Origin of the sequence: Microbacterium oleivorans (assembly GCF_023715745.1) — a bacterium.
Classification (GTDB): Bacteria; Actinomycetota; Actinomycetes; order Actinomycetales; family Microbacteriaceae; genus Microbacterium; species Microbacterium oleivorans_D.
Genome location: NZ_JAMBOV010000004.1, coordinates 1 through 112,233 on the forward strand (window position 1 = coordinate 1; position 112,233 = coordinate 112,233).

Annotated in this window: 104 protein-coding genes, 2 pseudogenes and 1 riboswitch (1 of these 107 only partly in view); of the genes and pseudogenes, 55 read left to right on the forward strand and 51 right to left on the reverse strand. The window is 70.6% G+C overall.

Annotation, left to right across the window (positions count from 1 at the left end):
• Positions 1–113: 113 nt before the first annotated feature.
• Positions 114–602 carry a MarR family winged helix-turn-helix transcriptional regulator gene (locus M3190_RS10850; protein WP_251581292.1) on the reverse strand — a complete coding sequence of 163 codons (489 nt, stop codon included), beginning with the start codon at positions 600–602 and terminating at the stop codon, positions 114–116.
• Between the two features lie 109 nt (positions 603–711).
• On the opposite strand from M3190_RS10850, the gene M3190_RS10855 reads away from it, so the two are divergent.
• Complete coding sequence (locus M3190_RS10855; RefSeq protein WP_251581294.1) at positions 712–1,647, forward strand: NADP-dependent oxidoreductase; 936 nt, start codon at positions 712–714, stop codon at positions 1,645–1,647.
• A 27-nt stretch (positions 1,648–1,674) separates the two neighbouring features.
• Here M3190_RS10855 and M3190_RS10860 read toward each other — a convergent pair whose 3' ends face one another.
• Both M3190_RS10860 and M3190_RS10865 read right to left on the reverse strand, forming a co-directional pair.
• A complete protein-coding gene (locus tag M3190_RS10860) occupies positions 1,675–2,979 on the reverse strand; it encodes a cellulase-like family protein (RefSeq protein WP_251581296.1) in 1,305 nt (434 codons plus the stop codon).
• Positions 2,976–6,209, reverse strand: coding sequence for a DUF5107 domain-containing protein (locus M3190_RS10865; RefSeq protein WP_251581298.1), 3,234 nt, complete (start codon positions 6,207–6,209; stop codon positions 2,976–2,978). The genes M3190_RS10860 and M3190_RS10865 overlap by 4 nt, the downstream gene beginning before the upstream one ends.
• 93 nt (positions 6,210–6,302) lie before the next feature.
• On the opposite strand from M3190_RS10865, the gene M3190_RS10870 reads away from it, so the two are divergent.
• Entirely contained in the window at positions 6,303–7,166 is an 864-nt protein-coding gene (locus M3190_RS10870) for a helix-turn-helix domain-containing protein (protein ID WP_251581300.1), read from the forward strand.
• A 5-nt stretch (positions 7,167–7,171) separates the two neighbouring features.
• Here M3190_RS10870 and M3190_RS10875 read toward each other — a convergent pair whose 3' ends face one another.
• The 5 genes from M3190_RS10875 to M3190_RS10895 form a co-directional block, all read right to left on the reverse strand.
• Positions 7,172–8,038, reverse strand: coding sequence for a carbohydrate ABC transporter permease (locus M3190_RS10875; protein ID WP_251581302.1), 867 nt, complete (start codon positions 8,036–8,038; stop codon positions 7,172–7,174).
• Entirely contained in the window at positions 8,032–8,940 is a 909-nt protein-coding gene (locus M3190_RS10880; protein ID WP_251581305.1) for a carbohydrate ABC transporter permease, read from the reverse strand. The genes M3190_RS10875 and M3190_RS10880 overlap by 7 nt, the downstream gene beginning before the upstream one ends.
• 67 nt (positions 8,941–9,007) lie before the next feature.
• The gene (locus M3190_RS10885) at positions 9,008–10,330 is read right to left on the reverse strand and encodes an ABC transporter substrate-binding protein (RefSeq protein ID WP_251581314.1); all 1,323 of its coding nucleotides are present in this window, start codon (positions 10,328–10,330) and stop codon (positions 9,008–9,010) included.
• A 367-nt stretch (positions 10,331–10,697) separates the two neighbouring features.
• Positions 10,698–10,961, reverse strand: a complete 264-nt coding sequence (locus tag M3190_RS10890; protein ID WP_251581316.1) for a hypothetical protein — start codon at positions 10,959–10,961, stop codon at positions 10,698–10,700.
• Between the two features lie 20 nt (positions 10,962–10,981).
• On the reverse strand, positions 10,982–12,868 hold the full coding sequence (locus M3190_RS10895; protein ID WP_251581318.1) for a sensor histidine kinase: 1,887 nt from the start codon (positions 12,866–12,868) through the stop codon (positions 10,982–10,984).
• 132 nt (positions 12,869–13,000) lie between these two features.
• On the opposite strand from M3190_RS10895, the gene M3190_RS10900 reads away from it, so the two are divergent.
• Together M3190_RS10900 and M3190_RS10905 are read left to right on the forward strand one after the other, a co-directional pair.
• Positions 13,001–13,384 (forward strand): response regulator transcription factor, encoded by a 384-nt coding sequence (locus M3190_RS10900; protein ID WP_251581320.1) that lies wholly within the window; start codon positions 13,001–13,003, stop codon positions 13,382–13,384.
• A gap of 202 nt (positions 13,385–13,586) precedes the next feature.
• Positions 13,587–14,189, forward strand: a complete 603-nt coding sequence (locus M3190_RS10905; RefSeq protein WP_251581322.1) for a TetR/AcrR family transcriptional regulator — start codon at positions 13,587–13,589, stop codon at positions 14,187–14,189.
• Positions 14,190–14,367: 178 nt separating this feature from the next.
• On the opposite strand, the gene M3190_RS10910 is transcribed toward M3190_RS10905, so the two are convergent.
• Positions 14,368–14,619, reverse strand: a complete 252-nt coding sequence (locus tag M3190_RS10910) for a hypothetical protein (RefSeq protein WP_251581324.1) — start codon at positions 14,617–14,619, stop codon at positions 14,368–14,370.
• A gap of 33 nt (positions 14,620–14,652) precedes the next feature.
• Positions 14,653–14,853, reverse strand: a complete 201-nt coding sequence (locus tag M3190_RS10915) for a hypothetical protein (RefSeq protein WP_251581326.1) — start codon at positions 14,851–14,853, stop codon at positions 14,653–14,655.
• A 529-nt stretch (positions 14,854–15,382) separates the two neighbouring features.
• On the opposite strand from M3190_RS10915, the gene M3190_RS10920 reads away from it, so the two are divergent.
• Together M3190_RS10920 and M3190_RS10925 are read left to right on the forward strand one after the other, a co-directional pair.
• A complete protein-coding gene (locus M3190_RS10920; RefSeq protein ID WP_251581328.1) occupies positions 15,383–17,515 on the forward strand; it encodes a beta-galactosidase in 2,133 nt (710 codons plus the stop codon).
• 100 nt (positions 17,516–17,615) lie between these two features.
• Positions 17,616–18,650, forward strand: coding sequence for a hypothetical protein (locus M3190_RS10925; RefSeq protein WP_251581330.1), 1,035 nt, complete (start codon positions 17,616–17,618; stop codon positions 18,648–18,650).
• 15 nt (positions 18,651–18,665) lie between these two features.
• Here the strand turns inward: M3190_RS10925 and M3190_RS10930 are convergent, their stop codons facing one another.
• The 7 genes from M3190_RS10930 to M3190_RS10960 all read right to left on the reverse strand — a co-directional run bounded on the left by M3190_RS10930 (position 18,666) and on the right by M3190_RS10960 (position 26,434).
• On the reverse strand, positions 18,666–19,625 hold the full coding sequence (locus M3190_RS10930; RefSeq protein WP_251581332.1) for a serine hydrolase domain-containing protein: 960 nt from the start codon (positions 19,623–19,625) through the stop codon (positions 18,666–18,668).
• The gene (locus tag M3190_RS10935) at positions 19,622–21,070 is read right to left on the reverse strand and encodes an aldehyde dehydrogenase (NADP(+)) (RefSeq protein ID WP_251581334.1); all 1,449 of its coding nucleotides are present in this window, start codon (positions 21,068–21,070) and stop codon (positions 19,622–19,624) included. Before M3190_RS10935 ends, M3190_RS10930 begins: the two co-directional genes overlap by 4 nt.
• Positions 21,070–22,158 (reverse strand): mandelate racemase/muconate lactonizing enzyme family protein, encoded by a 1,089-nt coding sequence (locus tag M3190_RS10940; RefSeq protein ID WP_251581336.1) that lies wholly within the window; start codon positions 22,156–22,158, stop codon positions 21,070–21,072. Before M3190_RS10940 ends, M3190_RS10935 begins: the two co-directional genes overlap by 1 nt.
• On the reverse strand, positions 22,155–23,054 hold the full coding sequence (locus tag M3190_RS10945; RefSeq protein WP_251581338.1) for a 5-dehydro-4-deoxyglucarate dehydratase: 900 nt from the start codon (positions 23,052–23,054) through the stop codon (positions 22,155–22,157). The genes M3190_RS10940 and M3190_RS10945 overlap by 4 nt, the downstream gene beginning before the upstream one ends.
• On the reverse strand, positions 23,051–23,989 hold the full coding sequence (locus M3190_RS10950; protein ID WP_251581340.1) for an NAD-dependent epimerase/dehydratase family protein: 939 nt from the start codon (positions 23,987–23,989) through the stop codon (positions 23,051–23,053). The genes M3190_RS10945 and M3190_RS10950 overlap by 4 nt, the downstream gene beginning before the upstream one ends.
• Positions 23,986–25,332, reverse strand: a complete 1,347-nt coding sequence (locus M3190_RS10955) for a Gfo/Idh/MocA family protein (protein WP_251581342.1) — start codon at positions 25,330–25,332, stop codon at positions 23,986–23,988. Before M3190_RS10955 ends, M3190_RS10950 begins: the two co-directional genes overlap by 4 nt.
• 109 nt (positions 25,333–25,441) lie before the next feature.
• Positions 25,442–26,434: a LacI family DNA-binding transcriptional regulator gene (locus tag M3190_RS10960; RefSeq protein ID WP_251581344.1), complete on the reverse strand. Its 993-nt coding sequence runs from the start codon at positions 26,432–26,434 to the stop codon at positions 25,442–25,444.
• A 170-nt stretch (positions 26,435–26,604) separates the two neighbouring features.
• Between M3190_RS10960 and M3190_RS10965 the strand changes: the two genes are divergently transcribed.
• Positions 26,605–27,561 (forward strand): M24 family metallopeptidase, encoded by a 957-nt coding sequence (locus tag M3190_RS10965; RefSeq protein WP_251582075.1) that lies wholly within the window; start codon positions 26,605–26,607, stop codon positions 27,559–27,561.
• A gap of 192 nt (positions 27,562–27,753) precedes the next feature.
• Positions 27,754–29,087 (forward strand): annotated as a pseudogene (locus M3190_RS10970) (DUF222 domain-containing protein); the annotation flags it as partial.
• A gap of 61 nt (positions 29,088–29,148) precedes the next feature.
• Here the strand turns inward: M3190_RS10970 and M3190_RS10975 are convergent.
• From M3190_RS10975 to M3190_RS10990, 4 genes are all read right to left on the reverse strand, one after another.
• Complete coding sequence (locus M3190_RS10975; protein WP_308222252.1) at positions 29,149–29,892, reverse strand: class I SAM-dependent methyltransferase; 744 nt, start codon at positions 29,890–29,892, stop codon at positions 29,149–29,151.
• Positions 29,889–30,563, reverse strand: a complete 675-nt coding sequence (locus M3190_RS10980) for a GDSL-type esterase/lipase family protein (protein ID WP_251581348.1) — start codon at positions 30,561–30,563, stop codon at positions 29,889–29,891. The genes M3190_RS10975 and M3190_RS10980 overlap by 4 nt, the downstream gene beginning before the upstream one ends.
• Positions 30,564–30,633: 70 nt before the next feature.
• Positions 30,634–31,917, reverse strand: a complete 1,284-nt coding sequence (locus tag M3190_RS10985) for an ABC transporter substrate-binding protein (RefSeq protein WP_251581350.1) — start codon at positions 31,915–31,917, stop codon at positions 30,634–30,636.
• A gap of 238 nt (positions 31,918–32,155) precedes the next feature.
• On the reverse strand, positions 32,156–33,286 hold the full coding sequence (locus tag M3190_RS10990) for an acetylxylan esterase (protein WP_251581358.1): 1,131 nt from the start codon (positions 33,284–33,286) through the stop codon (positions 32,156–32,158).
• 125 nt (positions 33,287–33,411) lie between these two features.
• Here M3190_RS10990 and M3190_RS10995 point away from each other — a divergent pair, with 125 nt between their 5' ends.
• Both M3190_RS10995 and M3190_RS11000 read left to right on the forward strand, forming a co-directional pair.
• The gene (locus tag M3190_RS10995) at positions 33,412–34,347 is read left to right on the forward strand and encodes a carbohydrate ABC transporter permease (RefSeq protein ID WP_251581360.1); all 936 of its coding nucleotides are present in this window, start codon (positions 33,412–33,414) and stop codon (positions 34,345–34,347) included.
• Positions 34,337–35,254 (forward strand): carbohydrate ABC transporter permease, encoded by a 918-nt coding sequence (locus M3190_RS11000; RefSeq protein WP_251581362.1) that lies wholly within the window; start codon positions 34,337–34,339, stop codon positions 35,252–35,254. Before M3190_RS10995 ends, M3190_RS11000 begins: the two co-directional genes overlap by 11 nt.
• A 207-nt stretch (positions 35,255–35,461) precedes the next feature.
• Here M3190_RS11000 and M3190_RS11005 read toward each other — a convergent pair whose 3' ends face one another.
• The 3 genes from M3190_RS11005 to M3190_RS11015 all read right to left on the reverse strand — a co-directional run bounded on the left by M3190_RS11005 (position 35,462) and on the right by M3190_RS11015 (position 38,289).
• Positions 35,462–37,420, reverse strand: coding sequence for a DUF6807 family protein (locus M3190_RS11005; RefSeq protein WP_251581364.1), 1,959 nt, complete (start codon positions 37,418–37,420; stop codon positions 35,462–35,464).
• A gap of 78 nt (positions 37,421–37,498) precedes the next feature.
• The gene (crcB, locus tag M3190_RS11010; RefSeq protein WP_251581373.1) at positions 37,499–37,882 is read right to left on the reverse strand and encodes a fluoride efflux transporter CrcB; all 384 of its coding nucleotides are present in this window, start codon (positions 37,880–37,882) and stop codon (positions 37,499–37,501) included.
• Entirely contained in the window at positions 37,879–38,289 is a 411-nt protein-coding gene (locus tag M3190_RS11015; protein WP_308222254.1) for a fluoride efflux transporter FluC, read from the reverse strand. Before M3190_RS11015 ends, crcB begins: the two co-directional genes overlap by 4 nt.
• 158 nt (positions 38,290–38,447) lie before the next feature.
• Between M3190_RS11015 and M3190_RS11020 the strand changes: the two genes are divergently transcribed.
• The 6 genes from M3190_RS11020 to M3190_RS11045 all read left to right on the forward strand — a co-directional run bounded on the left by M3190_RS11020 (position 38,448) and on the right by M3190_RS11045 (position 45,268).
• Entirely contained in the window at positions 38,448–40,223 is a 1,776-nt protein-coding gene (locus M3190_RS11020; protein ID WP_251581377.1) for an ABC transporter ATP-binding protein, read from the forward strand.
• Complete coding sequence (locus M3190_RS11025) at positions 40,220–41,113, forward strand: hypothetical protein (protein WP_251581379.1); 894 nt, start codon at positions 40,220–40,222, stop codon at positions 41,111–41,113. Before M3190_RS11020 ends, M3190_RS11025 begins: the two co-directional genes overlap by 4 nt.
• Positions 41,114–41,323: 210 nt before the next feature.
• Entirely contained in the window at positions 41,324–42,613 is a 1,290-nt protein-coding gene (locus M3190_RS11030; protein ID WP_251581388.1) for an ABC transporter substrate-binding protein, read from the forward strand.
• Between the two features lie 71 nt (positions 42,614–42,684).
• Positions 42,685–43,677, forward strand: a complete 993-nt coding sequence (locus tag M3190_RS11035) for a carbohydrate ABC transporter permease (protein ID WP_251582077.1) — start codon at positions 42,685–42,687, stop codon at positions 43,675–43,677.
• Positions 43,674–44,606 (forward strand): carbohydrate ABC transporter permease, encoded by a 933-nt coding sequence (locus M3190_RS11040; RefSeq protein WP_251581390.1) that lies wholly within the window; start codon positions 43,674–43,676, stop codon positions 44,604–44,606. The genes M3190_RS11035 and M3190_RS11040 overlap by 4 nt, the downstream gene beginning before the upstream one ends.
• Before the next feature lie 5 nt (positions 44,607–44,611).
• A complete protein-coding gene (locus tag M3190_RS11045; RefSeq protein WP_251581392.1) occupies positions 44,612–45,268 on the forward strand; it encodes a hypothetical protein in 657 nt (218 codons plus the stop codon).
• 1 nt (position 45,269) lies between these two features.
• Here M3190_RS11045 and M3190_RS11050 read toward each other — a convergent pair whose 3' ends face one another.
• Genes M3190_RS11050 through M3190_RS11070 form a run of 5 tightly spaced genes read right to left on the reverse strand, consistent with a single transcriptional unit; the run spans position 45,270 to position 53,149 of the window.
• Positions 45,270–46,958, reverse strand: a complete 1,689-nt coding sequence (locus M3190_RS11050; protein WP_251581394.1) for a hypothetical protein — start codon at positions 46,956–46,958, stop codon at positions 45,270–45,272.
• A complete protein-coding gene (locus M3190_RS11055) occupies positions 46,955–50,017 on the reverse strand; it encodes an alpha-mannosidase (RefSeq protein WP_251581403.1) in 3,063 nt (1,020 codons plus the stop codon). The genes M3190_RS11050 and M3190_RS11055 overlap by 4 nt, the downstream gene beginning before the upstream one ends.
• Positions 50,017–50,910: a carbohydrate ABC transporter permease gene (locus M3190_RS11060; protein ID WP_251581405.1), complete on the reverse strand. Its 894-nt coding sequence runs from the start codon at positions 50,908–50,910 to the stop codon at positions 50,017–50,019. The genes M3190_RS11055 and M3190_RS11060 overlap by 1 nt, the downstream gene beginning before the upstream one ends.
• Positions 50,904–51,854: a carbohydrate ABC transporter permease gene (locus M3190_RS11065; RefSeq protein ID WP_251581407.1), complete on the reverse strand. Its 951-nt coding sequence runs from the start codon at positions 51,852–51,854 to the stop codon at positions 50,904–50,906. Before M3190_RS11065 ends, M3190_RS11060 begins: the two co-directional genes overlap by 7 nt.
• 20 nt (positions 51,855–51,874) lie before the next feature.
• Positions 51,875–53,149: an ABC transporter substrate-binding protein gene (locus M3190_RS11070; protein WP_251581408.1), complete on the reverse strand. Its 1,275-nt coding sequence runs from the start codon at positions 53,147–53,149 to the stop codon at positions 51,875–51,877.
• A 390-nt stretch (positions 53,150–53,539) separates the two neighbouring features.
• On the opposite strand from M3190_RS11070, the gene M3190_RS11075 reads away from it, so the two are divergent.
• From M3190_RS11075 to M3190_RS11110, 8 genes are all read left to right on the forward strand, one after another.
• A complete protein-coding gene (locus tag M3190_RS11075) occupies positions 53,540–54,667 on the forward strand; it encodes a Gfo/Idh/MocA family protein (protein WP_251582079.1) in 1,128 nt (375 codons plus the stop codon).
• Positions 54,668–54,670: 3 nt separating this feature from the next.
• Positions 54,671–55,873, forward strand: coding sequence for a dihydrodipicolinate synthase family protein (locus tag M3190_RS11080; protein WP_251581410.1), 1,203 nt, complete (start codon positions 54,671–54,673; stop codon positions 55,871–55,873).
• Complete coding sequence (locus M3190_RS11085) at positions 55,870–56,742, forward strand: sugar phosphate isomerase/epimerase family protein (RefSeq protein ID WP_251581412.1); 873 nt, start codon at positions 55,870–55,872, stop codon at positions 56,740–56,742. Before M3190_RS11080 ends, M3190_RS11085 begins: the two co-directional genes overlap by 4 nt.
• 45 nt (positions 56,743–56,787) lie before the next feature.
• The gene (locus M3190_RS11090; protein ID WP_251581414.1) at positions 56,788–57,831 is read left to right on the forward strand and encodes a LacI family DNA-binding transcriptional regulator; all 1,044 of its coding nucleotides are present in this window, start codon (positions 56,788–56,790) and stop codon (positions 57,829–57,831) included.
• Positions 57,828–58,934 (forward strand): glycerate kinase, encoded by a 1,107-nt coding sequence (locus M3190_RS11095; protein WP_251581416.1) that lies wholly within the window; start codon positions 57,828–57,830, stop codon positions 58,932–58,934. Before M3190_RS11090 ends, M3190_RS11095 begins: the two co-directional genes overlap by 4 nt.
• A 13-nt stretch (positions 58,935–58,947) precedes the next feature.
• The gene (locus M3190_RS11100; protein ID WP_251581418.1) at positions 58,948–60,897 is read left to right on the forward strand and encodes a DUF2264 domain-containing protein; all 1,950 of its coding nucleotides are present in this window, start codon (positions 58,948–58,950) and stop codon (positions 60,895–60,897) included.
• Positions 60,898–61,065: 168 nt separating this feature from the next.
• Positions 61,066–61,476 (forward strand): DUF4383 domain-containing protein, encoded by a 411-nt coding sequence (locus M3190_RS11105; protein WP_251581420.1) that lies wholly within the window; start codon positions 61,066–61,068, stop codon positions 61,474–61,476.
• Positions 61,476–62,018: a hypothetical protein gene (locus tag M3190_RS11110; protein WP_251581421.1), complete on the forward strand. Its 543-nt coding sequence runs from the start codon at positions 61,476–61,478 to the stop codon at positions 62,016–62,018. Before M3190_RS11105 ends, M3190_RS11110 begins: the two co-directional genes overlap by 1 nt.
• A 300-nt stretch (positions 62,019–62,318) precedes the next feature.
• On the opposite strand, the gene araA is transcribed toward M3190_RS11110, so the two are convergent.
• The 4 genes from araA to M3190_RS11130 all read right to left on the reverse strand — a co-directional run bounded on the left by araA (position 62,319) and on the right by M3190_RS11130 (position 67,288).
• Entirely contained in the window at positions 62,319–63,821 is a 1,503-nt protein-coding gene (gene araA / locus M3190_RS11115; RefSeq protein WP_251581428.1) for an L-arabinose isomerase, read from the reverse strand.
• Positions 63,818–65,440, reverse strand: coding sequence for a xylulokinase (locus tag M3190_RS11120; protein ID WP_251581437.1), 1,623 nt, complete (start codon positions 65,438–65,440; stop codon positions 63,818–63,820). The genes araA and M3190_RS11120 overlap by 4 nt, the downstream gene beginning before the upstream one ends.
• Positions 65,437–66,132, reverse strand: coding sequence for an L-ribulose-5-phosphate 4-epimerase (locus M3190_RS11125; RefSeq protein WP_251581439.1), 696 nt, complete (start codon positions 66,130–66,132; stop codon positions 65,437–65,439). Before M3190_RS11125 ends, M3190_RS11120 begins: the two co-directional genes overlap by 4 nt.
• 163 nt (positions 66,133–66,295) lie before the next feature.
• A complete protein-coding gene (locus M3190_RS11130; protein ID WP_251581448.1) occupies positions 66,296–67,288 on the reverse strand; it encodes a LacI family DNA-binding transcriptional regulator in 993 nt (330 codons plus the stop codon).
• Positions 67,289–67,406: 118 nt separating this feature from the next.
• Here M3190_RS11130 and M3190_RS11135 point away from each other — a divergent pair, with 118 nt between their 5' ends.
• The 4 genes from M3190_RS11135 to M3190_RS11150 all read left to right on the forward strand — a co-directional run bounded on the left by M3190_RS11135 (position 67,407) and on the right by M3190_RS11150 (position 72,397).
• On the forward strand, positions 67,407–69,197 hold the full coding sequence (locus M3190_RS11135) for a lipase family protein (RefSeq protein WP_251581450.1): 1,791 nt from the start codon (positions 67,407–67,409) through the stop codon (positions 69,195–69,197).
• A gap of 34 nt (positions 69,198–69,231) precedes the next feature.
• Complete coding sequence (locus tag M3190_RS11140; RefSeq protein WP_251581452.1) at positions 69,232–71,214, forward strand: M13 family metallopeptidase; 1,983 nt, start codon at positions 69,232–69,234, stop codon at positions 71,212–71,214.
• Between the two features lie 5 nt (positions 71,215–71,219).
• Positions 71,220–71,735 carry a 2'-5' RNA ligase family protein gene (locus M3190_RS11145; protein WP_251582080.1) on the forward strand — a complete coding sequence of 172 codons (516 nt, stop codon included), beginning with the start codon at positions 71,220–71,222 and terminating at the stop codon, positions 71,733–71,735.
• Positions 71,736–71,926: 191 nt separating this feature from the next.
• The gene (locus M3190_RS11150) at positions 71,927–72,397 is read left to right on the forward strand and encodes a MarR family winged helix-turn-helix transcriptional regulator (protein WP_251581461.1); all 471 of its coding nucleotides are present in this window, start codon (positions 71,927–71,929) and stop codon (positions 72,395–72,397) included.
• Between the two features lie 29 nt (positions 72,398–72,426).
• Here the strand turns inward: M3190_RS11150 and M3190_RS11155 are convergent, their stop codons facing one another.
• The gene (locus M3190_RS11155) at positions 72,427–72,798 is read right to left on the reverse strand and encodes a hypothetical protein (RefSeq protein ID WP_251581463.1); all 372 of its coding nucleotides are present in this window, start codon (positions 72,796–72,798) and stop codon (positions 72,427–72,429) included.
• A gap of 101 nt (positions 72,799–72,899) precedes the next feature.
• Here M3190_RS11155 and M3190_RS11160 point away from each other — a divergent pair, with 101 nt between their 5' ends.
• On the forward strand, positions 72,900–73,484 hold the full coding sequence (locus M3190_RS11160) for a dihydrofolate reductase family protein (protein ID WP_251581465.1): 585 nt from the start codon (positions 72,900–72,902) through the stop codon (positions 73,482–73,484).
• A 138-nt stretch (positions 73,485–73,622) separates the two neighbouring features.
• Here the strand turns inward: M3190_RS11160 and M3190_RS11165 are convergent, their stop codons facing one another.
• A complete protein-coding gene (locus M3190_RS11165; protein ID WP_251581475.1) occupies positions 73,623–74,105 on the reverse strand; it encodes a MarR family winged helix-turn-helix transcriptional regulator in 483 nt (160 codons plus the stop codon).
• A 147-nt stretch (positions 74,106–74,252) separates the two neighbouring features.
• On the opposite strand from M3190_RS11165, the pseudogene M3190_RS11170 reads away from it, so the two are divergent.
• Positions 74,253–74,966 (forward strand): annotated as a pseudogene (locus tag M3190_RS11170) (SDR family NAD(P)-dependent oxidoreductase).
• Positions 74,967–74,974: 8 nt separating this feature from the next.
• Here M3190_RS11170 and purU read toward each other — a convergent pair.
• Positions 74,975–75,853, reverse strand: a complete 879-nt coding sequence (gene purU / locus M3190_RS11175) for a formyltetrahydrofolate deformylase (protein ID WP_251581484.1) — start codon at positions 75,851–75,853, stop codon at positions 74,975–74,977.
• Between the two features lie 115 nt (positions 75,854–75,968).
• Here purU and M3190_RS11180 point away from each other — a divergent pair, with 115 nt between their 5' ends.
• From M3190_RS11180 to menC, 3 genes are read left to right on the forward strand one after another with little or no spacing between them, the layout of a single operon-like run.
• Positions 75,969–76,859: a WcbI family polysaccharide biosynthesis putative acetyltransferase gene (locus tag M3190_RS11180; protein ID WP_251581492.1), complete on the forward strand. Its 891-nt coding sequence runs from the start codon at positions 75,969–75,971 to the stop codon at positions 76,857–76,859.
• Positions 76,860–76,877: 18 nt separating this feature from the next.
• Positions 76,878–77,579 (forward strand): GNAT family N-acetyltransferase, encoded by a 702-nt coding sequence (locus tag M3190_RS11185; protein WP_251581494.1) that lies wholly within the window; start codon positions 76,878–76,880, stop codon positions 77,577–77,579.
• 4 nt (positions 77,580–77,583) lie between these two features.
• On the forward strand, positions 77,584–78,717 hold the full coding sequence (gene menC / locus M3190_RS11190) for an o-succinylbenzoate synthase (protein WP_251581503.1): 1,134 nt from the start codon (positions 77,584–77,586) through the stop codon (positions 78,715–78,717).
• A 17-nt stretch (positions 78,718–78,734) separates the two neighbouring features.
• On the opposite strand, the gene M3190_RS11195 is transcribed toward menC, so the two are convergent.
• Positions 78,735–79,004, reverse strand: a complete 270-nt coding sequence (locus M3190_RS11195; RefSeq protein WP_251581505.1) for a hypothetical protein — start codon at positions 79,002–79,004, stop codon at positions 78,735–78,737.
• A 62-nt stretch (positions 79,005–79,066) separates the two neighbouring features.
• A complete protein-coding gene (locus M3190_RS11200; protein ID WP_251581507.1) occupies positions 79,067–79,441 on the reverse strand; it encodes a MerR family transcriptional regulator in 375 nt (124 codons plus the stop codon).
• 56 nt (positions 79,442–79,497) lie between these two features.
• On the opposite strand from M3190_RS11200, the gene M3190_RS11205 reads away from it, so the two are divergent.
• Positions 79,498–80,703, forward strand: coding sequence for an MFS transporter (locus tag M3190_RS11205; RefSeq protein ID WP_251581509.1), 1,206 nt, complete (start codon positions 79,498–79,500; stop codon positions 80,701–80,703).
• A 119-nt stretch (positions 80,704–80,822) separates the two neighbouring features.
• Here M3190_RS11205 and M3190_RS11210 read toward each other — a convergent pair whose 3' ends face one another.
• The 3 genes from M3190_RS11210 to M3190_RS11220 all read right to left on the reverse strand — a co-directional run bounded on the left by M3190_RS11210 (position 80,823) and on the right by M3190_RS11220 (position 84,776).
• Complete coding sequence (locus M3190_RS11210) at positions 80,823–82,223, reverse strand: MFS transporter (protein ID WP_251581511.1); 1,401 nt, start codon at positions 82,221–82,223, stop codon at positions 80,823–80,825.
• A gap of 71 nt (positions 82,224–82,294) precedes the next feature.
• A complete protein-coding gene (locus M3190_RS11215) occupies positions 82,295–83,095 on the reverse strand; it encodes an SDR family oxidoreductase (protein WP_251581513.1) in 801 nt (266 codons plus the stop codon).
• A gap of 196 nt (positions 83,096–83,291) precedes the next feature.
• Positions 83,292–84,776: an SPFH domain-containing protein gene (locus M3190_RS11220; protein WP_251581515.1), complete on the reverse strand. Its 1,485-nt coding sequence runs from the start codon at positions 84,774–84,776 to the stop codon at positions 83,292–83,294.
• Positions 84,777–84,906: 130 nt separating this feature from the next.
• Here M3190_RS11220 and M3190_RS11225 point away from each other — a divergent pair, with 130 nt between their 5' ends.
• Both M3190_RS11225 and M3190_RS11230 read left to right on the forward strand, forming a co-directional pair.
• On the forward strand, positions 84,907–85,275 hold the full coding sequence (locus M3190_RS11225; RefSeq protein WP_251581517.1) for a DUF4870 domain-containing protein: 369 nt from the start codon (positions 84,907–84,909) through the stop codon (positions 85,273–85,275).
• Positions 85,276–85,379: 104 nt separating this feature from the next.
• Entirely contained in the window at positions 85,380–86,768 is a 1,389-nt protein-coding gene (locus M3190_RS11230; RefSeq protein ID WP_251581519.1) for a glycine--tRNA ligase, read from the forward strand.
• Between the two features lie 12 nt (positions 86,769–86,780).
• Here the strand turns inward: M3190_RS11230 and M3190_RS11235 are convergent, their stop codons facing one another.
• Positions 86,781–87,356, reverse strand: coding sequence for an HhH-GPD-type base excision DNA repair protein (locus tag M3190_RS11235; protein ID WP_251581521.1), 576 nt, complete (start codon positions 87,354–87,356; stop codon positions 86,781–86,783).
• A 51-nt stretch (positions 87,357–87,407) separates the two neighbouring features.
• Between M3190_RS11235 and M3190_RS11240 the strand changes: the two genes are divergently transcribed.
• The 8 genes from M3190_RS11240 to M3190_RS11275 all read left to right on the forward strand — a co-directional run bounded on the left by M3190_RS11240 (position 87,408) and on the right by M3190_RS11275 (position 93,584).
• The gene (locus M3190_RS11240) at positions 87,408–88,814 is read left to right on the forward strand and encodes a protoporphyrinogen/coproporphyrinogen oxidase (protein WP_251581530.1); all 1,407 of its coding nucleotides are present in this window, start codon (positions 87,408–87,410) and stop codon (positions 88,812–88,814) included.
• Positions 88,815–88,902: 88 nt separating this feature from the next.
• Positions 88,903–89,319, forward strand: a complete 417-nt coding sequence (locus tag M3190_RS11245) for a hypothetical protein (RefSeq protein WP_251581532.1) — start codon at positions 88,903–88,905, stop codon at positions 89,317–89,319.
• Positions 89,316–89,726, forward strand: a complete 411-nt coding sequence (locus M3190_RS11250) for a phage holin family protein (RefSeq protein WP_251581534.1) — start codon at positions 89,316–89,318, stop codon at positions 89,724–89,726. The genes M3190_RS11245 and M3190_RS11250 overlap by 4 nt, the downstream gene beginning before the upstream one ends.
• Positions 89,716–89,982 (forward strand): hypothetical protein, encoded by a 267-nt coding sequence (locus M3190_RS11255; protein ID WP_251581536.1) that lies wholly within the window; start codon positions 89,716–89,718, stop codon positions 89,980–89,982. Before M3190_RS11250 ends, M3190_RS11255 begins: the two co-directional genes overlap by 11 nt.
• Positions 89,983–90,166: 184 nt before the next feature.
• Positions 90,167–90,994, forward strand: a complete 828-nt coding sequence (locus M3190_RS11260) for a uroporphyrinogen-III synthase (protein WP_251581537.1) — start codon at positions 90,167–90,169, stop codon at positions 90,992–90,994.
• Between the two features lie 72 nt (positions 90,995–91,066).
• Complete coding sequence (locus tag M3190_RS11265; RefSeq protein WP_251581539.1) at positions 91,067–91,543, forward strand: hypothetical protein; 477 nt, start codon at positions 91,067–91,069, stop codon at positions 91,541–91,543.
• Between the two features lie 45 nt (positions 91,544–91,588).
• Complete coding sequence (locus M3190_RS11270; RefSeq protein ID WP_251581541.1) at positions 91,589–92,650, forward strand: enoyl-CoA hydratase/isomerase family protein; 1,062 nt, start codon at positions 91,589–91,591, stop codon at positions 92,648–92,650.
• 1 nt (position 92,651) lies between these two features.
• Positions 92,652–93,584 (forward strand): J domain-containing protein, encoded by a 933-nt coding sequence (locus M3190_RS11275; RefSeq protein ID WP_251581548.1) that lies wholly within the window; start codon positions 92,652–92,654, stop codon positions 93,582–93,584.
• 3 nt (positions 93,585–93,587) lie between these two features.
• Here M3190_RS11275 and M3190_RS11280 read toward each other — a convergent pair whose 3' ends face one another.
• On the reverse strand, positions 93,588–94,973 hold the full coding sequence (locus M3190_RS11280) for a D-alanyl-D-alanine carboxypeptidase family protein (RefSeq protein ID WP_251581550.1): 1,386 nt from the start codon (positions 94,971–94,973) through the stop codon (positions 93,588–93,590).
• 38 nt (positions 94,974–95,011) lie between these two features.
• Positions 95,012–95,121: riboswitch (TPP riboswitch) on the forward strand.
• Here M3190_RS11280 and M3190_RS11285 point away from each other — a divergent pair.
• The 3 genes from M3190_RS11285 to M3190_RS11295 all read left to right on the forward strand — a co-directional run bounded on the left by M3190_RS11285 (position 95,113) and on the right by M3190_RS11295 (position 97,988).
• Entirely contained in the window at positions 95,113–95,745 is a 633-nt protein-coding gene (locus tag M3190_RS11285) for an ECF transporter S component (RefSeq protein ID WP_251581552.1), read from the forward strand. (Overlaps the previous riboswitch by 9 nt.)
• Before the next feature lie 3 nt (positions 95,746–95,748).
• Entirely contained in the window at positions 95,749–97,203 is a 1,455-nt protein-coding gene (locus M3190_RS11290; protein ID WP_251581562.1) for an ABC transporter ATP-binding protein, read from the forward strand.
• Complete coding sequence (locus M3190_RS11295; RefSeq protein WP_251581563.1) at positions 97,200–97,988, forward strand: energy-coupling factor transporter transmembrane component T family protein; 789 nt, start codon at positions 97,200–97,202, stop codon at positions 97,986–97,988. The genes M3190_RS11290 and M3190_RS11295 overlap by 4 nt, the downstream gene beginning before the upstream one ends.
• Before the next feature lie 108 nt (positions 97,989–98,096).
• On the opposite strand, the gene M3190_RS11300 is transcribed toward M3190_RS11295, so the two are convergent.
• A complete protein-coding gene (locus tag M3190_RS11300; RefSeq protein WP_251581565.1) occupies positions 98,097–98,600 on the reverse strand; it encodes a GNAT family N-acetyltransferase in 504 nt (167 codons plus the stop codon).
• 9 nt (positions 98,601–98,609) lie between these two features.
• The gene (locus tag M3190_RS11305; RefSeq protein WP_308222253.1) at positions 98,610–99,014 is read right to left on the reverse strand and encodes an MmcQ/YjbR family DNA-binding protein; all 405 of its coding nucleotides are present in this window, start codon (positions 99,012–99,014) and stop codon (positions 98,610–98,612) included.
• Between the two features lie 47 nt (positions 99,015–99,061).
• Here M3190_RS11305 and M3190_RS11310 point away from each other — a divergent pair, with 47 nt between their 5' ends.
• The gene (locus M3190_RS11310) at positions 99,062–99,406 is read left to right on the forward strand and encodes a hypothetical protein (protein ID WP_251581567.1); all 345 of its coding nucleotides are present in this window, start codon (positions 99,062–99,064) and stop codon (positions 99,404–99,406) included.
• A 4-nt stretch (positions 99,407–99,410) separates the two neighbouring features.
• Here M3190_RS11310 and M3190_RS11315 read toward each other — a convergent pair whose 3' ends face one another.
• Positions 99,411–100,136: an aminoglycoside 3'-phosphotransferase gene (locus M3190_RS11315; protein ID WP_251581569.1), complete on the reverse strand. Its 726-nt coding sequence runs from the start codon at positions 100,134–100,136 to the stop codon at positions 99,411–99,413.
• Positions 100,137–100,245: 109 nt separating this feature from the next.
• Here M3190_RS11315 and M3190_RS11320 point away from each other — a divergent pair, with 109 nt between their 5' ends.
• From M3190_RS11320 to M3190_RS11330, 3 genes are read left to right on the forward strand one after another with little or no spacing between them, the layout of a single operon-like run.
• Positions 100,246–101,007: an SDR family NAD(P)-dependent oxidoreductase gene (locus M3190_RS11320; RefSeq protein ID WP_251581578.1), complete on the forward strand. Its 762-nt coding sequence runs from the start codon at positions 100,246–100,248 to the stop codon at positions 101,005–101,007.
• Between the two features lie 10 nt (positions 101,008–101,017).
• Positions 101,018–101,788, forward strand: coding sequence for an enoyl-CoA hydratase/isomerase family protein (locus M3190_RS11325; RefSeq protein ID WP_251581580.1), 771 nt, complete (start codon positions 101,018–101,020; stop codon positions 101,786–101,788).
• 16 nt (positions 101,789–101,804) lie between these two features.
• Positions 101,805–102,635, forward strand: a complete 831-nt coding sequence (locus M3190_RS11330; RefSeq protein ID WP_251581581.1) for an SDR family oxidoreductase — start codon at positions 101,805–101,807, stop codon at positions 102,633–102,635.
• A gap of 120 nt (positions 102,636–102,755) precedes the next feature.
• Here M3190_RS11330 and M3190_RS11335 read toward each other — a convergent pair whose 3' ends face one another.
• The gene (locus M3190_RS11335) at positions 102,756–103,604 is read right to left on the reverse strand and encodes a Cof-type HAD-IIB family hydrolase (RefSeq protein WP_251581583.1); all 849 of its coding nucleotides are present in this window, start codon (positions 103,602–103,604) and stop codon (positions 102,756–102,758) included.
• Between the two features lie 46 nt (positions 103,605–103,650).
• Entirely contained in the window at positions 103,651–104,118 is a 468-nt protein-coding gene (locus tag M3190_RS11340) for a GNAT family N-acetyltransferase (RefSeq protein WP_251581585.1), read from the reverse strand.
• Between the two features lie 55 nt (positions 104,119–104,173).
• On the opposite strand from M3190_RS11340, the gene mmuM reads away from it, so the two are divergent.
• Positions 104,174–105,052, forward strand: a complete 879-nt coding sequence (mmuM, locus tag M3190_RS11345) for a homocysteine S-methyltransferase (protein ID WP_251581593.1) — start codon at positions 104,174–104,176, stop codon at positions 105,050–105,052.
• A gap of 51 nt (positions 105,053–105,103) precedes the next feature.
• Here mmuM and M3190_RS11350 read toward each other — a convergent pair whose 3' ends face one another.
• The 3 genes from M3190_RS11350 to M3190_RS11360 all read right to left on the reverse strand — a co-directional run bounded on the left by M3190_RS11350 (position 105,104) and on the right by M3190_RS11360 (position 109,590).
• On the reverse strand, positions 105,104–106,519 hold the full coding sequence (locus M3190_RS11350) for a glycoside hydrolase family 1 protein (RefSeq protein ID WP_251581595.1): 1,416 nt from the start codon (positions 106,517–106,519) through the stop codon (positions 105,104–105,106).
• A 98-nt stretch (positions 106,520–106,617) separates the two neighbouring features.
• Positions 106,618–108,477 carry a beta-glucoside-specific PTS transporter subunit IIABC gene (locus tag M3190_RS11355; RefSeq protein ID WP_251581604.1) on the reverse strand — a complete coding sequence of 620 codons (1,860 nt, stop codon included), beginning with the start codon at positions 108,475–108,477 and terminating at the stop codon, positions 106,618–106,620.
• Positions 108,478–108,696: 219 nt separating this feature from the next.
• Complete coding sequence (locus M3190_RS11360) at positions 108,697–109,590, reverse strand: PRD domain-containing protein (RefSeq protein ID WP_251581613.1); 894 nt, start codon at positions 109,588–109,590, stop codon at positions 108,697–108,699.
• Between the two features lie 59 nt (positions 109,591–109,649).
• Here M3190_RS11360 and rlmN point away from each other — a divergent pair, with 59 nt between their 5' ends.
• From rlmN to M3190_RS11375, 3 genes are all read left to right on the forward strand, one after another.
• A complete protein-coding gene (gene rlmN, locus M3190_RS11365) occupies positions 109,650–110,906 on the forward strand; it encodes a 23S rRNA (adenine(2503)-C(2))-methyltransferase RlmN (protein ID WP_439958028.1) in 1,257 nt (418 codons plus the stop codon).
• A gap of 109 nt (positions 110,907–111,015) precedes the next feature.
• Complete coding sequence (locus M3190_RS11370) at positions 111,016–112,029, forward strand: aldo/keto reductase family protein (protein ID WP_251581615.1); 1,014 nt, start codon at positions 111,016–111,018, stop codon at positions 112,027–112,029.
• Positions 112,030–112,045: 16 nt separating this feature from the next.
• Positions 112,046–112,233 carry the beginning of an NUDIX domain-containing protein gene (locus M3190_RS11375; RefSeq protein WP_251581617.1) on the forward strand. Its footprint extends 289 nt past the window's final position, so only the first 188 of its 477 coding nucleotides appear in the window; its start codon is at positions 112,046–112,048; its stop codon lies off the right edge, out of view.

Here is a 112,233-nt window from a genome sequence, read left to right on the forward strand (position 1 = left end):
GGTGTCCACATCATGTGTTGCGGACCACCACACACGATCCGTGCAGTCCAGGACGGGTGTTCTCGTCCTGAGCACATGATGTGGACACCGGGGAGCCGGGCGGCGCACTCGCGTCAGTCGGCCTTGCGGCGGCGCGCGCTCGCGGAGCGCGGCGGGGCGGCGCGCATGTGGTCGCGGACCCGCCCGAGGACGTCGGCGAGCATGCGGGCCTCGCCGGCGGCGAGAGGGGAGAGGAAGTAGCCCCGGAGGATCTCGAGGTGCCCGGGGAAGACCGTCGCGAGCAGGTCTCGACCGGCATCCGTGATCGTCACCGTCACGCTCCGCTCGTCGTCGACCGACGGGGTTCGGGCGACGAGGCCGCGCGATTCCAGGAGCTGTGCCTGGTAGGTCAGACCGCTCCGGCTGTAGACGACGCCGTCGGCGAGGTCCGTCATGCGTGCGCTGCCGTCGGGCGAATCGCCCAGGGTCGCCAGGACGTGGAACTGCACGTAGCTGAGGCCACCGGCATCCTTCAGCTGCCGTTCGACGGCGTGCCGCAGGAGGTTGCCCACCTCGGTCACGGCGAAGTACGCAGCCAGGCCGGCGTCGCTGATCTCGCTCATGCCTCGAGAGTACCCATGTTTCGAGTTCGAATCACTTGCTTCGAAATCGAAACAGCGCTACGGTCGTCCTATTGCTTCAGATTCGAAGCACATTGAGAAAGGGAACATCATGAAGACGATGCGATTCTTCGAGACCGGCGACCCGTCCGTGCTGACGCTCGACGACGTCGAGGCGCCGGCACCGGCGGCCGGGCAGGTGCTGCTGCGCGTGGCGGGGGCGGGGGTCAACCCCGCCGACAACGGCATCCGGTTCGGCCGGCTGCCGATCCCGATCACCCTGCCGCACACTCCGGGATACGACGTGTCCGGAACCGTGGTCTCGCTCGGCGACGGTGTCACCGGTCTCGCTGTCGGCGACGCCGTGGTGGGGTTCCTGCCGATGACCGAGGACGGCGCAGCGGCGGAGTACGTCGTCGCCCCCGCCGAGGCGCTGGTGCCGGCTCCGGCCTCCGTCGCGTTGACGGATGCCGCCGGCCTTCCCTCCGTGGCTCTCACCGCGTGGCAGGCCCTGTTCGAGTACGCCGACCTGAAGGCGGGCCAGCGCATCGTGATCACGGGTGCCGGGGGTGTCGTCGGCCTGCACGCCGTGCGCCTCGCGAAGCGTGCCGGTGCCGAGGTGATCGCGACGGCGAGTCCGCGCACCCGCTCCGCTGTGACGGATGCCGGGGCCGACCGCGTGATCGATCACACAGCGGCATCCGCGGCATCCGTGATCGACGAACCGGTCGACGTCGTGCTCAATCTCGCCCCGATCGGCGCGGAGGAGTTCGTCGCGCTCGCCGCGCGGGTCCGCGACGGCGGTGTGGTGGTCTCGACGACCGCGTGGATGGCGACCCCGTCGGACGAGGCGCGCGGCGTCCGGGGGCTGACGGTGTTCGTCCGCAGCGACCGGGATCAGCTCGCCGAGCTCGTCCGCCTGGTCGACGCCGGCGAGCTGCGCGTCGAGATCGCCGAGCGCGTTCCGCTCGCCGAGCTGCCCGAGGTCCACGCCCGCCTCGAGGCAGGGCAGGTGCACGGGAAGATCGTCGTCACGCCGGGTGCGTGAGTCGGCACGAATCGGCCTGCGTGATCGTCAGCTTTCGCGCACGAGCGCGGTCATCTCGCGCTGCCAGTCGCGCAGCTGCCACATCGGGTGGTGCGGGGCGGCGTTCGAGCAGAGGACGACGCCCCAGGTGCCGCGGTCCAGGGCCGTGCGGATGCCGTGTTCGGCGAGTTCGCGACCGGTCTCGGATTCCTCGAACCCGCCGTGCAGCGGGGTGTATCCGACCCATCCCTCGCCGACGATCGCCGGCACGCCGTGCCACCGCGCCCACTCGGCGATCGCGATGACGCGGGACTCGATCTCGCGTCGCATCACCTCGGCGTAGCGCGGATACTCGGCGGCGAGCCACGCGTCCCATGCAGCGGCATCCACCCAGTCGTAGCCGTAGATCATCTGGTCGGTGACGACCGTGGCGCGCAGCTTCCACTCCGCCGGGCGGCCGTAGTCCTCGGGGGTCGGGGCGTCGGCGCGCAGCAGGGCGCGCAGCTCGGCGTTCGGGAAGTCGTCGCTGCCCTCTGAACGGATGTCGACGCGCTGCTGCAGGGCGTCGAGCACGCCGTAGCTGTACACGTGGAACTGCGCAGCTCCCAGCCCGTCCGGCACCCGGTGCATGGCCAGGTGCGGCGGCTTGCCGTAGCTGGCGGTGACGAGCAGATCGGGATGCCGCGCTCGCAGCCGCTGGACCTCGGCCGCCCCGCCATCGCGAAGCGCGGGGAGGATCGAGAAGTCCACCTCGTTGTGCAGCTCCACGAGAGCGATGAGGTCGCGGAATCCGCGTTCGTCGATCCACGCCAGCATCCGGTCCCACGCGGCGCCGAGAACGGCGTACCGGCGGTTGAGCGGCACGGCGTCGATCGCCTCGAACCACCGAGGGGAGCGCGCGAACGCGGGTGACTGCTGGTACTCCCAGCTCGCGAGGATCAGTACGATCCCGTGACGCCGCGCGGCGGCGAACAGCGCCTCGAGGTGTGCATACAGGTCGAGCACGTAGCCGCCGGGGGTGTCGTACCAGCGCGTGCGCTGACCGTAGTAGCCGTCGGATGCCGCCGGTCCGAGCCCCTCGATCTCGAGATCCCGGGCGAGCTCGTCGAGGCCCAGCCCGCCGAACAGCAGCAGCGGCGCGGCGCAGATGCGGATCGCGTTGTAGCCGAGCGCGGCCGCGTCGGCGCAGGCGGCATCCAGGTCGGCGAAGACGTCGCCCTCGCCCGCGCGGGTGTACCAGGAGAAGTCCCAGAGGGTGATGGCGAGGCGGTCGGGCAGGTGTGCGGGCACCGGGCCGGTCGGTCCGTGAGGTTCCTCGGCGACGGTGCCCGAGCCCAGGTAGCGGTCGGTCATGCGTCCATCCTCTCGAGGGAGAGCGCGCGCCCGTCTGCGGCGAGCGTGCGCAGTCGGCCGGCGAGGGCGCGTCGACGTTCGGCCGTGTCGAGATCGAACACGAGCAGTTCCGGCAGCGACGTCGCGAAGTAGTCGACGTCGTCGGGCGCGGCCTCGATGCGGGCGGCGCGGGCGTCGAGGTCGTCCCAGACGGCGGTCGAGGCCGCCGTTTCGCCGAGCCGCGCGTGCGCGACACCGATCCAGAACGTCGCCTCGTCGGCGGGCCGCGGCGCGACCGCGAGCGGCGTCGTCTCGCGCGCCCGCTCCCATGCGGATCGGGCGGCCGCCTCGTCTCCGGCGAGCCGGTGAGCGTCGCCGAGCGCGACGTAGCGCTCTGCCTGGGGGGCCGCGGGATGCCGCCCTTCTCCGAGGTTCGCGGGGGCGTCGATCCCCTCGGTCAGCAGGGCGATGGCGGCATCCGTTCGTCCGTCGGCGCAGGCGCGGCGTGCGAGCAGGCACGCGGCGCGGTCGTATGCCGCGATCACGACGCCCTCGCCGCCTTCGAAGGGGCGGAACGTCCGCGTCGTGAGGGTCCGCCAGGCGTCGTCGAGCCTGCCCGAGTCGAGCAGCAGTCCGATGTGGGTGACCGCGAGGTCGTCCCGCGCGTCGAGCGCGGCGGAATGGCGTTCGAGCAGCGCGAGGCGGGTGGCGGCATCCGTCCCCGTCAGCTGGGCGAGGAGGTCGCGCTCCAGTACGAGCCGAGCGTCGGCACGACGAGCGAGTGCATCCTCGTAGAGCTCCACGGCGTCGCCGGGACGGCCGCCCGCTCGGACGGTCGCGAGGGCGAGATTGCGCAGGACCACGGGATCCGCGCCGCCGAGGTCCCGCGCCCGCCGCAGCATCGCCCGGGCATCCGCGTCCCGCCCGGCGTCGAGGAGCCAGGCGCCGAGCATCCCGGCCGCGGCGGCCGACCCGGCGGCACCCCCCGCGACGAGCGCATCGTGCTGGTCGAGCCCGGCGGGGAAGGCGCCGTCGAGGCTCAGGGTGTCAGCCGCGGCGCGCTCCGCCGCGGCGAGGTCGGTCACGCCCGCGGCATCCGCCCACGCGGCGCGGACGGCTCGACGGATCGGCTCGATGCTGCCGAACCCGGCGGTTCCGACCGCGGCGGTGCCGGTCGCCGCGAGCGCGGCGTCGAACTCGCCGTAACGCGCGAACTCGGCACCCGCATCCAGCGCCGCGCGCGGATCGGAGGGCGTCTCACCCCCGGCGAGGAATGTCGTGATGGGGTCGAGCGGATCGGCGGCGACGAGCGCCTGCAGCAACGCCGCGGCCTCATCCTCGCGCCCGAGTCGGCGCAGAGCGAGCACCGTGAGTCGACGTGCCTCGGGGATCCCCGGGGCGGCGTCCGCGAGGCGGATCGCGTCCGCCGGTCGCCCGTCGCCCAGCGCGAGCCGAGCGCGGGCGAGGGATGCCGGGGCCGCCCATGCCGCGTTCCACGCCGCGCGTGCGAAGCGCCGATCGGCCTCCGCGCGCTCGCCGAGACGCTCCAGCGCGAGGCCGAGGAGGTAGTGCGCCTCACCGTCACGCGGGTTGAGGTTGCGGCCGGTCTCTCGCGCGACGGCGGCGTCGAGGTGGTCGCGCGCCGCCTCGTAGTCCGCCCGCGACAGGTGCCACGATCCGCGCATCGTGTGTGCGCGCGCGTCGCCCGGATCGCGCCGCAGCGCCTCTTCGAGGTAGGGAAGGGGTGACCGGGTGGGATGCCGGTACTGCAGCAGATGCGTCGCGGTAAGCAGCAGCTCGTCGATGCCCGTGATGCGCGCGGGCGGCTCGGGCGCCGTGGCGACCCAGGGTTCGCCCGCGTGGGCGTCGCGGCGGACCCAGCGCACGAGCTCCGTCTGACCGGCGGACACCGCGATCGCCCGCGCGGTGCCGGCGATCTCGAGCACCGCTGGGGCCGCCGGCCCGACGGCGACGTCGATGCTCTCGCGTCCACCTCCCTCGAGATCCACCTCGACGCGAGCCGTTCGGTGCGCGCGCGTGGCGAGGACGCCGATGCGCGACCTGGAGCCGTCGCACGTGACCGAGACCGCGGCATCCGTCGTCGCCTGCCGCACCGGCCCGATGGTGTGGATCGGGTACCAGTGCTGGGTGAACGTCTTCGTCTCGCCCGGCAGGAGCCACGCGAAGTCGGGCTGGTTGTCGGTGTAGACGCCGGCCATGAGTTCGACGTACGGGCCGTCGGTGTCGGTGAGCTGGTCGTCCCAGGCGCGGCCGATGGGACCGTCTCCCCAGGTCCATTGCTTCTTGCCCGGTGAGATCGCCGGGTCCGCGCAGTGCACGAACCCGGCGTCGGCGGTGTGATCGTAGCCGCCGAAGAAGCCGTCCTCGGTGTCGGTGATCATGTACGAGGTCGGCACCGGGATGTTGCTGTAGACGTCGATGCGGTCGGCGTCGGGGCGCTCGGCGGCGAGCGCCGGGTAGTCGACGCCGTAGTAGGGCCGGTCCGCGCGGGGGAACGCGGTGATCGCACGTCGGGCGTGGTCGGCGACGTAGCGGACGTCGTCGGGAAAGAACGACTGGTACTGGTCGTGCGACCGGGCGGCGACGTTCGCCCACCACAGGAAGGTCTGCGGGACATCGACGCGATTGTGCAGGCGCACGTCGAGCTCGATGAGTGATGACCCCGGGCGGAGCCGGACGCCGTGGACGCCTCGCATCCGCTGCAGCGGGTCGAGGTCGCTGTGCCAGACGACCGCCGCACCGTCGTCCTCGCGCTCGATGCGGCTGTCGACCGGGAGGAAGGTCGCCGGTCGGTGATGCTGCGGCCAGTTGAACTCCACGCCGCCCGAGATCCAGGGTCCTGCGAGACCGACGAGCGCGGGCTTGACGACGTTGTTCCGATAGAAGAAGTCGTAACCGGCGACCTTGTCGTACCCGATGTGGATCCGGCCCCCGAGCTCAGGCAAGAGCATGAGGCGGACGTAGGCGTTCTCGAGGTGGATCGCCTGCCACGTGCGAGGCCGCTTCTCGTGCGAAATCGACTCGATCATGGGGAGCGGATAGACCCGCCCGCTCGAGCCCTGGTAGACCCGTCGGTCGAGGAACGCCGGGTAGGGATCGGGGTCACCGGGCTCGTACGTGTCGATCACGACGTCTTCGCTCCAGCACGCGACGCCGCCGGCCTCGAGGAGCTCTCGCTGGTCGGCGGGGGCGTCGGGCAGGCGGATGCGGCTGGGCGCGTCGTCGGTCACGGTGCGAATCTACGGGGCCGACGCGGCGCGACCCATGGCCGATCACGGCTCGAGCATGGATGATCCGATGATGGCGTGCGCCATGATGGGGGCATGGAGCGCGCGGACGGTTTCGAGCATCAGCGTCTCAGTGTCGTGCCGCGCCCGCTGGTCGAGGCGGCACTGACCCGGCCGGTGACCCGACGCATCGTCGTGACCGACGCCGGGTACTTCCCGCGCGCGGTGGATCATGGTCGTCACCGTCCGGCAGGGGCGCCCGAGACGATCGTGATCGTCTGCGTCGCGGGATCGGGTTGGGTCGAGACGCACGGGCAGCGGATGCGGGTGGGCACGGCCACGGCCATCGTGCTGCCCGGCGGCATCCCGCATTCGTACGGTGCCGACGCGGAGGATCCCTGGACGATCTGGTGGTGCCACGTCCGCGGTACCGACGTCGGCGACCTGCTGGAGGTGGCCGGGGTGACACCGGAGAAGGTGACCCTCTCGCTCCGCGGTGTGGAGCGGGTCACCGCGCTGTTGGATGAGATCTCGACGTCGCTGGCGCGCGACACCACGCCGGCGAGGCTCATCGCGGCATCCGGAATGGTCTGGCGGCTGTTCACCCAGCTCGCCGTCGATCGCCTTCTCCCCGAGCACGGCACCCCTCTCGAGCGCGCCCTGCGCTACCTCGAGGAGCGCGTCGACGGGAACGTCCATGTCGGGGAACTCGCCGCGATGGTCGGCGTCTCGCCGTCACACCTCGCCGCCCTCTTCCGCGACGCGACCGGCGGCGGCGTCATCGCACACCATCTCGCACTGAAGATGGCGCGCGCCCGCCACCTGCTCGACACGACCGACCTGCCGGTCGGCGAGGTCGGTCGCCGGGTGGGAATCGACGACCCGTTCTATTTCTCGAGGCGTTTCCGCATCACGCACGGCGTCGCACCGACGGCGTATCGCGACCAGCGGAAGGGGTGAGCGGGTCAGCCCTTCGTGGCGCCGGCGGTGAGATCAGCCCGCCAGAAGCGCTGGAGGGCGATCATGAGCCCGACCAGGATGACCGCCGACACCGCCGACCCCATGACGACGAGGGAGTAGAAGGCAGGGTCTCGCTGCGTCTGCGAGTTCCACAGCGTGAGGCCGAGGGTCACGGGGAACGTCTTCGTGTCGTTGAGCATGACCAGCGGCAACAGGTAGTTGTTCCAGATCGTGACGAACTGGAACAGGAAGATCGTCACCAACGCCGGCGCCATCATCCGGGTCGCGATCGTGCCGAAGATGCGCAGGTCCCCGGCGCCATCGAGGCGGGCGGCCTCGATGATCTCATCGGGCACGCTGGCGTTCGCGTGGATGCGCGCCAGGTACACGCCGAACGGGCTCACCATGCTCGGTAGCAGGACCGCCCAGTACGAGCCGGTGAGGCCCACGGTGTTCAACAGGAAGTACAGGGGCAGGGCGATGACGGTGGCAGGAACCAGGACGCCGCCGAGGATGACCGAGAAGAGGGCCTCCTTGCCGCGGAAGCGGTACTTGGCGATCGCATACCCGGCCGCAGCCGACAGGATCATCGCCACGAGCGCGCCGACCCCCGAGTACAGGATGCTGTTGCCGACCCAGCGGGTGAACACGCCTCCGCTCTGCGTGAAGAGAGACGTGAGGTTGTCCCAGGCACGCGGGGAGTCGCTGAACCACAGACCGAACGAGCCGAAAAGGTCGCCCGGGGACTTGGTCGCGGCCACCACGACCCAGACGAGCGGGAGCAGGAAGTAGATCCCGGCGACGGCGAGCACGACGTTGACCGCCAGAGTGCTCGGGACGCCGGTGCGCTGTGCGGGTGCGCGGTTCACCATGCGCGGGACCCCTTCCGGTTGACGAGTCGGAGGAATCCGAACGAGAAGACGAACCCGAGGGCGGCGACCAGAACCGCCATGGCGGCTGCGAGGTTCGGGTTGCCCTGGGCGAACGCCTGGTTGTACGCGGCGAGATTCGGCGTGAAGGTCGTGCTGATGGCTGAGGTGAGCGGCTGCAGGACCAGGGGCTCGACGAACAGCTGGAGGGTGCCGATGATCGTGAAGACGGTGACGAGGACGATCGAGGGGCGCACGAGCGGCAGCTTGATGTGCCACGTCGTCGACCAGGTCGAGGCGCCGTCTACCCGCGCGGCCTCGTAGAGCTCGGAGGGGATCGCTTCGAGCGCGGCCATCAGGATCACCATGTTGTAGCCGGCGAACCCCCACAGTGCGATGTTCGCGATCGCGAACAGGACTCCCGCACTCGTCAGCGGGTTCACGTCGATGCCTGCGCCGCTGAGCACCTGGAGAACGGGGCTCGTCGCGGGGATGTAGAGGAAGCCCCACAGGAGGGTCGCGATCACCCCCGGCACCCCGTAGGGCGCGAAGTAGAGAACGCGGAAGAAGCGCGGGAATCGAGCCTTGCCCGAGTCGAGCAGAAGGGCGAGGCCCAATGCCGTGGCAACCATCAGCGGGACCTCGATCGCGGCGAACGCGACCAGTCTCCCCACGCTCTCGATGAACGCGGGGTCGGCGAGAGCGCGCGCGTAGTTGTCGAACAGGACGAACGTCGTCTCGGGGCGTCCGAGACCCAGCCCCGAACTCTTCGTCGCGAACATGCTCTGCACGATCGCGTAGACGATCGGGGCGACGAAGAAGAGCGTGAACATCACCACGAACGGCAGCAGGAGCACCCATTTCGCGGGGTGGCGCATGCGGCGGGGGGAGGGGGCAGTGCTCACTCAGAGGCTCCGGTCGATGTCGAGAGGGATGAGGGTGGGAGGGCGCCTCGCGCCCTCCCACCGGTGGTCACTGGACGTTGATGCCACGCTCCGTCAGCGCGGACACCACGTCCTCCTGCGTCTGGCGGTAGGCGTCGACGAGGGGCGTGCCGTTCTCCACCGCGGCCGACACGTTGTCGCTGAGTGAGGCGAACAGGGTCGAGGACAGCGGCGGCCACTTCCACGAGGTGTCGACGGCGGCATCCGATTCTGCGAACAGGTCCCAGATGTCCTGGCCGCCGTAGAAGTCGAACACCTCCGGGTCGTCCTGGAGGGACGCGATGGCGCTGGTGTCGGCCACGGCCGGCCAGCCCGCACCGATGCTCGTCAGGATCGACACCGACTCCGGATCGGAGTTGAGCCACACCGCGAACTCGGTCGCTTCGGCCGGGTGGTCCGTGCCGCGGAGGACGACGCTCGCCGAGCCGCCTGCCCACGTCGCCGACACGTTCTGACCGGCCTCCCACTGCGGAACCGCGCTGACCGCCCAGGATCCCGCCGTCTCGGGCGCGGTACCGCGCACGATCGCGTCGGCCCACGAACCGGAGATCCAGCTCAGGATGTTCCCGTTCTGGATGTCGGCGTTCCATTCGTTCGACATGTCGGCGACGACTTTGACGAGGTCCTCGTCGACGAGCTTCTGCCAGTACTCGGCGACCTTGAGGGTCTCCGCGCCGTCGATGTCGACGGTCCAGGCATCGCCTTCGGTGCCGAACCAGTTCGCGCCGCCTTGCTGCGCGAGGCCGATCATCCACGGGGCCTGGTTGAACGCGAACGCGGCGATGTACCGGTCCGGGTCCGAGGCGCGGATCACCTTCGCGGCCTCGTAGTACTCGTCCCACGTGGTGGGCGCCTCGAGTCCGAGCTCCTCGAAGATGTCGGCACGGTAGAACTGTCCGAGCGGACCCGATGCCTGCGGGATCGAATACACCGCACCGTCGAAGACGCCGGTCTCCCACTGCCACGGCACGAAGAGGTCCGCGGAGTCCGCCGCGTACTCGGTGATGTCCTCCAGGCCGTCGTTGATGAGGAAGTCGGGGATGGAGTCGTAGCCGACCTGTGCGACATCCGCCGCGTTCCCGGCCTGCACCGCCGAGAGCATCGTGGCGTAACCGCCGTCAGGACCTGCGGTGATCGTCTCGAGGGTGACCTGGATGTCGTCGTGCGAGGCGTTGAACGCGTCGACGGCCCGATCGATGTTCGGCACCCAGGATTGGAAGGTGATCTCGACGGGCTCGCCGTCGGCAGGGGATTCGCCACCGCCACCGGAGCACCCGGCGAGGGTCACGGCGGCAGCGGTGATCGCGGCCAGGGCCACGAGGGGCCGACGGAGTCGGACAGTGAGGGTCATGATGCTCCTTTGCATGGAACGAGGCGAGGACTCGTACCGCCGATGCCTCAGGTGGCGGTATGCGGGTGGATCGCGCCGTGTCGCTCTGCTCGGGCATGGACGGCTCGTCGCGGTGCGGACTGAGGCTATTCGCCCCGGCGGCACCCGCGGCATGGCGGATGCGGCGGCAAGCCTGGACGATCCGATGGCGCGGCGTCAGTCGTCGCCCTCGTCGCCCATCTCGTACTGCTTCCACCGGCGCCGGCTGGCGGGTGTGTTCGCCGCCGCCAGGATCACGACCGACGAGATGAGCAGGATGCCCGTCGGCACGCGCGCTCTGGCGAAGGGATGACGTCGCGCACGCGCACCGGCGGCCGCCGGCCGCCGGTCACTCGAACTCGAAGGGCACGTCCACCGGCGGCTCCCAGACGAGCGGCGCGGTCTGCGTGGCGATGTTCACCGTGCTGATCGAGGTGACGAGCACCCGGACATCACCGGCATCCCGGGTGCGAAAGGTCACGAAGGCGGCTCCGGTCCGCGCAGCGGCGAGGATGTCGTCGGCGAGTCGATCGATGTCCGTCCGTTCCGCGAGCCGGAAGACGGCGCCGTCGATGGCGATCGTCGTGGTGGGTGTGTCTGCGGTGTCCATCATGTCGCCTTGCTGTGTATCGGTCATCGCCCTGAGGCGAACGTGATCGTGGCTTTGAGACCGCGCTCGGTCGCGCGCTGGAGGTCCACTGCTGCGTCGTTCCGGCGCAGCAGCTCTCGAGCGATGCCGAGACCGAGCCCGGTTCCGGGTGTGCTCATCCGCGCGGCGTCCGGGGCGCGGAAGAATCTGTCGAATGCGTGAGCCAGGGCGTGATCGTCCATGCCGGGCCCGGTGTCCTCGATGTGCAGGAGGGCTCGCTCGTCCGCGCGCTCTGCGCTCACCGTGATCCTCCCGCCGTGGGGGGTGAAGTTCGTCGCGTTGCTGAGCAGGTTCGCGACGGCTCGGTGTGCATCGTCGTCGCGGCATGCCACCGTGATGCGGGGAACGGAGACCTGCACGTCGAGTCCCTTCCGGTCGATGAGCGGACCGAGGGTCGAGAGCACGTCGCTCACGACATCGGCCAGGTCGACGCTCGGCCGGTCATGGGTGATCGGCTCCTGCGCCTCCCCGAAGGTGAGGAGGTCCTCGATGATGCCGAGGAGGCGCTTGGCGTTGCGGTCGACCACCCTCAGCCAGCCTCGCTCCCGGTCGCCGATGGCCGAGGCGCCGAGGAGGAGTTCGAGATATCCCACGATGCTCGTGACCGGCGTTCTCAGCTCGTGGCTGGTCGTCGACACGAAGTCCTCCCGCTGGCGGTCGAGGTCGGCCTGCGCGGCGAGCGCGTCTGCTCTCGCGCGCTCGGCGCCGACGAGAGCCTGCTGTGCCCGGACGATGGACGTGACGTCCATGATCTGCACCGCGAAGGTGTGTTCGTGGTCGCTCATCGGGTTGGCTGCCACGGTGAGGACGCGGTCGTCCACCTCTACCGTGGCCGGCTGCCCCGTCTCGAGTGCATCGGCAGCACTGTCCGCGACGGCGCCTGCCCAGAAGCCGGTGTCACCGAGCTCCGCTCCCAACAGGTCGCGAGCGGCGGTGTTGCGCCACAGCACCGCGTATCCGCCCGGCGACGGCCGCGCGGTGGCGAGTCCGACCTGGGCATCGATGATGCCGCCGGAGAGCAGGCGCGTCGACACGCTGAGGCTGCGGGTCGTCTCACGAAGTTGGTGTTGGGCGCTCGCGAGGACGACGGCGAAGCCCGCGAAGGTGACGAGGAAGGCCTCCGCGAGCGCTGCTCCGGTGAGGACGTCGATTCGGGGCGCCGAGAACGGTCCGCCACCGTTGAGGGTGAGGAAGAGGATGGCGATGGAGGCGACCAGTTGCTGCACGACGACGACCCGCAGGGGGAATCGGAAAGCAGCCCACGCCAGCAAGGGGTACGGCAGGAACGCCAGGGGGAGGGTCGCTCCCGGTGCGAAGACGATTCCGATCGTCACGGCGAGGATCAGCGTCTGGACGGAGATCTCGATCGGCGCGAGGCGGCGCAGGGGTGAATGCGGCAGGATGCCGAGAGGGGCGATGATCAGAACCGCCGCCGCATGGGAGGCGGACACGAAGATGATCGTCCGTCCGAAGTCGCCGATGCCGAGGGTGCTGACGGTGATCGCCGCCAGTGACCCCGCCGTGACCGCGCCGGCCCCCGCGGCGGCGGCGAACCGGACCGCGTCGCCGAGCCCGCGCAGCCTCATCCGCCGGCGGAAGGCGCCGCAGACCCACAGGACGACGAGGACTTCGGCGGCATTTGCGAGACCGAAGGCCACTGTGACGAGAAGGGGGCGCCCGCCCACTGCATTGGCGAGGATCGTGACGCCCAGAACCATCAGGATCGACGCAACGGCGGATCGAGGCGACGCCAGCAAGCCCACCAAGACGGAGACGCCGGCGGCCGGCCACCAGATGGCGACGGGGCTCCCCGGCGGCGCGAAGAAGATGCCGCCCAGCGCCAGCGCGAAGATGGAGACGGCGCTTACCATCCACGCCCACCAGGGGAAACCCCGTCCCCGCCGGGCGGGAGCCGTGGGAGTAAAGAGGCTGGTGAGCGCCTCGTCGCCGAACATATTCAAGAAGGTACTAAATAGTACCGTTCTCGTCCAGAAGGGATTCCTATGCGCCGCATCCTCCTCATCGAAGACGACCCGGATGTCGCGGCCCTCGTGGACGTCAGCCTCGAGGCCGCCGGCTTGGAGTTCACGACCGTTGCGGACGGCGACAGTGGTCTTCGTGCGGCCCTCGAGAGTCAGCCGGACCTGATCATCCTCGACTGGATGCTGCCCGGGTTGAGCGGGCTGGATATCTGTCTGGCTGTCCGGTCGGATCATCGGTTCGATGCGACTCCGATCCTCATGTTGACCGCGAAGGCGCGGCCCGCCGACGTCGAACGTGCGCGGCAGGCGGGGGCGGACGACTACCTCTTCAAGCCGTTCTCCCCGAAAGAACTCGCTTCGCGCGTGCAGGCGCTGCTGCGCGATCCGAACGCTGCGCCCGCCTGATTTAGAGAAAGGTACTAAAAAGTACCGTTTGCGGTGTAGGGTCATCCTCGGAAGCAGTCGAGAATGGACGCAGCCTCCTGCGATGCCCCCACATCGCGGCACATGGCCCGACGCTCAGCTTCGGCTTCGAGCGCCGTCTCGATCTCGGCAGCTTTCAACGGTCGCGTGTACGCGGCCGACGACGTGTGAAGTAAGGAGTCTCATGGCCCCAGACATCGCTCGTCGCGGGGAGCCGGCCGCTGCAACCCCCCATCGCGGCGGCTGGCTCCCCGTCCGTCCGCCCGAGAGGCTGCGGGACGCCGCAGATCGCCTGTTCACGGCCCAGGGCATCCGGGCCGTCAGCATCGATGCGCTCGCGTCGGCGGCCAACGTTCCCAAATCGGGCTTCTACCGGCACTTCACCAGCAAGGACGACCTCGTCCTCGACTACCTGACGCGCGCGTCCACCCGGTTCCGTGAATCCCTCGTCACGATCGAAGCCGGCCACTCGGCTGCCGCGGCGCGACTGACCGCGCTCCTCGACACCGCTCCGGACAATGCGATCATGCTGAACGCGATCGCCGAGTACCGCGGCTCTCACCCGGACATGACTCTGCTGCTCTCCCGGCATCGCCAGTGGATCCGGCAGTGGATCCACAATCAGGTGGTCGATCACGCGCCGGACGAGGCATCATTCGTCGCTCTTGAGCTCGCCGCGATCTTCGATGCGTTCACCCTCGAGGCGGGCGACGGTGTCGAAGCAGAACAGGTGCGCCGCGTCTTCGACGCCGTCGTGGACCGGACGGTGGGGCGGGGCGAGCCGTGAGCGACTCGATCCCGCTCTGAAGCGGGGTGGTTCCTGGCGGATGCCGCGGCATGCCTGGACGATCCGACGGCCTCGCCTCTGGCGCGACGCCCCGGCCGCGCGTACAGGCGGCCAAGACGACGGCGAGTGCGATCAGCTCGGGGGAAACGAGGAAGCGGCGACCTGACGCCACCCCAGGCTATGGGCGCCGTTCTTCGTCCTGGTCGTCGTCGCCCTCGTCACCGAGTTCTTGCTGCTGCCACCGGCGTCGTGCGGCGGGCGTGTTGGCCGCCACCAGGATCACAACCGACGAGATGAACAGAAGGCCCGTCGGCACGAGCAGGCCGACCGGGTCGGTTCGGCCGCGCTCGTCGGTGATCACGAAGGCGAGCCACGTGAAGAGGACGCTCAGGAGGACGCCGCCAATCGGGAGGACGAGGCGGGTCGTCACCTCGAGGATTCTGAGCAGCCACCACTGCATCGGTCACTCCGGCTTGCGACGCGGCATCCGGACGGGCTCCTGCTTCCCGGCATCCGCTCCGTGCTCGGCCTCGAAAACGCCGACAGCCGCCCGGTGCTTCGCGAGCTGGCGAATGCCGACGATGATCCATCCCATCGAGAAGCACGCGAACCCCCAGCCGGAGAGTCGGGCAGGTTCGTTCGCGAGCGTGAGTGCGCTGGGCACGGACCAGACCATCCCCCCGAAGAGCAAGAACCGCCCGTGAGTGCGCATGCGGTCGATTCCCATGCGCTGAAGGATGAGCGACTCCATGCCGGGATACTGACAGCCCGCGCGGGATGAGTCGACGTGCTTGACTCGGAGCATGATGAAGAGTCGCGCCGGTCGAGTCGCTCTGGGCTCCCTTCTCGTGTTGGTGGGTCTTTTCTTGGTCGCCGGGGGCACGATCGGAACCAGTGCCGACTCGCCGATTGCCGGAACCTGGGTGCACGTGAACATAGTGGTCCTCGGTGTCCTGCTCTCCGCAGGTGGCGCCACGATCACTGTCATCGCTCTCCTTCGCCGCCGCAGGCTGTCCGGCTCCGCATCCTGACCTGCCGAAGGCCACGCTCCTTCGCGAGGGCGATCCGTCGCGGAGAGGTCTGTCGTTGCTGCACGCCGCCGACGGTATGCCTGGACGATCCGACGGCCTTGCCTGTGGCGCGACGCCCCCGCTTCTAGGCTCGAACCTATTCCCCGCCCCGTTGGAGTCCCGATGACGCGCGTCCACGCCCTCACCGTCCGTCCGCCCGTCCCGGCTGAGCCCGCGGACGTCCGACCGTCGGCGGGTGAGGACTCCGGCGTCGACGTCACCGCGCAGTCGGTGCGCCGCGACGGCGCTCCGGTGTTCCCGATCTCGGGCGAGATCCACTATTCCCGCATCCCTCGCGAGGCGTGGATGCCGGTGCTCACCGCCGCCCGCGCCGGCGGCCTGACCCACGTGTCGACCTACGTCCTCTGGAACCACCACGAGCCGGAGCGCGGACGGCCGGACTTCACCGGCGGACTCGACGTGCGCGCCTTCCTCGAGGCGGCGCGCGAGGTCGAGCTCGGGCTCATCCTGCGGATCGGCCCGTACGCCCACGCCGAGGCGCGGCACGGCGGGCTGCCCGACTGGCTCGCCGACTCGGGACTTCCTCTCCGCACGAACGATGCGGCCTATCTCGCCGAGGTCGAGCGGTGGTACACCGAGCTCGCCGAGCAGGTGCGCGGCATCCCTTTCTTCTCGATCCAGGTCGACAACGAGCTGTACGACGGGGCCGAACATCTCACCCGGCTGCGCGAGATGGCGGAGGGGCTGGGCCTCCGCGCGCCCATGTGGACCGCGACCGGCTGGGGCGGCGCGCAGCTGCCCGCGGGCTTCCTGCCGGTCTACGGCGGATACCCCGAATCGTTCTGGGTCGACGCCGACGTCGAGCCCGACCTGCGCAGTCACGCCAACTTCTACCCGTCGCCGCGCCGCGACGACGATTCGATCGGCGCGGATCACCGGGCCGGCGAGCCCGTGGCCGAGGCGGTGCGGCCGCCGCATCCGTTCACGACCTGCGAGCTGGGCGCCGGCATGACCTCGGCGTACCACCGGCGGCTCGACGTGCCCGCGGGCGACGTCGCCGCTGTTGCGATGGCCAAGCTCGCGTCCGGCAGCGTGTGGCAGGGCTACTACATGTACGCCGACGGCCGGAACCCGCGGCCGGGGCTGCAGGAATCCCACGTCGCGGGCGGACCGAACGACTTCCCCGACATCGCCTACGACTTCGGCGCGCCCCTGCAGATCGACGGCGCTCCGCGGGCGAGCTGGGCGGCGCTCCGCCGGCAGCATCTGATGCTCGCGCGCTGGGGATCGGCCCTCGCCGCCATGCCGGCATCCTTCCCCGACGGTGCCGCCGATTCGCCCGATCTGACGCGACTGCGCTGGTCCGTCCGGTCGGACGGGCACCGAGGATTCGTGTTCGTCGTGAACCGGCACCCGGGCGTCGACCTGCCGCGGCACGAGGGCGTGCGGTTCGAGGTCGGCGGGACCGTCTTCCCGGAGGTGGACATCCCGAGCGGTGCGGTGTTCGCGTGGCCGTTCGGGATGCGGCTCGGTGAGGCGACCGTGCACTGGGTCACCGCTCAACCGGTGACCGAGGTGACGTGGCGGGGAGCGCCGCTGCTCGTCGCGGCGGCGACCGACGGCATCCCGCCGCAGCTCTCGGCCGACGCGGACGTCGCGGAGGTCGCCGCGGACCGCGGGCGGATGTGGGAGCTGTCGCGCGACGGCGGTGTCGTCGCTCGGGTGCTCGTGCTCGATGAGGCGGATGCCGATGCGGTCGCGGTGGTCGATGCGCGAATCGTGTGGGCGCCGGGCGGTGTCGTCGCCACGGACGGCGAGGTGATGTTCGCGCGGGATGCTGCGGTGGCACCCCGCGTGGGGGTGCTGGGTGAGGACGGGTGGTCGGCGGTCGACGTCGCGCCCGGGGATGCGTCCGAGGTGAAGGTCACGCTCGAACGGCCCGCCGGAGCTCCGCCGGTCGGTGCCGAGCAGGGCGGTCGCGCGTCGATCCCGACGGAGTGGGATGCCGCGGCAGTCTCGACGATCGCCCTCGAGCCCGGCGACGACCGCACCCTGCGTCTGGAGTGGACCGGAAATGCCGCCCGCGCCTGGGCCGGCGGCATGCTCGTCTTCGATGCGCTGTGGACCGGGCGTCCCTGGCGCATCCCGGCCGACGCGCGCGGCGATGCGACCGAGCTGCGGATCGAGATCCTGCCCGCGCCTCCGACGGGGAGCGTGCGGTTCCCGGGCGCCGCGCCCGTCGGAGCTGGGATCACGCGTGCGGAGTTCGAGCCGCGCGCGAGTGTACGCATCTGACGCGCGGGCGCACTCGGCAGGGAGTAGCGCTCTCGGGCCTCGGGCCCACCGCTGGCGTCTCGTGCTCACCTCTGCGTCGCCCGCCCGATAGCGTGACGACATGGACTTCTCGGCCCTCACCGATCCGGTGGATCGCGCGGTGGTGAAGGCCTTCAACAAGAAGCACGTGCCGCGGTGGTCGGTCGGACGCGGGACGCCGGCCCTGACGGCCGCCTGGATCCTGCTGCTGCTCGCGACCTTGGTGGCGGTGATCTTCGTCCCCGCCCTCATCCTCGGCCACCTCGGCATGTGGACATGGCCGGAGCCGTGGGAGGTCCTGCTCCTCGCGCTCGTGATCATGGTGGTTCCGGTGACGTGGCGTTATGTGAACACCGCCTGGGACCCGCGGGTGGAGTCGCCCTACCGCGTCGCGGAGTTCACGAAGGCGAACGGGCTCATCTACGCGGGCCGCGAGTACGAGCCGCGGTATCCCGGCATCCTCTTCACGAAGTGGAGATCCAAGGCGGCCGATCCGACGATCCACCTCCCGGGCGAACGCTTCGTGGAGATCGGGAACTACTCCGGACGCGGATACGTCGCCATCAAGCTCGACGCCCCACTGCCGCACATCGTGCTCGACGGCCTCGCCGAGCGCGGTGTGGTCGGCGGCCGTGAATCGATGTACGTCCCCGACCCCGACCAGCGATTGCGTCTGGAGGGCGAGTTCGATCGGCACTTCGCCCTGTACTGTCCGTCAGGCTACGAGAAGGACGCGCTGTACCTGTTCGCGCCCGACATCATGGCCCGCTTCATCGACACCGCGGCGCGGCTGGATGCCGAGATCGTCGACGACTGGCTGTTCCTGTACGCGAAGGGGCCGCTCGTCACCATCGACCCCGACACGTGGACCTGGTTGCTGGTCACGGTCCGCGCCCTCAGCAGGAAAGTCGATCAGTGGGCGCGATGGCGCGACGACACTCTGCGGGGATCTGCGGAGCAGACGACCTCGGAGATCCTCACCCCGCCGCCCGGCGTCGGTGATGACGGCCGCCGACTGCGGCAGGTGACCTCGCCGCGAACAGCCGTCACTCTGGTTTTGGGCTTCTGCTACCTGGTCGTGGCGCCCGTCCTGATCCTCGTCTTCGCCTTCCGGTAGCGAGGACGCCGCCGATCACCGCCCCGCGACCACCGCGTTGTCGATCGCGTCGAGGTCGACGCCGCGGCGCGAGACGGCGTTCGTCAGCAGCACCCAGGCGAGACCGGCGCTCGGGTGCACCCAGAACTCGGTGCCGGCCCAGCCGCCGTGACCGTAGACGTCCCGGTCGATGAGCCCGGGCGCGCGCGTGCGGAGGTTCCAGGTGAAGCCCCAATCCTGTCCGCTCTCGGCGGGGTAGGGCTCGAGCCGCGGGATGTCGCCCATCAGCGAGCGTCGCATCATCGCGAGCGTCGCCGGCTGCAGGATTCCGCCGGTCGCCCCGCCCTCGACGCGCAGCAACTCGGATCCCAGCCGCAGCAGGTCCTCCGCCCGCCCGACCATGCCCGCGCCCGGATGCCGGATCGCGGCGAACCGGGCCATGTCGACACCCGAGCGGGCCGCGTCCACCACCTCGACCGAGCCCGCGTGGTCGAGGCTGAGCCCGTCGGCTCCGATCTCGCCGGCCCACTGACCGACAGCATCCGCCCAATCCTGTCCGGTCGCGTGCTCGACGAGTGCGGCGATGCCCTCGAACGCGAGCGACGAGTACCGCGACGCGCTTCCCGCGACGAAGTCCCGTCCGCGCGTGACGAGCTCGGTCCGCAGCGGCGTCAGGGGGTCGAGCGGCGGCTCGGCGATGCCGGCGGTGTGCGACACGAGGTGGCGCAGCCGCACCACGTCTTCGCGCGCCGAGCCGAATTCCGGCACGGCCGCGGTCAGCGGCGTCTCGGTCGTCAGCAGGCCGCGCTCGATCACTCGAGCCGCCGCTATCCCGAGCAGCGGCTTCGTGATGGAGAAGAGCGGGTACCGAGCGGATGCCGCGGCTCCGTACCCCTCGAGGGCGACCGTGCCGTCGGCCGTAGCCACGCCGAGCACGGCCGACGGCAGCCGGCCCGCCTCGACGTGCCCGCGGACGAGGTCGAACGCGGCGCTCACGCGGTCGGCACCTGCAGCACGCCGTTGCGACGGTGCGGCAGTTGCGCCAGAGACGCGTCGCGGAGCGGCTCGGGCAGCAGCGCGTCGGGGGCGTCCTGGAAGGTGACCGGGCGCAGGAAGCGGCGGATAGCGGTGGCCCCGACCGAGGTGTGCAGCGACGTCGTCGCGGGCCACGGACCGCCGTGCTGCTGCGACCACGTCACGGCGACGCCGGTCGGCCAGCCGGCGAACAGCACGCGCCCGGCGCGCAGCTGCAACAGCTCGAGCACCTCGGCGACGTCCTCGCCCGCCTCGCTGTGCAGGGTCGCCGTGAGGCTTCCCGGCACGGCGCGCAGCGCGCGGAGCAGCTCAGCCTCGTCGCCGTAGCGGACGAGCAGGGTCACGGGGCCGAAGACCTCGGCGATCAGGGTCTCGGCGCGTTCGGCGACGGATGCGGCATCCGTCGTCAGGACGACCGGCCGGGCGCCGTCGGGCGTTTCGGCACCGTGCGCGAGCACCTCGACCGACGGGTCGGCCTCGAGGTCGCGGATGCCGTCGGGGAACGCGGTCGTGATGCGGTCGGTCAGCAGCGGACCGCCGGCCGCACCGGCGACGGCGTCGGCCACGAGATGCTCGACACCGCCGCCCTGCGGGATGAAGACGACGCCCGGCTTGGTGCAGAACTGTCCGGCGCCGAGAGTGAACGAGCCGACGAGACCGGAGGCCAGCTCGCCACCGCGAGCCGCTGCCGCGCCGGTCGTGACGACGACCGGGTTGACGCTGCCGAGCTCGCCGTAGAAGGGGATCGGGTCCGGCCGCCCGCTCGCGAGGTCGAACAGCGCGCGGCCGCCCGAGAGCGAGCCCGTGAACCCGGCGGCCTGGATGACGGGGTGCTGCACGAGCGCGTTGCCCGCCTCGCGGCCCTCGATGAGCGCGAGCGACCCGTCGGGTGCGCCGACGGCCGCGAGCGCCTCGATCGCGATGGCGGCGGTGCGCTTCGAGAGTTCGGGGTGGCCGGAGTGCGCCTTCACGATGACGGGGTTGCCCGCAGCCCACGCCGAGGCGGTGTCGCCGCCGCAGACCGAGAACGCGAAGGGGAAGTTCGAGGCCGAGAACACCGCGACCGGGCCGACGCCGACCAGCAGGCGACGCAGCTCCGGGCGGGGCGGGGTCGCCGCGGCATCCGCGTCGTCGACCGTCAGCTCGAGGTACGAGCCCTCGCGGACGACCGAGGCGAACAGACGAAGCTGACCGGTCGTGCGACCGACCTCGCCGCGCAGGCGCACGGCGCCCAGTCGGGTCTCGCGGTCGGCGATCGCGACGAGTTCGTCGGCGTGCGCGTCGAGCGCGTCGGCGACCGCCGTCAGCCAGCGGGCGCGGCCGTCGGCCGACGACGTGCGCCAGATCGGCGCGGCCGCCGCGGCGGCATCGGTGAGACGGGTGAGCTCTTCGGGTGACGTGGTCATCACGGTCCTTCCGGGTGGGTGAAGCGCAGCCCGAGGCCCTCGTGGGGCACCTCGGTCAGGGTTCCGTCGACGATCGCGACGGGGGAGGGGCCCTCGAGCGCACCGAGCGCGCCGAATGCGGCGTCCTCGATGTCCTCGACGAGGACCTCCTGCGGCAGGACCAGCGCGAGCTGGCCCGACAGTTCGGGCAACAGGTGGGGGTGGAGGTCGGCGCCCGCGGTGACGGCGTCGCCCGCGATTTCGAGGAACGGGGTGATCCCGCCGACACGCACGATGTTGGGCTGCACGACCTGCGCGGCGCCCGAGCGGATGAAATCGTCGAAGCGGTAGCGGGTGTGCACGTTCTCGCCGAGGGCGATCGGGACGGCCGATCCGCTCCGCAGCCGCCGGGCCAGTTCGATGTGGCCTGCGAGATCGTCGGCGCGCAGTGGCTCCTCGACCCAGGCGATGCCGTACGCCGCGAGCGCCTCGACGGCGGTGGTCGCGCGGTCGAGGTCCCACCGCTGGTTCGCGTCGACCATGAGGGCGCGGTCCGGTCCCACGACCTCGCGCACCGCGGCGACGCGTTCCACGTCACGGGCGAGATCGGGGCTGCCGACCTTCATCTTCACGGCACCGAATCCTGCGTCCACCCAGCGCCGGGCCTGCGCGAGCAGGTCGTCGAGCTCGTAGTGCAGGTTGATGCCGCTGCCGTACGACCGCACGGACTCGCGGCGGCGACCGATCGTCGTCGAGACGGAGGCGCCGGCCGATCGGGCCGCGGCATCCCACAGCGCGAGGTCGAGACCCGCGATCGCGATCGTCGTCAGACCGCCGCCGCCCGCCTCGTGCAGGTGGCGCCACAGCTCGGGCCAGAGCTCCGCCGGCGCGGCCGAGCGGCCGACGGCGAAGGCCGGGATGTCGTGCTGCAGCAGCGCGAGCACCGCCTCCGCGCCGATCTGCGGGGTCCACGAGAAGCCCCACCCCTCAGTGCCGTCGGAGCGCACCACGTGGGTCGCGACGACGCCGACCGAGGTGACGTCCGCCGCCCACGGGCGCGTCAGCGGCACCCGGGTCAGCCGGGCGTCGAAGGAGGCGATCGTGGTCACAGCAGCGCGCGACCCGCCGCGAGGATCTCGGCCAGGCGGGCCTCCTGCGCCGGCGTCGGGTCGACCAGCGGCGCGCGGACGGATCCGACCGGAAGGCCCTCGAGGCGAAGCCCCGCCTTGATGAGCGAGACGCCGAAGCCGGGGGTCTCGTCACGGAGCGCGACGAGCGGCGCGTAGAAGCCGTCGAGGATCGCCAGCCGTCGTGCCTCGTCGCCGTCGACGTACGCGCGGTAGTAGGCATTGGCGACGTCGGGGATCATCGCGAAGGCCGCCGACGAGTACAGCGGCACGCCGATGCCGCGGTACGCGCCCTGCGTCAGCTCGGCGGTCAGCAGACCGTTGAAGAACGCGAAGTCGTCGCGCCCGGCATCCGCCACGGCACGGACGATCAGCTGCGTCGCGCCGATGTCGCCGACGCCGTCCTTGAAACCGACGACCTTCGGGTTCGCGGCGAGCGTGCGGATCGAGTCCGCGGTGAACGCTGCGGAGCCGCGGTGGTAGACGACGACGGGCAGATCGGATGCCGCGGCGATCGCTTCGACGTAGGAGATGAGTCCGCGCTGCGGAGCGCCCACGAGGTACGGCGGCAGCACGAGCAGGGCGTCGGCGCCGGCATCCGCGGCGGAGCGGGCGACCTCGATCGCGTGGCCGAGGGGACCGCCGGCTCCGGCGACGACGGGGACGCGGCCGGCGACGGCCTCGACCGCCGTCCGGACCACGAGGGCCGACTCGGCGGCGGACAGGGCGTGGAACTCGCCCGTGCCGCACGCGGGGAAGACGCCGCCGGCACCGGCATCCACCCCTGCGGTGACGTGCTGGGTCAGGAGGTCGGTCTCGACGCGGTCCGCGGGGTCGAAGGGGGTGACGGGGAAGAAGAGGATGCCGTCGAAGTTCATACCGGCACGTCCTTTCGATCGATGGCGGCGTGCGGGAGCGGGGTCGTGAGGGCGTCGCGCCAGGAGTGCTGCGGACGCCAGCCCAGCACCCGCGCCGCCTTGGCGTTCGAGAACGCGGGCGAGGTGCCCGTCAGCGCGCGGGCGAGGTCTTCGGTGCCGGGCACGAAGCGCGGCAGGAGGTCCGCCAGGGGCGCGTCGGCGAGGGCGTCGTCGGCGCCGACGAAGAAGAGCTCCGCGTTCGGGATGTCGGGGAGCGCGGTCAGCAGCAGATCGGTGAACGACGCGACGTCGCGCGCGTCGACGTAGTTGAACAGCGCCGGGGCCGACAGCGCCGGATCGGCGATGCGCTCGGCGACCGTGTGGCCCTGCTGGGTCGGGGCGCCCGCCCATTCCTCCGGGGCGATGACGTAGCAGGGGCGGAACGTCGCGTAGCGGACGTCGTCGCCCGTGCGCCGGTGCAGCATCGTCACGGTCTGCTCGATCATGAGCTTCGACAGCGCGTACGCGTTCCAGGGCCGCGGCGTCGAGGTCTCGTCGAGCGGCAGGGACTCGGGCAGCCAGCCGGACGGGTTGCCGTAGCCGAGGACGGTCGGGCTGGATGCCGCCACGATCCGTCGGATGCCGGCATCCACCGCTCCGCCGAGGACGGAGACGGCGAGCCCGGTGTTGGTGCGCATGATGACGTCTTCGGGTGCACTGAAGGGCACGGCGATCGCCGCGAGGTGGACGATCGAGTCCGCCTTGGCCCCGGCGAGCACGTCGCGGGTCGCGGCGGCGTCGAGGAGGTCGATCGAGATCTGCTCGACCCCGTCTATGCGCAGGTCGTCGGAGGGCGCGCGGTCGAGGGAGACGACCTCGTGCCCGCGGGCGGCGAGCCCGGCGACGAGGTTGCGCCCGAGCCGGCCGGAACCGCCGGTGACGACGACGCGGCTCATCGCACGTCCCTGCTCGTCGGCTCGCGCAGGATGGCGACACCCAGGTCGGCGACCTGCACGGGCATGCCGGTCTCGAGCGAGCGGTTGCCGGCGATGCCGACCGCGATCGAGCGCACGCCGTCGGTCCAGTCCGCGGGGCGACCCAGCGGGTCGTCCACCGGGCCGGCGAAGACGTCGGCGAGAAGGAGGGCGTCGCCGCCGCCGTGGGCGGACTCGCCTGAGACGATCGGAACCTCGACGGCCTCCTCCCAGTGACGCTGCACGAGCAGGCGCTCACCCATGGGTCGCAGGCTCGAGTGAGCGGCATCCTGCACAGCACTCGGGTCGACGACCGGGTGCAGGCCGTCGCCGACGAGGACGGCGCCCCGCTCGACGACCTCGAGCTCGGCGCGCCCCTCGGTGCCGTTGACCGCGACGCGGTAGCCCTCCCACGGGGCGTGCGCGTTCAGCGAGTACGACAGGGTCGCGCCGTCCGAGTAGTCGACGACGAGGGCGAGGTTGTCCTCGATCGTGATGCCCGGGCCGAACACGTCGCGGTCGCGGACGTAGCCGTCGTGCTGCTCGGCGTCGAGGTACAGCGCTCGCAGGCGGTCGTCGCCGCGCAGGTCGAGCTCGAACGGGTCGCGGTCGCCGTCGTGCGTGCCGCGCTCCGGACGGTCGCCGAGGCCGCGGGCGGCGGCGTTCTCGGCGCCGTAGAAGCGGAGCGCGCCCGAGGCGAACACGCGGCGAGGGCGCTGGGCGATCCACCAGTTGACGAGGTCGAAGTGGTGGCTCGACTTGTGGACGAGGAGCCCGCCGGAGTGCTCCTTCTCGCGGTGCCAGCGGCGGAAGTAGTCGGCCCCGTGCTGGGTGTCGAGCATCCAGGAGAAATCGATCGAGGTGACGCGGCCGATCCGGCCCTCGGCGATGACCTGGCGGAGGGCGGTGTTGCGGGGCGCGTAGCGGTAGTTGAACGTGAGGACGACCGTGCGGCCGGTCCGCTCGGCGGCGGCCTCGATGGCGGCGGCGCTGGCCGCGTCGATGGTGAGGGGCTTCTCGACGACGACGTCGGCCCCGGCATCCATCGATCGGACGATGAGCTCGGCGTGCAGGTCGTCGCGGGCGGTCACGATGACCCGCTCGATGCGCTCGGTGCGGATCATCTCCTCGAGCTGGTCGGGCTGCCAGGTGGTGGGGGCGGCGAGGCCGTGGCCGGCGAGGCGGTCGACGTAGAACTGCGCGCGGGTCGGGTTCGGCTCGCAGATCGCGACGAGTTCGGCGCGGTCGCGGTAGTCGTCGGCGATGGCGTCCACGTACATCTGTGCGCGGTGGCCTGCGCCGACGAGGGCGTACCGGGTGGTCATGGCTCTCCTTCGTGCCGGACTCCTCCGAGCCGCGAAACCGACTCAGGAAACGTTTTCTCGACGGTAGCACGGATACTGCCGGGACCGCGAGGAGGGATCTCCCCGCCGGTCAGGGAGCGGGCGGAGCGGTCGTGCCGCGGAGGATGACCTCCGGCACGACGGTGTGCGTCGCCTCGGGGGACTCACCCTGCAGGAGGGCGCGGAGGGCGCGCCAGGCGAGGGCACCGAGTTCCGCCGTCGGGACGGCGGCCGTCGTCAGGGCGGGGGAGGTGTAGCGCGCGAAGGGGATGTCGTCGAAGCCCGCGATGGACAGGTCGCCGGGGACGCTCAGTCCGCGCTCGGTCGCGGCGCTCAGCAGGCCCATCGCAGACAGGTCGTTGAAGGCGAGCACGCCGGTGGCGCCGGTCTCGAGCACGGCGTCGAGCGAGTCCGCGCCCGCGGCGAAGTCGACACCCGCGGGGATCTCGACGATCTCGCAGCCGTCGAGCGTCGCGCGGGCGTCGTCGAGGGCGGCGAGGCGCTGCGCGTTGGAGGCGCTGCGCTTGGCGCCGGCGAGATAGGCGATGCGGCGGTGCCCGAGTCCGTACAGGTGGTCGATGACCTCGCGCAGCGGCGTGCGGTAATCGGCGGCGACGCTCGGAGCGTCGCCGGCGCGATTGACGAGCACGACGGGGGCGACTTCGGCGAGCACCTCGGCGAGGGCGGCATCCGACATACGCGGCGCGCAGAGCACGAGGCCGTCGGACCGGCGACGGGACTCGAGGGCGAGCAGGCGTTCCTGCTCCTCGTGCTCGTCGGAGTCGGCGACGAGCACGTGATAGCCGTCGGCGACGGCGGCGCGGCTGAGGCCGCGGAGCATGCCCTGGAAGGTCGGGTTGGAGAGGTCGGGCACGACGACGGAGATCGTCTGCGTCTTGCCGAGGACGAGGCTGCGGGCGAGGGGGTTGGCGGAGTAGCCGAGCTCGGTGGCCGAGGCGCGGACCCGCTCGGCGAGGGCTGGGTCGACGGTCGCGTTGCCGTTCATGACCCGTGAGACGGTCGCCAGTGAGACGCCGGCGTGCTTGGCGACGTCGGTGATCGTCGTCTGCTTGGCCCCTGCCATCGGCTCCCCCTCGCGCCTTCCGGCGTGCGCGTCGCGCCTGTCGGTGTGGCCATACTATGCGAGGAAACGTTTTATGACGGGAGACGACGATGTCCGGATCTGCTGCCGACCGCGCCGCGAAGCAGGAGCGGCTGGAGGCGGTGCGGCGGGATGCCGGCGGTCACCCGCTCGTGCTCTCGTCCCACGAGGCGCTCGCCTGGTATCTCGAGGGTGCACGTACGCACGTCTCTCTGGCAGGCCCGCCCGTCCTCGCGGTGCGGGTCGACGACGGCGGTGACACGCTGTTCGTGGGCGGGAACGAGGCCGACCGGCTCATCGCCGAGGAGCTGCTGCCCGAGGATGCCGAGCGAGTCGTCCGCGTGCCGTGGCATCGATCTGTGGTCGAGGCGGCCGGGGTGGGGCTCGTCGAGGCCGAGGTCGCTCCCGCATTGCGCGCCGCGCGGGCGTCGCTGCTGCCCGCAGAGGCGGATCGTTATCGCGCTCTCGGGCGCGAGACGGCAGAGGTGCTGACGGCGGTCGCCCGCGAGTTGAACGCGTCGTCGACCGAGCGGTCGGCCGCGGCCGCGCTCGCCTCGGGTCTGGCTGCACGGGGGATCGACCCGCTCGTGATCCTGGTCGCGGGGGAGGAGCGGCTGCCCCACCGGCATCCGCTCCCCGCGGACGGTGTGCTCGGAAGCCGCGCGATGCTCGTGGTGTGCGGCCGGCGTCACGGGCTCATCGCCAACGCCACGCGGTGGGTGGGGGAGGCGGGAGCCGACGACGACAGGATCCTCGCGGTCGAGGCGGCGTTCCTCGCCGCGACCCGACCGGGTGCTCGGCTGAACGACGTCTTCGCCGCCGGGACGGCCGGGTATGCGGCGTCCGGCTTCGACGCGGACGAGTGGACGAAGCACCACCAGGGCGGACCGACCGGGTACGCCGGCCGCGACCCCCGCGCGACGACGCTGACGACGGATGCGGTGGTGTCGTCGCACGCCTTCGCCTGGAACCCGAGCGCGCCCGGCGCGAAGGTCGAGGACACGGTCCTCGTGACGGAGTCGGGCATCGAGGTCCTGACGGTCGACCCGGCGTGGCCGACCGAGGAGTTCGCCGGGCTACGGCGGCCGGCGGCGCGCGCGTTCGGCTGAGGCGGCGCCCGCGGTGAGTGCGGCGGATTCGGAGACATGCGTCGGTTTCGGGTGTGATCCGGATCGTGTGACGGTGGAGCCAGCGGCCGCCCTTGCGAGGTGAGAGGACCCTCATCTTCGGGGTGTGCATAACGGGTGTTCTCGGCCCGTTTTCCGGCCGTGGATGTCGGTGGCGGGTGGCAGAGTGCAGATATGACGGATGCGGCGGAAACCCCCGGTGGCGAGGACTATCTCGCCACCCTGGCGGGCATCGTCGCGGAGGCCGGCGGGCTGACGCGTGAGCTTGCCGCGGTCCAGATCCGAGAGCTCCGAATGCTCGCTGCGGCGGGACGTTTGGCGGAGGCGCAGACCGCGCAGCGCAACGCGCGCGTGCAGGTGCACGACATGGCCCTCCGGTCGATCGCGGCGGAAGTCGGTGGGGTGATGCGTGTCACCGACCGGACCGTGCAACGCCGCATCGGGGAAGCGCGCACGCTGATCGAAGGGTTCGCCGCGACCGTCGAGGCGTGGGAGCAGGGACGCATCGTGCGTGGTCATGCGACCGCCATCGTGGAAGCCGGGATGAGCCTCCCCGCCGAGCTGTGGGTGGAGTTCGAGGCAGCGGCGATCACCCGGTGCGAGCGGGACACCCCGAACCGTGTCCGTGCTGAGTTGGAGATCATCGCCCATCGGATGCACCCGCGGTCGTTCGCCGAGCGGCACGAGGAGGCGGCCGCGGGCCGCTGTGTGCGGCTCGTCCCCGGGCGGGACGGGATGTCGGACGTGATCGCGACCCTGCCGACGGTGATCGCCGAGGGGATCCACGACCGGTTGACGCAACAGGCGCGAGCGATCATCGACACCCGCGACGAGCGCGTTGCCGCGCACGCCGGCCCGGGCGACGACACTGCCAGCGTGATCGCGTCCGACACCCGGTCGACGGATCAGGTACGTGCGGACGTGTTCGCGGACCTGCTCCTCGCCGGCACCCCGGCGTTGGACGACACGCGTGACACCACCGCAGGGCCCCCGGCGCGATCCGCGCACGCGTGCAGATCCTCGTCCCGGCCGCGACACTCACGGGAGACGACGACGGACCCTGCCATCTCGCGGGCCGCTCCCCGATCGACCCGGCGTCCGCGCGCTGCCTCGCGGGCGGCACCGGGGTCTGGGAGCGCCTTTTTCACGATTCGACCACCGGGGTTACCGCCGCGACCGACTCGTACCGGGTGCCGTCGGGTATGCGACGGTTCCTCCAGGCCCGCGACCAGCACTGCCGGTTCCCCGGATGCCGCACCGCCGCGATCCGCTGCGAGATCGATCACACCCACGATCACGCCCTCGGCGGGAAGACAGAGCTCGGGAACCTCGCGCACCTGTGTCAACGGCACCACTCGATGAAGCAGTTCACCGCCTGGAGAGTCCGACAACTCACGGGTGGCGTCCTCGAATGGACTTCACCCCTGGGCAGAACGTATCGCCAAGACGCACCCACCCCGGCCGTCGCCTTCAGTCCTGCCGTACCACCACCCCCACCACTCGCACCGCCGCCTGCTTCGTCACTTGTGGGATCTCGCGATGCACCCTCGACGAGTGGATCCTGCCTCGCTAAAGCGCACGCGCCGTGAAGATCATCAGACGAGTAGAGCCATCGAACGGCGCGCCGGTCCACTCCCCGTGCACCGACTCCACCCCGAATCCCGTCGACTGCAGATCGTCTTCCAGCTCCGCCTGGCTGCGGAACACGAGCGCCTGCTCCTCGATGACCGTTTCGCCCGTCGCAAAGCGGTTGTGAGCGCGGAACCGCACGATGCGCTCGTCGACCACCTCGACATCCATCCATTCGGTCAGCGTCCCATGCGGAGTTTCTCGGTGCGAAGGCGCCGCCGACCACGACTCCCACTCGCGGAACGCGGGATTGCGGCTCTCGAACGACAGCGTCCCGCCCGGCCGCATCCGCGCACGCAGGTCGTGGAGGGTGCGCGCCCACTCAGCGTCGGGGAGGTGCTGCACCACATTGCCGGTCATCAGGACGAGATCGAACGGCCCCGACGGCGCCATGCGGCTGTCGCCCAGGACCCACTCGACGTCGTCCCCGCCGTCGCGGCGGCGCGCGAATTCGAGCATCGCGCGAGAGGGATCGACCCCCACCACCCGCCGTCCGTCGCGCGCCAAGGTGACGGTCAGCATCCCGGTCCCGCATCCGAGATCGAGGACGCTTCGCGCCCCGCACTCGTCGGCCAGCGAACGGTAGAAGTCGTGATCCGGACCGTCGGGGTTGTCGACGTCATAGAGGCCGACGATTCGGGGGTCGTAATCCGTCACGTCCTCAGCGTAGGCAGCCCGCCTCACGCCGTGAGCGTCGACCCCTTCGCCGGCTGATCCCCGTCGCGCCGCTCGATCGCACGCAGACTCTGCGCGACGAAGCGCGCGATGCGCCGCGCGCCCTCGAGCCGGAAGTGCGTGTCGTCGACGAGACCTTCCGGCCACGCGGCGGTCTCGCCGGGCGCGTAGTGCGACAGCAGACGAGCGGATGCCGCGTCCCCCACATCCTCGTAGAGCCAGGTCGTGAACACCGTCAGGTCGATGAGATCGACCCCCTCGGTGGCCGCCAGATCGCGGACCGCGTTCGGGTAGTCGCCGTGCGTCGGCGTGACGCGATCCCCGTCGAACCACCGCCGCTCGCACGACGAGCACAGCACTGGCCGCGCGCCGCGCTCCCGCACCTCGCGCACCATCCGTCGCAGCCGCTCGGTATAACCGCCGCGAGAGGCGAGCAGGTCGGGCTGCTTCTGATCGTTGTGCCCGAATTGGATCACCACGGTGTCGCCCTCGGCCACATCCGCGATCAGCCGTGCCCATGTGCCGGTCGCGAGGAATGACTCGGTCGTCGCGCCGCCGAACGCGTGATTCCGCACCGGAGCCGCGACGAACTCGCCGAGGCACTCGCCCCAGCCCGCCATCGGCTCCTCGCCGACCTTCATGGGCGCGACCGTCGAGTCTCCTGCCAGGTGATATGTCATCCGCATCCTCTCGATGATCCCGGACATGGCGATGCGGCGGCCGGGACATCCCGACCGCCGCATCCGTCTGTCAGCTCGCGGCCAGCGCCGTGTCGACCTGCGAGACGAGCTCCTTGGCGGCATCCGCCGGAGTCGTCTTGCCGAACGTGACGTCGTCGAGCAGCTTCGTGATGATCGGGCCGAGCTGCGAGGTCGGCAGCGCGATCGGGTTCTGCGGCGTGCCACCGGCCTGGGACAGTCGGTCGATGAAGGCCACCTGCTCCTTCTCCGACTCGGTCAGGTCGGGGGTGATCGCCTCGAGCACCGTCGGGTCGGCGGGGATGCCGAGGGTCAGCTTGTTGAGCGGGCCCGCCTCTTCGCTGTTCAGCAGGAAGTCGATCAGCATGGCGGCTTCCTTGGGGTGCTTCGACTTCGAGTACACCGCGTACTGCACGGTCGGCTGGATGACGAGACCCACCTCGCCGGCGCTGTCGCCGGGGACGTTCAGGATCTTGAGCTCCTGACCCGAGGCGCCCGCATAGATGCCGATGAAGTTCAGCGGCGCGAACGTCATGCCGATCTTGCCCTGGCCCATGAGGCTCTGCTCGAGTGACGCCGAGGCGTCCTCCGCCGCGGTCGAGGCGTCGGGCGACCCGCCCGAGTCCTGCAGGTCCTTCGAGAACTCGAAGAACTCCTGCGCCGTCGCCTCACTCACGCCGAACTTCCCGTCGGCCGTGTAGAGGTCCTCGCCGTTCTGGCGCGCGAACGCCATGAGCGACTGGTCGTTCGAGATCGCGGACGACCCGTAGACGCCGTCGCCGGCCTTGTCGGAGATCTCCTTGGCGATCTCGATGTAGTCGTCCCACGTCCAGGACGTGTCATCGGGGAGCTCGACACCCGCGGCCTCGAAGACGGCCGGGTTGACGATGATGCCGCGAGAGCCGACACCCGTCGGCAGAGCGTAGAGCTTGCCGTCGATGATGCCCGCGTCGAGCGAACCGGCCTGGAACTTCTCCTGGTCGACGTCGGCGCTGATGTCGGCGATCGCGTTCTTGCTCACGTAGAGCGGCAGTGCGTCGTACGTGATCTGCAGCGCGTCGGGCGCGCCGCCGCCGGCGACCTGCGTGGCGAGCTTGTCGTAGTAGCCGTTGTACTCGCTCGGTTCGCCCTCGACGGTGATGTTCGGGTGCGCCTTCTCGAACAGCGCGATCTGCTCGTCCTTGATGGCGTTCAGCTCATCACTGCCCCACCAGGCGAAGCGGAGCGTGATCTTCTCGTCGCCGTTCCCGGCTCCGGATCCACCGCCGCAACCGGTCAGTGTGACGGCCAGCGCCACGCCGGCGGCGGCGATGGCGAGGAGGCGTCGATTCTTCATGGGGTTCCTCTCAGACGGTGCGGCGGCGGAAGGCGCGCAGCAGGACAGGGGTGATCCGAGCGGAGCGGAGGGTCGATCGGTGGGCGGCCGTGCGGTCGTGTCGGGTCGGGCCGGTGGTGATCGTGGTCATGCCGCTCCTTCGCGGATCAAACGTTTTCTCAGCGGCGAGAAAACGCTTACTGACGGACGGTAGCGTCGTCCCCGCAGGGTTGTCAACGACCGTTGTGTCTCGCTTGGGTCACGCCGTGAGAGTGTCCGCGAAGAAGGCCCGCGCCTCCTCCTGCATTCCGACGCTCGACACGTGACCTTCGTCGAAGAACGTTCCGCGGTACCCGGGCGTGCCCGCGAGCGCCGCGTCGGCATCCCGCATCCCCTCGAGCGGGAACAGCGGATCGCGCTCGCCGTACTGGACGAGCAGCTCCCGCGGTGCAGCGGACGCCGCGATCTCCGGCAGGTCGCCGGCGGTACGGATGCCGGGGCTGTTCAGCAGCCACGAGTGGGTGTCGAGCTCCGTAGGGACGATCGACGCGAAGGTCGCCATCATGCAGGTGACGACGGTCGCGCGGACGCGATCGTCGAGGGCGCGCAGGAGGACGGCGCGCCCGCCGCCGCCCGAGAGTCCGAAGGTGCCCAGACGGGTGGCATCCACTCCGTCGACGGAGGCGAGCACGTCGAGCGCGGCGAGATCGTCGGTCGCGACGGCGCCGGCGAGCGATGTGCCCAGCATCCCCGCCGCCTTCGCCAGCGAGTCCTCGTGCAGCGAGGCGACGGCGTCGAACCGCTCCGCCTCGGTCGGGACGATGCCCTCTTCGCGCCACAGCGCCTCGCGCGCGGCGATGAGGCCGGCCAGGCGCGGCGTCGGATGCGAGAGGTCGAACGCCCGGCTGCCCCACGAGAACGCGTCGTGCGCGAGCACCACGAAGCCGTCGTGCGCGAGGTCGTTCGCCGGGGAGCGCCCGCCGTAGACGCTCGCGCGCAGAATCGCGGCGGACGGGTGCGCCTCGGCATCCGTGTCGACGAGCTGCTCGCCGCCGACGGAGCGGATGCCGCCGTGGCAGTGGAGCCCGAGCAGGCCGGGCAGCGGGCGTCCGTCGTCGTCCGGTCGCAGCAGCCAGGCGCGGGTGCGCGGTCCGTAGGGCAGTTGCCAGGTGAGCTCGCGACCGTGGATGCCGTCCGCCCGCCACTCCCGCTCGATCCGCAGATCGGTCGCTGCCGTCCGCCGCACACCGAGGGCGCGGGCGAGGGCGGATCGCAGTCCGGGGCCGTCGGTCGCGGTCGGTTCGTGCGCGAGGAAGGCCGGCCATTCGGGGTATCCGGCGATCGGTCCGAGGCTCGCGGACGACTCGTCGGTGCGGGCGGAATCGGCCATGGCGGCTCCTCATCGTCGTCGATCGCTTGTGCGTTCCGCTCGATAGTGTATCGTCACAGAAAGCGCTTTCTGAGCGTGGATACGGCGGTCGCAGACGACCGTCGGAAGTGTCGAGGAGGACCCGGATGAGCGCGATCAGCGAGCTGTCCCAGCTGCGCCGCGGCGGTGGAAAACGTGGACAGCGCGAGCGACCGAAGGACACGAAGGCGGCGCTCGTCTTCCTGGCACCGTGGCTGCTCGGCCTCATCCTCGTGACCGTTCTGCCGATCCTGGCGTCCCTCTACCTCTCGTTCACGAAGTACGACCTGTTCAACGCCCCCGAGTGGATCGGGCTCGACAACTACGTGCGCATGGCGCAGGACCCGCGCCTCGCGGCATCCCTCGGTGTCACCTTCGTCTACGTCCTCGTCGGCGTCCCCCTCGCGATGGCCGCCGCGCTCGGTGTCGCGCTCCTGCTCGACAAGGGACTGCGCGGGCTCGCGTTCTACCGCTCGATGTTCTATCTGCCGTCGCTGCTCGGCTCGTCGGTCGCCGTCGCGATCCTGTGGAAGCAGATCTTCGGTGTCGACGGCATCGTCAACCAGTTCCTGGCGATCTTCGGCATCGAGGGTCCCGGCTGGATCTCGAATCCCGACACCGCGCTGTCGACCATCATCCTGCTGAGCGTCTGGGGCTTCGGAGCCCCGATGGTGATCTTCCTCGCCGGCCTCCGGCAGATCCCGGTCATGTACTACGAGGCGGCATCCGTCGACGGCGCCGGTCCCGTGCGGCAGTTCTTCTCGATCACGCTGCCGCTGCTCAGCCCCATCGTCTTCTTCAACCTCGTGCTGTCGATGATCGGTGCGTTCCAGGCGTTCACGCAGGCGTTCATCATCTCGGGCGGATCGGGCGGCCCGTCCGACTCGACGCTCTTCTACACGCTGTACCTCTACCAGAAGGGGTTCACGGCCTTCGACATGGGCTACGCCTCGGCGATGGCCTGGCTGCTCGTCGCCATCATCGCGGGCTTCACCGCCGTGAACTTCGCTCTCTCCAAGCTGTGGGTGTTCTATGACGACTGAACTGATCACGACCCGCGACCGGCGCTTCGCCCAGGAGCGGCAACGCATCCGTCGCCGGCAGTCAGCCGCGCTCGGCGGCCGTTCGAAGGTGAGCGTCGTCGCCCGGCACATCTTCCTCATCGCGACGTCGGCGCTCATGCTCTACCCGCTGCTGTGGATGGTCGTCAGCTCGCTGCGACCCAACGACGAGATCTTCCGCCTGCCCGGCCTCTGGCCGCTCTCGTTCGAGATCTCGAACTACACCGAGGGCTGGAACGCCCTGTCGCCGTCGTTCGGCACATACCTCTGGAACTCGATCGTCGTGGTCGCCGGTTCGATCGTCGGCAACCTCATCTCGTGCTCGATGGCGGCCTACGCGTTCGCGCGACTGAACTTCCACTTCAAGCGCACGATGTTCGCGATCATGCTCGTCACGATCATGCTGCCCGTGCACATCGTGATCGTGCCGCAGTACATCATGTTCAGCCAGCTCGGCCTGGTGAACACGTTCTGGCCGCTCATCCTCCCGAAGGCCCTCGCGACCGACGCGTTCTTCATCTTCCTGATGGTGCAGTTCATCCGCGGCATCCCCCGCGACCTCGACGAGGCGGCGCGCATCGACGGCGCGGGGCACGCCCGCATCTTCCTGCAGATCCTGCTGCCGATGATGACCCCGGCCCTCGCCACGACGGCGATCTTCACCTTCGTGTGGGTGTGGAACGACTTCTTCGGCGCCCTCATCTACCTGAACAACCCCGACCTGTTCACCGTGCCCCTGGCACTCCGCCAGTTCATGTCGGCCCAGGGTGCGTCGAATTTCGGCGGCATGTTCGCGATGTCCGTCGTGTCCCTCGTCCCGGTGTTCCTCGCGTTCCTGTTCGGTCAGCGCTTCCTCATCCGCGGCATCGCCACGACCGGCATCAAGTAAGACGCCGCGCGGGAAGGCTGCGGCCCCCGCATCCCCCGCGTGTCCACATCATGTGCTCGGCACGAGAGCATACGTTCCGGCCCGTTCGGAACGTGTGCTCTCGATCGGTGCACATGATGTGGCCCTCATGGTCGCGCGACCGCGACCGCGCGACCGCGACCGCGCGAGAGCGACCGCGACCGCGCGACCGCGACCGCGCCGCGCGCGTCAGTTCAGACGCAGGGCGGCGACGACCTCGGCGTCCGACAGGCGGCCGTCGGCGACGAGCAGGCGGTAGGAGCGTGACACGGGGATGCCGGGGCTGAGGGTGACCGCGCGGTCCCAGGCGAGGGCGGCCCCGATCCCGGGGTACCCCGCGACGCGCACGAACCACGGATCAGCGGCTGAGGCCTCGTCGAGCGGAGCCATCGCGACCGTCGCGGCGCCCTCGGCGAACGCGGCCGACCAGGCGAGCCAGGGTGCGACGGTGCCGTGCACCGCGTCCTCTCCGCGCGCCGACGCGGTGCGCACGTCGACGTCCGTCGCGGCCGGCAGGCGCCACGAGAGTCCGCCGTAGCCACCGCCGACCCGGCCGTTGCTGCCCGGGCCGCCGAGGTGGAGCGTGCCCGCCCGCGTGGTGAGCTCGAACGTCAGGTCGACGGTGGTCGCGCCGGAGCCGGCCTCGGCGACGGTCATCCGCCGGCATTCGGTCAGCATGTGCGCGCCGTCGCGACCGATCCAGGCGAACTCGGCTTCGAGAGCGGATGCCGACCCCTCCACGCGCGTCGCGACGATCCGCCCGTGGTCGTCCCGCCAGACGTAGTCGCGGCCGGGCGTGTAGGTGCGTCCGCCCCAGAAGTTCACGCCCGAGACGTCCTGCAGCGTGACGCTGATGCCCAGGTGCCAGTCGTGATCGGCGGGATGCGAGTCCGAGACGACGACACCGCCGGGCGTCCTGACGGGGTGCAGGTAGGGCCGCGGGCTCGACGAGCGGGTCACGTCGGCTCCGTCGACGAGGACGGCGACCGGATGCGGTGCGTCGTCCGACGCGGAGAGGTCGGCCAGCACGGCGGGCTCGGTCTTCGCCGCCCAGGGCAGATGCAGCTCGGCGAACGTGGCCTCCGCGTCGACCGCTCGTTCGACCGCGTCGCGGACGCCGGCCAGCACGATCCGCGGGGAGGGGCCGCTCTCGTTCCAGCTGACGTGCGCCGCATCGATCGCGACGGGGTCGGTGTCGGCGACGGCATCCATCACCCGGACGAAGGCCCCCGTCTCGTGCAGGGGAGCGAGCAGAGGCGTGCCGTGGTCGCGGTGGTCGAGCAGGTTCTCGACGAGATCGATGCGGCCGAACTCGACGCGGCGGTCGGCCGTCTCGACGACATCCTCGGTGTAGAAGAACTTCGCCGACCCGCGGGTGCCGCGGATGAGGACGTAAGGGTCCTCGTCCTGCTCGGCGCACAGCGTGAGCGCGGAGGTGACACGGATGCCGCGGCCGGTCGACAGGCGGACGACGCTGGTGTCGTCGCCTTCGATGGCGTTGGCGCGGTAGAGGTCTGCGGTGACCTGGTTCACGTCGAACGCGGACGTCGACTGCGCGACGGCGAGGGCGGTGGCCGTCGCGTGGGCGAGCGGGTTCGCGACGACGCCGTCGAGGACGGGGAACCCGTCGAGGACGCGGTGGCCCGCCCAGCGGCTGCGCGACCAGTACGCCTGGTCGCGGCACCAGAGGCCGACGGCGCCGATCGCCTGAATCGGTCCGAGATCGAACCCGTCGGCGATGAGGGCGGGGATCGCGAGGGATCCGAGGCTCTGGAATCCGACCTGGATGCGCGAGCCGGATGCCGCGGCGGCATCGGCGAGGACGGCGAAGTCGGCGGTCGACAGGACCGGCGGCTTCTCGAGGTACAGATCGATACCGCGCGCGACGACGAGGCCGGCGAGAGCGGCGTGTGTGTGCAGCGGCGTCGCCACGATGACGACGTCGACGTCGACGACGGCGTCGAGGGCATCCGCCAGCGACGCGAACGCCTGCGTGCCGTGGGGCAGGTTCTCGGGCGGTACGGGGGTCGGGTCGGCGACGGCGACGAGGTCGACGCGCTCGCCGAGGCGGCGCAGGTTCTCGAGGTGGACGGTGCCGAAGCCCTGGGCTCCGGCGAGGACGATGCGGGTTCGTCGGGGGACAGTCACGGGGACTCCTTCGTCGGCTCCTTCGAGTATGCCAGCAAGCGCTTTCCCTGAGTCGTTCCGCGGCGAAATCCGCGGTCTTCAGCCGATGAGGAGTCGGCCGAGCGCGATGCCGAGCAGCCCCGCTGCGACGGCGGCCACCAGCATCCCGATCGCGTTCGCTGCGCCGAGCGCGTACCGGCGCTCCTGCACGAGGCGGACCGTCTCGAAGCTCGCGGTGCTGAAGGTGGTGAATCCGCCGCACAGGCCGGTGCCGATGACGAGTCGCCACGCGTCGTCGACGACCCCGGCCAGCGCGAGCTCGGTCACGAAGCCGAGCACGAGCGAGCCCGCAACGTTGATGAGGAGCGTGCCGACCGGCAGCGCCGTGCGCACACGCGCCTTCACGGCGCCGTCGACCACGAGACGCAGGGCCGCGCCGACGCCCCCCGCGAGCGACAGGACGAGGAACAGCCCCGGTGTCACCGGGTCACCGCCCTGCGGTGCCGGGCCGCGGCGAGCGCGATGCCTGCCACGGTCGCGAGCGCGCCGACGATGACGGTGCCGACCGCGTACAGGATGCCGGCCGCCGGATCGCCGCCCGTCAGCAGCATCCCGCTGTCGACGGCGAGCGCGCTGTACGTCGTGAACCCGCCCGCGAATCCCGTGCCGAGCAGCAGGCGCAGCGCACGGCGGCGACCGAGGTCGGGCCCGCGTCGGGCGAGGGTCTCGAGGAGTGCGCCGAGGAAGAGCGCGCCGACGATGTTGATCGCGAAGATGGCGACGGGGATGCCGCCGACCGAGGGGATCGCGAGCGACAGCCCCTCGCGCGCCGCCGTGCCGACCGTGCCGCCGATGAGCACGAGGAGGATCGACGACCACGACAGGTGCACCGGCCGCGCGTCCTCGGCGATGTCGCCGTCGATCGGGAGTTCGCCGTGCGGGTCGTGCGCGGGGGCGGGCGTGGTCATCGCGTCCACGATAGACCCGAGGAGTCGAATCGGAGCCCAGGGGGTTCCGGCCCCGAAGCGCCGCCCGTACGATGGATCCCATGACGCGGAAAACGCTTTCCGATCTGGCCGACCTCATCGACGGAGCCCGGCCGGCACGGTCGGTGATGCGCCTGCTCGCCCGCCGGCCGGGGCGCATGATCGTGGCCGTCCTGGCCTTCGCGGCAAAGGAGATTCCGCTGTGGTTCCTCCCGGTGATCACGGCCGCCGTCATCGACATCGTCGCGGGGCGCGGCCAGGTCTCCGACGTCATCTGGTGGTTCGTCGTGGCCGCCGTCCTGCTCCTGCAGAACTATCCGAACCACATCCTCTACACGCGCAGCTTCATGACCGTCGTCCGCGACACCGGCGCCGATCTCCGCAACGCGCTCGCCGAACGGCTGCAGACCCTGTCGATCGGCTACCACACGCGCATCAGCTCCTCGATCGTGCAGACCAAGGTGGTCCGCGACGTCGAGAACGTCGAGCTCATGCTGCAGCAGGTGACGCATCCGCTCCTCTCCGCGACCATGGTCATGATCGGTGCCGTCACGATGACCGCGATCGCCGTCCCGCAGTTCCTGCCGGTCTACGCCCTCGCCGTGCCGATCGCCATCGGCATCCGCTATGCCATGCGCCAGCGCTCCCACGCCCGCAACGCGGTGTTCCGGCGCGAGGTCGAGACGTTGTCGGCGCGCGTGGGCGAGATGGCGTCGCTCATCCCCGTCACGCGTGCGCACGGGCTCGAGCAGACCGCCGTCACGCGAGTCGCGACGGGCGCGGACGGCGTGCGTCGAGCCGGCCTGCACCTCGACATGCTCAACGGCCACGTCGCGTCCGTGTCGTGGGTCGCGATGCAGCTGCTCGGGGTGGGGTGCCTCGTGCTCGCCGCGATCTTCTCGCTCACCGGCCTCCTGCCGATCACCCCGGGTGAGGTCGTCCTCCTGTCGACGTATTTCACGCTGCTGACGCAGGGCCTCACGCAGCTCCTCATGCTGATCCCGGTCGGCGCCCGCGGTCTCGAGTCGGTGCGTTCGATCGCAGAGGTCCTGCAGGAGCCCGACCTGGAGCAGAACGCCGGCAAGCGCCGGGTCGACGCGGTCGTCGGTGAGCTCACCCTCGCGCACGTGTCGCATCGCTATCCCGGCGCGCACGAGGACGCGGTGCACGCCGTCGACCTCCGCATCCCCGCCGGGGCGACCGTCGCCTTCGTGGGATCATCCGGTTCGGGCAAGTCGACGATGCTGAACCTCATCCTCGGCTTCCTCCGGCCGACGGCGGGCGGCATCCTCGTCGACGGGCAGGACATGCAGGAGCTCGACCTGCGCACCGTCCGCCGGTTCGTCTCGGTCGTCCCGCAGGAGTCCGTCCTGTTCGAGGGGACGATCCGCGAGAACGTCGCCTACGGGCTCGGCGACGTCGACGACCAGCGCATCGAGCGCGCGCTCCGCGACGCGAACGCGTGGAGCTTCGTCCAGGATCAACCGCAGGGCTGGGACACCGTCGTCGGCGAGCGCGGCGCCCGGCTGTCGGGTGGTCAGCGACAGCGGCTCGCGATCGCTCGCGCGCTCATCCGCGATCCGCGCATCCTGCTGCTCGATGAGGCCACCAGCGCACTCGACCCCGAGTCGGAAGAGCTCGTGAAGGATGCCCTCAGTCGCCTCATGACGGGACGCACCACCCTGGTCGTCGCCCACCGCCTGTCGACCGTGCGGCAGGCCGACGTCATCGTCGTGCTGGAACGGGGCGAGATCGTCGAGCGCGGCTCGCACGACGAGCTCCTCGAACGCGGCGGTCGCTACGCGCAGCTGCACCTGACCCAGGCGGGGCTCGCGTGAGGGAGGTCTACCGGGATCCGGTCTACGACGGGGCGACCGATCCGCTCGTCGTGATCGACGACGCCGGTCGTTGGTGGATGTTCTACACTCAGCGCCGCGCGACGCACCCCGACCCCGGCGCCGGTGTCGCCTGGGTGCACGGCAGCCGCATCGGCGTCGCACGTTCGACCGACGGCATCCGCTGGTCGTACGCCGGAACCCTCGAGCCGACCACCGACGGGCTGGGCATGGATGCCGAGGGCCCGCCCCCGAGCACGGATCGCACCCATTGGGCGCCCGAGGTCGCGCACGACGGCATCGGCTGGCGGATGTACCTCACCGAGATCGACGGGGTCCCCGACCAGTGGCCGGGGTACGCCCGTCACATCGTCGAGTACCGATCCGCCGACCTCGCCCGCTGGCACCGGATAGGCCCGATCACCCTCGACAGCGACCGCGTCATCGATGCAGCGGTCGCGCGGACTCCCGACGGCCGGTGGCGGCTCTGGTACAAGGACGAGGCCGCCGATTCGGTGACGAAGGTCGCGGTCTCCGCCGACCTCGCGACGTGGCGGTCGGAGGGCACCGCGATCGGCGGTCGGCCCCACGAGGGGCCGACGGTGTTCGAGCTCGACGGCTCCTGGTGGATGATCGTCGACGAGTGGCGCGGCATGGGGGTGTACCGCTCGACCGATGCCGTCGCGTGGCAGCGGCAGGGTGGGGCGGATGCCGTCATTCTCGGCGCGGGGGCCGTGCCGAGCTCGGGCTTCGGCCACCACGGGGCACCGGTGCGCGAGAACGGCAGGATGTGGTTCTACTTCTTCACGCACCCGGGGGTCCCCGACGAGCGGCGCAGCGTCGTCTTCCGGGCGGAGCTCGTGGTGCGCGACGGGGAATTGTTCGTCATCTAGTCCGGCAGGCGGTCCCCGATCCGTACGCCGGACCGCTGACGGGTAGCCTGGGACCGGTCACAGCTTTGCTCTTGAAAAACGTTTCAACCCCGACTACAGTGCAAGGCAAGCGCTTTCCCGCGGACTCCGGTCCGCCGCACCAGGAATGCCAGATCACGGACCATGACGTCCACCAGCACTCGCAACACGGACGTTCGAGAGAGGACAAAGATGTTCATCAGCAAACGCGCGCTCGCCGCCGTCGCCCTCGCGACCGGCTCGGCCATCGCCCTCGCAGGCTGCGCCGGTTCGCCGGAGCCCGCAGGCACCTACGACCCCGACGAGAAGGTCTCGATCGATCTCGCGTTCTGGGGCAACGACGTCCGCGCCGATCTGTACAACAAGGCGATCGAGGCGTTCAACGAGAAGTACCCCAACATCACGGTCAACACGAGCTTCCTCGCCTTCCCCGAGTTCTGGGAGAAGCGGCAGACCGAAGCGGCGGGTAAGAACCTCCCCGACGTCATGCAGTTCGACTACTCCTACCTGCGTCAGTACTCCGAGAACGGTCTCCTTCTCGACCTCGACCCGTACCTGGGCGGCATCATCGAGACAGATCCACTGCCGCAGAACATCCTCGACATCGGCGTCGTGAACGACACGACGTACGGCATCGCGACATCCACGAACGCGTGGGGCCTGTTCACCAACCCCGTCCTGCTCGAGCAGGCGGGCGTCGACGAGTTCGCCGGTGGTTCCTGGGACGACTACACCGCCTGGATGAGCGAGATCACCGACGCCAGCGGTGGCGAGTTCTGGGGCGGCAGCGACTACACCGGCCGCATCCAGAACTTCGAACTGCAGCTGCGCTCGGAAGGAGGCGAGCTCTTCACCGAGGAGGGCGAGCCCGGCTTCGACGAGGCACGGCTGAAGGCGTTCTGGGAAGAGGGTCAGTCGATCCGCGACGGCATCGGCGTCCCGCAGCAGACCGTCGAGGAGGCCCTCCCGCTGGGCGGGTTCGACACGGCGCTGACCGCGAGCGAGCTCACCTGGGACAACTTCGGCGCCGGCTACCTCGGCAACCTCGGCGCGGACTACACCGAGCTCGGTCTCGTCGCTCCGCCGGTCACGGAGGAGGGCGCGAAGGACCTGTACCTCAAGCCTTCGATGCTGCACTCGATCGCCGCGAACACCGATGAGCCCGAGGCGGCTGCGACGCTCGTGAACTTCCTCGTCAACTCGCCCGAGTCGGGCGAGATCTTCGGAACCAACCGAGGCCTCCCCGCCTCCGAGACCGCCCTCGCCGCCGCGGAGCTCGACCCGCTCAGCCAGCAGGTCAAGGACTACGAGGCGTCCATCGCCGACCGTCTCGGCGACGCTCCTCCCGTTCCGATCGTGGGGTATGGCACCCTCGAGGAGAAGTTCCGTCAGCTCGGAGTGGAGCTGAACTTCGGCACCACGACCGTCGATGACGCCGTCTCGCAGTTCTTCACCGAGATGGACGTCGTCCTCAACCAGTGACCGACCGGGGTCCGGATGCCGCGGCATCCGGACCCCGCATCGTCCGACCGTCCCGATACCTGGAGCAGCCCGTGAGCACCACCGCGACGAGGGTCATCGTCACCGGCGAGAAGCGACGTCGCACCCTCGCGAACAGCCGCCGACCCGAGGACCTCGACCGTCCCACCCAGCGTTCGCGCGCCCGACGCGAAACTCTCGCCGGCTACGGCTTCTTGATCCCGTGGCTCGTCGGATTCTTCGGACTGACGATCCTGCCGATGGCGTACTCGCTCTACCTGTCGTTCACGCGATACAACATCTTCCAGCCGCCGCGCTGGATCGGATTCGACAACTACGTCCGGCTGTTCACGAATGACCCGCAGTTCATCCAGTCCGCGCAGATCACGCTGGTCTACGTCCTGGTCGGCACGCCGATCACCCTGCTCGCTGCCCTGCTCGTGGCGATGCTGCTGAACTTCCGCGACAAGGGTGCCGGATTCTTCCGTTCCGCTTTCTACGCTCCCTCGCTCATCGGCGGATCGGTCTCGGTCGCGATCGTCTGGCGGGCGATGTTCGGCTCCGACGGCCCCGTCGACTCATCGCTGTCGTTCCTCGGTATCGACCTCGGCGGCTGGATCGGCAACCCGAGCCTCGTCCTCCCCGCGATGATCATCCTGTCGATCTGGCAGTTCGGCGCGACGATGGTCATCTTCCTGGCCGGACTGAAGCAGATCCCCAAGGAGCTGTACGAGGCCGCGGAGATGGACGGCGCCGGTGCCTGGCACCGGTTCCGCGCCGTGACGCTGCCGATGCTGTCGCCGGTCATCTTCTTCAACCTGCTGCTCGGTCTGATCGGGGCGTTCCAGGTGTTCGCGTCGGCATACATCATCTCCAACGGCTCGGGCGGCCCCGCGGGCATGACGAACTTCGTCACGCTCTATCTCTACAAGCGCGGCTTCGCAGACGGTCAGATGGGCTACGCGGCCGCCATCGCGTGGGTCCTGCTCGTCGTCGTCGCGATCATCGCCTTCATCCTCTTCCGCACCCAGCGTTCCTGGGTGCACTACGCCGGAGACAACCGATGAGCACCTCCAACGTCACCACGACCTCCGGCGCGGCATCGACGCCCGTCTTCGCCGCGCAGCAGGTCATCGCGAACCCGCCGCGTCGCCGCGTGAAGCGCAAGACGTGGCAGACGGTCATCTGGCTCGTCGTGCTCGTCGCGCTGACGGCTCTCGTCCTCTACCCGCTCGTCTGGCTGGCGGTCTCGACGCTCAAGCCGAACTCGGAGTTCGGGCAGAATTCGGGACTCATCCCGAACTCACCGTCGTTCGACAACTACACGAAGGTCTTCGAGGGCATTGCGGGTGTGCCGCTGCTCCAGTTCTTCTGGAACTCGCTCATCCTTGCCGTCGCGGCGGTCGTCGGCACGGTTCTCTCCAGCGCCCTGGCCGCCTACGCGTTCGCCCGCATCCAGTTCAAGGGTCTCGGCATCCTGTTCGCGGCGATGATCGGCACGCTGCTGCTGCCGTTCCACGTCGTGATCATCCCCCAGTACATCCTGTTCAACAACCTGGGGCTCGTCGACACGTTCTGGCCGCTGATCCTGCCGAAGTTCCTCGCCACCGAGGCGTTCTTCGTCTTCCTCCTCGTCCAATTCATGCGGCAGATGCCGAGGGACATGGATGAGGCGGCGCGCATCGACGGCGCCGGCCACGTCCGCATCTTCTGGGCGATCATCCTGCCGCTGGTCAAGCCCGCGCTGATCACGTGCGCGATCTTCGCGTTCATCTGGTCGTGGAACGACTTCCTCGGGCCGCTGCTGTACCTCACGAGCCCCGAGAACTACCCGCTGCCGATCGCGCTGCGCCTCTACAACGACCAGTCCTCGACGAGCGACTTCGGTGCGACCGTGACGGCCTCGTTCCTCGCACTGGTCCCAGTGCTGCTGTTCTTCCTCGTGTTCCAGCGCTTCCTCGTCGACGGCGTCGCGACCCAGGGTCTCAAGGGCTGATCACCGTGGCGGGGATCCGTGCACAGCGGCGCGCCGAGCGCGCGGCGGTGCGCGCCGACCGCTCGGGGAGCGGCCCCGTCCTCGAGGAGCGTCCTCCGGCGAGGTTCCCCGGTGCCGCGGCGAAGTTCGCGCTGTTCGGCGAGGTGCTCCTGGTCGGACTGCTCGTCCTGCTCGTGGGCGCGCTCGTCGTGACCCTTCCGGTGGCCTTGGCCGCAGGCATCCGTCACCTCGGTCGGTTCGTCGCGGCGGAGGACTCCCGACTCGGCCTGTTCTGGCGCGACGTGCGCGCCGGGATCACGGGCGGGAGCCTCGTCGGGCTGGTCTCCGTCGTGATCGCCGCCGTTCTGGCTGTCGACATCCTGCTCGCCCGCACCGGCATGCTCCCGGGCGGGGTCGTGGTCGAGGCCGTCGGATGGGCGGGACTCGCCGGCCTGTCCGTCGCCCTGCTCGTCGCCGCGGGCGCCTGGGCCCCCGCGTCCGGCTGGCGAGAAGCGGTCCGGAGCGTCCCGGTGATCGTCCGGGATGACGTGCGGGGGCTCGCCTTCTACGTCGCGGCCGTCGCGTTGGCCGTCATCCTGACGTGGATGCTGCCGCCGCTGCTGCCCGCTGCCTTGGGGTGCGCGGTGCTCGCCGTCGTAGCGGTGCCGCACCGCCGCCGCTGACTCAGCGCAGGCGGCGGACCGTGACGGTCGCTCGGCCGGGTGTCGTGCCGGTCAGATAGAGACGGGGTCCGCCGAGTGCATCGGTGCCGCCCAGGTAGTCGTAATCCTCGCCGGGAAGGTATCCCGCGGCCGCGGACGCTCCCGTACCCGGCCCGACCTCGATCGCGTCCGCCCCGACGCGGTACCGCGCGGATCCCGAGGCGAGGACGACGGTGTCGCCGGCGGTAGGGGTGACCCCCTCGAAGGCGCCGCCCGCGCGGAACGCGAACTCGAGGTTCCACGCGCAGATCGGACCGTCCGTCTCGATCGTCAGCCGGGCGCCGTCCTCGGTCGGGGCGATCTCGATCCGGGTGTCGAGCGGCACCTCGTGCCGCGGGCGCTCGTCGAACGACATCGCGGCGGAGAAGCGCCCCTCGTCGACGACGCGGTAGTCCCCGTCCGGGCGGCGGCGCGCGGCATCCAGCGGCCCAAAGTACGCGGGCGACAGGTGCTCCTCGAGCACGATCCGGTCGTCGGCGATCGTCATCCGGTCGGCGCGGAACGGTCCCAACCCGAAGAAGTGACGTGACAGGCGCACGGACTCGAGCACGGCGTCGCCGGCGAACATGCGGAGGAACGTGGGGTTGCTCGCCAGCCCCGACCGGATGCGCCGGGCGACGGCGTAGTCGGACCCGCCGAAGACGGTCAGCGTGCGGTCGGGTGTGCGGTCGACGACGAGCCCGGACACCGGCCATGCGTGTCGCGCCCGCCTGGCGGGCGCGACCGAGGAGGGCAGCGGCTCGCGCAGCGCCGGGTGCAGCAGCATGTCGGCGAGCGCGGTCTGCGGATCGATGACCGGAGCGGATGCCGCGACCCGTGCCGCCCACGCGAAGTCTTCGCGCCCCGTCTCGAGGGCGAGCCGGCGGTAGTGCAGCGCGTAGGGCGCGAGCGGGAAGGCCGGCTCGCGCTGATCCTGCCGCCGGGAATGCACGGTCTCGACCGACCCGTCGGGGTGGATCAGTCCGAGCGTCGCCTCGAGATTCCGCGCGACGACCTCGCGGAGCTCGGGGAGGTCGAGGACGTCGGCGATGACGAGCAGCGAGGGGTTCGAGACGTACACGGCGTAGTTGGCGCTGCGCTCGGAGTACAGGCCGTCGGCGTCGATGTCGACGCCCTCGGCCAGCCACTCCCGGGCACGCGCTTCGAGCCGTTCGTCCGGACGGTGCCGATGCAGTCGGACGAGGGCGGCGCTGAGCTCCCACCGGTGGTTCGGGGTGTGGACGCCGCCCGCGAGCATCGCGGGAGCCGCTCGATCGGCGATGCCGCCGAGGATCTCGGCGACCCGGTCGAGTCGGGTATCGCCCGAGCGGCGCGCGAGCTCGAGGATGTCGCCGAGGTCGTTGATCGTGAAGCCCGTGTCGGGCGGCGATTCGACGTTGTCGCCGCCGAGGAACAGGCCCGTCGGCGACTGCAGGTCGTGCAGAACCCGCGCGTACGTCTCGGCGAGCCCAACCACGGCGGGGGAGCCGGCGAACGCCGATGCCGGCTCGAGGAAGACCGCCACGAGCAGTTTCGCGCGGCGCATCGATTCGCGGTGCGGGCCGAGCCCGGCACCGGACACGTCCGTCGACGCCTGCAGGAGCGACGCCGTCTCGGCATCCGCCGCGGCGATCACATCGGCGACGAACGTGTCGGTCTGGTCGAGGGTCATGACATCTCCGGTCGGTGCAGGCGGGCGCGCAGGGTGACGACCTCGAAGGCGCGCAGATCGAGATTCACGATGGTCTCGTCCTCGAGTCGCGCCGCCTCCGCACGGCCGCGCCCAGGGGTCTCGACGAGGTCGCACACCTCGAGCGACGCGACGGGCAGATCGAACCGGAGGATGCCGCCGGTGCGGGCTCCCCGCTGCTCGAACACCCGCACGATGAGGTCGCTGCTGCCGTCGGCGGCGAGCTTGACGGCCGAGACGACCAGACCCGCCACCGTGCTCGTGACGAGCGGGGGGACGGCCTCGGCGCCGGTGACCGCGCGCAGGGGGGAGCCGACGAGCGAGCCCCAGCGGGCGGCATCCGTCGTCGTCTCGGCGGGCGCGAAGACCGAGGTGAACTCGTGCACGCCCTGATCGGCGTCGGGGTCGGGGAACATCGGGGCGCGCAGCAGCGACTGGCGCACCGTCGTGACGGTGCCGTGCTCGTCGGTCGTCCGCGTCGCGTCGTGGCCGTACACCCCGTCGTTGACGATCGCGGCGCCGGTTCCCGGCTCGCCGACGTGGACCCAGCGATGGGCGCAGACCTCGTAACGCGCCTCGTCCCACGAGGTGTTGGTGTGCAGCGGACGCCGGACGTGACCGAACTGGGTCTCGTAGGCGGCATCCGGCGCATGCACCGCGACGGGAAAGGCGATCTTGAGCAGCCGGTGCCGCTCGTGCCACTCGACACGGGTGCGGATCCGGACGGCGCCGCCCTCGGGGTGGATGTCGATCCACTGCTCGGCGGTGCCGTTGGGCAGGGGGTGCGCGACATGCACGACACCCTCGTCCGTCAGGGTCGCCGTGCCGCCGTCGACGTCGGTGGTCGACAGCCGGTAGGCGGCGTCGAGCTCCCACGCATCCCACTTCGACGGGGCGTCCACGTGCAGCTGCAGCAGACCGCCGCGCCGACCGGCGGGGATCAGCTCCCGGCCGGTCGCGAGCTCGCGCACGCTGCGCAGCGTTCCGTCGGGTCCGACGAGGACGTCGATCACGTCCGAGCGCAGCCGGAAGCCGCCGTCGACCGCCTCGGCGGAGGCGACTGCGGGCTGCGGTGCCGGTCCCGCAGCGCCTGCCGCGGTCCCGCCCGCCGTGACGGCGGCGGGGTTGAGCACGAGGCGCGTGGAACCGTCGCCCACGAGGGCGGCGACGGCATCCGCGATGATGCGCTCGAGCCGCTCCGTGGTCTCGGCGTGCGAGCGCTCGGCCTCGCGATGCACCCACGCGATCGCGCTGCCCGGGAGGATGTCGTGGAACTGCAGCAGCAGCACCTCGCGCCAGAGCTCGTCGAGCTCGGCGGAGGGGTACGGGAGGCCGCGGCGCAGGGTGGCCGCCGCACTCCAGTGCTCCGCCTCGACGAGGAGCGCCTCATTGCGACGGTTGCCCCGCTTCGTGCGCATCTGGGAGGTGTAGATGCCGCGGTGGAACTGCAGGTACATCTCGCCCGACCAGACCGGCGGGTCGACGGGCTCGGCGGCCGCCTCGAGGAAGAAATCGCGCGGCGTCCCGAATGAGACGGTGGGCGAGCCCTCCAGGTCCGCCTGGAGGCGCGCGTCGGTCATCATCTCCCGCGTCGGCCCGCCGCCGCCGTCGCCGAAGCCGAAGGGCATCAGCGACCGGGTGCTGCCCGCGTGGTCGGCGAAGTTGCGGACGCTGCGGGCCAGCTCGGTCGGACGCATGTCGCCGCTGTAGGTGTTGTTCGGCGGGAAGTGCGTGAAGATCCGGGAGCCGTCGAGACCCTCCCACACGAAGGAGTGATGCGGCATCGTGTCGACGTCGTTCCAGCACATCTTCTGCGTGAAGAACCACTCCAGCCCGGCGCCGCGCAGCAGCTGCGGGAGCCCGGCGGGGAAGCCGAAGGAGTCCGGCAGCCAGCCGACGTCGCTGCGGGCGCCGAAGTGCTCCTCGAAGAAACGGGTGCCGGCGAGCAGCTGACGAGCGAGCGACTCGCCCGACGGCATGTTGACGTCGGACTCGACCCACATGTTGCCGACCGGGATGAACCGTCCCTCGGCGACGCGGGCTTTCACGCGCTCGAACAGCTCGGGGTCGCTGCGCCGCACCCACTCGAAGTGCTGCGCCGACGAGCTGACGAAGACGGCGTCGGGGTCGGCGTCCATGAGCTCGAGCACGTTGGCGAACGTGCGGGTGACCTTGCGCACCGTCTCGCGGCTCGGCCAGAGCCACGCCGAGTCGATGTGCGCGTGCCCCGTGGCCGTGATGCGATGAGCGGATGCCGCAGCCGGCGCCGCGAGCAGGGGAGCGAGGATGCCGCGGGCGGCGGCCGCGCCCGCCGTCGGGGCGTCGGGGTCGACCGCGTAGAGCGCGCGCTCGAGACCGTCGAGGATGCGCGCCCGGCGCGGGTCGGAGTCTGTGAGCTCCCGGGCGAGACCGGCGAGGACGATGACTTCGCGGCGGAGGCGCTCGACGGTCTCGTCGACGAGGCGCACCTCCATGCGACCGAGGCGGTACAGCGGCTCGGCCCCGGCGGTCGCGGGGTCGCCGAGGGGCGTCGGGGCGAAGGCGAGAGGGCTCTTGAAGTCGTCGCCACCGGAGAGATCGGGGTTGGCGGCGGCCTCGACCGTGAATGCGAGGCGCTCGCCGGGAGCGCTCGTGACGGGCACGTGGTGGTTGCGGGGCTCCAGACCCTTCACGACGACGCCGCCGTGGGTGCGGACGAGGCCTTCGCACTGGAAGCCCGGCTTGGCCTGCGAGAAGCCGAGGTCGAGTGACAGCTCGATGCGTCCGTCCCGAGCGGCCCACTCCGCAGGGACCTCGCCCTCGACCCTGAACCACGTCGTGCCCCAGGCGCGGCCCCAGCGGTGTGCGGTCTCGACGGGGGTGAAGATGGCGTCCCGCTGCATCCGTTCGACGGACACGGGCTCGCCTGGCAGGTCCCCGCGGTCGGGGACCTGCCAGGCCGACACCGCGAGGGGACGGCGGTCAGCGACGACCGCCTCATCGAGGTATTCCCCGATGAAGCGGTCGACGCGTTCCAGGACGAGGTGATCCCGCGAGGGCATCAGTCCTTCAGTCCCGCGTTGATGTTCGACGAGGTCACGTACTTCTGGAACACCAGGTAGAGAGCGACCAGCGGGAGCATCGACAGGACGGATGCCGACAGGAGGATCGTCCACTCGATGTTCTCGGCTCCCACCAGCGCACGCAGGGCGATCTGCAGCGTGAACTGGTCGGGGTCGCCGAGGATGATGAGCGGGAAGATGTAGTCGTTCCAGCGCCACTGGAAGGACATGATGCCGAGCGTCAGAGCGATCGGACGCGCGAGCGGCAGCATGATGCGGAAGAAGATGCCGTACTCGCTGGCGCCGTCGATGCGCGCTGCCTGCATGAGCTCGTCCGGGACGGTGAGGAAGAACTGCCGGAACATGAACACACCGGTCGGGGTGACGATCGAGGGGATGATCACACCGGCGAGCTGGTTGTAGAGCCCGAGGTCGCGGACGACGGTGAACATCGGGTTCAGGATGACCTCGCCCGGGAGCATCGTCATCGAGAGGATGAACAGCCCCAGCACGCTCAGCCAGGGGTTCTTGTACTTCGCGAGCGCGTAGCCGGTCGTGGCGCAGAGGAACACGGTGAGCACCGTCGACACCGTGGCGACGATCGCGGTGTTGACGAAGTACCGCGCGAAGTCGATGCGGTCGAGCGCGGCGGAGTACCCGTCGAGCGTCCACTCCTTCGGGAAGAAGGAGAGCGGGTAGCTGAATAGCTCGCTTCCGGGCTTGAACGAGGACAGCAGGAACCACGCCAGCGGGAACAGCATGAGCAGCGCCAGCACCCACAGGAGGGTGGTGGGCACCACCGCGCGACGGCGCAGGTTCTTGGCTCGCCGGCGTCGCTCGTAGCGCTGGGTCTGCTTCTCGTCGGGGACCGTGACGGCGTAGGTGGTCACCATGTGTTGCTCCTCCGGCTGATGCGCAGCTGGATGAGCGCGATGATCATGAGGATCACCAGCAGGATCATCGACGCCGCACTGGCGTAGCCGATCTCGGATCGGGCGAAGCCGGTCTCGTAGATGTATTGGACGATCAGTCGGTTCTGTGTGCCGGGGCCGCCGCCGTTGAGCGACTGGATGAGCGCGAACTCCTTCATGTGCCCGAGCGTGGACAGCAGGACCACGAGCACGGAGGTCGGCGCGATGGACGGCAGGGTGATGTGCACGAAGCGCTGCCAGCCGTTCGCCCCGTCGAGCTCCGCGGCCTCGTAGTAGGACTGCGGCACGTTGTTGAGCGCGGCGACGAACAGGAGCATGTTGAAGGCGGCGCCTCCCCAGGACGAGGCGACGATCACGACCAGGAGCGACAGGTCGGCGCTGGACGACCAGGGCAGGCGCTCGCCGCCGAGCGTGCTGATGATGAAGTTGACGAACCCGAAGTTCTCGCCGAACATCCACCGCCAGATCACACCGGTGACGATGGGCGAGACGAGCCAGGGCAGGAAGAAGATGATGCGCGCGGCGGTCTTGCCGCGGGCGTGGGTCGCGTTGATCGCGACGGCCATCGCGAGCGAGAGCGCGTAGCTCAGCGGGACCGAGAAGAGCGCGAAGACGAAGGTGCGCCCGAGAGCCCCGTAGAAGTCCGGGTCGCCGAGGAGCTCGCTGTAGTTGTCGAGGCCGACGAAGGTGAAGTCGCCCCAGCCTCGGTAGTCCGTGAGCGAGTACGACAGCCCGAGGACGCCGGGCCAGAGGAAGAACAGGGCGAACAGCGCGGCCGTGACGATGGTGAACAGGAACGGCGCCATCCGGTACCGGCCGAAGACACGCTTGCGGCGGGGGCGGAGGGGCGCGCCGGGCGCCCCCGCCGTGGGGGCGGAGGCGTCCGGCGTGATGGTTGCAGTCATGCTGTTTTCCCTTGGGGGGATCAGTTCATCTGATCGGTGGAGATCGTGTTGATGTTCTCGACGGTCTGCTCGAGCGTCTGCTCGCCGTTGAGGTACTTCACCGTCTCATCCTTCAGCGGCTCGCTGTCGATGGCGATGCCCGTGTAGCTGTTCTTCAGGGCGTCGACGGTCTGGCGCGCCGCGATCTCGGGCGACTCGGCGATCTCACCGTTGTACATGTCGAAGGCGTACGCGTCGTCCTTGTACTCGATGTCGAGGCCCTCGAGGGCGGGCAGGCAGCCCGAGATCTCGCAGTACTCGGTGTAGTTCTCCGGCTGGTACATCCACTTCACGAAGTCGAGCGTCTCCTGCTCGACGCCCGTGCCGTCGTAGGCGACGATCCAGCTGGCGGCACCGTAGTTCGTCGACCGGACGGGCTGCTGCGGAAGCGGCACGGAGACCCACTCGAAGTCCTTGATGTTGGCCTGGAAGTCGGCGATCTGCCAGACGCCCGACATGTAGCCGGCCACGCGGCCGCTCTTGAAGGTGGCGCTGGGGTCGTCGCCGGCGGCCCAGACGGCCTTCGGCAGGAAGCCGTCGTCGTTCAGCTTCTTGAAGTACTCGAGCGCCTCCGCACCCTCGTCGTCCAGCGCCCAGGTGCCGTCGGACTGCTCGGTGACGCCCTGGCTGCCGAACTCGAAGAGGAATGCGCGGAGGCGGTGCGCGGAGCCGTCGATGACGCCGCCGAACTCGGCATCCGTCTTGTCGACGACCTCGGAGGCCTTCTCGACGTACTCGTCCCACGTCCACTGCTGGTCGAGCGAGGTCGGGTACTCGACGCCTGCCTCGTCCCAGAGGGTCTTGTTGAGGAACATGCCGACTCCGGTGAGGGTGGTCGGAAGCGCCTTGACCTTGCCGTCCGCGGGGTCCTCGACACGCAGGGCGGGGATGACCTGCGCCTCTTCGGCGATGTCGGTGAGGTCGAGCATGCGGGCGGTCCACGCCGGGTCGGCGTCGGGCGCCGCGGCGAGCGCAGGGAGGTCGTTGGCCTGCGACGCGGTGCGGAGGCGGGTGCGGAGGTCGTCGCCGGGAACCTCGACGACCTTGACCTTGACGCCGGTCTCCTCCTCGTACTTCTTCGCGAGCATGGCGTAGCCGCCACCCTGCGCGGCGTCGCCCGACTGGACGAACTCGAGGGTGACGTCTTCGCCGTCACCGCTGCCGCCGCCGTTCGACGACGAGCAGCCGGCGAGCACGAGAGCGCCCACCGCTGCGGCGATGACTGTGGCGGTACGGATGGTGCGGGAACTCTTCACTGCTTCTCCTTCGCATGCGCTCGTCGGTGAGCGCGGGGTGAGTCATGAGCGGGTCAACCGGGCATTTGTCGGCATGTCATGACAAGGGGTGCTCATAAGGTAACCCCGAGAGTGTTTCGCGGCAAGCGCTTACCTGTGTCGGATATGTAACGTCTTAGCGACAACCCCCTCCATCCTCTCCCGAGAGGTGCCGCCGCACCGCATCCGAGCGTCCTTGCGCAAACGACGACCCGATGACACACTGAGGGGAAAGCGCTTACCCGCATTCGGGCGGGCCCACGCCGCGCGGAGAACCAGACGAAGGACCACACCGTGTCAGAGACGACCATCACCGCACCCGCCTCGGCGGCTGCTCCCGCCGCCCCCGCCGTCCGCGAGATCGGCATCATCATGAACGGCGTCTCGGGCCGCATGGGGTACCGCCAGCACCTCGTGCGCTCCATCCTCGCCATCCGCGAGCAGGGCGGCATCGAACTGCCCGACGGGTCGAAGGTCACGGTGAAGCCGCTCCTCGTGGGCCGCAGTGAGGCGAAGCTCACCGAGCTCGCCGCCAAGCACGGCATCGAGGACTACACGACCGACCTCGACGCCGCCCTCGCCGACCCGCGCTGGGAGATCTACGCCGACTTCCTCGTCACGAAGGCGCGCGCCACGGCGCTGCGCAAGGCCATCGCCGCCGGGAAGACGATCTACACCGAGAAGCCGACCGCCGAGTCCCTCGAAGAAGCACTCGAGCTCGCGAAGCTCGCCGCCGAGGCGGGTGTCAAGACGGGCGTCGTGCACGACAAGCTCTACCTGCCCGGCCTGCAGAAGCTGAAGCGCCTCATCGACTCCGGCTTCTTCGGCCGCATCCTCTCCGTCCGCGGCGAGTTCGGCTACTGGGTCTTCGAGGGCGACTGGCAGCCCGCGCAGCGCCCCTCGTGGAACTACCGGGCCGAGGACGGCGGCGGCATCATCGTCGACATGTTCCCGCACTGGAACTACGTCCTCGAGAACCTCTTCGGCAAGGTCGACTCGGTCTACGCCCAGGCTGCGGTGCACATCGCCGACCGCTGGGACGAGAAGGGCGAGCACTACACCGCGACGGCCGAGGACGCCGCCTACGGCGTGTTCGAGCTCGAGGGCGGCGTCGTCGCACAGATCAACTCGTCGTGGACCGTGCGCGTCAACCGCGACGAGCTCGTCGAGTTCCACGTCGACGGCACGCACGGCTCCGCCGTGGTCGGCCTGTTCGGTGCCAAGATCCAGCCGCGCAACGCGACGCCGAAGCCGGTGTGGAACCCCGACCTGGAGGACACGCACGACTACGACGCCGACTGGCAGGCCGTGCCGACCAACGACGTCTTCCTGAACGGCTTCCGTCAGCAGTGGGAGGAGTTCCTCGTCTCGTACGTCGAGGGCACCGACTACGAGTTCGACCTCCTCGCCGGCGCCCGCGGCGTGCAGCTCGCCGAGGCGGGCCTGCGCTCCAGCCGCGAGGGTCGCAAGATCGAGCTCGACGCGCTGTCGCTGGACTGATCGATGACCGATCTCACCCTGCTCTCGGGCGACGGCGCCCTCCGCCGCGTCCCGCTCGTCGACACGTCGGGGTACACGCGCCCCGAGGGGCCGCTGCGCAGCCGCGTCGCCTACGCGGCAGCCCACGTCGTTCCGAAGACGCACGCCGACAACACCCCCGGCCAGCCGGCCGACATCGACTGGGACGCGACGCTCGACTTCCGGCGCAACGTGTACTCGTGGGGTCTCGGCGTCGCCGACGCCATGGACACCGCCCAGCGGAACATGGGGCTGGATGCCGCGGCCACCCGCGAGCTGATCTCGCGCTCCGCCGAGGTCGCACGGGAGGAAGGCGGATCCGTCGCCGTCGGCGTGAACACCGATCACATCGACGAGGAGCAGATCACGCTCGACGAGGTCATCTCGGCGTACCTCGAGCAGCTCCACTTCACCGAGGAGCAGGGGGCGGGCCCGGTGCTCATGGCCTCGCGTCACCTCGCCCGCGTCGCGGAGAGCGCCGACGACTACCGCCGCGTCTACGACGCCGTGCTCTCGCGCGCGGCCGGCCCCGTCGTGCTGCACTGGCTGGGCACCGCGTTCGATCCGCAGTTGGCCGGCTACTTCGGCGCGGCCGACTGGCAGACCGCATCCGCCGTCCTGCTCGAGGTCATCGAGGCGAACGTCGACAAGGTCGCCGGGGTGAAGATGAGCCTGCTCGACGCGGCCTCCGAAGTCTCGGTGCGCGAGCGCCTGCCCGAGTCCGTCCGCATGTTCACGGGCGACGACTTCAACTACGTCGGCCTCATCGGCGGCGCCGACGTGCCGGACGCCCCGCAGCCGCCCCGGGATCCGGCATCCGCTCGGCAGCACTCGGACGCCCTGCTCGGTGCGTTCGCCGCGCTGACGCCGGTCGCCTCGGCCGCGATCCAGGCTCTCGATGCGAACGACCCAGCGCGCTATCTCGAGGTGCTCGCGCCCACGGAGGCGCTCTCGCGACAGATCTTCGCCGCGCCGACCTTCTATTACAAGACGGGCGTCGCCTTCCTCGCCTGGCTGAACGGTCACCAGCCCGCGTTCCAGATGGTCGGTGGTCTGCACTCCGCGCGCAGCCTGCCGCACCTGTCTCGGATCGTCGAGCTCGCGAACGAGGCGAAGGCGTTCGAACGTCCCGAGCTGGCCGCCCAGCGGTGGAACGGGATGCTGCGACTGAACGGTCTCGACGCGTGAGCGCCGTCGACCCGCGCCTGTCGATCAACCAGGGCACGATCAAGCACGCCGACCTCGCGACCGCGCTGCGTGTGACGGTCGAGGCGGGTGTGCAGTCCATCGGGCTCTGGCGCGAGCCGGTGCAGGAGGTCGGACTCGCGACGGCCGCGTCGATGCTGACCGATTCGGGCCTGCGGTTCTCGACGCACTGCCGATCGGGTTTTTTCACGATGCCCGAGGGGCCCGCGCGACGCGCGTCGATCGACGACAACCTCCTCGCCATCGACGAGGCCGCGACGCTCGCCGCCGCCGGCGCACCCGGCTCGGAGGCCGTGCTCGTGCTCGTGGCCGGCGGGCTTCCGGAAGGGTCCCGCGACCTCGTCGGCGCCCGCGAGCGGGTGCGCGACGCGCTCGGCGAGCTGGCGCCGCACGCCGCCGAGGCCGGGGTCACCCTCGCGATCGAGCCGCTGCATCCGATGTACGCGACCGACCGGTGCGTCGTCTCGACGCTCGGACAGGCGCTCGATCTGGCGGCGGACTTCGACCCGTCAGTCGTGGGTGTCGCCGTCGACACGTTCCACATCTTCTGGGACCCGGACGTCCTCGACTCGATCGCGCGCGCCGGCCGCGCGGGACGGATCGCGACGTACCAGGTGTGCGACTGGAAGACCCCGCTCCCGGCGGACGTCCTGCTGGGCCGCCACTACCCCGGCGACGGCGTCATCGATCTGGCGGGCCTCACCCGTGCGGTCATCGACACCGGATACCGGGGCGACGTCGAGGTCGAGATCTTCAATGCGGACGTATGGGCGACCGAGCCGCTCGAGGCGGTCCGACGGACGGCCGAGGGGTTCGCGGCATCCGTGTCGCCGTACCTCGGCGGTCGATGACGGGTCGCGACGGGCACGCCGACGGCCGCCCGTAGACTTCGCACCATGACGGACCGAACCTTGCGTCGACCGGGCCCTTCGAGCGCGGTGACCCTCGACGACGTCGCGCGCGAGGCGGGCGTCTCGCTCGCGACCGCATCACGCGCTCTCAACGGCTCGACGCGCAAGGTCGCGGACTCGTACCGCGTACGCGTCGAGGCAGCTGCGGCACGTCTCGGCTACACCGCCAACCTCTCGGCGCAGGCCACCGCGCGCGGGACCTCGGCGATCATCGCGCTGCTCGTGGCCGACATCGCCGACCCCTATTTCGGGCTCATCGCCTCGGGTGTCGCCCGGGGAGCGGATGAGGCGGGCCTCGTCGTCACGGTCGCGATCACCGAACGCGACCCGGAACGCGAGGTGCGCCTCGTCCGCGCGCTGCGCGGCCAGCGACCGCGCGGGCTCATCCTCGCCGCGTCGCGCACGTCGGCCGGCCCGACCCCCGAGCTGACCCGGGAACTGGACCTGCTCGGCGCGATGGGCGGTCAGGTCGTCGCCCTCGGGCCCGGCGCGGGAGGCGTCCGCTCGCTCGTGCTCGACAACCGCGCGGGAGCCGAGGCGCTCGGACGGGCGCTCGTCGACCGCGGCTACCGACGGGCGGTCGTCCTCGCCGCCGAGGAGGGGACCGCGACGAGCGACACCCGACTCGACGGCTTCCGCGACGGATTCACGGGCGGCGGGGGAGAGGAGCCCCGCGTCTATCGCGGCGGTTTCACCCGAGAAGCCGGGTACGAGACAATGACCCGCGCACTCGAGGACGGCGTCGAGGCCGGCACGGTCGTGTTCGGCATCAGCGACGTCGTGGCCATCGGCGCCCTCACGGCGATCCGCGCGGCGGGACGCACCGCGGGTGCCGACATCGCCCTGGCGGGCTTCGACGACATCCCCACGGGTCGCGACGTGACGCCCGCGCTCACCACCGTGCACGTTCCGCTCGAAGAGGTCGGATACCAGGCGTTCCGCGCAGCGACCGACGCCGAGTGGGAGCCGCATCCCGACGACCTCCGGCTCGACGTCCTGCTGCGCGAGAGCACCCCGCCGCGCGCATGAGTGTCGTCGTCGCCCTCGACAGTCTCAAGGGTTCGCTGCCTGCCGCCGCGGCATCCGTCGCGTTCGCGGCGGGATGGCGCGAGATCGACGCGGCGGCCGACATCGTCCTGCGACCGATGGCGGACGGCGGCGAGGGGACGCTCGACGCCTTCGCTGCGGCCGTCCCGGGAGCGGAGCGCCGGCCGGTGCGGGTGCGCGGCCCTCGCGGCTCCCTCGTCGACGCCGCCTGGCTGCTCCTGCCCGACGGGACGGGTGTCGTCGAGCTCGCGTCGACGAGCGGCATCGAGCTCCTCGGGGAGGACCGGCTGCCGTGGGACGCCGACACGACCGGCTTCGGTCAGACCATCGCCGCGGCGCTGGACGCGGGCGTCGATCGCCTCGTCCTCGGCATCGGTTCGTCCGCCTCGACCGACGGCGGGAGCGGGATGCTGCGCGCCCTCGGTGCGCGCTTGGTCGACGCCGATGGGCGCGACGTCCCCGCCGGTGCGCGCGGGCTGGCCGCCGTCTCGGCCATCGACTTCTCGCACCTGCGCACCCCGCCGCCCGGTGGCGTGACGGTACTCAGCGACGTGACGAACCCGCTCACGGGACCCGCAGGTGCGGCCGCCGTGTTCGGTCCGCAGAAGGGCCTGACCGCCGCTGACGTCGACGTGGTCGACGGCGTTCTCGAGCGTTACGCCGCCCGCATCGCCCGACGTGTCCCCGCCGCCGATCCGCTCCTTCCGGGTGCAGGAGCAGCGGGTGGGACCGGCTTCGCGCTCGCCGCCTGGGGCGCTGAGCTGGTGCCGGGCGCGCAGCGGATCGCCGACCTCGTCGATCTGGCGGGGGCGGTGGCCGCGGCCTCCCTCGCCGTCACGGGGGAGGGGTCCTTCGACGGACAGTCCGCCGCAGGCAAGGTCCCCGGCTTCGTGCACGGACTCGCCGCCGCCCACGGTGTGCCCGTCGCCGTCGTCGCGGGTCGCATTGGAGCGGATGCCGACACGTCGGGCTTCGTAGGCGCGATCTCGCTGACCGAGCTCGCGGGCAGCGCGGCCGCGTCGATGGCCGATCCGGCACGCTGGCTGACGGAGGCCGGACGCCTGCTGGCGGCACGGAGCACCTGACCGGAGGTCGTCCATGGCAGCCGACACGCGACCGGAACGACGGGCATGGTCCCGCGAGGACTGGGTCGCGTACGCCGACCGGCTGCTGGATGCCGCGCAGAGACACGCGTCGGCGGGTGGAGGTCGCATCCACTTCCCGGGTGCCGAAGGCGGCTACGGCCACGACATCGACGGCCTCGAGGGGTTCGCCCGCACGCTGCTGCTCGCCGGCTTCCGGATCGCGGGTGCGCGGGGTGAGGGCGTCGACGAGCTGCTCGATTTCGTGAGGAGGGGTGTCGCCGCCGGCGTCGATCCGGAGGCGCCCGACCGCTGGGTGCGCCCCGACGAGCACGGGCAGGCGAAGGTCGAAGCGGCATCCATCGCGCTCGTCCTGGACCTCACCCGGCCCTGGGTGTGGGACACGCTCGGCGCCGTCACGCAGCAGCGGGCGATCGCCTGGTTCGCGTCGGTCGTGGGCGACGACGGCTACCCCCGCAACAACTGGGTGTGGTTCCGGATCGTCGTGCAGACCTTCTTGCGATCGGTGGGTGGACCGTGGTCACCGGACGACATCGCGGCCGATCTCGCTTGCCACGACTCCTTCGTCCGCGAGGACGGCTGGCTCTCCGACGGCGACGACCGCTCGTACGACCACTACGTCGGGTGGGCGCTGCACACCTACCCGATCCTGTGGTCGCGGATGTCGGGGGCCGCGGACCTCGCCGCCGGCAGGACGGCCGGCGACATCGCCCGCCTCGACCGCTTCCTCGACGATGCGCTCGCTCTCGTCGGTGCCGACGGCTCGCCGCTCATCCAGGGGCGCAGCCTCATCTACCGCTTCGCGGCGGCCGCCGTCTTCTGGGTCGGGGTCATCGCGGAGGTGCCTTCCCACACGCCCGGCAGGCTGCGGCACGCCGCTGAGACCGTCGTCCGCCACTTCGCCGACCGAGGCGTCCCTGGTGCAGACGGCGTGCTGACGATGGGCTGGCACGGCCCGTGGCGCACGATGGCGCAGTCCTACTCGGGGCCCGGTTCGCCGTACTGGGCGGTCAAGGGGCTCATGGGTCTGATGCTGCCCGCCGACCATCCGGTGTGGACCGCCGATCCGCGGCCGCTGCCCGTCGCGGCGAGCGACGTCCTCCGTGCGATGGCGTCGCCGGGGTGGGTCGTCTCTGCCACCCGCGATGACGGGATCGTCCGCGTCGTCAACCACGGCACCGACCACGCACAGCCGGGCACCGTGTCGACCGACTCGCCGCTGTACACCCGCATCGGATACTCGACAGCGACCGCCCCGCTGCTCGACGTCCGGGCGTGGGCGGCGCCGCTCGAGCAGTCGGTCGTGCTGCGGGCACCCGACGGGCGGGTCACGCACCGCGCCGGGATGCTCCTGCGGGGCGTCCGGGTCGACGGCGTTCCGGGCGAGGAGGTGGGCGTGGCCTCGGCGGTCTGGGAGGCCCACTGGATCACGGCCGACTTCGCGACCCGCAATCACGGTCCGGGATTCGCGGGCACCGCCCGCCGTGCCGGGCGTCTGCGGGTGGACTCGCTCGTGCGGCGCGGCCTCGAGGTCCGCCTCGTCCGCGTCGAGGAACTCGCCGCGGGCGTCGCCCCGGAGGACGTACGCCTGCGCGTCGGCGGCTGGGCCGTGGCCGGTGACGACCCCGCGGCGCGGATCGGTGCGGCCGAGGCCGTCGCCGTCGCCGGTGCGCTGCGCAGCGGCATCCGCTCGCTCTCAGGAGGCACAGCGGAGGTGGTGACGCGGGCGGATGCCGGGCCGCTCGGCGCGCGCAGCGCGGTGCCCGTCGTCGACCTCGACGTGGCCGTCGGAGAGGTGGCGGCCGTCGTGGTGGACCTCCGGGGCGCGGGCCTGCCCGTCCGAACCGGGGTGTCCCTCCGATGCGTCGACGACGCGGTGGACGTCGTCTGGCCGGACGGCACCCGCACGCGGACGTCGCTCGCGCCCCCCGCAGGGGACTCATAGCATTCGTCCAGCTTCGTCACAACCCCGGGATATCGGGACGCACCCCTCTCTACAGTCGGCGACGACGCTTCGAGCGCAATCCGTTCGGGGCGTCGCACCGAATGTCATGCAGCACCACTTGTCTGCAGGGCCCGCGGCATCCGCCGCATCACACGGAGGGACAATCCCATGACCAGCTCACCCAACCGCCTCGTCGCCGTCATCTTCGGCGCCGTCTACATCCTCGTCGGGCTGCTCGGCTTCGCCGTCACGGGTGGCGTGGACTTCCTCGCCACCGATGGCGAGCTGCTGCTCGGCATCTTCATGGTCAACCCGCTGCACAACGTGGCGCACCTCCTCATCGGTGCAGCGCTGCTCATCGGCGGTCTGTCGAACGTCCGCGCCGCGAAGGGCGTCAACATCGTCGTCGGTGCCGCGTACCTGCTGCTCGGTGTCGTCGGCTTCTTCCTCGTGGGGACCGCCGCGAACATCCTGGCGCTGAACACGGCCGACCACTTCCTGCACCTGGCCAGCGCTCTCGTCCTGCTCGGCGTCGGCATCGCCGCCGACAAGCAGGTCTCGGCTCGCGCGGCCGTCTGATGTCGCCGTCCGTCCTGGTCCGTTCCTGGCCCGCGCTCGCCGCGTGGGGCGCGGGACTGCTTCACCTCGGACTGGGTGCGGGCGCGATCGTGAAGGGCGCCGATGCTGCAGACCGCGGCATCGGCGTCCTTCTCGCCAGCATCGGGGCCGGCACCGTCGCGTGGGGCGTCGTCGCGCTCCTGCGCGGGCGCGTGGTCGCTCCGCGCGCAGGAGTCGGAGTCTCGCTCGCGGGTCTCGTCGCGGTGACCGTGCTGCTGGTGGTCGGTCCGCCGCAGACCAGCATCTATCCCGTCGTCGTCTCCGCGGGGCTGGGCCTCGCGGTCGGCGTCGTGTCAGCGGTCACGCTCCGGCGGGCAGAGCGTTCGCGCTCGTCGCGCGCGGCCGCTCGCACCGCCGCCCGCACGAGCGTCGGCGGCCTGATCGTTGGGGCGTTCCTGCTGGCAGGCCTGGTGACCCCGGCACTCGCCGCGACACCCATCGGCAGCGATGCGCCCGGCGCCGAGGTCAACGAGGTCTTCATGCCCGGACACGGCGGGCACTGACGCCAGCCCTGGCGTCAGCGGATGCAACGGATCCGCCGCGACTCGCCGGTACCCGAGCGGATGCCGCGGCGTGTCATCCGGCATCCATTGCATCGAGTGGCACCCGCCACCCGGGCGGCGGCACGCCGCCCCGCATCCCCCCGCGTCAGCGGCTGCAACGGATCCGCCGCGACACGCCGGTACCCGAGCGGATGCCGCGGCGTGCCGCCCGGCATGTATTGCATCGCGTGACACCCGCCCCGTCCCGAACACGACGACGCCCCGACATCCTCGAGGATGCCGGGGCGTTCCGTGCGCGTTTTACAGTCCGCGCGCGAGGCGGTAGTACGCCTGGTTCCAGCGGAGCTCCTTCTGGAACCCGCGCACGGTCGTGTCCTCGTCGATGACGAGCAGCTCGGTACCGGCGATCTCCGCGAAGTCGCGGAAGACCTCGATGCCGACGGCGGTCGTCATGACGGTGTGGTGCGCGGCGCCGGCCGCGAGCCAGCAGGATGCCGAGGTCGCGAAGTCGGGCGACGGCTTCCACACGGCGCGGCCGACCGGCAGCTTCGGCAGATCCGGGGCGTCGACGTTCTCGACGACGTTCGCGACGAGGCGGAACCGGTCGCGCATGTCGCTCATCGCGACCACGAGGGCGGGACCCGCGTCCGCCGTGAAGACCAGGCGCACGGGGTCGGCCTTGCCGCCGATGCCGAGCTCGTGCACCTCGAGGCGCGGCTTCGACGTCGTGAGCGACGGCGAGACCTCCAGCATGTGCGCGCCGAGGATCCGCTCGTTGCCGGGCACGAGGTCGTAGGTGTAGTCCTCCATGAGGCTCGCGCCGCCGGGCAGGCCGGAACCCATGACGTTCGCGACGCGCACGAGGATCGCGGTCTTCCAGTCGCCCTCGGCGCCGAAGCCGTAGCCCTCGGCCATCAGGCGCTGCACGGCGAGGCCGGGCAGCTGCGTCAGTGCGCCCAGGTCCTCGAACGACGTCGTGAACGCTCCGAAGCCCCCCGCCTCGAGGAATGAGCGCAGCCCGATCTCGATCGCGGCGCCGTCGCGCAGCGACTGGTGCCGCTCGGCTCCCGGCAGCAGCTCGTCGGCGACGTCGTACGAGGCGACGTACTCCTCGACGAGGGCGTCGATCTGGGCCTCGGACGCCTGGGCCACGGCATCCGCCAGCTCGTTCACGCCCCACGTGTTGACCTGCACGCCGAACTGCAGCTCGGCCTCGGTCTTGTCGCCCTCGGTGACGGCGACGTAGCGCATGTTGTCACCGAAGCGGGCGAGCTTGAGGGTCTTGACGGCCTGCCAGCCCGCGGCGGCGCGCTCCCAGTCCTCGATCTGCTGCACGACGACGGGGTTCGAGACGTGCCCGACGACCGTCTTGCGCGGCACGCCGAGGCGCGTCTGGATGTACCCGAACTCGCGGTCGCCGTGCGCGGCCTGGTTGAGGTTCATGAAGTCGAAATCGATGTCGTTCCACGGCAGCTCGACGTTCGCCTGCGTGTGCAGGTGCAGCAGCGGCTTGCGCAGCGCGTCGAGGCCCGAGATCCACATCTTCGCGGGGCTGAAGGTGTGCATCCACGCGATGACGCCGATGACCGAGTCGTCGGCGTTCGCGTCGAGGGCGAGCCGCTTGATCGACTCCGAGTCCTTGAGGACCGGCTTCCACTCGACCTTCACCGGCAGACCGGCGAGTCCCTCGGCGACGGCCTGCGACTGCTCCGCGACCTGGCGCAGCGTCTCCTCGCCGTAGAGGTTCTGGCTGCCGGTGACGAACCAGACGGTGTACTGCTCGAGGCTGGTGGAGAGGGTCATGCTGTTCCTTCGTTCGATGAGCGGATGCCGCGCAGCGGCAGTGCGGTGACGGCGGCGGCCTCGGCGGCGAGACCGGCGCGGTAGCGGGTGAGGTACTCGGCGAATCCGGCGACGTCCGCCGGATCCGGGTCGGCGGTGACGGATGCCGCCCCGGCGAACACGTGGTCGTCCAGATAGGTGGCGAGGTCGGTCCCGCGCTGCGCCGCGGTGAACGCGGCGAGCACGGCCATGCCCCACGCGCCGCCCTCGGCCGCGGTGTCGCCGACCGTGACGGGAGCGTCGAGCGCCCCGGCGAGGAACCGCTGCGCGACGCCGGCGGTGCGGAAGACACCGCCGTGCGCGAACATCTGGTCCAGCCCGACACCCTCCTCGGCGAGGGTCTGCATGCCGATCGCGAGCGTCGCGAACACGCCGTAGACCTGCGCGCGCATGACGTTCGCGAGCGAGAAGTCCGCGTCCGGGGTGCGCACCACGAGGGGGCGACCCTCGGCGAGCCCGGCGATCGGCTCGCCGCTCAGGTGGTTGTACGCGAGGACACCACCGGCATCCGCGGCGCCCTCGAGGGCCTCGCGCAGGAGCGTCTCGTAGACGGCATCCGTCGTCAGCGACTGACCGGATGCCGCGGCGAACCGCGCGAACAGAGACACGAACGACGCCAGCTCGCTCGCGCCGTTGTTGCAGTGCACCATCGCGACGGGGTCGCCGGCGGGGGTCGTGACGAGGTCGATCTCGGTGTGGACCCGCTCCAGCGGGCGTTCGAGGACGACCATCGCGAAGATGCTCGTCCCGGCGCTGACGTTGCCGGTGCGCGGCGAGACCGCGTTGGTCGCGACCATGCCGGTGCCCGCGTCGCCCTCGGCGGGAGCCGCGACGGCACCCGGGCGAAGTGTTCCGGTCGGGTCGAGCAGGGCGGCGCCCTCCGCCGTGAGAGTCCCGGCATCCGCTCCCGCGGGGAGCACCTCGGGGAGCAGGTCCGTGAGGCTGCGACCGGCGAGGAAGGCGGCGGCGTGCGCGTCGTATGCTGCGACGCGCTCGCGGTCGTACCGGCCGTCGATGCCGATCGGGAACATGCCCGACGCGTCGCCGACGCCCAGAGCGAAGCGGCCGGTGAGCTTCTCGTGCACCCAGCCGGCGAGGGTGTTGATCTTGGCGATCGACGCGACGTGCGCCTCGTCGTCCAGGACGGCCTGGTGGAGGTGCGCGATCGACCAGCGCAGCGGGATGTTGACGCCGAGCAGGTCGGTCAGCTCGGCCGCGGCGGCGCCCGTCGAGGTGTTGCGCCAGGTGCGGAACGGGACGAGGAGGTTCCCGCCCGCGTCGAATGCGAGGTAGCCGTGCATCATCGCCGAGACGCCGATGCCCGCGAGGCCGGTGAGCTCGGCGCCCTGACGGCGGACGTCGGTCACGAGGTCGGCGTAGGCCGCCTGCAGACCCGACCAGATCGCGTCCTCGGCGTAGGTCCACACGCCGTCCTCGAGCGCGTTCTCCCACTCGTGGCTGCCGACGGCGAGCACCGTGGTGGGATCGGTGGCGTCGACGAGGCAGGCCTTGATGCGGGTCGAGCCGAGCTCGATGCCCAGCGCTGCGGCGCCGGTGGTGATGACGGAGGCCGCGCTCATCGGCGGTCGTCCGAGCTCTGGCCGTACACGTTCTGGTAGCGGTTGTAGAGGGCGTCGATCTTGTCCTGCGGGATGGGGATCAGCTCGCCGCCCTGGCGGGCGAAGTGCACCGTGCGGGCGGCGTCCTCGCACATGACGGCGGCCTTGACGGCATCCTTCGCGCTCACACCGATCGTGAACGGGCCGTGGTTCTGCATGAGCACGGCGCGGGAGCGGTGCCCGCGCAGGGTCTCGACGATGCCGCGGCCGATCGAGTCGTCGCCGATGATCGCGAACGGTCCGACCGGGATCGGGCCGCCGAACTCGTCGGCCATCCCGGTGATGACGCAGGGGATCTCCTCGCCGCGCGCGGCCCACGCGACCGCGTAGGGGGAGTGGGTGTGCACGACGCCGCCGACATCGGGCATGTTCCGGTAGACGTAGGCGTGCGCAGCGGTGTCGCTCGAGGGCGAGCGGTCGCTGCCCGGACTGCCGGGCACCACGTTGCCGTCGAGGTCGCAGAGGATCATGTTCTCGGGTGCGAGGTCGTCGTACGAGACGCCGGACGGCTTGATGACGAAGAGGTCGGCGCCGGGAACGCGACCCGAGACGTTGCCCCCGGTCCAGATGACGAGGCCGTAGCGGACGAGTTCGGCGTGGAGGGCGGCCACGTCCGCGCGGACGGCGGCGATCGCCTCATCGAGATCGGTCATGCGCTCGATGTTATCGGTAACATCTCGGGTTCGCCAGGTCGGAACGCCACTGCGCTCCGACGTGCCCGCCCTAGCTCCTCGAGAATCGCGAGCTCGACGCATCGCAGCATCCACCCGGCGCCCGGCGACGGCGAATTTGCCGAGTCGGGCGCACCCCCGCTTCTCACCCGCGTGGCGCGGCGGTCGACGCGCGGGCGACGAGCACCGGCTCGGCGACCTCGCCCGGCGCCGGCAGGCCCAGCGCCTCGGCGACGACGCGGCGGGCTTCATCGGCCGTGTCGACGCGCACTGTGGTGAGCGCGGGTGTGTAGAAGGCGGCATCCGCGTTGTCGTCGAACCCGGTGACCGAGACGTCCTCGGGCACGCGCAGCCCCGCTGCGACGAGGCCCGCGATGAGCCCCAGTGCCATCTGGTCGTTGGCTGCGGCGACCGCCGTCGGGCCGTCCGAACGTCGGACGGCCGCAGCCACCTCGCGCGCGACCGCGGCTCCCGCGGCCGCGCTCCAGTCCCCCCGCCAGACCGTGGCGGGACGGATGCCGGCGGCCGCCGCCGCTGCCGCGGCACCCTCGTCGCGGGCCGTCGCCTCGAGCCAGTCCGCCGGTCCGGCGAGCAGGGCGATGCGGCGGTGCCCGAGGGCGAGGAGGTGCTCTATCGCGAGCGCGGCGCCCGCCCGCTGACGCTCGGCGCCCGCGCCGGTGTGCAGCGCGGCGATCGGCGTCTCGCCGGCCACCTGCCGCAGCGCGGGCAGCGTCGCCGTGTGAGCCGCGACGACGATCAGCGCATCGACCCCCTGTGACAGCAGTCGCTGAGCGGCATCGGTGACGGATGCCGGGTCCGCGGCATCCGCGTAGGCGGTCGCCAACCAGCGGTCCGCCTCACGGGCGGCCGCGTCGAGCGCGGCGATGCCGGCGCCGGGGCCCCACAGGGTCGCGTCGGAGGCGACGACGCCGACGGTGCGGGTCGTCGAGGTGCCGAGGGCGCGGGCTGCGTTGTTGATGCGGTAGCCGAGCTCGGCCATCGCGGCCTCGACGCGGGCGCGGGTCTCGGGCCTCAGGTTCGGGCTGTCGTTGATGACGCGCGAGACCGTCTGCGTCGACACCCCCGCGCGCGCGGCGACGTCGCGCACGCCGGCGCGTGTCGTCCCGGCCCGTCCCATGGCGCTCACTGTAGCGGTCGCCATCTCACGCCGATGCGCCCCCTGTCGAGCGTCCGGACGCATCTCGCACCCGCGGTTACCGTGGAAGATCCACGCCGACGCACGGAGGAGGGACCGGATGCGGCTGCTGCAGCGCCTTGCGCTCGGACGCCTCTACGCGCGCCTGCCCGAGTGGGTGCGGCTGGTCGTCGCGGCGGCGGCCGTCGTGCTGGGCGTGGTCATCGTCATCCGGCCGACGACCGCCCTCGGCGTGCTCGCGTGGCTGATCGGCGGCGGCATGGTCCTCACGGGGGTCATCGAGCTGACGGGTCGCGACACCGAGGCCGCGCGACCCCGCTGGCGGACGCTGACCGGTGGCGCGTGGCTGATCGGCGGGCTCGTCGTCCTGCTGACCCCTGGCCTGACCGTGCGCGTCGTGGCGACCCTCGTCGGCGTCCTGCTGCTCGTGGCGGGTGCGCTCGGGGTGATCGCCGTGTTCGCGAAGGGGCGCTCGATCGACGCGCGTATCGCGGATGCCGCCTTCTCGGTGTCCGGCGTGATCTTCGGCGTCCTCGCACTGTTCTGGCCCGACATCACACTGCTCGTCGTCGCGGTCGTCTTCGGCGCGCGGCTCATCATGAGCGGTGTCGTCGATCTGTGGACGCGGGTGCGTCGCCGCCGCGACACCGAGCGGGAGCGTCGCCACCAGCCGCAGCGCCTGCGCCGATGGGGACGGACGGTCACCGCGCTGGTCTCGGTGGCGCTCGCCGTCACGACCGCGCTCGTCACTGTGCCTCTCCGCGAGGGGTCCACCGTCGTCGACGACTTCTACGCCGCGCCCCGAGACATGCCGGGGGAGCCAGGGCGCCTCATCCGGGCGGAGCCGTTCACCAACGGCATCCCGGTGTCGGCGACGGCGTGGCGCATCCTTTACACGACGACGGGCGTCGACGGCGAGGTGCGCGTCGCGAGCGGTGTCGTCGCTGTACCGAAGGAGGGTGACGGCCAGTGGCCGGTCATCGACTGGAACCACGGCACGACGGGGTACTCGGAGCACTGTGCGCCCTCGCTGCAGCCGCGCGGACTCTGGTCGGGAGCGCTCTACAACCTGCCGACGATCATCCGGCAGGGGTGGGCGGTCGTCGCGACGGACTACATCGGGCTGGGCACCGTGGGGCCGCATCCGTATCTCATCGGCCCGCCGAGCGCGACGGCGTCGCTCGACGCCGTGCGCGCCGCCCGCGAGCTGCAGGATGCCGACCTCGGCACCCGCACGGTGATCTGGGGTCACTCGCAGGGCGGCGGTGCCGCGCTGTGGGCCGGTGCCATGGCGCGCGAGTACGCGCCCGAGCTCTACGTCCAGGGGGTCGCGGCGCTCGCACCGGCCAGCGACCCGCCTGCGCTCGTCCAGAACATCTCGAGTGTGACCGGCGGCAGCATCTTCGCGTCGTACGCCTTCGCCTCGTTCTCGTCGATCTACGACGACGTCTCGTACGACGACTATGTCCGACCCGGCGCCGACACCGTGCTGCGACAGATGTCCGAGCGGTGTCTGTCCGACCCGGCGATCGTGGTGTCCGTCGCGGCGGCGCTCGGGATGAGCGGCGACCCCCGTCTTTTCTCGACGCCGCCGGCCACCGGTCCCCTCGGCATCCATCTGCGGGCCAACGCGGCGCCGCTGCGGCAGAACGCGCCGCTGCTCGTCGCACACGGCGGGGCCGACAGCGTCATCCCGGTGACGACGCAGACGGCGTACGTCGAGAGGATGTGCATGGCCGGTCAGGTCGTCGACTACCGGATCTACGACGGGTATGAGCACGCGGCGGTCGTCGAGCGTCCGTCGCCGCTCCTCGAGGAGCTCATCGACTGGACGGCCGCGCGCTTCGCGGGTGAGCCGGCACCCGAGGAATGCTCGACCACCCGGGAATGAGACGGCGGTCGGAGTGCGCCCATAGGGTGGACGCATGACCGAGAACACGCTTCCCTCCGGCATCCAGCTCGATGAGCTGAGCGCCGACATCCGGCCTCAGGACGACCTGTTCCGCCACGTCAACGGCGCGTGGCTGGAGCGCACCGAGATCCCCGAGGACAAGGCGCGCTGGGGGTCGTTCCACCTCATCGCCGAGCAGGCCGAGAAGGACGTCAAGACGATCATCGAGGAGTCGACGGATGCCGAGCCCGGCACCGAGACCCGCAAGATCGGCGACCTGTACGCGAGCTTCATGGACACCGCCGCGATCGAGACGAAGGGCGCCGAGGCGATCGCTCCGCAGCTGACGTACGTCGACCAGGTCACCGGCATCCCGAGCCTGCTGCAGACCTCCGGAACCCTGGAGCGCGAGGGCGTCGCCGGCGTGTTCAGCACCTACATCGAGCCGGATCCCGGCAACCCGCAGCGGTACATCCTCTTCCTCGTGCAGGGCGGGCTCTCGCTGCCCGACGAGAGCTACTACCGCCTCGACAACTTCGAGAAGACCCGTGCGGCCTTCCGCGCGTACGTCGCGACGGTCTTCGGTCTCGCCGGTGTCGCCGACGCGGAGGCGCAGGCGGACCGCGTGCTCGCCCTCGAGACCGAGATCGCCTCGCACCACTGGGACAACGTCCGCAGCCGTGACGCCGTCGCGACCTACAACCTGATGAGCTGGGATGCCGCGGTGCAGCTCACCGGCGTCGACCTGGCGCCCTGGCGCGACGCCGTCGCCCCCGGCAAGGCGGGCGTCATCGAGGAGGTCGACGTCAATCAGCCGAGCTTCTTCGAAGGACTCGGCACCCTGCTGGTCGAGGACCGGCTCGAGGACTGGAAGGCGTGGCTGCGCCTCCAGGTCATCCGCGCGTCGGCGCCGTTCCTGTCGCAGGCGTTCGTCGACGCGAACTTCGCGTTCTACGGCACCGAGATGACCGGTGTGCCCGTCAACCGCGAACGCTGGAAGCGCGGTGTCTCGCTCGTCGAGGCCGCCCTCGGCGAGGCGGTGGGCAAGGTCTACGTCGAGCGTCACTTCCCGCCGCGCGCGAAGGAGGAGATGGACGTCCTCGTCGACAACCTCATCGAGGCGTACCGGCAGTCGATCTCGTCGCTCGAGTGGATGACGCCCGCCACGCGCGAGCGCGCGCTCGAGAAGCTCGAGGCGTTCACGCCGAAGGTGGGCTACCCGGTGAAGTGGAAGGACTACTCGGATCTCGAGATCGAGGCATCCGACCTCATCGGCAACGTGCGCCGCTCGAACGCCTGGCAGCACGACCAGCAGCTGGCGAAGCTCGGCGCTCCGATCGACCGTGACGAGTGGTTCATGACGCCGCAGACGGTCAACGCGTACTACAACCCGCTGATGAACGAGATCGTCTTCCCCGCCGCGATCCTGCAGCACCCGTTCTTCGACATGGAGCGCGATCCGGCCGCGAACTACGGCGGCATCGGTGCGGTGATCGGCCACGAGATCGGTCACGGCTTCGACGACCAGGGGAGCGCCTTCGACGGCACCGGTGCGCTCAACGACTGGTGGACGGACGAGGACCGCGCGTCCTTCACGGAGCGCACCAAGACGCTCATCGAGCAGTACAACGCGCTTGTACCGCAGGGGCTGTCGTCCGATCACACGGTCAACGGGGCGCTGACGATCGGCGAGAACATCGGCGACCTCGGCGGTCTCGGCATCGCGATCAAGGCGTACCGGCTGCACCTGCAGGCCACCGGATCGACGGATCCCGACGGTCCCGTCATCGACGGGCTCACCGGCATCCAGCGTCTGCTGCTGAGCTGGGGGCAGATCTGGCAGCAGAAGGGGCGGGATGCCGAGACGATCCGTCTGCTGACGATCGACCCGCACTCGCCGAACGAGTTCCGCTGCAACCAGATCGTCCGCAACATCGACGAGTTATACGCCGCGTTCGACGTGACCCCGTCGGACGAGCTCTGGCTCGACGAGGACAAGCGCGTCACCATCTGGTGACCGTCATGCGCGGCGCGCCGGTCGTCAGCATCGAGCTGGAGTTCGATGCCGCGACCGAGCGCGCCGTGCGCACGGAGTGGCAGGCGCTCGCCGACGCCGGGCTGTCGAGCCTCGCCGCGCACACCTCGCCGTCGAACGCGCCGCACGTGACGCTGCTGGTGCGTTCGTCGGTATCGCTGGCGTCGGTGCCGCTGCCCGCGGCCTTCCCGATCACGCTCGGTGCTGTGGTGCTCTTCGGCGCGGGGGAGCGGCGGGTGCTCGCACGATCGGTCGTGCCGTCGCCGGACCTGCTCGCGCTGCACGCCGCCGTGCACGCGGCCGCCGGCCCCGGCGACGACGCTCCGCACACCGCGCCGGGCGAATGGATGCCGCACGTCACCCTCGCGCGTCGGCTCAAGGTCTCGGACCTGGAGCAGGCGCTGCCGCTACTCGGTGAGCCGATCACCGGGACGGCGCGGGGGCTGCGGCGGTGGGATGCGGCATCCGCGACCGTCACCGAGCTGGGGGTGTTCGGGGGCTGATCCCGGATCGGACTGAGCACGATCTCCGAGGGCGCTACAGCGGTATGGCATCGGCGCGAGCTCTTTCATGCAGGGGTTTCCGCGCCGATCGTCACGACCGGTGAGTACAACACCGTTTTCGCTGGTTGGCAAGGCCTCACCGTTCGCGCCGGCGGGGTGGTTACATTCTTCCGCGACGCGAGTGGAGCAGCATGGACAGCAGCAATCGGTCCGGCCGGGTTGCCGGCGACGAGGTTCGGCGAGTCCTTGATCTGTTGCAGAAGTACCGTGTCGCGGAGCGGGACATGCAGGCTCGTGCGAGGCGGTTGCTGTCGGTGAGTGAGAACGAGCTCGCCGCGATGCGTTTCCTGCTTCGTCAGCCCGATCGCTCGGCTCGCCCGCAGGACCTGCTTCGTCATCTGGCCATTTCTTCGGCGGCTGTGACGACGATGATCGACAAGTTGGAGAGTGCCGACCGTGTGAAGCGTCGGACGGTCGAGGGGGATCGCCGTGCGGTGGCGATCGTCGCGACGACTCTCGCAGAGGAGGAATTGCGCGGGGTGCTCGGGGACGCGGACACGCTGATGGAAGCCGCCGCTAGCGGGTTCACCCCATCGGAGCTGCGCCAGGTGGAGACGTTCCTGATCGCGGTGACGAAGACCGTCGACGGCATCGCGGCGTGAGCCGCGCCGTTTCATGACGGCGGTCTGCGTCAGTCCGTGGCGGAGGCCGAGGATTCGGGTGTGGCCTCGGGTTCGTAGTGTCCCAGCGACCTCTCTTGGAGGTAGGCGCACAGTTCCGCGGCGATCTGCAGCTCGTGTGTGAGGCCATTGAGTTCGAAGCTCGTCAGTTCGAGCGTCTGCTCGGCGGGTTCGATGAAGACGTGCCAGCTCAGCTCCTCGCCGATGTCGCGAGGTTCGATCCACACGGAGTTCGGTGCAGCCACCAGCGGAATGAGGACGAGGCCGGTGTCCTCCCCGCCGGAGCCGTCCTGGACGGCGACACGGATCTCTTCACCGCCGCTTCGCGCGTCGATGAACTCCGCTACCCAGTGTTCGAGCGTTTCCTTGCTGTGGAAGACCATGCGCCTTGCCCTTCTCGTGCTGACCCCAGTGAAGGCGCGTGCGCCCGTACTGATTATGAATCGCTCAGTATGCGAAAGCGGAACGCGCTTATGGTCTCTCCATGGGACGCATCATCGTGGAGCAGATCATCACCGCCGACGGGTTCGTGCAGGACGCGGAAGGCGGGATGAGGTGCATGAGCGCCGCTCCGATCGACAGCACCGATTCCGACCAGATCCGGCTCCTCGAGCAGACCGGCGCGATCGTCCTCGGGCGGAAGACGTACGAGATGTTCGCTGACTACTGGCCGACGGTCGACCCGGCCGACGAACCCGTTGCAGCACTGATCAACTCCCTCCCCAAGCATGTCGTGAGCAACACGATCGACGTCGCCCCGTGGGGTCCGCATCGCGAAGCGACCGTCGAGCCGGGGGACCCCGTGGCCACTCTCACTCGACTGCGGGCCGATGTCGACGGAAACGTACTGGTGTGGGGCAGTCTGCAGCTCACGGACGCGCTTTTCCACGCGAGGCTCGTCGACGTGCTGCGACTTCGCCAGATCCCGAGCCTCATCGGGGACGGTCGCGGTCCGACCCCTCGCGACCTCGATCAGGCCGTCGTCCACCAGGTAGGTCTTCACGCCGGATCCAACTGGGTCACCACCGAGTACGAGGTCACACCCCATCCCGCACCCGACGTTCGTTGACGGTCGACGGACCCGACGCGCGCTGGATCGTCGAGCTGCAGCAGCCCGTCGCCTGACCGACCGCTCCGGGAACGTGTCGCGCCGCTTCCGCGCCGCGAGGAGGTCGCATCGCATTCCCGGAACAGCCTGCGCTCGCGGTCAGGCCTTCACCGGGTTCCAGCCCGGCTCATCGCCCAGCCCCGTCAGCACGCGCGCGGTGATCGACCGCAGCTGCTTCTGCTGCGCGGGGGTGAGCCGGTCGAGCACGATCCGGTGGACCAGGTCGACGTGACCGGGACCCGCCGCACGCCGCGCCTCGGCGCCGGCTGCGGTGAGGATCGCGAGAGTGTAGCGACCGTCCGCGGGGTCCATCTCACGGCGCAGATATCCGCGCGATTCGAGGCGGGTCGCCGCGCGGGACAGGCGCGACAGTGAGCTGTGCGCGTAACCGGCGAGCGTGCTCATCCGCAGGCGGCCGTCGTCGGCGCGGGAGAGCGCGTAGAGGATGCCGTACTCGAAGTGCGTGAGCCCGGCATCCCGCTGCAACTGGGCGTCGAGTGCAGCAGGGAGCCACTCCAAGAGCGTCGCCAGCGACGACCAGGTCTCGAGGTCGTCGGAAGAGAAATCATCGCGCTCGGGCACGCTCCCATCATAAGTCATGACTTGCTCAGTCAAGTCATCCGAGATACCGTCACTTGCTCAGTCAAGTGAAAGGCCTTCAACATGGACCTCCAACTCCGCGGAAAGCGCGCGTTCGTCACCGGTTAGACCCAGGGCATCGGTTTCGCCATTGCCCATGCCCTCGCCTCCGAGGGCGCGGCCGTTCTCCTCAACGGTCGCGATGCCGCCCGGACGCACGCAGCAGCCGACCGACTGCGCGCACTCGTCCTCGGGGCCGACATCGACGTCGCCCCCGGTGACGTCACCGACCCGGGGGCGTTCGCCGACCTCCCCGAGATCGACATCCTCGTCCACAACGCCGGCGCGTTCGGTCTGAACGAGTTCGCCGGCACGGATGACGCCGAGTGGCAGCGATACCTCGACGTGAACCTCATGGCGGGTGCCCGGCTTTAGCGGCGCGTCCTGGCCGGGATGCGCGAGCGACGGTGGGGCCGCATCCTGTTCATCGCGAGCGAGTCCGGCGTGAACGTCCCCGCCGACATGATCCCGTACGGCGTCTCGAAGGCCGCAACGATCGCCCTCGGCAACGGTCTCGCCAAGCTCACGCGCGGGACCGAGGTCACGGTCAACACGGTGCTCGGCGGCCCGACCTACTCGGACGGCGTCGCGTCGGTCGTCGAGTCGATCGCGGCCGCCCAGGGCGTGCCGGCGGATGCCGTCGCGGCATCCGTCATCGGTCAGAACAGGACCACGCTGCTGGAGCGCTTCATCCGCCCGGAGGAGATCGCGGCGCTCGTGGCCTTCCTCGCGAGCCCTCGCGCCTCGGCGATCAACGGCGCGGCTCTCCGCGCCGACGGCGGGGTGCTGACCGGGATGCTCTGACGCCCGCCTCAGAAGACGATCGTGTGGTTCCCGTGCCGGATGACGCGGTCCTCGGCGTGCCAGCGCACCGCGCGAGAGAGCACCTGACGCTCCACGTCGGCGCCGCGGCGGACGAGCTCGGCAGTCGTGTCGGCGTGGGTGACGCGGATCGTGTCCTGCTCGATGATCGGACCCTCGTCGAGGTCGCCGGTGACGTAATGGCTCGTTGCACCGATGAGCTTCACGCCGCGCTCCTTCGCCTTGCGGTACGGCTCGGCGCCGATGAAGGCCGGGAGGAACGAATGGTGGATGTTGATGACCGGCACCGCGAGCTCCTCGAGGAACTCGGGCGAGAGGATCTGCATGTACCGCGCCAGGACGACGAAGTCGACGTTGCCCTTCAGCAGCTCGAGGATCTTCGCCTCGGACGCCGACTTGTCGGGGCCGGGCGTCGACGGCACGTGGAAGAAAGGCACCCCGAACGAACGGACGTCCTCCGCCGACGATGTGTGGTTCGAGATGACCATCGGGATGCTGGTGGGCAGCTCGCCGCGACGGTTGCGCCACAGCAGGTCGAGCAGGCAGTGGTCCTGCTTCGACGACAGGATCGCCATGCGCTTGGGCACCGACTGGTCCGTCAGCGACCACTCCAGCTCAAAAGGGGCGAGGGTCTCGGCGATCTCCGCCTCGATCGCGGGGCGCTGCGCACCGAAGCCGGGTCGGTGGAACACGACGCGCTGAAAGTACGCCCCGCCGCGGGGGTCGTCGGAGTACTGGTCGAACTGCACGATGTTCCCGTCGATCCGCGTGATCATCGCCGAGACGGCGGCGATGATCCCCGGAGTGTCCTTACCGTGCACGATGAGGCAGGCGTGGTCGGCGTGGAGCTGCGGGGCGGGCGACGTCATCCCTCGATTCTGCCCTGTGACGACGGATGCCGCGGACCGCGGCACGAGCGCATACCTCGTTCGCGGGCCGGCGCAAGTCGTGGCGAGGACGGATGCCGGTTGAAAGGCTCGCGGAATGGCAGAACACGAGCTCGACCCGCATGACGCCCACCACGCGGAGTTCTGGGGTGAGCCGCGAGAGGGGTATGGCGTCGTCGTCGGAAACTGCCAAGCCGAGTCGGTCCGACTCGTCCTCGACTCGGATGAGGTGCCTCTCGTGCGCGTCCCTCCCGTGTACCTGCTGGATGCGGCGGCGACCCGCCGCCTGCACGACCTCCTCTCCGGAGCATCGATGCTCATCGCGCAGCCGGTGAAGGACGACTACCACGGCCTCCCGCTCGGGACCCGTCAGCTGGCGGCATCCCTCCCGAGGTCGAGTCGAGCGGTCACCTTTCCGATCGTCCGGTTCACCGGGCTGTACCCGTTCCAGGCGGCGCTGCACGTCCCGGGGGTGGAGGAGACGCCGCCGATCGTCGCGTATCACGACGTCCGCACGCTCGCCGAGGCCGCCGGTGCGCCGGTGCGCTCACGACTCGACCGTGACGCGGTGCACGCGGAGGCCGACGCGTCGCTCGCCGAGCTCCGGCGTCGCGAGGCGTCGCTCGACGTCGCGATCTCGGACGTGTTCGCCGACCCGGAGTTCGATCTGGTGCGCACCGTCAACCACCCCGGCAACGCGGTTCTCCTCGCCCTCGGCGACCGGATCCTGCGCGCCCTCGGCCGTTCCGGCGAGGCGACCGACCCGGGTCGTCCCCTCTTGAACTCCGTCCACGCGCCTCGCGAGGACTGGGTGATCGACGCGTGGGACCTGGACGCCGAACCCGACTCCGACTGGACCGTCGACGGGCGTCGGGTCGCACCTGCCGAGGCCCGCGAGGCGCACCTGGAGTGGTACCGCCGGCATCCGCAGTTCGTGCGCGGCGCCCTCGAGCGGCTGCGGCCCACGCTCGAGCGCTGGCGCCGCTGACGGGCGTAGCGTGGCGGCATGACCGACGCGCTCGACATCCGCGAACTGCACACGATCGACGAGATGGTCGCCGCCAGCGGCGTGTTCGAGGCGGTCTGGGGTTCGCCCGACGGGGGGATGCCGCCGAACCTGCTGCGCGCGCTGGAGCACTCCGGCAACTACGTCGTCGGGGTGTACGACGGTGGCCGCATGGTCGCCGCGTCGGCCGCGTTCTTCGGGCCTCCGGCATCCCGCAGCATGCACTCGCACGTCACGGGTGTCCTTCCTGACGCACAGGCGCAAGGCATCGGGCGGGCGCTGAAGGCGCATCAGCGGGAGTGGGCCTTCGGCCGCGATGTCGGCACGATCACCTGGACCTTCGACCCGCTCATCGCGCGCAACGCGCACTTCAACCTCGCGGTCCTCGGCGCCCGGGTCACCGACTACCTCGTCGACCACTACGGCGACATGGGCGACGCGATCAACAGCGGCGACGAGAGTGACCGGCTCCATGTCGCCTGGCACCTCGCCTCCCCCGTGCCGACGCCGGCACCCGGGGACGTCGTCGGGACCGTCGCGATCCCGACCGACATCGAGACCCTGCGTCGGACCGATCCGGATGCCGCGGCCCGGGCACGCCACGAGGTCAGGGATGCGTTCCGGGCGCAGCTCGACGCGGGGCTCATGGTCGGCGGCTTCCGCGCCGGCGAGGGCTACCTGTTCGTCCCCCGCGTAGCCTGAGCCCATGCCGCCCGCCCAGCCCGCCGCATCCGTCCGCCTCGACGAGATCGAGCTGCGGGTGCTGCACCTCCCGCTCGTCTCACCGTTCACGACATCTTTCGGCACCGAGACCGTGCGCGAGGTCATCCTCGTCCGCGCGCGCACCGAGTCGGGGGAGGGCTGGGGTGAGGTCGTCACCCAGAACGCGCCCCTCTACTCGAGCGAGTACACGCACGGTGCGTGGGATGTCGCCACTCGATGGCTCGGGCCGGCTCTGCTCGGCCGCCGCGACCTCGCTCCCGAGGATGTGGCCCCGACGCTCGAGCCCTTCGTCGGTCACCGGATGGCGAAGGCGGGTCTCGAGCTCGCCGTCCTCGACGCGGCACTCCGAGCCGAGGGTCGATCGTTCGCCTCGTACCTCGGTGCGGCGGCGGCCACGATCCCATCGGGGGTGAGCGTCGGCATCCAACCCGACCCGACGGCGCTGGTCGAGACCGTCCGCGGCTACCTCGACGAGGGCTACGTGCGCATCAAGATCAAGATCAAGCCCGGTCGCGACATCGCTGAGACGGATGCCGTGCGTTCCGCCTTCCCCGACATCCCCCTGCAGGTCGACGCGAACTCCGCCTACACGCTCGCCGATGCCGACACGCTCGCGCAGCTCGACCGCTTCGGCCTCCTGCTGATCGAGCAGCCGCTGCAGGAGGACGACATCGTCGACCACGCCGCGCTCGCCCAGCTTCTGAAGACCCCGATCTGCCTCGACGAGTCGATCACGTCGGCGAAGGCCGCCCGCGACGCGCTCGCCCTCGGTGCCACGACGGTCATCAACGTGAAGGCCGGTCGGGTCGGCGGCTACCTCGAGGCGCTCCGCATCGCCGACCTGTGCGAGGCGGCGGGGATCCCGGTGTGGTGCGGCGGCATGCTCGAGACCGGTATCGGGCGCGCGGCCAACGCGGCGCTCGCCGCGCACCCCGCGTTCACCCTGCCAGGCGACGTCTCGGCATCCGCTCGGTTCTACCGGGACGACATCGTGACCGAGCCCGCGGTCCTCGAAGACGGGCACGTCCGCGTCCCGACCGGCCCGGGGCTCGGAGTCGAGGTCGACGAGGCGGCGCTCGAGCGGTTCACGGTCGCGCGCGAGACGCTGCGGCGCTGAGCGCGCTCAGGCCGGCGTCACCAGACGATGCCGCCGCCGACGGAGATGCCGCCCCACGTGAGCAGGACGAAGATGCCGGCGAAGACGACGGGGGCGATGCCCTTTCCGCTTCGCGCGAGTCCCTTCAGGAGCGCGATCACGACGAGGACAGCGGCGACGATGGAGAGCCCGCCGCCGAGGAAAAGTCCGATGAACAGCGGGATCGGCATGAGGATGAGACCGAGGAGACCGACCCAGAAGGCGGCCCAGGCGGTCGGGTTCGAGCGGCGTTCGGTGGCATAGGTCATGCGACCATCCTCGCGGGGCGAGCGCGATGCCGCGATGGGGCTGTCCGGAATCGTGCGACGTGCTAGTGCGCCAGCAGATCGGCGTGGGGGGACCTGCCGAGATACATCGCGACCGCGTCGCGGCTCTTGGTGAGGCAGGCGAGCCGATCGTCGAGCGCCTGCAGCTCCGCGGCGAGCTCCTCGGCCAGGGCTCGCGTGCACGACGGCGGCTGCGTCGCCCGGCAGTCCGCCTCGAGGTCGAGCACGACCTTGACCATGCGGGTGGACAGTCCCGCCTGGATCAGACCGCGCACCCGCTGGGCCCGCTCGACGGCGTGGTCGTCGTATTCGCGGTAGCCGTTGCCGGCGCGCGCCGAGGCGAGCAGCCCCTGCTCCTCGTAGTACCGGAGCATGCGCTGAGGGATGCCGGTGCGCGCCGTCACCTCGCCGATCTTCATCGTGTCCCCGATCCCCGCTTGACCTTCACATTGATGTGAGACTCTACGCTCGAGGCATGAGCACGTCCACCGCTTCCGTCCCCACCACGGCGACCTCCGCGCCGCGGTTCCCGCTCGGAGCGCTGCTGCTGCTCAGCCTCGCCGTCTTCGTGACCGTCACGGCCGAGTCGCTGCCCGCAGGTCTCCTGCCCGAGATGGTCGAGGGTCTGCAGACCGACCCGCTCGGCGTGGGCTTGCTCATCTCGGTGTGGGCGCTGACGGTCATCGTCACGAGCATCCCGCTCGCCCGCCTCACCGCACGATTCGACCGGCGCCTCGTGGCCGCCGGTGCGCTCGCCGCCTTCGCGGTCGCGAACGCGGCGACCGCACTCGCGCCGACGTATGAGGTCGCCGTCGCGACCCGCGTCGCCGCCGGCGTCGCCCACGGCCTCTTCTGGGCGATCGTCATCGTCTACGCGACCTCGCTCCTCGCCCCGTCGTACCTCGGACGTGGACTCGCCCTCGTGACCGCCGGCGGAACCGTCGCCACCCTCGCGGGCCTGCCGGCCGGCGCCCTCATCGCGCAGCTGCTCTCGTGGCGCTGGTCGTTCGGCGTGCTCGCGATCGTCGCCTTCGCGCTCGCCGCCGCGATCGCGGTCCGGCTGCCGCGCCGCACTCCCGAGCCCGCCCTGCCGCGGGCCGAACGTCCCACGGGGACGGATGCCTCGCTCGTGCCGATCGTGCTCTTCGCAGCGGCGGCACTGGTCTTCGCGCTCGCGCAGTTCGCGACGTTCACCTACGTGCGTCCTCTACTCGAGGTGTCGGCCGGCGCCCCCGAGGCTCAGGTCCCAGTGCTCCTGTTCGGCTACGGGGCGGCGGGGCTCGTCGGTGTCGTCGCAGCCGGGCCGCTCGCCGACCGGTGGCCGCGCGGTTCGCTCGTCGTCGCCCTCGCGAGCCTGGTGGTGGCCTTCGGCATCCTGAGCTTCGCGGCCGACACCCCGCTCATGTACGTCGCGCTCGCGGTGTGGGGCCTCACGATCGGCGCCTACTTCCCGCTGCAGCAGTCCATGCTCATGCGCATCGCGACAGATCGCACCCGCACGCTCGCCAGCGCAGGGACGGTCGTCACCTTCAACGTCGGCATCGCCGCGGGCCCGTGGCTCGGCGACCTCGTCGGCGGCGCCGCGCACCCGGCCGGCGCCACCACTCTCTCGGCCGGTGCCGTCCTCATCGCCCTCGCGCTCGTCATCGCCGCCCTCCTCACAGGACCCCGCCGCCCCTGAGCCCCGCCTGCGTCAGCCGATGCAATGGATCAGCCGCGACACACCGTCGGGGCAGCGGATGCCGCGGCGCGGCGCCCGGCATCCGTTGCATCGCGTGACGCCCGGCTCAACCCCCGGCGTCAGCGCGGCAGTGACGGGTGCGCCTCGTGCGGGTCGCGGCGCTGCGGGATGAACAGGGCGACGCCGAGTGCGATGACGGCGGCCCCGAGGCCGAGGGCGAACGAGACCTGGAACGCCGCAGGCGTCGGCACCGCGACGCCGCCCTGCATCGTCGACAGCCCGGCGAGCACCGCGCCGACGACCGCCGCGGCGATCGAGGTGCCGAGCGAGCGGAACAGCGCGTTGAGCCCGTTCGAGGCGCCGGTCTCGCTCTGCGGCACCGAGCGCATGATGAGCATCGGCATCCCCGCGTAGCCGAAGCCGATCCCCACGCCGATGAGGAGGTTGGCGACGAGGATGTGCCACACCTCCGACGCCCACAGCAGCGAGTAGCCGTACGCGACGATGAGGGCGCTCGCGCCCATGATCAGCAGCACGCGCGGGCCGATCGTGCGAGCGAGGCGCCCCGAGAACGGTGAGAGCACCATCATCACGAGCCCCGCGGGCATGACGATGAGGCTGGCCTGGAAGAGGGTGAGTCCGAACCCGCCGACGGATGCCGGCAGCTCGAGCATCTGCGGATACGACACGTTCGAGCCGAACAGCGAGAAGCCCATCGCCACCGAGGCGAGGTTCGTGAGCAGGACGGCCGGCCGGGCTGCGACCCGCAGGTCGAGGAGCGGTTCCCGGATGCGGAGCTCGAACCAGCCCCACAGCAGCAGCACGACGAGCCCCCCGAGCCCTAGAGCGAGGGTCGCGGGCGAGGTCCAGCCCCATTCGTTGCCGCGTGACACGGCGAGCAGCACCCCGGTGAGACCGACCGCGAGCCCGGCAGCACCGGCGAAGTCGAAGCGGCCCGCCGTGCGCAGCACGCTCGGCGGCACGACGAGGACGACGAGGATGAACACGACGGCGCCGAGTCCTGCCGCCATCCAGAACAGGACGTGCCAGTCGCTCGTCTCGGTGATGATGGCGCTGACCGGCATGCCGACCGCGCCGCCGACACCCAGGGTCGCCGACATGAGGGCGATCGCGGCATCCACCCGGTCCTCGTGAAGGACATCGCGCATGATCGAGATCCCGAGCGGCACGACACCCGTCACGGCTCCCTGAAGGGCACGGCCGACGATGACGCCGCCGATCCCCGGTGACAGTGCCGCGATCACCGACCCGACGATCAGCAGCCCCAGGAGCACGAGGACGATGCGGCGTTTGCCGTACATGTCGCCCAGCCGCCCCGCGATCGGGGTGAAGACGGCTGCCGCGAGCAGCGTCGCCGTCACGACCCAGGCGGTGTCCTCGCGACTCGCGTTCAGCAGCTCGGGCAGCTTCGACTGGATCGGCACCACGAGGGTGAACATGAACGACGACGCGAGCCCCGCGATCGCCAAGACGGCGACGATCCCGCCCTGTCGTGGCATCCGGGTGAGTCTGCGTCTGTCGTCCGGAGCCATCCCTCCAGGCTATCCCCGGCCGGCGACGTCGGTCGCCGTCAGCCCGCGTCGCGCCAGGCGTCGGACTCCATGTGCGAGCCCGCCTGCGGACCCATCTGCAGCATCCCGCCGTCGACGACCCACGTCGCACCGGTCACGTAGGACGACGCGGGGGAGGCGAGGAAGGCGATGACGTCGGCGATCTCCTCGGGCTTGCCCGGACGGGGGATCGGGATGCCGGGGCGGTGGGTGTTCTCGGCGTCCTCGGCGTCCATGTCGTTGATGGGTGTCGCGATCTCACCGGGCGCGACCGAGTTGACCGTGATGCCCTTCGCGCCGAGCTCCTGCGCCATCGTCTTCACAAGCCCCTCGAGGCCGTGCTTCGAGGCGACGTAGGCCGCAGAACCGACCCGGGGCTGCGAGCCGTGGACGCTCGTGACCGCGATGATCCGGCCCTCTTGACCGGCCTCCGCCATGAGGGTCGCGGCCGTGTGCATACCGACGAACGCCCCGTCGAGGTTCAGACCGACGACCGTTCGCCAGCCCTCGACGTCCATCTCGAGGAAGGGGCCGCCCGTCCCGCCGCCGGCGTTGTTCACGAAGACGTCGAGTCCGCCCAGCTCCTCCGCCAGACCGCGCACGATGCCGGGGACCGCGTCCAGGTCGGTCGCATCGAACTGGGCGACGACGGCCTTCCGGCCACGACGGCGGACCTCGTCGGCGGTCTCGTTCGCCCCGTCTTCGTCGGAGTGCCAGGTGACCCCGACGTCCATCCCCGCGTCGGCGAGGGCGAGGGCGGTCGCCCGGCCGATGCCGGAGTCGGAGGCGGTCACGATGGCGCGGCGAGGAGTGAAGGTCATGCCCGCGACGCTACGGACCGCGACGGTGACAGCGGGCGGGGTTGACAGCGCTGCGCGCCAGCCCTAACTCCTCGGATTCCGTCGCTCCGCCGTGCGTGCTCGGCGCTGCGCGGAGCCGAGTCAGCCGGAACGGAGGAGTTGCGGCAGAACGCGAACCGGCCACCCGTCGACGGGTGGCCGTTTCGTGCGGTGGGTGTCAGACGGCGTCCGGGGACGGCGCGTCGCCGGCTGCCGGCGCAGTCGGCTCAGCCGTCGGCGCGGTCGGTGCGGTAGCGCGGCGGCGCAGCGGAGCGGCGTCCTGCTCGTTCTGCAGACCCTGCTCGTTCTGCAGACCCTGCTCGTTCTGCAGACCCTGGGCGATGCCACGACCGGTGGCCTGGCCCTGGATGATGCCGCGCAGGTCGATGCCGGTCGCTGCCTGGACCGCGTCGAAGGTGGCGCGCATGCTCGATGCGCTCTCGCCGGCGATGTGGCTCGACGCGCCTTCGCCGCCGAGGACCGTGATCGAGCCGACCTTGTCGAAGCCGCGGGCGAACTCGGTCATGAGCGGCACCAGCGCCTCGATCGCACGCTGCGCGAGCAGAGCCTCCTGGTTCTGCGCGATGGCCGCGGCCTCCGCCTTGATCGCCTCGGCGCGCGCCTCGCCCTCAAGGCGGATCGCGTCGGCCTCGGCCTGGGCGCGCAGGCGCGTCGCCTCGGCCTCCTGCGCCGCGATCTGCGCGCGGGCCTCGGCCGCCTTGACCTGGGTGTACGCGTCGGCGTCCGCGGAACGCTGACGTTCGTAGAGCGACGCGTCGGCGACCTTCTTGACGTCGGCATCGAGCTGCGCCTGCCGGTTCTCGGCCTGCTGCAGGAGGACGGCCTGCTCGCGCTCGGCGCGGGCGAGCGCCTCCGCCTGCTCGGCCTCGGCGCGGGCACGGCCGACCTCGGCCGACGCCTGGGCGGTGTTGCGGTCGTACGCGGTCTGCTCGACGAGGTTCGCCTCGTCCGTGGCGATCTGCCGCGCCTTCACCTCGCGGGCCGCGTTGATGCGGGCGACCTCGGCCTCGCGACGGACGCGCTCGACCTCGGTGGCGCCGAGGGCGTCGATGTAGCCGTTCTTGTCGGTGACGCCCTGGATCTGGAACGAGTCGAGGATGAGGCCCTGGGCGAGCAGGTCGCTCTTGATGCCCTCGGCGATCTGGTCCGACAGCTTCTGCCGGTCCTTCATGAGCTGCTCGACGGTCAGTGTCGCGACGACACCGCGGAGCGCACCCTCGAGCTGCTCGGTGGTGAACTGCTCGATCGCGCCGTCCTGCGAGAGGAAGCGCTCGGCCGCGCGACGGACGAACTCGGGGTCGGAGCCGATCTTGACGAGAGCGACACCGCTGACGTTCACGGTGACGCCGTTGGATGCCTGAGCCGTCGGCTCCATCTTGATCTGGCGCGCGCGCAGCGAGATCATCTCGGCGCGCTGGGTGAGCGGGTTGACCAGGGCGCCGCCGCCGGTGATCACCGAGATGCGGGACGAGTCACCCGCCGCGTTCTTCTGGTTGCGGCCGACGATGACGAGCGCCTGGTCGGCCTTGGCGACCTTGTACCAGGCTCGCAGCACCACCATGAAGATGATGATGAAGACGATGACGGCGACGACGATGATGCCGCCGACGACGACCGCCCCTCCGGCGATGAGTGCGTCCATGTGTGGAATCCCCCTGAGTCTCGATGTCCTTCGTGCGGCCCCTGCGAAGGCGCCCACTTCGAACGTATCGGTTAGTCCAGCCGCGTGACGAGGTTCGCCGCCCTCCGACGTCTGCCCGTACGCTGACGCCATGACGACCCCGCCGCCCGCGCAGCCCTACCCGTACGCTCCGCCGATGCGCCCCGAGGACGAGAAGACCTGGGCGTCGCTCACCCACGTCAGCGGCATCCTCTTCGCGTTCCTCGGTCCGCTGATCGTCTACCTGGTCCTGCGCGATCGCGGACCCTTCATCCGGGCCCACAGCGCCGCGGCCCTGAACTTCCAGCTCACGATCCTGATCATCGCGCTCGTCTCCATCCCGCTGGCGTTCATCGGCATCGGATTCCTCCTGCTGTTCGCGGCCGGCATCTTCGCCTTGGTGATCGAGATCGTGGCGGCCGTGAAGGCCAGCCAGGGGCAGTGGTACACACCGCCCCTCAGCATCCGCTTCGTCTCCTGACCCCCGTCGTCGGCCGGAACCGGCGCGGATAGACTGGAGGATGCCGTGTCTCGCGGCATCCGCGCTGTCGCGCACCCCCCCTCACGACGACCATTGGAGCCACCGTGGCCGAGCAGTCCCGTCTCGACAAAGTCATCGCCCTCGCCCGTCACCGCGGGTTCGTCTTCCAGGCGGGCGAGATCTACGGCGGGTCGCGGTCGGCGTGGGACTACGGTCCCCTCGGCACGGAGCTGAAGGAGAACATCCGGCAGCAGTGGTGGCAGACCTTCGTCCGCGGTCGCGGCGACATGGTCGGGCTCGACTCGTCGATCATCCTCCCCAAGCGCGTGTGGGAGGCCTCGGGTCACGTCGCGACCTTCACAGACCCGCTCGTCGAGTGCCTGCAATGCCACAAGCGCTTCCGCGAGGACACGCTCATCGAGGACTTCGAGGCGCGCAAGGGGCGCAAGGCCGAGAACGGCCTGGGCGATGTGCCCTGCCCCAACTGCGGCACGAAGGGGCAGTACACCGAGCCCAAGTCGTTCTCGGGTCTCGTGAAGACCTACCTCGGTGTTGTCGACGATGAGAGCGGCCTGTACTTCCTGCGTCCCGAGACGGCGCAGGGCATCTTCGTGAACTTCTCCAACGTGCTCACCGCGAGCCGCAAGAAGCCGCCGTTCGGCATCGGCCAGGTCGGCAAGGCGTTCCGCAACGAGATCACTCCCGGCAACTTCATCTTCCGCACGCGCGAGTTCGAGCAGATGGAGATCGAGTTCTTCACCCCGCCCGCCGAGGCGGGCGAGTGGTTCGACCACTGGGTGCAGGCCTGCTGGAACTGGTTCATCGACCTCGGCATCGACCCCGAGAACATGCGTCAGTTCGACGTGCCCGAAGAGGACCGGGCGCACTACTCCGCCGGCACGATCGACGTGGAGTACCGCTTCGGGTTCGCCGGCAAGGAGTGGGGCGAGCTCATGGGTGTCGCCAACCGCACCGACTACGACCTCTCGAGCCACATCGAGGCGTCGGGGCAGAAGCTCACCTACTTCGACCAGGCATCCGGGGAGACCTACGTTCCCTACGTCATCGAGCCGTCGTTCGGTCTGACGCGCGCCATGATGGCGTTCCTCGTCGACGCGTACCGCGAGGAGGAGGTGCCGAACGCGAAGGGCGGCACCGACACGCGCACGGTGCTCGGCCTCGACCCGCGCCTCGCACCGGTGAAGGTCGCGGTGCTGCCGCTGAGCCGCAACGAGCGCCTGTCGCCGCTGGCCCGCAAGGTCGCCGACGATCTGCGCGCGAACGGCTGGAACGTCGACTTCGACGACGCCGGCGCGATCGGTCGTCGCTACCGCCGGCAGGACGAGATCGGTACGCCGTTCTGCGTCACCGTCGACTTCGACTCGCTCGACGACGACGCCGTGACCGTCCGCGACCGCGACTCGATGGCCCAGGAGCGCATCGCGCTCGCCGAGCTGCACGCCTACCTCGCCCCGCGCCTGCGCGGCGCCTGACACCGCGGCGGCTCAGCCTTTCGCGGCCTTCGCCGCCGCCTTCGCGGCGCGCTTGTGCTCGCGTACCTTCGCGAGCGACTCGGGGGAGACGATGTCGGCGACGGAGCGGAACGAGCCCTCTTCGCCGTAGGCGCCGGCAGCCTCGCGCCAGCCCGCTCCGGTGAAGCCGTACTGCTTGCCGAGCAGCGCGAGGAAAATGCGCGCCTTCTGGTCACCGAACCCGGGCAGGGCCTTGAGGCGCTTCAGCACGGTCGCGCCGTCGGGGTCGCCCTCGGTCCACAGCGCCGACGCGTCGCCACCCCACTCGTCGACGAGCGCCTGGCACAGCGACTGGACTCGACCGGCCATCGAACCGGGGAACCGGTGCACGGCGGGGGTCTCGCTGAACGCGGCAGCGAACTCCTCGGGGTCGGCGGCGGCGATCCCGGCGGCATCGAGTCCGCCGGTGCGCTCACGGATCTTCAGCGGCCCGGCGAAGGCGGTCTCCATGGCAATCTGCTGGTCGAGCAGCATTCCGATGAGGAGCGCGAGGGGTTCGTCGGTGAGGAGCGCGTCGGCTGCCTCGTCGCCGGTGATGTGGAGAGCCATAGGCCTATGTTCGCACTCCGCGCCGCAGCGGGGTGGGGGAGGATGGACACCATGGATCCCTCGGCCGCACCCGATCTGATCTCTCAGGCGCGCCACGCTCGTGTCGCCGTGGTGGGCGGGGGTGTCGCGGGTCTTGTCGCCGCGCTCGAGTGCGCGAAGCTCGGCATCCGGGTCACCCTCTTCGAGGCCGCCGACCGGCTCGGCGGGATCGTGGCCTCCGCCGAACTCGACGGTCGTCGGATCGACGTCGCCGCCGACGGTTTCCGGGTGGCTCCCGGCGCCCTGAGCGAGCTCATCGACGAGCTCGGACTGACCGACGCCGTCGTCACGGCACGCGAGGCGGAGACGTGGGTGGCGGGCGGCCACGGGGTCGCGCCCCTCCCCGACGCGTCGATCCTCGGCATCCCCGCCAACCCCTTCGACGCGCGGGTCCGGCGCATCATCGGCTGGTCCGGCGCCTGGCGCGCCTACATCGACCGCCTGCGTCCGCCGCTGACGATCGGTGCGCAGCGCAACCTCGCTGCGCTCGTCGAGAGCCGGATGGGGTCGCGCGTGCTCGAGCGGATGGTCGCGCCGCTGACCTTCGGCATCCATGGCGTCCCGCCCGAGCAGGTCGACGTCGACCGCGCCGCCCGCGGGCTGAATGCCGCCCTCACGCGCACCGGATCGCTGTCGGGTGCGGTGGCGCAGCAGTTGCCGGATGGGGATGCCGGTCCATCCCGGGCCACCCTCTACGGCGGCATGTCCGTGTTCATCGACGCGCTCGGGCAGCGCCTCAGCGAGCTCGAGGTCGACATCCGCACCGAGACGGAGGTCACGGGCGTGGAGCGGACGGCGGCGGGCTGGTCGCTGACGACCGCGGCCGAGGACGGTCTCGACGTCGACGCGGTGATCGTCGCGACGCCGGAGCGCCCTGCGCGCCGGCTGCTCGTACCGCACCTGCCCGGTCTTGAGGGGGGCATGCTCTCACCTGACGATGTCGACGTCGTCACCCTCGTACTCGACGCGCCCGCGCTCGATGCCCGACCGCGCGGACACGCCGTCTACGCGGTGCCCGGCACCGCCCCCGCGATCGCGGTCGTCCACGCGACCGCGACGTGGCCGCGCACAGAGGGCGACCCGCACGTCGTGCGGGTCACGACGGCGGCGAGCGATCTCCGCGACGGTGATGCGATCGCGGTGTCCACCGGAGCGGCCGCGCAACTTCTCGGTGTCGATCTCGGCACGGTACGCGGCACGCATCGCGCGCGCTGGCCGCGGTCGCTTCCCTCGTCGGCGCTGTCGCCCGAGCGTGACGAGCTCCGCCGAGCCGCTCGTCGGGACGACCGGCTCGGCGTCGTCGGCGCGTGGATCGACGGTACGGGGATCACTCGGGTCGTGGCTGATGCGAAAGACGAGGCGGAGCGCATCCGCTCGGCCCTGCTGTGGCACGCAGACGGCACCTCTGCACCGACCTGAGCCGGCTGTCAAGGGTGGATGCCGCGAACGGAATGCGCCGTTACTCTGGGGTCTCGGCATCACATCGCCACGAACGTGAGGAATCGCCATGAAGGGCAAGATCGGAATCGTCGTCGGACTCACCGCCGGCTACGTCCTCGGGGCCCGCGCGGGCCGTCAGCGCTACGAGCAGATCAAGGACGCCTACCTGCGGGTCTACAACACCCCGGCCGTGCAGAAACAGGTCGACAAGGTGAGCGAATTCGGCAAGTCGGCGGCGTTCGCCCTGCCGAGCGTGCTCTGGAGCAGTGCCGTGAAGATCACCCGCGCCGCGACCACGAAGGGCACCCCGGGTGACAAGCTCGATTCCGCCCTCGACGCGTCGAAGGACGCCGCCGACGACGTGAAGGATGCCGCCGAGACGACCGCCGACGCCGTGTCGGGCTCGAGCACCTCGAAGAGTTCGACCGGGTCGGGCACCGCGAAGCGTTCGACCTCCACCAAGAAGAGCTCGTCCGCCTCATGAGCACGCCCCGCGGATTCCGCGATCGGGGTGACGACAGCCTCCTCGGTCTGGTCGGTGAGCTTCCCGAGCTCGTCAAGAACCTCATCGTCGCCGAGATCAACGCCGCGAAGGCGTGGGCGACACGGACCGGGAAGGATGCCGGCGTCGTCGGCCTCTGGTTCGTCCTGGCCCTGTTCGTGCTGTTCTGGACCCTGCCCGCGATCGGTGCGTTCACCGTCATCGGGTTGTCCTCGTGGATGGCGCCCTGGCTTGCAGCACTGATCCTCGTCGTGCTCGGCCTGCTGCTGGTCGTCGTCTTCGCCCTGCTGGGCATGCTGCGCATCAAGCGGATGAAGAACCGAGAGAACCCCGCGAAGGCCCTGTCGACCGACGCCCGAATCGTGAAGGAAGTGGCCGATGAGTTCTGACGTCCCCCGCACTGCCGTCCCCCTCGGCATCTCGGACCCCGTCGAACGTGCTCGGGCGGAGCTGAAGGCTGCGCTCGCCGCCATCGAGGAGAAGGCCAACGTGCCCAAGCGGGCGGCGCGGGCCACCCGCCGCGCGCAGGTGTCGGCTCGCGAGTTCGCGGACCGCAACCCGACCGGAGCCGTTGTCGCGGCCGTCGGTGCCGCCGCCGCCATCGGGCTCGTCGTCTGGGGTGCCGTCCGGCTCTACACGCGCTGACCGACGCGAGGCACACCGGCGGACGAGTCACCGGTGACGACCCGGGGTATGCTCGGAACAGGCAGCGGCGAAGGCGCAGATGCTGCCGACGACAGGGTCCCGAACGTTCGCACGTCGTGCATCGTTCCGCTGAGCGTCGGCCGTCTCGCTCTGGGGCGGCCACCGCCTATACGAGAGTCGAACCATGAACACACCTGCTGCGGCAGCACCGAAACCCCTCAAGGGGTGGCGTGTGCTCGTGCCTCGTGGGGGTCCGTGGGGCGACAGCGTGGCTGCCGCTCTGCGCACACAGGGGGCGACGCCGGTCATCGCACCGCTCATCAACTTCGCGCCGTCCGAGGACCCGACCGACCTCGAGTCGGCGCTCCAGGACCTCGCCGCGGGGGCTTTCGACTGGGTGACCCTCACGAGCTCGACGACCGTCGACGTGCTCCACGCCTACCGGGCGGTCATCCCCCCCAGCACACGAGTCGCCGCCGTGGGTGAGACCACCGCGGCCGCTCTCGGCGCCGTGGGCTACCGCGTCGACCTCGTCCCAGACGACGACAACTCCGCCGCCGGGATGGCCGCGCAGCTCATCGCACTCGAGCCGGAGCCGATGCGGGTCCTCACCCTCCGCAGTGAGCTCGCGAAGCCGGTGCTGACGCGTCTGCTCAACGAGGCGGGCCACGACGTCCGCAGCGTCGTCGCCTACCGCACCGTCGGCGTGCCCGTCACCGAGAAGGTCGCCACCGACGTCCGCTCCGGGCGCATCAACGCCATCCTCGTCACCAGTGGATCAGTCGCCGAGCAGGTCTACGAGCAGTTCCCCGACATCCCCTCCGGCACCGTGATCGCCGCCATCGGCCCGCGGACGGCGAAGGACGCCCGACGGGCCGGACTGGGCGTCAGCGTGATCGCGAAGGAGCAGACGGTCGCGGGCCTGATCGCCGCGGTGGCCCAGTTCCCCCTGCCGCACGCGATCGACGAGTTCGCCCCTCCGACCGGTTCTTTTCCCCGCATCCAGGGCTGACGTCCGTGGTCGAGACCGGATCGTTGCGCGGGCGGCATCCGTCGCGCATGACGTGTTTGGCAGACTGATCCCATGGTGACGCTGCTGCTCGATTCGTCGCGACTGGAGGTCGCCCTCTCGGCCACCGAGCGCGCCCTGTCGTTCCGCAAGGAGGCTGTCCGCGTGGAGCGGACGCACATCACGAAGGTGCAGCTCGTCGACGACCCGTGGACGTGGCTGCGCGGCGTTCCGACACCCGGCACCGTCATCCCGCGGACCGTCGCGATGGGGCGGTGGCGTTCCGCCGGCGGCGACGATTTCGTCCTCGTCCGGCGGCGGCGACCGTCGGTCGTGATCGACCTCGAGGGGGACCCCGAGTTCCAGCGGCTCGTCATCACGACGCGCCACGGCCTGGCGCTCGTCCAAGCGCTGCGTCTCGAAGCCGAGGAGGAGCCCGTCGACGTCGTCGAGCTCGTGACGACCGAGATCCCTGTGCAGCGGCCGGATGCCGAGACCGCCGCACCTTCGCGGGCGCCGCGACGGCGGGCGCCGCGACCCGCGCAGGCCTGACGGCGCACGGCTCGCGCCGAGGATCGGGCCGGTAACGTTGCCGGGGTGAGTGAACCCGCGGCATCCCGTCTGCTCGTCCGTGCGGAGGGGAGCGTCGGACGCATCACGCTCAACCGGCCCGGGGCGATCAACGCCGTCGACCACGGAATGATCCGTGGGATCGCCGAGGCGCTCGACGCGTGGGAGCATCACCCGGACATCCGTCTCGTGCTGCTCGACGGTGCCGGTGACCGTGGGTTCTGTGCCGGCGGCGACGTGCGGGCGCTGCGCGAGCAGATCCTCGCGGGCGACGCCGAGGCCGCGATGGGCTTCTTCCGCGACGAGTACGCGCTGAACGCGAGGATCGCCGAGTACCCGAAGCAGGTCGTCGCCTTCGCCGACGGCGTCACGATGGGCGGCGGCATCGGGCTGGCGGGCCACGCCGCCGTGCGGATCGTCACCGAACGATCGCGCCTCGCCATGCCCGAGACCCGCATCGGCTTCACCCCTGACGTGGGCGGCTCGTGGCTGCTCGCCCACGCCCCCGGCCGCCTGGGCGAGTACCTCGCTCTCACCGGCGGGACGATGGATGCCGCCGACGCGATCCACGCCGGATTCGCCGACCACTTCGTGCCCGCCGACCGCCTCGACGACGTGCGCCACGCGCTCGTGACGCGGGCCGACCCCGACACGCCCACCGAGATCGCGATGCTCTTCGACGAGACTCCCGAACAGTCCCGCCTCGCGGCGTCGCAGGACTGGATCGACGACGCGTTCGCCGCCGACACCGTCGCGGGCATCATCGCGCGTCTGCGCGACCGGCCCGAATCGGATGCCGCGGCCACCGCGGACCTGCTCGAGACCCAGGCCCCCACGGCGCTCACGGTCACGCTCGCCGCCGTGCGTTCGGCGCGGACCCTGCCAGGGCTGCGCGCCGCGCTGGCGCAGGAGTACGCGCTCGTCGAGTGGTTCGGACGGACCCAGCCCGATCTCGTCGAGGGCATCCGCGCTCAACTCGTCGACAAGGACCGCACGCCGCGCTGGCAGCCCGGCCGTCTCGAGGACGTCCCCGCCGACCTTGCCCACACGGCGCTCGCGTTCCGCCCGAGCGCCCCACTCTGGAGCTGACGTGTTCGACAGCCCTCTGTCCGCCTCCGCATACGAGGTCCTCGGCGTGGCCGCGGACGCGAGCGAGGACGACCTCCGCAAGGCGTACCGCCTGCGTCTGCGTCAGACGCACCCCGACACCGGCGGGGACGCCGCGCAGTTCGTGCAGGTGCAGCGCGCCTGGGAGCTCGTCGGGACGGCCGACGCGCGGTCCGCCTACGACCGGGGGCACGGGTTCGGGCAGGCGGTGTCCTACGGTCCCGACACGCAGGCCCCGATGTGGCGTCCTCAGACGCGGAAGGCCGACACCCGCCCGCGCGCCCGGTCGTTCGGCCAGCCGGGCGGCTGGCGCCGCGAGCGCTACCTCGATCTCATCCGCGAGTGGGCCGGCCGCGGCGTCGACCTTGCGGACCCGTACGACCCCGCTCTGGTCCGCAGTGCCCCGCACGAGGTGCGGCGCCTGCTCGCCGACGCGCTCGCCGAGGAGGCGACGGCACGGATCGTCGCCGAGCTCGGCATGGGCTACACCGTCTGGCACGACGTCGCCGCGGATCGGCGGGACCCGGACGTCAAGCTCGATCACATCGTGCTGGGCCCGAGCGGGCTCTACGCCGTGCTGTCCGAGGACTTCGGCGCGCCGGTGCGCAGCCGGCGCGGCGAGCTGGAGGGCGACACCGTCGTGGGGGCACCGGTCGCACAGCTCGTGCTCGCGGCGCGTGCGCTCGGCCGCGCGGCGAAGGTGCGCTTCAGCGCGGCTCTCGTCGTGCTGCCGGACGACGACGTCGCGACCGCAGTGGAGGAGCTCGGAAAGGTGAAGGGGCTGCCCGTCGCCGTCGTCGCGCGGAGCGTCCTCGCGACCGTGCTGCGCCGCGGTGTCAGCGGCGCCCGCGACATCGGCGGCAACGAGCTCTTCGACGTGCGGACGCGGCTGCAGCAGACGGTCCGCTTCGCCTGAGTCTCAGTCGCCCGCGCCGACGAGCTCCATCGGGTGGGTGAGTCGCCACCACGGGTCGGGGCCGGAGATCGCCGATGTCACGCTCACCGGCACGTCGACCTCGTCTGCGGGGCCGGCGAGGGTGATCGTTCCGGCATCCGCTCCGGCTGCGGCATCCGCGTCGATGTCGAAGGCGGGTTCAGCCGTGGCCGTCGCGCCGTTCCACAGATGAAGCTCGGCGTCCTCGTCGGTGACGACCGTGGTCGTCGCACCCCAGGCCGTGGTGACCTCGCCGACGACGGTCCCCGCCGGAAGGGTCGTCGTGACGGATGCCTCCTGAGCGACGGCGTCGAGCAGGGCCTCGGTCTCGTCGACGCGAGCTGCATCGGTCGGTGCCTCGGCGACGGACGCGAACAGCGTCGTGGGGCCGCCGCCCAGGTCCAGCGACCGTGCGGCGACGAGGTTGTAGGAGCCTGCGTAGCTGCCGGTCTTCAGGCCGATCACGCCGTCGGTGCCGAGGAGGGCGTTCGTGTTCTCGAACTCTCCGGCGCCGGGGAGCTCCGCGGACTCCGTGGCGACGATCTCCGCGATGACGGGGTTCGCCATGGCCTTCTCCGCGAGGGCGACCATGGCCGCCGGCGTCGCGACGTTGCCGCGGTCGTAGCCCGAGGCATCCGTCACCGTGATCCCGTCGAGCTCGTTCTCGGCGAGCCACGCGTTCGCGGCGGTCACGTAGTCCTGGACGGATCCGAAGGCATCGGTGGCGAGGCGGTCGGCGTAGTTGCTGGCCGACGCGATGAGCATGCCCTGAAGTATCTGGTACTCGGTCAGCGACCCGTCGTCGGGAACGTTGAGGGCGGACTGGTTCTGCGCGACGTATCGCCAGTACTCCTCACGATCGGAGTAGGTGAACTCGTATTCGGGTCCCTGCTCGCCTGCCGCGAGGGGTGCCTGGTCCAGGATCACGAGCGCGGTCACCAGCTTGGTCGTGCTGGCCATCTGCGCGGGTGTCGTGGACGAGGCCGCGGGAGCGAATCCGGCGACGCCCACGGCGGACTCGGCGTCGGTCGGCCACGCGATCGCGGACGGCGCGCCGGTCAGGGCGGCGGCATCGGTCGCGCTCGCCGCAGGGGTCACGTTGTTGAGCGGCCAGAGCAGCATCGCGGTCGTGTAGGCCGTCGCGACCGCGAGGACGGCGAGGGCGGGGATGCCGAAGACCGCCAGGGGGATGCCGCGACGCCGGCCCGCGGGGGGCAGCAGGTCGTAGGAGGCCGGCCGCGGCTGGGCGGCGCTCACCGGACGCCCCTCGTCATCGACCCAGCCGAGCGCCGTGTGGTCGGCGGAGGGGGAGGCAGGCTTCGCGTCGCGCCGTCGCCGGCGGATTCGGGGATCAGCGTCGTCCACGGTCACCGGACCACGGTAGCGCGGTCTGCCTGTGGCTATACTCGACGCACAACCACGGGAGTCCGGTGAGCCGGGCTGAGAGGAAGCGATCCACGCTTCGACCGTCGAACCTGATCCGGATCATGCCGGCGCAGGGAGGAGAGAAATGCACGCTGTCGCGTCCACATCCGAGACCCGCACCACCTCATCGCCGGGCCGCTTCCGCTGGCGGGTCATCGACATCGTCGTGGCCTCCGTCCTCGGCGTCGCATCGGGTCTCATCTTCCTGTTGTGGAACATCGGCTACCTCGGCCCGAAGACACTCCTCGAGCCGCTCCTGCCCGGTCTGCAGGGCCTGCTCGACGGACCGTGGCTGTTCGCCGGGGTCCTCGGCGCCCTGATCATCCGCAAGCCCGGTGCCGCCGTCTACACCGAGACCCTGGCGGCCGTCGTGTCGGCCCTCGTGGGGAACAGCTGGGGCGGCTTCCTGACCATCGAGGCGGGACTCGTGCAGGGACTCGGTGCAGAGTTGATCGTGCTCCTCTTCCTCTACCGGCGGTTCACCCTGCCCGTCGCGGTCCTCGCCGGTGCGGGCGCGGCGCTCGCCGGCGGCATCAACAACCTCATCCTCTGGTACGCGGGCGCGGACGTCGCCTTCACGGGTGTCTACCTCGTCTCCACCGTTCTCTCGGGGGCCGTCATCGCAGGCGCGCTCTCGTGGTTCCTGGCTCGCGGGCTCGCCGCCACGGGTGCGCTCGACCGATTCGCCATCGGACGCGAAGCGCGCAGTCGTGTCTGACGCATGACCCGTCCCGCACGCGTCGACGTCCGAGGGTGGGGGTGGCGCCACGCGTCACGGAACGCCTGGGCCGTGCGCGGGGTCGACCTGACGATCGCGCCGGGGGAGCGCGTGCTCCTCCTCGGCGCGTCCGGTGCCGGCAAGTCCACGCTGCTCCATGGTCTCGCGGGGGTCCTCGGCGGCGCCGACGAGGGCGAGATGGAGGGGGACATCCTCCTCGACGGAGGCCGCGCCGCAGCGCAGCGCGGCCGAGCCGGTCTCGTTCTGCAGGATCCGGACTCGCAGGTCATCCTCGCCCGCGTCGGTGACGACGTCGCGTTCGGCTGCGAGAACCTCGGTGTGCCGCGAGAGCAGATCTGGCCGCGGGTCGAAGCGGCACTGACGGCGGTCGGTCTCGACATCCCGCGGGACCGCCCGACGAAGGCGCTCTCGGGTGGCCAGAAGCAGCGACTCGCGCTCGCTGGTGTCGTCGCGATGCAGCCGGGACTGGTGCTGCTCGACGAGCCGACCGCGAACCTCGACCCGGACGGCGTCGCCGAGGTCCGCGACGCGGTCGCGGCGATGCTGCAGACACATCCCGCGACCCTCGTCGTGGTCGAGCACCGCGTCGACGTCTGGTTGCCGCTCGTGGACCGGGTCATCGTGCTGGGTGGTGCCGATGCGGCGGGAGTGATCGCCGACGGCACCCCCGAGCAGGTGCTGGGATCGCTCGGCGAAAGCCTTGCGCAGGCGGGCGTGTGGGTGCCGGGGCATCCGCCCGCCGCGCCCGCCCCGCCCGTCGCCGCACCGGGCGAGACACTGCTGACCGCGCGCGGTCTATCGGTCGAGCGGGTCGCCGGCCACCCCGTCGCGACCGGCATCGACCTGGACGTGCGGGCGGGCGAGGTCCTCGCGGTGACGGGGCCCAACGGCGCCGGCAAGTCGACGCTCGGGCTCACCCTGGCCGGGCTCCTGCCCCCGGCGGCGGGCGAGGTCGTGGCGACGAGCGCCCTTGCGGACGGCATCGGACCGCATCCGATCCGCTGGTCGTCCCGCGAGCTCCTCACCCGCATCGGGACGGTCTTCCAGGATCCCGAGCACCAGTTCCTCGCGCGCACGGTGCGTGACGAACTGGAGATCGGCCCGACCGCGCTCGGGCTCGCCGAGCCGGAGGTGGCGGCGGTCGTCGACGGCCTCCTGGAGCGGATGCGGCTGACGCGGCTCGCCGGGGCGAACCCCTACACGCTCTCGGGCGGAGAGAAGCGCCGCCTCACGGTCGCGTCCATGCTGGCGACGGCGCCGCGCGTGCTTGTCCTCGATGAACCGACCTTCGGGCAGGACGCGACGACGTGGTCCAGCCTGATCGCGCTCCTCGCCGAGCTCCGCGATGCGGGGTCGGCGGTCGTCGTCATCACCCACGATCTCCACGCGGTCGACGCACTCCATGCGCGCGAGGTCTGTCTGGGGGTCGAGCAGTGACGCTCCTCGACGGGCAGGCCAGGACCGGCGTCGTCGCCCGCATCAATCCGGTCGCGAAGCTGGCGGCGAGCGGTCTCGTCGCGGTCCCGCTGGTGTTCACCCTCGACTGGGTGTCGGCGGCGGTGGCGCTCCTCCTCGAGTGCCTCTTGATCCCGTTCGCCGGCTTGCGCTGGGGCGAGTTCTGGCGGCGGACCTGGCCCGTCTGGATCGCAGCGCCGCCGACGGCGGTCACGATCGCCTTGTACGGTGAAGCCGACGGGCGCGTCTACGTCGAATGGCTGCTCATCCGCGTCAGCGACGGCTCGCTCGAACTGGCTGCGGCGACGCTCCTCCGCGTGCTCGCCGTCGCGCTGCCCTCGGTCGTCCTGTTCATCACCGTCGACCCGACCGATCTCGCCGACGGTCTGGCGCAGATCGTCCGGCTGCCGGCGCGGTTCGTCCTCGGCGCGCTCGCCGGCCTGCGGATGATCGGTCTGTTCATCGACGACTGGCGCTCTCTTGAGCTCGCCCGTCGTGCGCGCGGGGTGGCCGACCGCGGGCGGCTGCGGCGGTTCGCGGGGATGGCCTTCGCGCTGCTCGTGCTGTCGATCCGACGGGGGTCCAAGCTCGCGACGGCGATGGAGGCCCGGGGGTTCGGAGCCCCCGGTCCTCGAACCTGGGCGCGCACATCGACGTTCGGGGGCCGCGAGTGGGGGCTGATCGCGACCGGCGCAGGCATCGCCGGAGCGGCGGTCGTCGCCGCTGTCGCGGCGGGCACCTGGAACTTCATCCTCGGCCCGTCCTGATCCGCCCGATGGCGCGACGTCGGCACGATCGGTGGTGCGGGTGTCGAGTCGCCGCCGTTTCCGGGTGGCTCCCGCACCCCGGGTCGTGCATCCGTCCCGGGATGACGCTCAGAACCGGTAGGCGAAGCAGACCGAGCGCGGCATCGTCTCGATGTAGGGCTCGTAGACCGGGATGCGGGTGAACCCGAGCGACTCGTACAGCGCGATGGACTCCGGCTGGGGAATGCCGGTCTGCAGGATGACCCGACCGGCGCCGCCCGCGCGTGCCCGGTCGAGAGCCGCCGTCATCAACGCCCGAGCCAGTCCGCGACCCCGCGCCGCCGCGGTGACGACGAGGCGTTTGATCTCCCATTCGGCGCCGAGTCGGCGGAGGATGACGTGCCCCGTGGGGGTGCCGTCCTCGTCCGCGGTGATGAGGGTCGCGACGATCTCCTCCGGGTGCATGGCGAGCGCCCGCGAGCGGGCGACCGTGCGCTCGGCCGGTTCGTCGCCGTGGAACCCGTCGTAGCGGGCGCCGAGGTCGGTGTCCAACTCGTCGCGCAGGGCCGCTGCGCGCGGGTCGTCCCACGCGACCTCGAGGATGCGGGACCCGGTGCTCGTCCGTTCGCTCACCGGACGAGCCTATGCGTCCGCGGGCCCGTCGAGGCGGCGGACGAGGCGCGCGGGCGCGGTCCGGCGGTACGAGGCGTCGAGCAGCTCGGCGAGTTCGGTCTCGTCGGTTGCGGCGAGGTCGATTCCCAGCCACCCGGAGGGTCCGAGGTAGGCCGGCGACCAGAACCTCGAGTCCTGGCGCAGGGCCGGCTCGTCGTCTCGATCCGGCAGGATCATCACCGCCGCGTCGTGGCGCTCGAAGTCGCCGGGACTCCGTCGTACCGAGCCGCCGAAGTACGCGAACACCTTCGTCGTGAAGAACGCCGGCCGGCCGTGACTCACCTTCTCGTGCGCCTCGGGCAGTACGAGGGCGTGACGCCGGACGAGCGCGAGCAACGGGTCGTCCACGCGGAACATCAGCGGGTGCTCGGCCACCGCTCCATCCTGGCCCTCCTTGGTGCCCGGCTGGTAGCGTCCGCGACATGACGACGCCCGTCCCTGCGCGCCTGCGGTGGAGTGGTGCTGGCGCCGTCCTCGCCGTCGCCGTCCTCCAGGTGGTCGCCGTCGTCGTCACCGGGGCGTCGTGGTTTCTGCGAACCGTCTTCGCCGGTGGCGCGTGCGCACCCGACTGCGACTGGGCGACGGCGGATGCCGCGGGCGTGCTCTTCGTCGCGGCGATCCTCGCGAGCGTCGCCGTCACGGCGGCCGCGGCGGTCCTCGCGGGGCGGACGGGGCGCGACCTCGCCTGGGTCCCGCTGTTCTCGACCTCTCTGGTGGTCGCGGGCTATCTCGCGGCCGCTGCGCTCTTCGACGGCGCGATGCGGTGATCGGTCAGGTCGCGTTCCACAGGCTCCGGTAGTACGCCATCCGCTCCTCATCGGGTTCGACCCCGTAGGCCTCGAGCAGCAGACCGTCCCAGCCCGGCCCATAGTTCCAGCCCGTGCTCATCGCGGCGACGGCGATGTCTCCCCACCGGTCGCCGAGGCCCAGCTGCCCGAGGTCGACGTGTCCGCTCCAGCGTCCGTCGTCGCCGATGAGGGTGTTCGGCGCGCAGGCGTCGCCGTGGCAGACGACGAGGTGCTCGATCGGGGGCGGCTCGCGCAGAAGGCCGGGCAGGACCACACCTCGCGCGGCGGCATTCGCGATCCGCGACGGTACGGTCCAGTCGAAGGGGCAGGATGCCACGGGCAGGCTTTCGTGCAGGGCCCGCAAGCCCTCGCCGATCGCCCGCACCGCCGTCTCGGGACGCGCCACCCACTCGGGGTCGACGGCGGAACGTCCCGCGATCGCGCGCGTCACGAGCCACTCCGTCTCGCCGTCGTCGCCCTGTTCGACCACCGTCGGCACGCGCAGGTAGGGGGCCGCCCAGGCCATCCGCTCCGCCTCATCCGCCATCGAGGTCTCGAGATGGACCGGACCGATCTTGATGAACCGGTCGTCGTCGGTGCGGAATGTCCGCCCGCCGAGCGTGTTCTCCCACACCGGCACGAGTGCCGCACCCCGCGCGAGGCGACGCACGATCGGGGGGACGGGCGCGTCGGCGAAGGGGATGGACATCCCTCCATCCTGTCGTCGGCCGCCGCGGACGACTACCCTGGAGGCATCCTGCGGTCGTGGCACCCAGTCGCGCGTAGAGTGAAACTCGATTCCGTTCGAAGGAGAGCGCATGGACATCGCCGGAGCGTCCGCCCTCGTCACCGGGGGCGCCAGCGGGCTGGGCCTCGCGACCGCCCGCCGTCTGGCCGCGCAGGGCGCCCATGTCGTCATCGTCGACCTGCCGTCGTCTTCCGGCGCCGACGTCGCGGCGGAGCTCGACGGCACCTTCGCACCCGCCGATGTGACGGATGCCGCACAGGTCGAGGCCGCGGCGGCCGCGGCATCCGCCGTCGCACCACTGCGGATCGCGGTCAACTGCGCCGGCATCGCGCCACCCGCGAAGGTCCTCTCCCGTGACGGGTCGCCCAACCCGATCGCCGACTTCGAGCGCATCGTCCGGATCAACCTCATCGGCACGTACACCGTGATCGCCCACGCGGCGGCGGCGATGGCGGCGACCGAGCCCACGGCGTCCGGGGATCGGGGTGTCATCGTCAACACGGCCTCGGTCGCCGCGTTCGACGGTCAGATCGGTCAGCCCGCGTACTCCGCGAGCAAGGGCGGCGTGCACGCCATGACGCTGCCGATCGCCCGCGAACTGGCGCGGTCGGCGATCCGCGTCTGCACGATCGCCCCCGGCATCATGGAGACCCCCATGCTCGCGGGGCTCCCCGAGGCGGCGCAGGAGTCGCTCGGCCAACAGGTGCCCTACCCCGCGCGGCTCGGCAAACCTGACGAGTACGCCGCCCTCGTGCAGCACATCGTCGAGAACGGCTACCTCAACGGTGAGACGATCCGCCTCGACGGCTCGATCCGCATGGCCCCGAAGTGAGTGGAGACCGATGAGCGACACGATCCTGCTGCGCCGCGAGGGCGCGCTCGCGCGGCTGACCTTCAACCGCCCGGCGTCCCTCAACGCCATGGACTTCGAGATGGGCACGCGCTGGCGCGACCTCGCGCACGAGGTGACGAGCGACCCCACGGTCGGGGCGATCGTGCTGGATGCCGCGGGCCCGGCGTTCTGCGCCGGCGGCGATGTCGTGCAGATGGCGACCTCCGGAGGTGACGGCGGGGCCATCACCGAGATGGCCGGGGTGATCCACGACGGCATCCGCACGTTCGTGGAGTCGTCCATCCCGATGGTCGCGGCGGTGCAGGGTGCGGTCGCCGGCGGCGGGCTGGGACTGATGCTGACGGCGGACCACATCGTCGCCTCGCCGCGCGCCGTGTTCGTCAGCAAATACGCCAACATCGGTCTGACACCCGACCTCGGCGTCTCGACGCTGCTGCCCGCCGCGATCGGGGAGCGGCGGGCGCTGCAGCTGCTGCTGACCGACACGACGATCGACGCGCCCACCGCACTCGAGTGGGGGCTCGTCGCCGAGGTCGTCGAGCAGCCCGGTGACCGTGCAGAGCAGGTCGCCCGGGCCTGGCTCGACGGCGCGACCGGCGCGTTCGGAGAGGCCAAGCGCCTCGTCCGCACCGGTGCCGGCCGCTCGTTCGCCGAGAACCTCGACGACGAGGCGCGCACGATCGGCGCCGCCTTCGACACCGACGACTCGAGGACCCGCGTCGCCGCCTTCGCTGCGGCATCCCGGTCCCGTCGATCCTGATCCTCCTGGAGAACCCATGACCCTCGCCGGCAAGACCATTCTCATGTCGGGCGGCAGCCGCGGCATCGGCCTCGCGATCGCCCTGCGCGCCGCCCGCGACGGCGCGAACATCGCGCTGCTCGCGAAGACCGACACCCCGCATCCCAAGCTCGAAGGGACGGTGCACTCGGCGGCCGACGAGATTCGCGCGGCCGGGGGCCAGGCGTTGCCGATCGTGGGCGACGTCCGCGACGACGGTGACATCACCGAGGCCGTCATGAAGACGCAGGGCGAGTTCGGCGGCATCGACATCGTCGTCAACAACGCGTCGGTCATCGACCTGTCGGGTTCGCTCGAGCTCGCGGCGAAGAAGTACGACCTCATGCAGGACGTCAATGTGCGCGGCACCTTCATGCTGTCGCGGGCAGCGCTGCCGATCCTGAAGGACGCCGAGAACCCCCACATCCTCTCCCTGTCGCCCCCGCTCAACATCTCGCCGAAGTGGCTCGGCGCGCACACCGGCTACACCCTCGCGAAGTACGGCATGACGATGGCGACGCTCGGGCTTGCCGCGGAGTTCGCGAAGGACGGCGTCGCCGCCAACACGCTCTGGCCGCAGACGACGATCGCCACGGCGGCGGTGCAGTTCGCCCTCGGCGGCGACCGCATGATGAAGGTCAGCCGCACGCCGGAGATCTACGCCGACGCCGCCTACGAGGTGCTCTGCCGGCCGTCGCGCGAGGTCACCGGGCAGACGCTCATCGTCGAAGACGTGCTGCGCGATGCCGGCGTCACCGACTTCTCGCGCTATGCCGCGACGCCCGGCACCCCCGACAGCGAGCTGTTCCCCGACATCTTCCTCGACTGACCCGCTCGCGGAGGCAATGGATCCGGGCCGACACGCCGCCGAGCACGAGCGGATGCCGGGGTGTCGCGCACGATCCATTGCATCCGCGCACGCGGCCCCGCGCACGCAGCGCGGCGCGCGTCAGACGAGCCCGAGCTTCACGAAGGCGTTCCACACGCCGTCGTCGAGGACGTCGGTCGTGACGTTGCCCGCCCGCTCCTTCAGAGCCGGGTCGGCGTTGCCCATGGCGACGGGGGAGCCGACGACGTCGAACATCTCGGCATCGTTCCAGCTGTCGCCGATGCCGATCGCGTCGGCGGCATCCAGCCCGAGGATGTCGAGCACCCGGAGGATCGCTGATCCCTTCGTCGTCCCGCGCAGGCCGATCTCGCCGTTGGAGCCGCCAGGGAGGGGGATGCTGCCGGGGATGACGTGGAACCGCTCGCCGAGGTCGGCCTGGGCCTTGTCGACGCTGTCGGAGCGCTTGCTGATGAAGGTCGTCTTCGCGATCGCGTCCAGGTCCGCCTCGTGCACAGGACGGTAGGTGACGATGGGCTTCGGCTCGACGACGTCGGTCTGCCCGAGGCGGCGGGCGTCCTCGAGGTGGCGCTTGCGGCGCTCGGCGAAGTACTCGTCGAGCATGGCGCCCACACCCTCGCTCGCGTAGACCGCCTCGTCGGACTGCAGGAAGTAGTCGATGTCCTCCGCCTCGAAGTAAGAGATGAGCCGGTCGGTGTCCTCGCGCGGCATCGGGTCGGCGAAGAGTCGCTCGTCGCCGCGGACGGCGTAGGCGCCGCCGTTCGTGATCGCGCCGTCGTAGCCGATCTCGCGGACCTTGGGGTGGATGTCGCCTGCCGCGCGGCCCGTGCAGAGGTAGACGAGGTGGCCGTTCTCGCGCGCCGTCCGGATGGCGGTGATCGTCGAGTCGGCGATGGCCGTCCCGTGCTCGAGGATGGTTCCGTCCACGTCCAGGAAAGCGATGCGCGTCATGCGTCCATTCTCCCGGATGCGGACGGACGCGCGCTCCGGGGGAGGGTCAGAGCCGCTTGCGCAGGAAGACCTGCTCGGTGCCGTCGTCCCCCGGGACCCGCTCGCTCTCCTCGTACCCCTCGCGCTCGTACAGGCGCAGGTTCGCCTCGCTGAGAGAGCCGGTGAACAGCTCCGCCGTCGTGGCGCCGGCCTCGCGGCCGCGCTCCTCGACCGCCGACAGCAGTGCCGTGCCGAGACCCGAGCCCTGCTGGTCGGGGGCGATCGCGATGCGGCCGATGAGCAGCAGGTCGCCGTCTACACGGGCGCGCACGCAGCCGACCATGCGCTCGCCGTCGAGGGCGACGCATCCGAGGTTCTCCTCGAGCTCGCCGCGCACCTCGTCCAGGGTCTGCGTGAGCGGCGGCATGTCGACGGCGTCGTAGATGAGCGCCTCCTGCACGAAGGCCGCTCGCTGCAGGGTGAGCACCTCGCCCGCGTCGTCGACGGAGATGGGGCGGATGCGGGCGGTGCTCATTCGTTCAGCGTAATCCGCGCGCGGGTGGCGGCGGCCGCCCGCCTAGAGTGACCGCATGCCCGATGTGCGCTCCGCGATCGCCGCCCGTCCCCTCGTGCTCGACGGCGGACTCGGCACGATGCTCGAAGCCCGCGGCCACGACCTCAGCGGCGTGCTGTGGTCGGCCGGTGTGCTCATCGACGCCCCGGGCGACGTGCGCGACGTGCACGCCGCCTTCGTCGACGCCGGCGCCGACATCGTGACGACGGCGTCGTACCAGCTGGGCTATGACAATCTGGCGGAGGCGGGGAAGGATGCCGCCGAGGTCGACGCACTGCTCGGGGCCTCGGTGCGACTCGCGCGCGAGGCGACCGACGGTCGTGCGTGGGTCGCCGCATCCGTCGGTCCGTTCGGCGCCGTGCGCGCGGACGGGAGCGAGTACACCGGTGCCTACGGCATGTCGGTGGGCGAACTGGCCGAGTGGCATCGGCGACGGTTGCACGTGCTCTCCGAGGCCGGGCCCGATCTGCTCGCGGTCGAGACGATCGCCTCGCCCGCCGAGGCCGAGGCGGTGGCGATCGCCCTCGAGGGCGTCGGGATCCCGGCGTGGGTCTCGCTCTCGGGTTCCAGCACCGCGTTCGCGGACGACGGCGCGCTCGCCGCGGCGCTCGTGACGGCCGCGTCGCCCGCCGAGGTGGTCGCCGTCGGCGCGAACTGCTGTCCGCCGCGCGATATCGCCCGTGTTCTGACCGCGATGCCGAGCGCGACACCTGCCGTCGTCTATCCGAACAGCGGTGAAGCGTGGGACGCCATCTCGCGCTCGTGGCACGGCGACGCGACGGCGACCTTCGCGGACGTCGACGCGTGGCTGGATGCCGGAGCGCGGCTCATCGGCGGATGCTGCCGCACGACGCCCAAGGACATCGCCGGGCTCGCGCGACGCCTGAAGGACTGATCGGGGCCGGTGCGGCCGCGGGTTCGGGTCACCGCGGCCGCACCGGTCGCCTCAACGCGTGAGCGACGCGCCGTTGGTGCGGATGACCTCCGCGTACCAGTCGAACGACTTCTTCTTGTAGCGCTCGAGCGATCCGGTGCCGTCGTCGTTCCGGTCGACGTAGATGAACCCGTACCGCTTGCTCAGCTGCGCGCTCGAGGCGCTGACGACGTCGATGCAGCCCCACGAGGTGTAGCCGAGGACGGTGGCGCCGTCCTCGATCGCCTCGCCGACCTGGACGAGGTGATCGTTGAGGTAGGCGATCCTGTAGTCGTCGAGGACGGTCTTCACGCCGTCGACCTCGACGAGCTGGTCCTTCGCGCCCAGACCGTTCTCGACGACGAACAGCGGCTTCTGCCAGCGGTCCCAGAACTGGTTGATCACCAGTCGGAGGCCGATGGGATCGATCTGCCAGCCCCACTCGCTCGCTTCGAGCGTGGGGTTCGGAACGCCGCCCATGATGTTTCCCTCACCCGTGACCTTCTTGGCGGGGTCGGCGGTCGCGGCGACCGACATGTAGTAGCTGAACGAGACGAAGTCGACCGTGTTGGTGAGGTCCTCGCGGTCCTCGTCGGTGATCTCGAGCTCGATGCCCTTCTCGCGCAGGGTGCGCAGGAAGTAGCCGGGGTACTCGCCCCGGGTGTGGACGTCGCCGTAGACGAGGTTCGAGTGGTCGAACTGGAGCACCTCGAGGGCGTCGGCGGGCGACGGGCTCAGCGGGTAGACCGGCATCGACAGCACCATGCAGCCGATCTGTGCGTTCGGCGCGACCTCGCGGGCGATGCGAGTGGCCCGGGCGGAGGCGACCAGCTCGTGGTGCATCGCCTGGTACAGCGCCTGCTCGCCGAGCTCGTCCTTCGGTGTGTTGATGCCGCCCGACATGAAGGGTGCGTGCAGCAGCGAGTTGATCTCGTTGAACGTGAGCCAGTACTTCACGCGCGCGCCGTATCGCTCGAAGAGTGTCCGGGCGTAGCGCTCGTAGAAGCCGATGAGGCGGCGATCGGTCCAGCCGTCGTAGGTCTCGGCGAGGTGGAGCGGCGTCTCGTAGTGCGAGATCGTCACGAGCGGCTCGATGCCGTGCTTCTCGAGTTCGTCGAGCACCCGGTCGTAGAAGGCGAGGCCCTCCTCGTTGGGCTCGGTGTCGTCGCCGTTCGGGAAGATCCGGCTCCACGCGATCGAGAAGCGGTAGACGCCGAAACCCATCTCGGCGAACAGCGCGATGTCGTCGGCGTAGCGGTGGTAGAAGTCGATCGCCTCGAGCTTGAGGTTGTCGGGGGTGGGCGCGGCCGTCCGCGGACCGAAGATGCCGCGCGGCATGACGTCCTGGACCGAGAGTCCCTTCCCGCCCTGGTCGTATCCGCCCTCGATCTGGTTCGCGGCGGTCGCGCCGCCCCAGAGGAAGCCGTCGGGGAAGGAGGTGGTGCTCATGTGTCTCTCGTTTCGTATCGGGGGTTCGGAGCGTTCAGAAGGAAGCGGATGCCGGGTGTCGCCGCGCCGAGCGGGCGACACCCGGCATCCGCTCGGGATCAGGCCGAGACGGCCGCGGACTCGACCGAGACGGCCGTGAAGAGCGGCTCGCCGTGCGCGATGGGGCCGGACGCCCGACCGGTGATCGCCGGGTAGAGCTCGCCGTTGGTCACGACGATCGGGGTGGTCAGGTCGTAGCCCGCCCGCTCGATGGCGTCGCCGTCGAACTCGACGAGCAGGTCGCCGGCCTTCACCTGCTGACCCGTCGTGACCTTGACGTCGAAGTGGGTGCCGCCGAGCTTGACCGTGTCGATGCCGATGTGGATGAGCACCTCGGCGCCGTCGGCGTGACGCAGGCCGATCGCGTGGCCGGTCGGGAACGCGGCGGCGACCGTCGCATCGAACGGCGCGTAGAGGGCGCCGCTGCGGGGGAGGATCGCCACACCGTCGCCGAGGGCGCCTTCGGCGAAGGCGGCATCGGGGGTCTCGGACAGCGGCACGACCGTGCCGTCGAGGGGGCTGAGGACTTCGAGGTCGGTGGCGGCCGGCGCAGCCGCCGGGGCGGCCTCTTCGGCCGGCTCGACGAAGCCGATGAGGACCGTCAGCAGGAACGGCACGGCGATCGCGACGAGGAGTCCGATGCCGAGGAACACCATGTTCCCGTTACCGAGCAGGGCCGGGAGAGCGAGACCGGAGGGGACCACGAATGCGGTCGCGAACACCCCGCCGATCGCGATGATCGCGCCGCCGATCGCGCCGCCGACGATGCCGAACGCGAACGGGCGCTTGAGCGGCAGGTTGATGCCGTAGATCGCAGGCTCGGTGATGCCGGCGAGGAAGCCCGAGAGCGTCGCGGGGGCGGCGAGGGATTTGAGGTTCTTGTTGCGCGCGCGCACCCAGACACCCGCGACCGCAGCGGCCTGTGCCAGGACGGCGGCGAAGACCGGGCCGACGAGCAGGATCTGGCCGGTCGTCTGGAACTCGAGGGTGAACAGCGGGACGAGACCCCAGTGAAGGCCGAAGATGACGAACACCTGCCAGAGACCGCCCATGATCGCGCCACCGGCCCACGGAGCGTTCTCGAAGACCCAGCCGATGCCCGTGCCGAGGCCGCCGCCGAGGAGGTCGGAGATCGGACCGATGACGACGAAGACGAGCGGAACGGCGATGAGGACGACGATCATCGGGGTCATGAAGCGCTTCACGGCGCCGGGGAGCACGCGGTAGAGCACCTTCTCGGCGTGGCTCTGCAGCCAGACGATCACGATGATCGGGATGACGCTCGAGACGTAGCTCACCATCGTGAAGGGGATGCCGAAGAAGGTGAGACCCGGCTGGCCGACGAGGCCCGCCATCGTGGGGTAGACGAGGGCGCCGGCGATCGCCAGCGACGTCCACTCGTTGGCCTTGAAGTAGCGCGCCGCGGTGATCGACAGGGCGATCGGCAGGAAGTTGATGAAGGCGTCCGAGAGAGCGTTGAGGACGGCGTAGGTCGAGGTGTCGGTGGCGATCCAGCCGAAGGTGACGGCGGCGGCGAGGAATGCCTTCAGCAGACCGGTCCCGGCGAGGGCCCACAGCACCGGGGTGAAGATCGCCGAGATCATCGAGATGAAGCGGTTGAACAGGTTGCCCTTGGGGGCATCCGAGGTCGCTCCGTCGGCCGATGCGGCACCGAGCTTCGAGATCCTGCCGATCTCGGCGAAGACGTCTGGGACGTCGTTGCCGATGACCACCTGGTACTGCCCGCCGGCCTGGGCCACGGTCACGACACCGGGGGTCGCCTTCACGGCGGCGGTGTCGGCTTTCGACTCGTCCTTCAGCACGAAGCGCAGGCGGGTGGCGCAGTGCACGAGCGAACTGACGTTCTCTTCTCCGCCGACGCCCTCCAGGACGCCGGCCGCGGTCTTCGAGTAGTCCATCGGGACACGCTCTTTCTTGCCGCATCGGCGCGGCATTCTCGGGTGGAACACGCGCCGGGCCCGTTTCCGGGCAACAAAAAAACCTGAACTCGTTCACCGCTCGTGAAAGCGATGTGAGTTCAGGTTTTGCCTGCTGCCGCAGTAACAATCCGTCGCGTCGCAGGTCTGCATCGGCCTGCGATCCGAGACATTAGCATGCATCCGAATAGGACGCCAGTGTCATCCTCCCGGAGCGGAAGCCGGCGGTGCCCCGACCTGCGACGCGAGCCGCTCGACGTGCACGATGACGTACAGGAGCTCCTCGTCGGTGAGCTCGGACTCGGTCGCGGCTTTGACGTACGCCTTCACCTCCTGTGCGATGGCGAACGAGCGCGGGTAGCTGTGCTTGGCGAACTCGAAGAACGAGCTGTCGGCGCTTCGGAGCATCGACCTCGACACGAGGCGCTGCAGGAGGAACTGGATGTGGAGCACGAACCGGGCGTAGTCGGGGCTCTCGACGTCGAGTTTCACGCCGAGCCCGTTCTCGACCGTCAGGACGACGTGCTGGACGCGGCGGAACAGCAGTGCGGCGGTGCCGTTGGGTTCGTCCCGGGTCGCGTTCAGCACGTGCATCGTGAGGAAGACGGCCTCCTCGGCGGGCAGCTCGGTCTCGAGGGCGGCCGAGATCGACTCGGCCATCGTCTTCGCCGCGGCGAACTCGGCGGGGTGCAGCACGCGCAGCTCGGGCATGTTCGCGGCGGGGATCCGGATCCCCTTCTCCAGGCGCTCGAGCACGAACTGCACGTGGTCGATGACGGCGATCGTGAGGCGGCGTCCGAGGTGATGGCCGAGCGAGCGCTCCGCGTGGTCGACGGCGCGCGAGACGGCCTCGACGATGGCGTAGGGGGTGTCGGTCAGCATCCGCCGTTCGCGCTCGCCGTCCTCGCCCGTCTCGAGGATGAAGGTCTTCTCGACTTTCGCGGGGTCGATCGTGTCGGTGGGCTTCAGCTGGAATCCGAGCCCGCGGCCCATCAGCACGCGCTCGCGGCCCTGCTCGTCGAGTGAGATGACGACGTTGTTGTTGAGCACCTTGTGCACGACCGTGCCGCGCCGCTGCGGAGCCCCTTCCGTCATGGCGACGAGTCTAGAGCCGCCCGGCATCCGCCCAGCCCGCCGCCGGTAGCCTGGAAGGCATGACCGAGTCCACTCCCGCGCGCCCCGAGGGCATGTCCGCCGTGCGCACGACGACGGCCAAGCAGGTCCGTCCCGCGACCGAGGGGTGGACGCAGGCGAAGGATGCCGAGGGTCGCCCGCTCCTGCAGTTCGCGAGCCCCAAGCGCGGCAAGCCGCCCGTGCACCTCGCAGACCTCGATCACGATGCGCGCGTCGAGAAGCTGAAGGAGCTCGGGATGCCGGGGTTCCGCGCCGCTCAGCTCGAGAAGCACTACTTCCAGCACTACACCTCCGACCCCGTCCACATGACCGACCTTCCGGCGGCGAGCCGCGAAGAGCTCGTCGGCGGTCTGCTGCCGAACCTCATGACCGAGGTGCGCCGCCTCGAGACCGACGGCGGCGACACGATTAAGTTCCTGTGGCGCCTGCACGACGGCGCGCTCGTCGAGTCCGTGCTCATGCGGTACACCGGGCGCATCACGCTGTGCGTGTCGAGCCAGGCGGGGTGCGGCATGAACTGCCCGTTCTGCGCCACCGGGCAGGCGGGCCTGACGCGCAACATGTCGGCGGCCGAGATCGTCGACCAGGTCGTCCGCGCCAACCGCCTCATCGCCGACGGCGGCCTCGGTGACCCCCGCAAGGTCGGGCACAAGGACGAGCGCGTCACCAACATCGTCTTCATGGGCATGGGTGAGCCCCTCGCCAACTACGCCCGCGTCATGCAGGCCGTCCGCACGATGGTCGACAAGAAGCACGGCCTCGGGATGAGCGCGCGCGGCATCACGGTCTCGACCGTCGGCCTCGTGCCCGCGATCCGCAAGCTGAGCGCGGAAGAGATCCCGGTCACGTTCGCGCTGTCGCTGCATGCCCCCGACGACCACCTGCGCGACGAGCTCATCCCGGTCAACTCCCGCTGGAAGGTCGATGAGGCCCTCGACGCCGCCCGCGAGTACTTCGACAAGACCGGCCGTCGCGTCTCGATCGAGTACGCCCTCATCAAGGACATGAACGACCACGCCTGGCGCGCCGATCTCCTCGCCGAGAAGCTCAACGCCCGCGGCCGCGGCTGGGTGCACGTGAATCCCATCCCGCTCAACCCGACGCCCGGCTCGATCTGGACGTCGTCCGACGTCGACGTGCAGAACGAGTTCGTCCGGCGCCTCAACGATGCGGGCATCCCGACGACACTCCGCGACACGCGCGGCAAGGAGATCGACGGGGCCTGCGGGCAGCTCGTCGCGACCGAGGAGGACCAGGCCGCGGCAGCATCGGTCTGACCCGGGTCAGGCCTGGCGCACCCGTCTGGTTCGAGGGGTGATTCCGCCGGCGGCGTAACCCTGTCAAGGGCTGCGGAGTCGACCGCGGCGCGAGAGTAGCGTCGGATCCATGGTCAACTATCGATTCCTGGGCAACAGCGGCCTCAAGATCACCGAACTCACCTACGGCAACTGGCTCACCCACGGCTCGCAGGTCGAGAACGACGCGGCGATCGCGACGGTTCACAAGGCCCTCGATCTCGGCATCACCTCGTTCGACACTGCGGATGCGTACGCGAACACCGCCGCCGAGTCCGTCCTCGCCGAAGCGCTGAAAGGTCAGCGCCGCGAGTCACTCGAGATCTTCACGAAGGTCTACTGGCCGACCGGCCCCAAGGGGCCGAACGACCACGGTCTGTCCCGCAAGCACCTGCTCGAGGGCATCAACGGCTCGCTGAAGCGCCTCGGCACTGACTACGTCGACCTCTATCAGGCGCACCGCTACGACTACGAGACCCCGCTCGAAGAGACGATGCAGGCGTTCGCCGACATCGTCCGTCAGGGCAAGGCGCTCTACATCGGTGTCAGCGAGTGGACGGCGGAGCAGCTGCGGGCCGGCCACGCGCTCGCGAAGGAGCTCGGCTTCCAGCTGATCTCGAACCAGCCGCAGTACTCCGCGCTGTGGCGGGTCATCGAGGGCAAGGTCGTCCCCACCTCCGAGGAGCTCGGCATCTCGCAGATCGTCTGGTCGCCGCTCGCGCAGGGCGTCCTGACGGGCAAGTACCAGCCCGGTCAGCCGGCCCCCGAGGGTTCGCGCGCGACGGATGAGAAGGGCGGGTCCGATATGATCAAGCGCTTCATGAAGGATGAGACCCTCAGCGCGGTGCAGAAGCTGCAGCCGATCGCCGAGGGGGCGGGCGTCACGATGCCGCAGCTCGCCCTCGCGTGGGTGCTGCACAACCCGAACATCGCCGCCGCCATCATCGGGGCGTCGCGTCCCGAGCAGCTCGAGGACACCGTGAAGGCGTCGGGTATCGAGCTCGACGACGACACGTACGCGGCGATCAACGACGCGCTCGCGCCCGTCGCGGTCACCGACCCGGAGGAGACGTACTCCGTCTCGCCGAAGTCCCGTCTGATCTGACGAGCGCCGCCCGTCCGTGGCCTCGCACAGCGCCGGCATCCTGCTCTACCGTCTCGACGGTCAGGGCAGGGTGTCGGCGTTCGTCGCTCACATGGGCGGACCGTACTGGGCGAGCAAGGACGAGGGTGCCTGGTCGATCCCCAAGGGGGAGCTCGAGGACGGCGAGGATGCGCTGGATGCCGCGAAACGGGAGTTTCGCGAAGA

Excerpts from the sequence above, each read along its gene's own strand:
- M3190_RS11185 (WP_251581494.1), top strand. The coding sequence starts at position 76,878 with ATGACCGACGCGCTCGACATCCGCGAACTGCACACGATCGACGAGATG.
- M3190_RS10855 (WP_251581294.1), top strand. The coding sequence starts at position 712 with ATGAAGACGATGCGATTCTTCGAGACCGGCGACCCGTCCGTGCTGACG.
- M3190_RS11225 (WP_251581517.1), top strand. The coding sequence starts at position 84,907 with ATGACGACCCCGCCGCCCGCGCAGCCCTACCCGTACGCTCCGCCGATG.
- M3190_RS11090 (WP_251581414.1), top strand. The coding sequence starts at position 56,788 with ATGACGGACCGAACCTTGCGTCGACCGGGCCCTTCGAGCGCGGTGACC.
- M3190_RS11080 (WP_251581410.1), top strand. The coding sequence starts at position 54,671 with ATGACCGATCTCACCCTGCTCTCGGGCGACGGCGCCCTCCGCCGCGTC.
- M3190_RS10850 (WP_251581292.1), bottom strand. The coding sequence starts at position 602 with ATGAGCGAGATCAGCGACGCCGGCCTGGCTGCGTACTTCGCCGTGACC.
- M3190_RS11105 (WP_251581420.1), top strand. The coding sequence starts at position 61,066 with ATGACCAGCTCACCCAACCGCCTCGTCGCCGTCATCTTCGGCGCCGTC.
- M3190_RS10995 (WP_251581360.1), top strand. The coding sequence starts at position 33,412 with ATGAGCGCGATCAGCGAGCTGTCCCAGCTGCGCCGCGGCGGTGGAAAA.
- M3190_RS11210 (WP_251581511.1), bottom strand. The coding sequence starts at position 82,223 with ATGCCACGACAGGGCGGGATCGTCGCCGTCTTGGCGATCGCGGGGCTC.
- M3190_RS11265 (WP_251581539.1), top strand. The coding sequence starts at position 91,067 with ATGGTGACGCTGCTGCTCGATTCGTCGCGACTGGAGGTCGCCCTCTCG.
- M3190_RS11040 (WP_251581390.1), top strand. The coding sequence starts at position 43,674 with ATGAGCACCTCCAACGTCACCACGACCTCCGGCGCGGCATCGACGCCC.
- M3190_RS11325 (WP_251581580.1), top strand. The coding sequence starts at position 101,018 with ATGAGCGACACGATCCTGCTGCGCCGCGAGGGCGCGCTCGCGCGGCTG.
- M3190_RS10890 (WP_251581316.1), bottom strand. The coding sequence starts at position 10,961 with ATGATGGACACCGCAGACACACCCACCACGACGATCGCCATCGACGGC.
- M3190_RS10875 (WP_251581302.1), bottom strand. The coding sequence starts at position 8,038 with ATGGTGAACCGCGCACCCGCACAGCGCACCGGCGTCCCGAGCACTCTG.
- M3190_RS11000 (WP_251581362.1), top strand. The coding sequence starts at position 34,337 with ATGACGACTGAACTGATCACGACCCGCGACCGGCGCTTCGCCCAGGAG.
- M3190_RS10950 (WP_251581340.1), bottom strand. The coding sequence starts at position 23,989 with ATGAGCCGCGTCGTCGTCACCGGCGGTTCCGGCCGGCTCGGGCGCAAC.
- M3190_RS11065 (WP_251581407.1), bottom strand. The coding sequence starts at position 51,854 with ATGACTGCAACCATCACGCCGGACGCCTCCGCCCCCACGGCGGGGGCG.
- M3190_RS11145 (WP_251582080.1), top strand. The coding sequence starts at position 71,220 with ATGCGCGGCGCGCCGGTCGTCAGCATCGAGCTGGAGTTCGATGCCGCG.
- M3190_RS11310 (WP_251581567.1), top strand. The coding sequence starts at position 99,062 with ATGACGACGCCCGTCCCTGCGCGCCTGCGGTGGAGTGGTGCTGGCGCC.
- M3190_RS11245 (WP_251581532.1), top strand. The coding sequence starts at position 88,903 with ATGAAGGGCAAGATCGGAATCGTCGTCGGACTCACCGCCGGCTACGTC.
- M3190_RS10945 (WP_251581338.1), bottom strand. The coding sequence starts at position 23,054 with ATGAACTTCGACGGCATCCTCTTCTTCCCCGTCACCCCCTTCGACCCC.
- rlmN (WP_439958028.1), top strand. The coding sequence starts at position 109,650 with ATGACCGAGTCCACTCCCGCGCGCCCCGAGGGCATGTCCGCCGTGCGC.
- M3190_RS11370 (WP_251581615.1), top strand. The coding sequence starts at position 111,016 with ATGGTCAACTATCGATTCCTGGGCAACAGCGGCCTCAAGATCACCGAA.
- M3190_RS11050 (WP_251581394.1), bottom strand. The coding sequence starts at position 46,958 with ATGACCCTCGACCAGACCGACACGTTCGTCGCCGATGTGATCGCCGCG.
- M3190_RS10920 (WP_251581328.1), top strand. The coding sequence starts at position 15,383 with ATGACGCGCGTCCACGCCCTCACCGTCCGTCCGCCCGTCCCGGCTGAG.
- M3190_RS11155 (WP_251581463.1), bottom strand. The coding sequence starts at position 72,798 with ATGGTCTTCCACAGCAAGGAAACGCTCGAACACTGGGTAGCGGAGTTC.
- menC (WP_251581503.1), top strand. The coding sequence starts at position 77,584 with ATGCCGCCCGCCCAGCCCGCCGCATCCGTCCGCCTCGACGAGATCGAG.
- M3190_RS11060 (WP_251581405.1), bottom strand. The coding sequence starts at position 50,910 with ATGGTGACCACCTACGCCGTCACGGTCCCCGACGAGAAGCAGACCCAG.
- M3190_RS10925 (WP_251581330.1), top strand. The coding sequence starts at position 17,616 with ATGGACTTCTCGGCCCTCACCGATCCGGTGGATCGCGCGGTGGTGAAG.
- M3190_RS11315 (WP_251581569.1), bottom strand. The coding sequence starts at position 100,136 with ATGTCCATCCCCTTCGCCGACGCGCCCGTCCCCCCGATCGTGCGTCGC.
- M3190_RS11290 (WP_251581562.1), top strand. The coding sequence starts at position 95,749 with ATGACCCGTCCCGCACGCGTCGACGTCCGAGGGTGGGGGTGGCGCCAC.
- M3190_RS10905 (WP_251581322.1), top strand. The coding sequence starts at position 13,587 with ATGGCCCCAGACATCGCTCGTCGCGGGGAGCCGGCCGCTGCAACCCCC.
- M3190_RS11240 (WP_251581530.1), top strand. The coding sequence starts at position 87,408 with ATGGATCCCTCGGCCGCACCCGATCTGATCTCTCAGGCGCGCCACGCT.
- M3190_RS11020 (WP_251581377.1), top strand. The coding sequence starts at position 38,448 with ATGACGCGGAAAACGCTTTCCGATCTGGCCGACCTCATCGACGGAGCC.
- M3190_RS11340 (WP_251581585.1), bottom strand. The coding sequence starts at position 104,118 with ATGAGCACCGCCCGCATCCGCCCCATCTCCGTCGACGACGCGGGCGAG.
- M3190_RS10960 (WP_251581344.1), bottom strand. The coding sequence starts at position 26,434 with ATGGCAGGGGCCAAGCAGACGACGATCACCGACGTCGCCAAGCACGCC.
- M3190_RS11195 (WP_251581505.1), bottom strand. The coding sequence starts at position 79,004 with ATGACCTATGCCACCGAACGCCGCTCGAACCCGACCGCCTGGGCCGCC.
- M3190_RS11160 (WP_251581465.1), top strand. The coding sequence starts at position 72,900 with ATGGGACGCATCATCGTGGAGCAGATCATCACCGCCGACGGGTTCGTG.
- M3190_RS11110 (WP_251581421.1), top strand. The coding sequence starts at position 61,476 with ATGTCGCCGTCCGTCCTGGTCCGTTCCTGGCCCGCGCTCGCCGCGTGG.
- M3190_RS11255 (WP_251581536.1), top strand. The coding sequence starts at position 89,716 with ATGAGTTCTGACGTCCCCCGCACTGCCGTCCCCCTCGGCATCTCGGAC.
- M3190_RS10935 (WP_251581334.1), bottom strand. The coding sequence starts at position 21,070 with ATGACCACGTCACCCGAAGAGCTCACCCGTCTCACCGATGCCGCCGCG.
- M3190_RS10985 (WP_251581350.1), bottom strand. The coding sequence starts at position 31,917 with ATGAAGAATCGACGCCTCCTCGCCATCGCCGCCGCCGGCGTGGCGCTG.
- M3190_RS11120 (WP_251581437.1), bottom strand. The coding sequence starts at position 65,440 with ATGAGCGCGGCCTCCGTCATCACCACCGGCGCCGCAGCGCTGGGCATC.
- M3190_RS11075 (WP_251582079.1), top strand. The coding sequence starts at position 53,540 with ATGAACGGCGTCTCGGGCCGCATGGGGTACCGCCAGCACCTCGTGCGC.
- M3190_RS11215 (WP_251581513.1), bottom strand. The coding sequence starts at position 83,095 with ATGACCTTCACTCCTCGCCGCGCCATCGTGACCGCCTCCGACTCCGGC.
- M3190_RS11355 (WP_251581604.1), bottom strand. The coding sequence starts at position 108,477 with ATGGACTACTCGAAGACCGCGGCCGGCGTCCTGGAGGGCGTCGGCGGA.
- M3190_RS11095 (WP_251581416.1), top strand. The coding sequence starts at position 57,828 with ATGAGTGTCGTCGTCGCCCTCGACAGTCTCAAGGGTTCGCTGCCTGCC.
- M3190_RS10955 (WP_251581342.1), bottom strand. The coding sequence starts at position 25,332 with ATGACCACCCGGTACGCCCTCGTCGGCGCAGGCCACCGCGCACAGATG.
- M3190_RS10885 (WP_251581314.1), bottom strand. The coding sequence starts at position 10,330 with ATGACCCTCACTGTCCGACTCCGTCGGCCCCTCGTGGCCCTGGCCGCG.
- M3190_RS11135 (WP_251581450.1), top strand. The coding sequence starts at position 67,407 with ATGCGGCTGCTGCAGCGCCTTGCGCTCGGACGCCTCTACGCGCGCCTG.
- M3190_RS11235 (WP_251581521.1), bottom strand. The coding sequence starts at position 87,356 with ATGGCTCTCCACATCACCGGCGACGAGGCAGCCGACGCGCTCCTCACC.
- M3190_RS11350 (WP_251581595.1), bottom strand. The coding sequence starts at position 106,519 with ATGAGCACCACCTCCTTCCCCGACGGCTTCCTCTGGGGCGGCGCGACC.
- M3190_RS10895 (WP_251581318.1), bottom strand. The coding sequence starts at position 12,868 with ATGGTAAGCGCCGTCTCCATCTTCGCGCTGGCGCTGGGCGGCATCTTC.
- M3190_RS11250 (WP_251581534.1), top strand. The coding sequence starts at position 89,316 with ATGAGCACGCCCCGCGGATTCCGCGATCGGGGTGACGACAGCCTCCTC.
- M3190_RS11180 (WP_251581492.1), top strand. The coding sequence starts at position 75,969 with ATGGCAGAACACGAGCTCGACCCGCATGACGCCCACCACGCGGAGTTC.
- M3190_RS11100 (WP_251581418.1), top strand. The coding sequence starts at position 58,948 with ATGGCAGCCGACACGCGACCGGAACGACGGGCATGGTCCCGCGAGGAC.
- M3190_RS11030 (WP_251581388.1), top strand. The coding sequence starts at position 41,324 with ATGTTCATCAGCAAACGCGCGCTCGCCGCCGTCGCCCTCGCGACCGGC.
- M3190_RS11150 (WP_251581461.1), top strand. The coding sequence starts at position 71,927 with ATGGACAGCAGCAATCGGTCCGGCCGGGTTGCCGGCGACGAGGTTCGG.
- M3190_RS11320 (WP_251581578.1), top strand. The coding sequence starts at position 100,246 with ATGGACATCGCCGGAGCGTCCGCCCTCGTCACCGGGGGCGCCAGCGGG.
- M3190_RS11055 (WP_251581403.1), bottom strand. The coding sequence starts at position 50,017 with ATGCCCTCGCGGGATCACCTCGTCCTGGAACGCGTCGACCGCTTCATC.
- M3190_RS10860 (WP_251581296.1), bottom strand. The coding sequence starts at position 2,979 with ATGACCGACCGCTACCTGGGCTCGGGCACCGTCGCCGAGGAACCTCAC.
- M3190_RS11285 (WP_251581552.1), top strand. The coding sequence starts at position 95,113 with ATGCACGCTGTCGCGTCCACATCCGAGACCCGCACCACCTCATCGCCG.
- M3190_RS11125 (WP_251581439.1), bottom strand. The coding sequence starts at position 66,132 with ATGACCGATCTCGATGAGGCGATCGCCGCCGTCCGCGCGGACGTGGCC.
- M3190_RS10980 (WP_251581348.1), bottom strand. The coding sequence starts at position 30,563 with ATGACATATCACCTGGCAGGAGACTCGACGGTCGCGCCCATGAAGGTC.
- M3190_RS11140 (WP_251581452.1), top strand. The coding sequence starts at position 69,232 with ATGACCGAGAACACGCTTCCCTCCGGCATCCAGCTCGATGAGCTGAGC.
- M3190_RS11205 (WP_251581509.1), top strand. The coding sequence starts at position 79,498 with ATGAGCACGTCCACCGCTTCCGTCCCCACCACGGCGACCTCCGCGCCG.
- M3190_RS11260 (WP_251581537.1), top strand. The coding sequence starts at position 90,167 with ATGAACACACCTGCTGCGGCAGCACCGAAACCCCTCAAGGGGTGGCGT.
- mmuM (WP_251581593.1), top strand. The coding sequence starts at position 104,174 with ATGCCCGATGTGCGCTCCGCGATCGCCGCCCGTCCCCTCGTGCTCGAC.
- M3190_RS11220 (WP_251581515.1), bottom strand. The coding sequence starts at position 84,776 with ATGGACGCACTCATCGCCGGAGGGGCGGTCGTCGTCGGCGGCATCATC.
- M3190_RS11335 (WP_251581583.1), bottom strand. The coding sequence starts at position 103,604 with ATGACGCGCATCGCTTTCCTGGACGTGGACGGAACCATCCTCGAGCAC.
- araA (WP_251581428.1), bottom strand. The coding sequence starts at position 63,821 with ATGACCCTCTCCACCAGCCTCGAGCAGTACACCGTCTGGTTCGTCACC.
- M3190_RS11130 (WP_251581448.1), bottom strand. The coding sequence starts at position 67,288 with ATGGGACGGGCCGGGACGACACGCGCCGGCGTGCGCGACGTCGCCGCG.
- M3190_RS11200 (WP_251581507.1), bottom strand. The coding sequence starts at position 79,441 with ATGAAGATCGGCGAGGTGACGGCGCGCACCGGCATCCCTCAGCGCATG.
- purU (WP_251581484.1), bottom strand. The coding sequence starts at position 75,853 with ATGACGTCGCCCGCCCCGCAGCTCCACGCCGACCACGCCTGCCTCATC.
- M3190_RS11360 (WP_251581613.1), bottom strand. The coding sequence starts at position 109,590 with ATGACGGAAGGGGCTCCGCAGCGGCGCGGCACGGTCGTGCACAAGGTG.
- M3190_RS10990 (WP_251581358.1), bottom strand. The coding sequence starts at position 33,286 with ATGGCCGATTCCGCCCGCACCGACGAGTCGTCCGCGAGCCTCGGACCG.
- M3190_RS11330 (WP_251581581.1), top strand. The coding sequence starts at position 101,805 with ATGACCCTCGCCGGCAAGACCATTCTCATGTCGGGCGGCAGCCGCGGC.
- M3190_RS10870 (WP_251581300.1), top strand. The coding sequence starts at position 6,303 with ATGGAGCGCGCGGACGGTTTCGAGCATCAGCGTCTCAGTGTCGTGCCG.
- M3190_RS10900 (WP_251581320.1), top strand. The coding sequence starts at position 13,001 with ATGCGCCGCATCCTCCTCATCGAAGACGACCCGGATGTCGCGGCCCTC.